119 protein-coding genes, 3 pseudogenes and 2 riboswitches (2 of these 124 only partly in view) are annotated in these 115,343 nt (G+C 35.0%); of the genes and pseudogenes, 34 read left to right on the top strand and 88 right to left on the bottom strand.

What is annotated here, in order from left to right:
* Positions 1-49, bottom strand: the 5' portion of a protein-coding gene (locus ACIQXW_RS02800; protein WP_340825385.1) for a nicotianamine synthase family protein. 746 nt of this gene lie to the left of the window's left edge; only the first 49 of its 795 coding nucleotides appear in the window; its start codon is at positions 47-49; its stop codon lies beyond the left edge, outside the window.
* Positions 50-615: 566 nt separating this feature from the next.
* Positions 616-4,527 (bottom strand): NEAT domain-containing protein, encoded by a 3,912-nt coding sequence (locus ACIQXW_RS02795; protein WP_402759765.1) that lies wholly within the window; start codon positions 4,525-4,527, stop codon positions 616-618.
* A 590-nt stretch (positions 4,528-5,117) separates the two neighbouring features.
* On the opposite strand from ACIQXW_RS02795, the gene ACIQXW_RS02790 reads away from it, so the two are divergent.
* The 3 genes from ACIQXW_RS02790 to ACIQXW_RS02780 all read left to right on the top strand — a co-directional run bounded on the left by ACIQXW_RS02790 (position 5,118) and on the right by ACIQXW_RS02780 (position 7,008).
* Entirely contained in the window at positions 5,118-5,693 is a 576-nt protein-coding gene (locus tag ACIQXW_RS02790) for a LysE family translocator (RefSeq protein ID WP_340825388.1), read from the top strand.
* A 25-nt stretch (positions 5,694-5,718) separates the two neighbouring features.
* Positions 5,719-6,495 carry an AraC family transcriptional regulator gene (locus tag ACIQXW_RS02785; protein WP_340825389.1) on the top strand — a complete coding sequence of 259 codons (777 nt, stop codon included), beginning with the start codon at positions 5,719-5,721 and terminating at the stop codon, positions 6,493-6,495.
* A gap of 105 nt (positions 6,496-6,600) precedes the next feature.
* Entirely contained in the window at positions 6,601-7,008 is a 408-nt protein-coding gene (locus ACIQXW_RS02780; protein ID WP_402759762.1) for a DUF2000 family protein, read from the top strand.
* A gap of 333 nt (positions 7,009-7,341) precedes the next feature.
* On the opposite strand, the gene ACIQXW_RS02775 is transcribed toward ACIQXW_RS02780, so the two are convergent.
* The 4 genes from ACIQXW_RS02775 to ACIQXW_RS02760 all read right to left on the bottom strand — a co-directional run bounded on the left by ACIQXW_RS02775 (position 7,342) and on the right by ACIQXW_RS02760 (position 9,819).
* Complete coding sequence (locus tag ACIQXW_RS02775; protein ID WP_340825392.1) at positions 7,342-7,572, bottom strand: hypothetical protein; 231 nt, start codon at positions 7,570-7,572, stop codon at positions 7,342-7,344.
* 24 nt (positions 7,573-7,596) lie between these two features.
* A complete protein-coding gene (locus ACIQXW_RS02770; RefSeq protein ID WP_402759760.1) occupies positions 7,597-8,061 on the bottom strand; it encodes a hypothetical protein in 465 nt (154 codons plus the stop codon).
* A 690-nt stretch (positions 8,062-8,751) separates the two neighbouring features.
* A complete protein-coding gene (locus ACIQXW_RS02765; protein WP_402759758.1) occupies positions 8,752-9,114 on the bottom strand; it encodes a hypothetical protein in 363 nt (120 codons plus the stop codon).
* A gap of 81 nt (positions 9,115-9,195) precedes the next feature.
* Positions 9,196-9,819, bottom strand: coding sequence for a hypothetical protein (locus ACIQXW_RS02760; RefSeq protein ID WP_402759757.1), 624 nt, complete (start codon positions 9,817-9,819; stop codon positions 9,196-9,198).
* Between the two features lie 230 nt (positions 9,820-10,049).
* Here ACIQXW_RS02760 and ACIQXW_RS02755 point away from each other — a divergent pair, with 230 nt between their 5' ends.
* Complete coding sequence (locus ACIQXW_RS02755) at positions 10,050-11,339, top strand: hypothetical protein (RefSeq protein ID WP_402759755.1); 1,290 nt, start codon at positions 10,050-10,052, stop codon at positions 11,337-11,339.
* A 148-nt stretch (positions 11,340-11,487) separates the two neighbouring features.
* Here the strand turns inward: ACIQXW_RS02755 and ACIQXW_RS02750 are convergent, their stop codons facing one another.
* The 3 genes from ACIQXW_RS02750 to ACIQXW_RS02740 form a co-directional block, all read right to left on the bottom strand.
* Positions 11,488-11,871, bottom strand: a complete 384-nt coding sequence (locus ACIQXW_RS02750) for a type II toxin-antitoxin system HicB family antitoxin (protein WP_402759753.1) — start codon at positions 11,869-11,871, stop codon at positions 11,488-11,490.
* Between the two features lie 102 nt (positions 11,872-11,973).
* A complete protein-coding gene (locus tag ACIQXW_RS02745; RefSeq protein ID WP_402759751.1) occupies positions 11,974-12,096 on the bottom strand; it encodes a type II toxin-antitoxin system HicA family toxin in 123 nt (40 codons plus the stop codon).
* A 248-nt stretch (positions 12,097-12,344) separates the two neighbouring features.
* The gene (locus ACIQXW_RS02740; protein ID WP_402759749.1) at positions 12,345-13,079 is read right to left on the bottom strand and encodes a hypothetical protein; all 735 of its coding nucleotides are present in this window, start codon (positions 13,077-13,079) and stop codon (positions 12,345-12,347) included.
* A gap of 495 nt (positions 13,080-13,574) precedes the next feature.
* On the opposite strand from ACIQXW_RS02740, the gene ACIQXW_RS02735 reads away from it, so the two are divergent.
* Positions 13,575-14,078, top strand: coding sequence for an Ltp family lipoprotein (locus ACIQXW_RS02735; RefSeq protein WP_483869804.1), 504 nt, complete (start codon positions 13,575-13,577; stop codon positions 14,076-14,078).
* Between the two features lie 277 nt (positions 14,079-14,355).
* Here ACIQXW_RS02735 and ACIQXW_RS02730 read toward each other — a convergent pair whose 3' ends face one another.
* Positions 14,356-15,096 (bottom strand): hypothetical protein, encoded by a 741-nt coding sequence (locus ACIQXW_RS02730; protein ID WP_402759745.1) that lies wholly within the window; start codon positions 15,094-15,096, stop codon positions 14,356-14,358.
* A 374-nt stretch (positions 15,097-15,470) separates the two neighbouring features.
* Here ACIQXW_RS02730 and ACIQXW_RS02725 point away from each other — a divergent pair, with 374 nt between their 5' ends.
* Complete coding sequence (locus ACIQXW_RS02725; protein ID WP_402759743.1) at positions 15,471-16,127, top strand: CatB-related O-acetyltransferase; 657 nt, start codon at positions 15,471-15,473, stop codon at positions 16,125-16,127.
* Positions 16,128-16,298: 171 nt separating this feature from the next.
* Here the strand turns inward: ACIQXW_RS02725 and ACIQXW_RS02720 are convergent, their stop codons facing one another.
* Positions 16,299-16,448: a hypothetical protein gene (locus ACIQXW_RS02720; protein WP_173478347.1), complete on the bottom strand. Its 150-nt coding sequence runs from the start codon at positions 16,446-16,448 to the stop codon at positions 16,299-16,301.
* A gap of 238 nt (positions 16,449-16,686) precedes the next feature.
* Between ACIQXW_RS02720 and ACIQXW_RS02715 the strand changes: the two genes are divergently transcribed.
* The 5 genes from ACIQXW_RS02715 (at position 16,687) to ACIQXW_RS02695 (ending at position 21,077) form a co-directional block, all read left to right on the top strand.
* Positions 16,687-17,322, top strand: coding sequence for a hypothetical protein (locus tag ACIQXW_RS02715; protein ID WP_402759741.1), 636 nt, complete (start codon positions 16,687-16,689; stop codon positions 17,320-17,322).
* Positions 17,323-17,660: 338 nt separating this feature from the next.
* The gene (locus tag ACIQXW_RS02710; protein ID WP_402759739.1) at positions 17,661-19,088 is read left to right on the top strand and encodes a recombinase family protein; all 1,428 of its coding nucleotides are present in this window, start codon (positions 17,661-17,663) and stop codon (positions 19,086-19,088) included.
* Entirely contained in the window at positions 19,072-19,245 is a 174-nt protein-coding gene (locus tag ACIQXW_RS02705) for a hypothetical protein (protein ID WP_340826544.1), read from the top strand. Before ACIQXW_RS02710 ends, ACIQXW_RS02705 begins: the two co-directional genes overlap by 17 nt.
* 377 nt (positions 19,246-19,622) lie before the next feature.
* On the top strand, positions 19,623-20,159 hold the full coding sequence (locus ACIQXW_RS02700; protein ID WP_340825417.1) for a helix-turn-helix domain-containing protein: 537 nt from the start codon (positions 19,623-19,625) through the stop codon (positions 20,157-20,159).
* A 57-nt stretch (positions 20,160-20,216) separates the two neighbouring features.
* Positions 20,217-21,077 (top strand): YitT family protein, encoded by an 861-nt coding sequence (locus ACIQXW_RS02695; RefSeq protein WP_402759738.1) that lies wholly within the window; start codon positions 20,217-20,219, stop codon positions 21,075-21,077.
* Between the two features lie 51 nt (positions 21,078-21,128).
* On the opposite strand, the gene ACIQXW_RS02690 is transcribed toward ACIQXW_RS02695, so the two are convergent.
* Positions 21,129-22,307, bottom strand: a complete 1,179-nt coding sequence (locus ACIQXW_RS02690) for a YbfB/YjiJ family MFS transporter (RefSeq protein ID WP_402759736.1) — start codon at positions 22,305-22,307, stop codon at positions 21,129-21,131.
* A gap of 105 nt (positions 22,308-22,412) precedes the next feature.
* Here ACIQXW_RS02690 and ACIQXW_RS02685 point away from each other — a divergent pair, with 105 nt between their 5' ends.
* A complete protein-coding gene (locus ACIQXW_RS02685; protein WP_402759734.1) occupies positions 22,413-23,294 on the top strand; it encodes a LysR family transcriptional regulator in 882 nt (293 codons plus the stop codon).
* Between the two features lie 203 nt (positions 23,295-23,497).
* Entirely contained in the window at positions 23,498-23,809 is a 312-nt protein-coding gene (locus tag ACIQXW_RS02680; RefSeq protein ID WP_402759732.1) for a hypothetical protein, read from the top strand.
* Between the two features lie 30 nt (positions 23,810-23,839).
* Here the strand turns inward: ACIQXW_RS02680 and ACIQXW_RS02675 are convergent, their stop codons facing one another.
* Positions 23,840-24,334, bottom strand: coding sequence for an NUDIX domain-containing protein (locus ACIQXW_RS02675; protein ID WP_402759730.1), 495 nt, complete (start codon positions 24,332-24,334; stop codon positions 23,840-23,842).
* 284 nt (positions 24,335-24,618) lie between these two features.
* Here ACIQXW_RS02675 and ACIQXW_RS02670 point away from each other — a divergent pair, with 284 nt between their 5' ends.
* The 5 genes from ACIQXW_RS02670 (at position 24,619) to ACIQXW_RS02650 (ending at position 29,057) form a co-directional block, all read left to right on the top strand.
* Entirely contained in the window at positions 24,619-25,515 is an 897-nt protein-coding gene (locus ACIQXW_RS02670) for a hypothetical protein (protein WP_340825428.1), read from the top strand.
* A 55-nt stretch (positions 25,516-25,570) separates the two neighbouring features.
* Positions 25,571-26,299 carry an ABC transporter ATP-binding protein gene (locus ACIQXW_RS02665; RefSeq protein ID WP_340825430.1) on the top strand — a complete coding sequence of 243 codons (729 nt, stop codon included), beginning with the start codon at positions 25,571-25,573 and terminating at the stop codon, positions 26,297-26,299.
* Positions 26,296-27,312 carry an ABC transporter permease gene (locus tag ACIQXW_RS02660; protein WP_402759727.1) on the top strand — a complete coding sequence of 339 codons (1,017 nt, stop codon included), beginning with the start codon at positions 26,296-26,298 and terminating at the stop codon, positions 27,310-27,312. The genes ACIQXW_RS02665 and ACIQXW_RS02660 overlap by 4 nt, the downstream gene beginning before the upstream one ends.
* 148 nt (positions 27,313-27,460) lie before the next feature.
* Entirely contained in the window at positions 27,461-28,339 is an 879-nt protein-coding gene (locus ACIQXW_RS02655) for an ABC transporter ATP-binding protein (protein ID WP_402759725.1), read from the top strand.
* A 16-nt stretch (positions 28,340-28,355) separates the two neighbouring features.
* A complete protein-coding gene (locus tag ACIQXW_RS02650; protein WP_402759723.1) occupies positions 28,356-29,057 on the top strand; it encodes an ABC transporter permease in 702 nt (233 codons plus the stop codon).
* A 56-nt stretch (positions 29,058-29,113) separates the two neighbouring features.
* On the opposite strand, the gene ACIQXW_RS02645 is transcribed toward ACIQXW_RS02650, so the two are convergent.
* Together ACIQXW_RS02645 and ACIQXW_RS02640 are read right to left on the bottom strand one after the other, a co-directional pair.
* Complete coding sequence (locus tag ACIQXW_RS02645; RefSeq protein WP_402759721.1) at positions 29,114-30,196, bottom strand: Rpn family recombination-promoting nuclease/putative transposase; 1,083 nt, start codon at positions 30,194-30,196, stop codon at positions 29,114-29,116.
* A 128-nt stretch (positions 30,197-30,324) separates the two neighbouring features.
* Positions 30,325-31,518: a YbfB/YjiJ family MFS transporter gene (locus ACIQXW_RS02640; RefSeq protein ID WP_402759720.1), complete on the bottom strand. Its 1,194-nt coding sequence runs from the start codon at positions 31,516-31,518 to the stop codon at positions 30,325-30,327.
* A gap of 691 nt (positions 31,519-32,209) precedes the next feature.
* On the opposite strand from ACIQXW_RS02640, the gene guaD reads away from it, so the two are divergent.
* Positions 32,210-33,580, top strand: coding sequence for a guanine deaminase (gene guaD / locus ACIQXW_RS02635; RefSeq protein WP_401018894.1), 1,371 nt, complete (start codon positions 32,210-32,212; stop codon positions 33,578-33,580).
* Positions 33,581-33,692: 112 nt separating this feature from the next.
* Positions 33,693-35,045: a uracil-xanthine permease family protein gene (locus tag ACIQXW_RS02630; protein WP_402759718.1), complete on the top strand. Its 1,353-nt coding sequence runs from the start codon at positions 33,693-33,695 to the stop codon at positions 35,043-35,045.
* 453 nt (positions 35,046-35,498) lie between these two features.
* Here ACIQXW_RS02630 and ACIQXW_RS02625 read toward each other — a convergent pair whose 3' ends face one another.
* Positions 35,499-35,843 carry a winged helix-turn-helix transcriptional regulator gene (locus tag ACIQXW_RS02625; RefSeq protein ID WP_340825448.1) on the bottom strand — a complete coding sequence of 115 codons (345 nt, stop codon included), beginning with the start codon at positions 35,841-35,843 and terminating at the stop codon, positions 35,499-35,501.
* A 136-nt stretch (positions 35,844-35,979) separates the two neighbouring features.
* Between ACIQXW_RS02625 and ACIQXW_RS02620 the strand changes: the two genes are divergently transcribed.
* Entirely contained in the window at positions 35,980-36,606 is a 627-nt protein-coding gene (locus ACIQXW_RS02620) for a nitroreductase family protein (protein WP_401019087.1), read from the top strand.
* 256 nt (positions 36,607-36,862) lie between these two features.
* Here the strand turns inward: ACIQXW_RS02620 and ACIQXW_RS02615 are convergent, their stop codons facing one another.
* The 8 genes from ACIQXW_RS02615 to ACIQXW_RS02580 all read right to left on the bottom strand — a co-directional run bounded on the left by ACIQXW_RS02615 (position 36,863) and on the right by ACIQXW_RS02580 (position 43,580).
* Positions 36,863-37,234 (bottom strand): hypothetical protein, encoded by a 372-nt coding sequence (locus ACIQXW_RS02615; RefSeq protein WP_402759717.1) that lies wholly within the window; start codon positions 37,232-37,234, stop codon positions 36,863-36,865.
* Between the two features lie 29 nt (positions 37,235-37,263).
* The gene (locus tag ACIQXW_RS02610) at positions 37,264-37,698 is read right to left on the bottom strand and encodes a hypothetical protein (RefSeq protein ID WP_401018896.1); all 435 of its coding nucleotides are present in this window, start codon (positions 37,696-37,698) and stop codon (positions 37,264-37,266) included.
* 133 nt (positions 37,699-37,831) lie between these two features.
* The gene (locus ACIQXW_RS02605; protein ID WP_402759715.1) at positions 37,832-39,187 is read right to left on the bottom strand and encodes a sensor histidine kinase; all 1,356 of its coding nucleotides are present in this window, start codon (positions 39,185-39,187) and stop codon (positions 37,832-37,834) included.
* Positions 39,184-39,891 carry a LytR/AlgR family response regulator transcription factor gene (locus ACIQXW_RS02600; RefSeq protein WP_402759713.1) on the bottom strand — a complete coding sequence of 236 codons (708 nt, stop codon included), beginning with the start codon at positions 39,889-39,891 and terminating at the stop codon, positions 39,184-39,186. The genes ACIQXW_RS02605 and ACIQXW_RS02600 overlap by 4 nt, the downstream gene beginning before the upstream one ends.
* A gap of 171 nt (positions 39,892-40,062) precedes the next feature.
* Positions 40,063-40,626, bottom strand: a complete 564-nt coding sequence (locus tag ACIQXW_RS02595; protein ID WP_402759712.1) for a 5' nucleotidase, NT5C type — start codon at positions 40,624-40,626, stop codon at positions 40,063-40,065.
* Positions 40,627-40,642: 16 nt separating this feature from the next.
* A complete protein-coding gene (locus ACIQXW_RS02590; RefSeq protein ID WP_402759710.1) occupies positions 40,643-41,728 on the bottom strand; it encodes an FAD-dependent monooxygenase in 1,086 nt (361 codons plus the stop codon).
* Entirely contained in the window at positions 41,725-42,834 is a 1,110-nt protein-coding gene (gene ribD, locus ACIQXW_RS02585; RefSeq protein ID WP_340825457.1) for a bifunctional diaminohydroxyphosphoribosylaminopyrimidine deaminase/5-amino-6-(5-phosphoribosylamino)uracil reductase RibD, read from the bottom strand. The genes ACIQXW_RS02590 and ribD overlap by 4 nt, the downstream gene beginning before the upstream one ends.
* A 20-nt stretch (positions 42,835-42,854) precedes the next feature.
* Complete coding sequence (locus ACIQXW_RS02580; protein ID WP_402759708.1) at positions 42,855-43,580, bottom strand: GTP cyclohydrolase II; 726 nt, start codon at positions 43,578-43,580, stop codon at positions 42,855-42,857.
* Between the two features lie 271 nt (positions 43,581-43,851).
* Between ACIQXW_RS02580 and ACIQXW_RS02575 the strand changes: the two genes are divergently transcribed.
* From ACIQXW_RS02575 to ACIQXW_RS02560, 4 genes are all read left to right on the top strand, one after another.
* Positions 43,852-44,487, top strand: coding sequence for a GntR family transcriptional regulator (locus tag ACIQXW_RS02575; RefSeq protein ID WP_401019088.1), 636 nt, complete (start codon positions 43,852-43,854; stop codon positions 44,485-44,487).
* 276 nt (positions 44,488-44,763) lie between these two features.
* Positions 44,764-45,963, top strand: a complete 1,200-nt coding sequence (locus tag ACIQXW_RS02570; RefSeq protein WP_340825463.1) for a quaternary amine ABC transporter ATP-binding protein — start codon at positions 44,764-44,766, stop codon at positions 45,961-45,963.
* Positions 45,956-46,810, top strand: a complete 855-nt coding sequence (locus ACIQXW_RS02565; protein ID WP_340825464.1) for an ABC transporter permease — start codon at positions 45,956-45,958, stop codon at positions 46,808-46,810. Before ACIQXW_RS02570 ends, ACIQXW_RS02565 begins: the two co-directional genes overlap by 8 nt.
* An 89-nt stretch (positions 46,811-46,899) precedes the next feature.
* Positions 46,900-47,775 (top strand): glycine betaine ABC transporter substrate-binding protein, encoded by an 876-nt coding sequence (locus ACIQXW_RS02560; protein WP_402759707.1) that lies wholly within the window; start codon positions 46,900-46,902, stop codon positions 47,773-47,775.
* Between the two features lie 225 nt (positions 47,776-48,000).
* Here ACIQXW_RS02560 and ACIQXW_RS02555 read toward each other — a convergent pair whose 3' ends face one another.
* The 15 genes from ACIQXW_RS02555 to ACIQXW_RS02485 all read right to left on the bottom strand — a co-directional run bounded on the left by ACIQXW_RS02555 (position 48,001) and on the right by ACIQXW_RS02485 (position 57,486).
* Positions 48,001-48,315 (bottom strand): DMT family transporter, encoded by a 315-nt coding sequence (locus ACIQXW_RS02555; RefSeq protein ID WP_401018905.1) that lies wholly within the window; start codon positions 48,313-48,315, stop codon positions 48,001-48,003.
* On the bottom strand, positions 48,315-48,656 hold the full coding sequence (locus ACIQXW_RS02550; RefSeq protein WP_173478319.1) for a DMT family transporter: 342 nt from the start codon (positions 48,654-48,656) through the stop codon (positions 48,315-48,317). The genes ACIQXW_RS02555 and ACIQXW_RS02550 overlap by 1 nt, the downstream gene beginning before the upstream one ends.
* Positions 48,657-48,763: 107 nt before the next feature.
* A riboswitch (guanidine-I (ykkC/yxkD leader) is annotated at positions 48,764-48,861 on the bottom strand.
* 31 nt (positions 48,862-48,892) lie between these two features.
* Positions 48,893-50,038, bottom strand: a complete 1,146-nt coding sequence (locus ACIQXW_RS02545) for a PstS family phosphate ABC transporter substrate-binding protein (protein WP_402759704.1) — start codon at positions 50,036-50,038, stop codon at positions 48,893-48,895.
* A 194-nt stretch (positions 50,039-50,232) separates the two neighbouring features.
* Positions 50,233-50,673, bottom strand: coding sequence for a cell wall hydrolase (locus ACIQXW_RS02540; protein WP_340825471.1), 441 nt, complete (start codon positions 50,671-50,673; stop codon positions 50,233-50,235).
* Between the two features lie 77 nt (positions 50,674-50,750).
* Entirely contained in the window at positions 50,751-51,539 is a 789-nt protein-coding gene (locus tag ACIQXW_RS02535; RefSeq protein WP_402759702.1) for a GNAT family N-acetyltransferase, read from the bottom strand.
* A 106-nt stretch (positions 51,540-51,645) separates the two neighbouring features.
* The gene (locus ACIQXW_RS02530) at positions 51,646-51,828 is read right to left on the bottom strand and encodes a hypothetical protein (RefSeq protein WP_340825474.1); all 183 of its coding nucleotides are present in this window, start codon (positions 51,826-51,828) and stop codon (positions 51,646-51,648) included.
* 219 nt (positions 51,829-52,047) lie between these two features.
* Entirely contained in the window at positions 52,048-52,311 is a 264-nt protein-coding gene (locus tag ACIQXW_RS02525; RefSeq protein ID WP_340825475.1) for a DUF3953 domain-containing protein, read from the bottom strand.
* Between the two features lie 473 nt (positions 52,312-52,784).
* Positions 52,785-53,102 carry a hypothetical protein gene (locus ACIQXW_RS02520; protein WP_402759700.1) on the bottom strand — a complete coding sequence of 106 codons (318 nt, stop codon included), beginning with the start codon at positions 53,100-53,102 and terminating at the stop codon, positions 52,785-52,787.
* A gap of 99 nt (positions 53,103-53,201) precedes the next feature.
* Positions 53,202-53,855: a hypothetical protein gene (locus tag ACIQXW_RS02515; RefSeq protein ID WP_402759699.1), complete on the bottom strand. Its 654-nt coding sequence runs from the start codon at positions 53,853-53,855 to the stop codon at positions 53,202-53,204.
* A gap of 167 nt (positions 53,856-54,022) precedes the next feature.
* A complete protein-coding gene (locus ACIQXW_RS02510) occupies positions 54,023-54,784 on the bottom strand; it encodes a DUF4085 family protein (protein ID WP_402759697.1) in 762 nt (253 codons plus the stop codon).
* Positions 54,785-54,843: 59 nt separating this feature from the next.
* Positions 54,844-55,473 carry a class I SAM-dependent methyltransferase gene (locus ACIQXW_RS02505; protein ID WP_402759695.1) on the bottom strand — a complete coding sequence of 210 codons (630 nt, stop codon included), beginning with the start codon at positions 55,471-55,473 and terminating at the stop codon, positions 54,844-54,846.
* Between the two features lie 143 nt (positions 55,474-55,616).
* Positions 55,617-55,943, bottom strand: coding sequence for a hypothetical protein (locus ACIQXW_RS02500; protein ID WP_402759694.1), 327 nt, complete (start codon positions 55,941-55,943; stop codon positions 55,617-55,619).
* Positions 55,944-55,959: 16 nt separating this feature from the next.
* Positions 55,960-56,505, bottom strand: a complete 546-nt coding sequence (locus tag ACIQXW_RS02495; protein ID WP_402759692.1) for a hypothetical protein — start codon at positions 56,503-56,505, stop codon at positions 55,960-55,962.
* Positions 56,506-56,523: 18 nt separating this feature from the next.
* Complete coding sequence (locus ACIQXW_RS02490) at positions 56,524-56,994, bottom strand: DinB family protein (RefSeq protein ID WP_402759690.1); 471 nt, start codon at positions 56,992-56,994, stop codon at positions 56,524-56,526.
* Positions 56,995-57,486: a GNAT family N-acetyltransferase gene (locus ACIQXW_RS02485; protein WP_402759689.1), complete on the bottom strand. Its 492-nt coding sequence runs from the start codon at positions 57,484-57,486 to the stop codon at positions 56,995-56,997.
* Between the two features lie 330 nt (positions 57,487-57,816).
* Between ACIQXW_RS02485 and ACIQXW_RS02480 the strand changes: the two genes are divergently transcribed.
* Complete coding sequence (locus ACIQXW_RS02480) at positions 57,817-58,689, top strand: DMT family transporter (protein ID WP_402759687.1); 873 nt, start codon at positions 57,817-57,819, stop codon at positions 58,687-58,689.
* Between the two features lie 52 nt (positions 58,690-58,741).
* On the opposite strand, the gene ACIQXW_RS02475 is transcribed toward ACIQXW_RS02480, so the two are convergent.
* The 11 genes and pseudogenes from ACIQXW_RS02475 to ACIQXW_RS02425 form a co-directional block, all read right to left on the bottom strand.
* On the bottom strand, positions 58,742-59,482 hold the full coding sequence (locus ACIQXW_RS02475; RefSeq protein WP_402759685.1) for an alpha/beta hydrolase: 741 nt from the start codon (positions 59,480-59,482) through the stop codon (positions 58,742-58,744).
* 146 nt (positions 59,483-59,628) lie between these two features.
* The gene (locus tag ACIQXW_RS02470; protein WP_402759683.1) at positions 59,629-60,540 is read right to left on the bottom strand and encodes a glycine betaine ABC transporter substrate-binding protein; all 912 of its coding nucleotides are present in this window, start codon (positions 60,538-60,540) and stop codon (positions 59,629-59,631) included.
* A gap of 875 nt (positions 60,541-61,415) precedes the next feature.
* Positions 61,416-61,871: a GNAT family N-acetyltransferase gene (locus ACIQXW_RS02465; protein WP_402759681.1), complete on the bottom strand. Its 456-nt coding sequence runs from the start codon at positions 61,869-61,871 to the stop codon at positions 61,416-61,418.
* Between the two features lie 308 nt (positions 61,872-62,179).
* Positions 62,180-62,617: a DnaD domain protein gene (locus ACIQXW_RS02460; RefSeq protein ID WP_402759679.1), complete on the bottom strand. Its 438-nt coding sequence runs from the start codon at positions 62,615-62,617 to the stop codon at positions 62,180-62,182.
* 122 nt (positions 62,618-62,739) lie between these two features.
* Positions 62,740-62,913, bottom strand: a complete 174-nt coding sequence (locus ACIQXW_RS02455; RefSeq protein WP_402759677.1) for a hypothetical protein — start codon at positions 62,911-62,913, stop codon at positions 62,740-62,742.
* A 40-nt stretch (positions 62,914-62,953) separates the two neighbouring features.
* Positions 62,954-63,202 (bottom strand): hypothetical protein, encoded by a 249-nt coding sequence (locus ACIQXW_RS02450; protein ID WP_402759675.1) that lies wholly within the window; start codon positions 63,200-63,202, stop codon positions 62,954-62,956.
* Positions 63,203-63,534: 332 nt separating this feature from the next.
* Positions 63,535-64,398 (bottom strand): hypothetical protein, encoded by an 864-nt coding sequence (locus ACIQXW_RS02445; protein ID WP_402759673.1) that lies wholly within the window; start codon positions 64,396-64,398, stop codon positions 63,535-63,537.
* A gap of 10 nt (positions 64,399-64,408) precedes the next feature.
* Positions 64,409-65,362 (bottom strand): DUF2268 domain-containing putative Zn-dependent protease, encoded by a 954-nt coding sequence (locus tag ACIQXW_RS02440; protein ID WP_402759671.1) that lies wholly within the window; start codon positions 65,360-65,362, stop codon positions 64,409-64,411.
* Positions 65,363-65,443: 81 nt separating this feature from the next.
* A pseudogene (locus tag ACIQXW_RS02435) lies at positions 65,444-65,662 on the bottom strand (N-acetyltransferase family protein); the annotation flags it as partial.
* 12 nt (positions 65,663-65,674) lie between these two features.
* A complete protein-coding gene (locus ACIQXW_RS02430) occupies positions 65,675-65,965 on the bottom strand; it encodes a GNAT family N-acetyltransferase (RefSeq protein WP_402759669.1) in 291 nt (96 codons plus the stop codon).
* Positions 65,966-66,489: 524 nt separating this feature from the next.
* Positions 66,490-66,855 (bottom strand): cupin domain-containing protein, encoded by a 366-nt coding sequence (locus tag ACIQXW_RS02425; protein ID WP_340825498.1) that lies wholly within the window; start codon positions 66,853-66,855, stop codon positions 66,490-66,492.
* Positions 66,856-67,008: 153 nt separating this feature from the next.
* Between ACIQXW_RS02425 and ACIQXW_RS02420 the strand changes: the two genes are divergently transcribed.
* A complete protein-coding gene (locus ACIQXW_RS02420; RefSeq protein WP_401018942.1) occupies positions 67,009-67,482 on the top strand; it encodes a YbaK/EbsC family protein in 474 nt (157 codons plus the stop codon).
* Between the two features lie 80 nt (positions 67,483-67,562).
* Here ACIQXW_RS02420 and ACIQXW_RS02415 read toward each other — a convergent pair whose 3' ends face one another.
* From ACIQXW_RS02415 to ACIQXW_RS02380, 8 genes and pseudogenes are all read right to left on the bottom strand, one after another.
* The gene (locus ACIQXW_RS02415) at positions 67,563-68,012 is read right to left on the bottom strand and encodes a glutathionylspermidine synthase family protein (protein WP_402762422.1); all 450 of its coding nucleotides are present in this window, start codon (positions 68,010-68,012) and stop codon (positions 67,563-67,565) included.
* A gap of 594 nt (positions 68,013-68,606) precedes the next feature.
* Positions 68,607-72,590 carry a YobI family P-loop NTPase gene (locus ACIQXW_RS02410; RefSeq protein ID WP_402759667.1) on the bottom strand — a complete coding sequence of 1,328 codons (3,984 nt, stop codon included), beginning with the start codon at positions 72,588-72,590 and terminating at the stop codon, positions 68,607-68,609.
* A 308-nt stretch (positions 72,591-72,898) separates the two neighbouring features.
* Positions 72,899-73,575: pseudogene (locus ACIQXW_RS02405) on the bottom strand (transposase); the annotation flags it as partial.
* Between the two features lie 318 nt (positions 73,576-73,893).
* A complete protein-coding gene (locus tag ACIQXW_RS02400) occupies positions 73,894-75,201 on the bottom strand; it encodes an SEC-C metal-binding domain-containing protein (protein WP_402759665.1) in 1,308 nt (435 codons plus the stop codon).
* 253 nt (positions 75,202-75,454) lie between these two features.
* Positions 75,455-76,813, bottom strand: coding sequence for an HD domain-containing protein (locus ACIQXW_RS02395; RefSeq protein WP_402759663.1), 1,359 nt, complete (start codon positions 76,811-76,813; stop codon positions 75,455-75,457).
* A 95-nt stretch (positions 76,814-76,908) separates the two neighbouring features.
* Positions 76,909-77,496, bottom strand: a complete 588-nt coding sequence (locus ACIQXW_RS02390) for a hypothetical protein (RefSeq protein WP_402759662.1) — start codon at positions 77,494-77,496, stop codon at positions 76,909-76,911.
* Positions 77,497-77,783: 287 nt separating this feature from the next.
* Entirely contained in the window at positions 77,784-78,161 is a 378-nt protein-coding gene (locus ACIQXW_RS02385) for a hypothetical protein (RefSeq protein ID WP_402759660.1), read from the bottom strand.
* A 214-nt stretch (positions 78,162-78,375) separates the two neighbouring features.
* The gene (locus ACIQXW_RS02380) at positions 78,376-79,419 is read right to left on the bottom strand and encodes a DUF418 domain-containing protein (protein WP_402759658.1); all 1,044 of its coding nucleotides are present in this window, start codon (positions 79,417-79,419) and stop codon (positions 78,376-78,378) included.
* Positions 79,420-79,769: 350 nt separating this feature from the next.
* On the opposite strand from ACIQXW_RS02380, the gene ACIQXW_RS02375 reads away from it, so the two are divergent.
* Entirely contained in the window at positions 79,770-80,042 is a 273-nt protein-coding gene (locus tag ACIQXW_RS02375) for a phospholipase A2 family protein (RefSeq protein WP_402759656.1), read from the top strand.
* Positions 80,043-80,178: 136 nt separating this feature from the next.
* Here the strand turns inward: ACIQXW_RS02375 and ACIQXW_RS02370 are convergent, their stop codons facing one another.
* Positions 80,179-81,045 carry an AraC family transcriptional regulator gene (locus tag ACIQXW_RS02370; RefSeq protein ID WP_340826507.1) on the bottom strand — a complete coding sequence of 289 codons (867 nt, stop codon included), beginning with the start codon at positions 81,043-81,045 and terminating at the stop codon, positions 80,179-80,181.
* Positions 81,046-81,462: 417 nt separating this feature from the next.
* Between ACIQXW_RS02370 and ACIQXW_RS02365 the strand changes: the two genes are divergently transcribed.
* The gene (locus ACIQXW_RS02365; RefSeq protein WP_402759654.1) at positions 81,463-82,527 is read left to right on the top strand and encodes a branched-chain amino acid aminotransferase; all 1,065 of its coding nucleotides are present in this window, start codon (positions 81,463-81,465) and stop codon (positions 82,525-82,527) included.
* A gap of 112 nt (positions 82,528-82,639) precedes the next feature.
* On the opposite strand, the gene ACIQXW_RS02360 is transcribed toward ACIQXW_RS02365, so the two are convergent.
* The 3 genes and pseudogenes from ACIQXW_RS02360 to ACIQXW_RS02350 form a co-directional block, all read right to left on the bottom strand.
* Positions 82,640-82,996, bottom strand: coding sequence for a hypothetical protein (locus ACIQXW_RS02360; RefSeq protein ID WP_402759652.1), 357 nt, complete (start codon positions 82,994-82,996; stop codon positions 82,640-82,642).
* A gap of 41 nt (positions 82,997-83,037) precedes the next feature.
* Positions 83,038-83,172, bottom strand: a pseudogene (locus ACIQXW_RS02355) (tautomerase family protein); the annotation flags it as partial.
* 12 nt (positions 83,173-83,184) lie between these two features.
* Complete coding sequence (locus tag ACIQXW_RS02350; protein ID WP_402759650.1) at positions 83,185-83,646, bottom strand: NUDIX hydrolase; 462 nt, start codon at positions 83,644-83,646, stop codon at positions 83,185-83,187.
* 185 nt (positions 83,647-83,831) lie between these two features.
* Here ACIQXW_RS02350 and ACIQXW_RS02345 point away from each other — a divergent pair, with 185 nt between their 5' ends.
* Positions 83,832-83,999 carry a hypothetical protein gene (locus ACIQXW_RS02345; protein WP_401018953.1) on the top strand — a complete coding sequence of 56 codons (168 nt, stop codon included), beginning with the start codon at positions 83,832-83,834 and terminating at the stop codon, positions 83,997-83,999.
* 360 nt (positions 84,000-84,359) lie between these two features.
* On the opposite strand, the gene ACIQXW_RS02340 is transcribed toward ACIQXW_RS02345, so the two are convergent.
* From ACIQXW_RS02340 to glnA, 3 genes are all read right to left on the bottom strand, one after another.
* Positions 84,360-85,241 carry a type 1 glutamine amidotransferase family protein gene (locus tag ACIQXW_RS02340; protein WP_402759649.1) on the bottom strand — a complete coding sequence of 294 codons (882 nt, stop codon included), beginning with the start codon at positions 85,239-85,241 and terminating at the stop codon, positions 84,360-84,362.
* Between the two features lie 53 nt (positions 85,242-85,294).
* The gene (locus ACIQXW_RS02335; RefSeq protein WP_402759647.1) at positions 85,295-85,663 is read right to left on the bottom strand and encodes a hypothetical protein; all 369 of its coding nucleotides are present in this window, start codon (positions 85,661-85,663) and stop codon (positions 85,295-85,297) included.
* A gap of 350 nt (positions 85,664-86,013) precedes the next feature.
* Positions 86,014-87,348, bottom strand: a complete 1,335-nt coding sequence (gene glnA, locus ACIQXW_RS02330) for a type I glutamate--ammonia ligase (protein WP_340825515.1) — start codon at positions 87,346-87,348, stop codon at positions 86,014-86,016.
* Between the two features lie 896 nt (positions 87,349-88,244).
* Here glnA and ACIQXW_RS02325 point away from each other — a divergent pair.
* From ACIQXW_RS02325 to ACIQXW_RS02315, 3 genes are read left to right on the top strand one after another with little or no spacing between them, the layout of a single operon-like run.
* Entirely contained in the window at positions 88,245-88,673 is a 429-nt protein-coding gene (locus ACIQXW_RS02325; protein ID WP_402759645.1) for an ATP-binding protein, read from the top strand.
* Between the two features lie 29 nt (positions 88,674-88,702).
* A complete protein-coding gene (locus ACIQXW_RS02320; RefSeq protein ID WP_401018956.1) occupies positions 88,703-90,397 on the top strand; it encodes a methyl-accepting chemotaxis protein in 1,695 nt (564 codons plus the stop codon).
* 33 nt (positions 90,398-90,430) lie between these two features.
* A complete protein-coding gene (locus ACIQXW_RS02315) occupies positions 90,431-90,817 on the top strand; it encodes an STAS domain-containing protein (RefSeq protein WP_340825519.1) in 387 nt (128 codons plus the stop codon).
* A gap of 160 nt (positions 90,818-90,977) precedes the next feature.
* Here ACIQXW_RS02315 and ACIQXW_RS02310 read toward each other — a convergent pair whose 3' ends face one another.
* From ACIQXW_RS02310 to ACIQXW_RS02245, 14 genes are all read right to left on the bottom strand, one after another.
* A complete protein-coding gene (locus ACIQXW_RS02310) occupies positions 90,978-92,324 on the bottom strand; it encodes a sodium-dependent transporter (protein ID WP_402759643.1) in 1,347 nt (448 codons plus the stop codon).
* Between the two features lie 147 nt (positions 92,325-92,471).
* The gene (locus ACIQXW_RS02305; RefSeq protein WP_340825522.1) at positions 92,472-93,059 is read right to left on the bottom strand and encodes an ECF transporter S component; all 588 of its coding nucleotides are present in this window, start codon (positions 93,057-93,059) and stop codon (positions 92,472-92,474) included.
* A gap of 227 nt (positions 93,060-93,286) precedes the next feature.
* Positions 93,287-93,483: riboswitch (FMN riboswitch) on the bottom strand.
* Between the two features lie 317 nt (positions 93,484-93,800).
* Complete coding sequence (locus ACIQXW_RS02300; protein ID WP_402759641.1) at positions 93,801-95,099, bottom strand: RNA polymerase subunit sigma; 1,299 nt, start codon at positions 95,097-95,099, stop codon at positions 93,801-93,803.
* Complete coding sequence (sigX, locus tag ACIQXW_RS02295; protein WP_402759639.1) at positions 95,089-95,628, bottom strand: RNA polymerase sigma factor SigX; 540 nt, start codon at positions 95,626-95,628, stop codon at positions 95,089-95,091. The genes ACIQXW_RS02300 and sigX overlap by 11 nt, the downstream gene beginning before the upstream one ends.
* 195 nt (positions 95,629-95,823) lie before the next feature.
* A complete protein-coding gene (locus tag ACIQXW_RS02290) occupies positions 95,824-97,599 on the bottom strand; it encodes an ATP-binding protein (RefSeq protein WP_340825526.1) in 1,776 nt (591 codons plus the stop codon).
* A complete protein-coding gene (locus tag ACIQXW_RS02285) occupies positions 97,592-98,308 on the bottom strand; it encodes a response regulator transcription factor (protein ID WP_024361488.1) in 717 nt (238 codons plus the stop codon). Before ACIQXW_RS02285 ends, ACIQXW_RS02290 begins: the two co-directional genes overlap by 8 nt.
* Positions 98,309-98,424: 116 nt before the next feature.
* Complete coding sequence (gene ccsB, locus ACIQXW_RS02280; protein ID WP_340825527.1) at positions 98,425-99,606, bottom strand: c-type cytochrome biogenesis protein CcsB; 1,182 nt, start codon at positions 99,604-99,606, stop codon at positions 98,425-98,427.
* Positions 99,603-101,276 (bottom strand): cytochrome c biogenesis protein ResB, encoded by a 1,674-nt coding sequence (gene resB, locus ACIQXW_RS02275; RefSeq protein ID WP_401018966.1) that lies wholly within the window; start codon positions 101,274-101,276, stop codon positions 99,603-99,605. Before resB ends, ccsB begins: the two co-directional genes overlap by 4 nt.
* Before the next feature lie 13 nt (positions 101,277-101,289).
* Positions 101,290-101,823: a thiol-disulfide oxidoreductase ResA gene (resA, locus tag ACIQXW_RS02270; protein ID WP_340825529.1), complete on the bottom strand. Its 534-nt coding sequence runs from the start codon at positions 101,821-101,823 to the stop codon at positions 101,290-101,292.
* A 275-nt stretch (positions 101,824-102,098) separates the two neighbouring features.
* On the bottom strand, positions 102,099-102,830 hold the full coding sequence (locus tag ACIQXW_RS02265) for a pseudouridine synthase (protein ID WP_340825530.1): 732 nt from the start codon (positions 102,828-102,830) through the stop codon (positions 102,099-102,101).
* A gap of 410 nt (positions 102,831-103,240) precedes the next feature.
* Positions 103,241-103,831: a hypothetical protein gene (locus ACIQXW_RS02260; protein WP_402759636.1), complete on the bottom strand. Its 591-nt coding sequence runs from the start codon at positions 103,829-103,831 to the stop codon at positions 103,241-103,243.
* 128 nt (positions 103,832-103,959) lie between these two features.
* The gene (locus ACIQXW_RS02255) at positions 103,960-105,030 is read right to left on the bottom strand and encodes a D-alanyl-D-alanine carboxypeptidase family protein (protein WP_340825532.1); all 1,071 of its coding nucleotides are present in this window, start codon (positions 105,028-105,030) and stop codon (positions 103,960-103,962) included.
* A gap of 79 nt (positions 105,031-105,109) precedes the next feature.
* Positions 105,110-105,703: an SMC-Scp complex subunit ScpB gene (gene scpB / locus ACIQXW_RS02250; RefSeq protein WP_340826510.1), complete on the bottom strand. Its 594-nt coding sequence runs from the start codon at positions 105,701-105,703 to the stop codon at positions 105,110-105,112.
* The gene (locus tag ACIQXW_RS02245) at positions 105,675-106,454 is read right to left on the bottom strand and encodes a segregation/condensation protein A (protein WP_340825533.1); all 780 of its coding nucleotides are present in this window, start codon (positions 106,452-106,454) and stop codon (positions 105,675-105,677) included. Before ACIQXW_RS02245 ends, scpB begins: the two co-directional genes overlap by 29 nt.
* Before the next feature lie 55 nt (positions 106,455-106,509).
* Here ACIQXW_RS02245 and ACIQXW_RS02240 point away from each other — a divergent pair, with 55 nt between their 5' ends.
* Positions 106,510-107,013 (top strand): DUF309 domain-containing protein, encoded by a 504-nt coding sequence (locus ACIQXW_RS02240; protein WP_340825534.1) that lies wholly within the window; start codon positions 106,510-106,512, stop codon positions 107,011-107,013.
* Here the strand turns inward: ACIQXW_RS02240 and ACIQXW_RS02235 are convergent.
* The 9 genes from ACIQXW_RS02235 to xerD form a co-directional block, all read right to left on the bottom strand.
* Entirely contained in the window at positions 107,010-107,381 is a 372-nt protein-coding gene (locus ACIQXW_RS02235; protein WP_340825536.1) for a GNAT family N-acetyltransferase, read from the bottom strand. The genes ACIQXW_RS02240 and ACIQXW_RS02235 overlap by 4 nt on opposite strands.
* A 199-nt stretch (positions 107,382-107,580) precedes the next feature.
* On the bottom strand, positions 107,581-108,900 hold the full coding sequence (gene lysA / locus ACIQXW_RS02230) for a diaminopimelate decarboxylase (protein WP_340825537.1): 1,320 nt from the start codon (positions 108,898-108,900) through the stop codon (positions 107,581-107,583).
* Positions 108,901-109,123: 223 nt separating this feature from the next.
* Positions 109,124-110,566: a spore germination protein gene (locus ACIQXW_RS02225; protein WP_401018971.1), complete on the bottom strand. Its 1,443-nt coding sequence runs from the start codon at positions 110,564-110,566 to the stop codon at positions 109,124-109,126.
* A 15-nt stretch (positions 110,567-110,581) separates the two neighbouring features.
* A complete protein-coding gene (locus ACIQXW_RS02220) occupies positions 110,582-111,370 on the bottom strand; it encodes a SigF/SigG family RNA polymerase sporulation sigma factor (RefSeq protein WP_337981793.1) in 789 nt (262 codons plus the stop codon).
* 10 nt (positions 111,371-111,380) lie between these two features.
* Positions 111,381-111,821: an anti-sigma F factor gene (gene spoIIAB / locus ACIQXW_RS02215; protein WP_340825539.1), complete on the bottom strand. Its 441-nt coding sequence runs from the start codon at positions 111,819-111,821 to the stop codon at positions 111,381-111,383.
* Entirely contained in the window at positions 111,814-112,167 is a 354-nt protein-coding gene (gene spoIIAA / locus ACIQXW_RS02210; RefSeq protein ID WP_024361503.1) for an anti-sigma F factor antagonist, read from the bottom strand. The genes spoIIAB and spoIIAA overlap by 8 nt, the downstream gene beginning before the upstream one ends.
* Positions 112,168-112,597: 430 nt before the next feature.
* Positions 112,598-113,848, bottom strand: a complete 1,251-nt coding sequence (locus ACIQXW_RS02205; protein WP_340825540.1) for a thymidine phosphorylase — start codon at positions 113,846-113,848, stop codon at positions 112,598-112,600.
* A 13-nt stretch (positions 113,849-113,861) separates the two neighbouring features.
* Entirely contained in the window at positions 113,862-115,043 is a 1,182-nt protein-coding gene (gene deoB, locus ACIQXW_RS02200; RefSeq protein ID WP_402759631.1) for a phosphopentomutase, read from the bottom strand.
* Between the two features lie 133 nt (positions 115,044-115,176).
* Positions 115,177-115,343 carry the 3' portion of a site-specific tyrosine recombinase XerD gene (xerD, locus tag ACIQXW_RS02195; protein WP_340825542.1) on the bottom strand. The gene runs 736 nt beyond the window's last position, so the window shows 167 of its 903 coding nt (coding positions 737-903); its start codon lies off the right edge, out of view — the gene reads right to left on this strand; the stop codon is at positions 115,177-115,179.

The following is a 115,343-nucleotide window of genomic DNA, read 5'->3' as shown; positions in this document are numbered from 1 at the left end:
TTTTATCAAAGTAATGTAATTTCTTTAAAAACAAATCTACATCCTTCACTTGCCCCACTCCTATGTTTGAGGATTAAAGTTCAATATATGCCGTTTCTTTTAATACTATTTCATCGCTTCCTTGGATATGTTTCCTTTCACAATAAAAACGAGCCATAAATATTGCCGCTTCGGTAGTAAAACTAGCGATTTATATAAATTAGTAAAATTAAATTAAGTTTTACTTATAATGAAAGATGTAGTATTTTTTCAATATTAATTCACTTACATTTCAAGTGGAGGTTGCTAAAACACAGTCTATTTTGAAAGCATCCATGAAATTAGGAGCTATATCAAAAATGGCAAAAGCATTTGCATTTACTTTTTCACGCGGAATATAGAGGGTAGTTGAAGTGGCTAGAGATGTGCTACAAAAAGAAGATAACTAGAAAGTTTAAAAAAGATAAAAAATGCAATTCAAGTTCAACTTGAATTGCATTTTCTCACGATTGGATGAGGCAATGTACTAAGACTACAAAATGCTCATAGCTTCACAAGTAAGCCTAATTACCTCACCCAACTTTACGAAAGAGTTTTTGGGATAGTAATAGTACCTAACTTTAAATTATTAAGCGTTTAAATTAAATTTACTAACTCTAGTGAACGTTTTAATATTTTCGCCATTTGTGCACGTGTTAAATTACTTTGTGGGTTTAAATAGCCATTAGACCCTGTCATAATGTCTAATGCTTGTAATTCGGATACTGCTTGCTTCGCGTAGTCAAATACTTTATTAGCATCTTTGTACGTTAAAGCATTTTTATCAACTGTTACTTTATAGCCTTTGTATTCAAGCATACGCAATATAATTGCTGCTGCTTGCTGACGTGTAATATTTGCATTTGGATTAAATGTTGTGGCATTGACACCTTTTACAATACCAATCTCTACAAGTGCTTGTACCTCTTTTTCATACCATTTGCCTTTCACATCCGTAAACGCAGTTGCTTTATTGGATGAAATATTTAAAGCACGAGCTATCATCACTGCAAATTGCGCACGCGTGATGTTTCTATTTGGACTAAATGTTGTTGCTGATGTACCAGTTGTAATGCCAGCTGCATATAAAGCTAAAATTTCATCCTTACTGAATACATTGTCGATATCTGTAAATGGATTTTCAACAATAGCATCATTTACAATATTTGTATCTTCTTCTACGATCGTTGCTTCTCCCTCTAAAGCAGGGACATTAAACGTAAAGAATAATGTGTACGCCCCATAGCCTAAGCTTCCTGAATCGACAAATATTTTCGTTACGCCATTTTGATCTTGCACTAATGGTAAACGAACTACGCGTACTTGATCCAATTTTTCACCTGTAGAACTAATTATCTCGATATCTTGTTGCTTACCATCTGCATCAATATAAGCAAGTGTTTCGAAGCCATACGCCTTACCGATTAGCGTCATTTCGATATAACGTTTATCATCAATCGTCACTAATTCTGCTTTCGTGAAGTAAGGTGCTAGGTAGTTCGTAATAAAATCAGGTATTTTACCATTTGGATCAGCTTCCATTTTATATGTGATTGGCTGGCGAGTAATCTTTTCATTTGTTATTGTATTCGTTGCAGCTACATTTGAGGTAATTGTCTTATTAGCAGTTACCGCTTCAAATACAAGGTTATCAAGTGTCTCCATTTCAAATGAAAGTGTAGCCGTTTTTTCATTTGCTATAGGGACTAATGATGCTGCTTTATTTGACCATTTTGCAACTTTTTTACCATTCTGTTTCACAATAAATTGTTGCAAATTGTTACCTGTATTCAATGTAAGCGTCACTTTAAATTTGTTATCTTCAAATACAGTGTTTGCTTTTTGTAAGAATGCTATTAGTTCTTTTGCATTCTGTTGAATCTCAAATTTCACTGCGCCCTCTTGAATAAAGTTACCTACCGTTTGGTCTAGCTTTGTTTCATCTTTAGGTAAATCTTTTTTCATCTGAGGAATTGGAATAATTGGGCCACTTGTAATTGGGAAGGTTGTACTATCACTTATTTTCGAAAGTGAAGATTCATGAAATTCTAAATAGATATGATAGTCATGATGATAGTTCAAATCCTCAATATCTACTTTTACCCATGCATTATAACGCCCAGATATGCTTGGTAATGCAAATTGAACTATTCGGATATCATTTGTATCAGTAATTGTAGTAGGTGTTACGCCATTCACTGTAAAGTCAGTAATCCAAGAACTATTTTTTAATGTTAATTGAACTTGGTATGAAGAACCATTTCTCACGACATACGCTGGTTTAATAACATACTGGTCCATCATTGAAGTACCCGAACCTGACCCCTTGATGAATGTATAGTCCACTGTATACAGCCCATTAGTTGATTGCATTGCACTGCCACTAGGGAATGCTCCTGCATTCGGAACATTTGCATTATCATTAACTTTTGGAAGTGATACTTCATCAATCTTAGTAGCTATTACGCTTGCTGAGATCGTTTTATTATTCGTTACTGCTTCAAAAACAAGGTTCTCTAATGTTTCTATTTCAAATGAAAGTGTAGAAGATTTTGTATTTGCAAAAAATACTAATGAAGCTACTTTTGGATTGGACCATTTTGCAATTTCTTTACCATTTTGTTTCACAACAAATTCTCGCAAGTTATTTCCAGTATTTAAAGCAAGCGTCACTTTATATTTGTTATCTTGAAATACGGTACTTGCTTTTTCTATAAATGTTGTGATCTGTTTTGCATTTTGTGGAATTTCAAATCGAACTTGTCCTTCTTGAGTAAAATTCCCTGTATCCCCTTTTATAGTTGTCTCGTTACTAATCGGTTGTTCAGAGTTTCCAGTGTTAGAGTTGGAATTGCCATCGGTAGTTGAATTATTATCGTTCTCCCCAGAACCTGATTCGCTGCTGTTGGTATTTCCTTCTGAACCACCCTTCGTTTGCTCTGTTTGTTGAGACTGTTCTTTTACCTCAGTTTGATCTGTTTGCTGAGATTGTTCTTTTTGCTCAGTTTGGCCTGTTTGCTGAGATTGTTCTTTTTGCTCAGTTTGGCCTGTTTGCTGAGATTGTTCTTTTTGCTCAGTTTGTCCTGTTTGCTGAGATTGTTCTTTTTGCTCAGGTTGTTTTGTTTGTTGAGACTGTTCTTTTACCTCAGTTTGATCTGTTTGCTGAGATTGTTCTTTTTCCTCAGTTTGGCCTGTTTGCTGAGATTGTTCTTTTTGCTCAGGTTGTTTTGTTTGCTGAGACTGTTCTTTTTGCTCAGGTTGTTTTGTTTGCTGAGACTGTTCTTTTTGCTCAGGTTGTTTTGTTTCCTGAGATTGTTCTTTTTGCTCAGTTTGGTCTGTTTGCTGAGACTGTTCTTTTTGCTCAGTTTGGTCTGTTTGCTGAGATTGTTCTTTTTGCTCAGGTTGTTTTGTTTGCTGAGACTGTTCTTTTTGCTCAGTTTGGCCATTTTGCTGAGACTGTTCTTTTTGCTCAGGTTGTTTTGTTTCCTGAGATTGGTCTTTTTGCTCAGTTTGTTTTGTTTCCTGAGACTGTTCTTTTACCTCAGGTTGTTTTGTTTGCTGAGACTGTTCTTTTTGCTCAGGTTGTTTTGTTTGTTGAGATTGTTCTTTTTGCTCAGTTTGGCCTGTTTGCTGAGATTGTTCTTTTTGCTCAGTTTGGCCTGTTTGCTGAGACTGTTCTTTTACCTCAGTTTGTTTTGTTTGCTGAGACTGTTCTTTTTGCTCAGTTTGGCCTGTTTGCTGAGACTGTTCTTTTTGCTTAGGTTGTTTTGTTTCCTGAGATTGGTCTTTTTGCTCAGTTTGTTTTGTTTGCTGAGACTGTTCTTTTACCTCAGTTTGTTTTGTTTGCTGAGACTGTTCTTTTACCTCAGTTTGTTTTGTTTGCTGAGACTGTTCTTTTACCTCAGTTTGTTTTGTTTGCTGAGACTGTTCTTTTTGCTCAGTTTGGCCTGTTTGCTGAGACTGTTCTTTTTGCTTAGGTTGTGGTGTTTCTTCACAAACCCGTTTGCTCTCCGTAACATTTGAAAGTACTAGGTAAACAGTGTACCTATTGTCATATGTGAAAGGTATAGGTTTTTCCAATTTAACGTATATGTCAACCCAAGCTCGGATGGGGTTATTATATTGGTCGATTGCGAATGTATATACTTCGTTTTCTTCTTTATCTTTTTGCCTTTTAATAGCTTCTTTTAACTCACCACCCGACTCAACTTTAAAACCTCTGTACCATGTTGTAAACGCTTTTGGCACCGTAATATCTACCGTATAGCGACCATCTTGTTTTTTAATAGTAGCCTCTTTCTTTACATAGCCACTCTTAACCATTACTGAATCTTCTTCCGTTACTGAATTATCTTGCGGATTAGCTTTTAAAACATTAAAATTTGCTGAGTAGTCAATTGTGCAACTAGCTTCGGTATTCTCTTTCGCCTTTACTTCCATGCCAAGGTAAGGTAATACTGCACCAAAAATGAGCAATACCATTGCTACATATTGTATAAATTTCTTCATACCTACTCTGCCCTCCTGAATATTAAAATTATTTTCAATCACTAGGAATCCAGAATTTTTGATTAGTTAAACCTATCTTGAGCGTTTCTACCTCCTTTTAAAGCTTTTACTAGTACTACCCCTAAATGATTACCATTCTCAATTAAGAACAAAAGAAAACATCTATGGTTAATTTCATAAATGTTTAAAAGTATACAACTCCCTCTAATTGATAATGATTCTCATTATAATTTTATTATATATTTCTCATTATTCTTGTCAAGAAAGTTAAAATATTTGGTTAGATATATTTTTGTGTCATTAAACTGTCACTTTAACTAGTTTAAATTTATTTCTATTATGCCCTCAATCATTACCTTAAATCTTCAGTAGAATTATGTAGGTACTAATACTTTCATGCATTCGAATAATCACTGTTACTCCATATATTTACTCCATTTTTTTGTAGGAGAGCCTTCGCAAGCTATTTTGACATATTCCATTAATACTTAAAATTGTAGTGCTGTATTAAAGAATAAAAGCGCAATAACGTACTATATGTATTTTAGTATATATGATTATATGAGGATATCTTGAAAGGAGTGGTCCTCTTGAACATTACATCTTTTGTCTTTTACTGTTTCATTGTTACATTTACACCAGGGCCAACTAATATTGTTATATTATCTACTGTGCATAATTCTGGGACAAAAAAAGCAATGGAATATACTTATGGAGCAACGATTGCATTCGGTTTCTTACTTGCTATTTCTGCAATGTTAAATACGATATTGGCAACGATTATTCCAAAAATTTTAATTGTTATGCAGATCATTGGAAGCTTTTATATGTTGTATCTTGCTTATCAAGTTTATAAAATGGATTCATCAAAAACTAATGTAAACAAAACGGGTACCTTTATGTCAGGGTTCCTTACGCAGTTTTTAAATCCTAAAGTAGTGCTATTTACAATGACTGTCATTCCTACCTACATTATGCCCTATTATGTTTCAATACCTGCTGTTACAGTAGGTGTTCTCACTGTAACTGTTATTGGATTTTTAGCATTTATTACATGGGTACTTTTCGGCACAATCTTTAAGGAGTTTTTACAGAAGCATAAGAAAATAGTGAATTTATTGATGGCATTATTTTTACTTTATGCTGCAATCATGATATGGATATAGCTAAGCTATTTGAGAGGTGAATTACATGGATAAATTTATCTATAAAAAATCGGCAGGTATTACCGCTTTATCAGCAAGTATGACTGACTTTTCATATAAAAAGCACTCTCACAAAGAGTATGCAATCGGTGTTACATTACGTGGTATTCAACACTATAACTTAGAGGGCAGTTTACAATTGTCCTATCAAAACGGCATTATGATTTTTAATCCTGAACAGGTTCATGATGGAATGGCACATGACAAAACAGGTCTTGATTATATAATGCTATATATTGAGCCGGAATTGCTTTTAGAGGTTATTGAGAAAAAAGATTTCGTTCGTTTTTCAAACCCTATTGTTTATGATTATAGACTTCAATATAGAATAGTAAGTCTTGCTAATGCAATATTAAACGATAAAGATGAGGCATTGTGTAGTGAATTACTATTATCTCTCACAGATAACCTTGTTGAGACTGATTTTTCTACAGAATGGAAGAAAGATGACACTTTAATAAATAAAGCAAAGGATATGCTTCATACCGACTCAGAAAAAATACCTAAACTTGATGAAATTTGTAGAGAACTTGAATTATCGAAATTTAAGTTTATTCGATCTTTCAAGGCTCACACTGGCATTTCACCATACCAATATTTTCTTAACTGTAAGATAGAACGTGCAAAGCAGCTAATAGAAAAAAATAGAGATATTTATTCAGTTGTCGCTGAATGTGGTTTTGTTGATTTAACCCATCTAAATAAACATTTTAAAGGTGTTTATGGAACGACAGCGTTTGAGTATTTTTCATATGTAAATTGAACGTATTATCTTTCCTATTAAGTATTTCGGATATCTCCGGTTTTAATTACTCGATGCATTAGGTGGGAGATAATTTTCAGCATAAAAAAGAAAGGTGTTGAGTTCATGGAATTAAATACAAAAATTAAAATTGTTTTAAAAGATGACCTTGAAATGTGGCAAAAATTGAACGTAACAGCATTCCTAATGAGTGGAATTGCGGGAACTCAAAACATTATTGGACAACCCTATTTAGATAAGGATACTGCTCAATATTTACCTATGTCACAGCAACCAGTTATGATCCATTCTTCTAGTGGTGAACGTTTGAATGAGCTTTTACAAAAGGCTCTAACAAAAGATGTCGTTATTACAATTTACACTGAAGAATTGTTTAATACATATAATGACGAGGATAATCGTGCAATGGTCGCAAAATTCAAGACGAATGAACTAAATCTTGTTGGAGTCGGAATACGAGGCAAAAAAAATCATGTAGATAAATTACTAAAAGGCTATGATTTGCATAAATAAAAGAAACTAGATCTCAGTGACTCGGAAGATAAAGTTTTTAATTTCGATATGATTAGAGGCGCATGATGAAATAAAACGATAGCCAATGCATTTTTCCACTGGCAACCGTTTATATTTTAATTAGCTATTTTCTATTTAAATATATAGCAACTATTAAAACAATCGTTGATAAGAAGTTTAAAATCGGAATCTACTCATTCTGTTTCTTCCAAATACTTAAAAATTCAAAATATAAGGTCAATGCAATTATAGGAAAGAAAAAATATAAAAAGATTATGTTTTTTGATTTATTATAACACCTAGAACAATAGAACCTGTAGTCATTTTAGGTATTTACGGTATAGTTACCCATACTTTGTATCTACTTTCCCAGATTTCTGTATGAACTCTAAACTCTTTTATTTCTGCCAATCTAAATGCTAAAGAATATGCTATTTTATAATCTGGTGTATCATATCCATTATAAATTCTCCCATAAATCTCATTTGCTATTGAATCAGCCCACGTATCAGCCTCGTACATCGTATCAAAAATAACTTCTTCAACATTCCACTTAATTGTCATTTTCCCCACCCTTATCTTAAAGATTTAGTCCAGTGTACACGAAATCACAAGTTTATCGGAAGCTTTTGTGTTCATTGAGACAATTCCAAATTCTAATAGAATCCTATCACCTTTTTTAAGAATTCCACCACCTGGTTGACCTATAAACTGATAGTTTTTTAAATGGCCATGAAAATTATAGTCTGGAGCTTGAATAGGTGTTTTATATGGAGGATTTATAGCGTAGAAATTAACCCTTGATCTATTTAAGGTTACTCTTACCTTTGGACCATATTTTATTCTAGCTTCTTCATTTATGACTAATCCCCATGCTATAGAGCGCTCATTAGTATTGGGATATTTAGTTGTTTGAACTGTTGCATATGTATCTCCTTTGTTTCCGTAATAATACTTTGTGCAACTTTCGTCTGCTGAAATTAGTGAAGCGAAGCAGAAAAACAAAAGAAAAGATAACAATAATGTATAGTTAATTACTCTCTTACTAATCATTATATATACCTCCTTTTTTTCACAAAAATTTATGATTTTTTTCTTGCCTTCTGAAGAAAAATACTGTGAATTTTCAAATGCTTCAGTAATTAAAATGCAGGCTGTACAATAAAAGACTAAATAAATTTCTCACTCATTTACCTCATAGTTGATTTCATATATTAATTCACATGAGCACACATCCTTTCAAATAAAAATAAATTATTTTATAAAAGGTAGTATAAAATGATATAACCAAAGAGAAAAGTATGAATTTTTTTAATACTTTGTGAACAAGTGGTGTTCCACCTATTTATTGATTTCTTACTAATGATTTGATTTTCTTTCTAATAGGGCACTTTCCATTGTTGCGGCATTAAAGAAAACAATAATCTTTCTTAACTTTGAAAGAAAATAGCTTTAAAGCGTCCAACTAGTAGCTGTATTGACTACGTAAAAAATATATTAAATTAAAAACGGTCGATAAAAAGGTATTAGCACAACCTTTTTATCGACTTTTCTTATGCTTCATCTAATTCAGATACAACTTTTTCATCGTCCGTGTTGTGCTCTCCCTGTATGGGGTGTTTGAATAGCTGTACATAAAATTGCCTCTCTGCCCTATGTCTAATTCAACGTTTCTACTTTTTTAATTCATTCCTCAGTTAGTCTATTTTAAAGACAATTTTGACTTAACTGTTTCTCTTAGTATTAATTTAACGGAATTGCTAATACATCTTGATTTGCGTTAGGAATTGGTTGAGGATAGAATTCAACGCTTTCTCCAGTAAATTGATTTATATACTTTTCTGCTGCTTTGTATTGTTGTCTTAATCGTTTTTCAAATTCTTGTAGTGTCATATCTTGGACGCTATTTAAAAATTTATCTTTGTTTTTTTCTGGAATATACATTCTTACCCCATATTCATTACTTAAGTTTTCTAATATTTTTTTGTAAGGTATGAGTAATAGGTCAGGATCGTTGTCATATGTTGACTCAGCACGATAATGAGAAGTTGAACAAAAAACAGAAACCATTAGACAAATCAGTGTTATATTTATACCTTTCCTCATTCGTTTCCTCTCCCTTATTTTATCTGTCAAAATTCACAACTTAAAATTAAATAATAGATTTGTTTTAACTAAATGCTTCAATCAATTTGCATAAAAAGTATGTGATGCAGTTAAAGAAAGTGCAAGTGCAACTCCGTAAGCATTTTCAGGATGACCTCTTAGATAGACTGTACAACTTTTTGAATCACTGCTTAATTTATGTGAAGCATAATCAACTTTCCAATGATAGTCTGTATAATCAGATGGCCAAGTTGTACCATATGAATTTATACTTTGGTATATATAGGTGCCTGGATTACCTGTTGCACTAAAAATTTTGGAGTTCAAGTACATTGAAGAATTATAACGTAAGGCTACTTGTTGTGTAATATCTTCACTTATAGATAATGTCGAAATTAGATAGTTGCTATTTGAGTTCACATCCTTATAAGAATCTTCTAAAAACTTTTTATACTGTTCTCTTAATATATTTTCTAATTCCTCTGGACTCATATCTCTTACATTGTTATAAAACTGGTCCATCTTTTCAGGATTAATATAAAATTCTACTCCAAATTCATCAGTCAGTTTATCCATTACCTCCTGATATGGAGTAATAAACTTTTCAATTTTTCCATCTTCACTGGCAGAAACACAGGTGATTAATGATAAGGAAATGCTTATACATAAAAAAGACGTAAACAATAACTTTACAATTTTTATCATAGTATTCCCCCTATTTTTAGTTTCACCTATATTAAAACATTAATAATGTAGTTTTCAACTTTAATATTTTACTTAAATTCTTGAAATATTTACGATTTAAAAATGGTAATTAATTCTTTTTTTATCGATTCTGATGCTATTCTACTTCAATCAAAATTTTTCAAATTCATCACCAACTTTTATTCCCTTCATATCCTAGAGCATCAGGACGAATTTTGAGGGGGAACTATATGGGGATTGAACTTACTGCTCTCCATTGGATTTATGTTGTTTTTATTGTCTTAATCATTGGCTTTATGGTTAAACGTCGGGATACTACCCTCATTTGCATTTTGGGCATATTCCTACTTGCGATTGTCGCTACTGGTGATCTCACTTCTTCTATAAGTGGTGTTTTTAACAGCTTTATTTACGCTATTACCGAGCTGTTATCTACCATTCTAATTATTTCCATTATTGTTGCGATGAGTCGTGTATTAATGACATCAGGTATTAATGAGGTCATGGTTGCACCATTTACAAAAATTATTAAAACACCGACACTTGCCTATTGGACGATTGGTATTTTAATGATGATTATTTCTTGGTTTTTCTGGCCATCTCCTGCTGTTGCACTATTAGGTGCTGTGCTTTTACCTGTAGCCATTCGTGCAGGATTACCAGCGTTAGGTGTAGCAATGGCAATGAATTTATTTGGTCACGGAATTGCACTTTCTAGTGATTTTGTTATTCAAGGGGCTCCGAAGCTAACTGCTGATGCTGCGGGTATTCCAGTTGGAGACGTTATATCAGCCAGCATTCCACTCGTAATTACGATGGGGCTTGTTACAACAATTGTGGCTTTTTACTTATTAAAACGTGATATGAAACGTGGGACACTTCATTTTAAGACAGCACACGAAACAACAGATGGTATAGAGCTAGTGAAAGATGAACATTTATTAACATCCGGACAAAAACGATTTTTTGCCATCCTTATTCCAATCACTTTTTTACTCGATGTTATCGCCATGTCTGTATTGAAATTACAAGGCGGTGATGCCACTGCCCTTATTGGTGGAACAGCTGTCTTTATTTTATTAGTGCTCTGTCTTGTGGCACACAAAAAACAAGGATTTGAGAAATCGACAAGTTATTTAATTCAAGGATTCCAATTTGGATTTAGAGTATTTGGACCCGTTATCCCAATAGCAGCCTTCTTTTATCTTGGTGACTCAGGATTTACCAAAATTATCGGTGACTTTCTCCCTGCCGCTTCACATGGCATTGTGAATGATCTAGGCGTCGGCTTAGCCGCTGTTGTACCATTAACGAAGGAAATTGCAGTCATTACCCTTGCAGTTGTAGGTGCCATTACAGGTTTAGATGGCTCTGGCTTCTCTGGCATTTCGTTAGCTGGTTCTGTAGGTAGTTTATTCGGCAATGCTATTGGCGGAGGTACAGCAACCCTTACCGCACTCGGACAAATCACTGGTATTTGGGTGGGTGGCGGTACACCCTCACCAATGGAAGACATATGATAATGAGGCTTCTTATACAAGGCGTCAATTTAAGGCAAAACGCAAAGAGTTCGAATAAAATAAAAAAACGGCTTGAAATTATCAAGCCGAAAATAAAAAGAGAGAGGTTAAATTATTAGTTAATTTATTATGTTACTTTGTATATTTATTATACTAATTTATCTTTTAAAGCATCCGTTAAAGTTTGGGAAAAGTTTATACCTTGTTTCATACCTAAATCATTTAAATAGCTAGGAATAGTTAAAGTTTTTTTAACTGGTGTTAAATCTAAAGCTTTCTTATGTGCCTCTATATCAACATCTACAAGTGTTACAATATCTTCTTCTTTTGGAGTAAAAGAAACAGTATACGGTTTATTTATTGGTTCATCGGCGAAAGCTATGGCATTACCTATATAATCCCTTGCATATTCAATTGCTCCAGCGATAGTTTCCCCTTGTGTAATCCCTTCAATATCAGGAATTGTCACTAAGTGAAAGCCGTCTGCTGATAGGGGGGAAATAACCACAGGATATACTACAACATTTTTCATTTTCTACCTTCTTTCGTATCTATATTTAATGGGCTTGAAAGCCACCCCTTTTACAGTTTGTGCTTTCTGATTAGCCCTTTTGCTAAATCTTCATTAACTTCTCTATGCCTTGGGATTTGTTCTTTTTTTGCCTGTTGGTGATACCCAAATATCATGTTTACCGCCATGGGTTAAGAATTTCCACCCTTTAGCCGTGAAGCGTTTCTCTAACTCTCTCTTTTTCATTTTTTAACCCCTTTCCGCTATACGTATATTATACGTATCAAAAAGAAAAGAATCAATGAATTTATACGTATTGTTTACGTATAACTAAAATATTATGCAGCACATGATTTATATATGAAATTGACAATTTCCCTTTATGTAACCTTTATTATCACAACCCAACGGATTCAACAATAAAGCCCAGGCTCAAATTCCAAGTCCCTGGGCTTTAAACTATATAAGCATCTATTTTCTACTATTTTAGCACGTTAATAAATCGGTTTTAATATACCGATAGGAAGCCAAGTACATTGGTCGTCATTAGCTTCCAGGTCTTCTTTTACACATAGAAATGCATTAATGGAATCACTTACTGAATAAACTATGCTGCCTTTTGGCATCGCTTTTTCCGTTTTGGAACCTTCTAATGGATAGGTTTTCGCTTCAGATTCTTCCGTTACTTCATAACGAACACCGGCTTTTTTAAATTTTGTATCAAGAACTTTCATATCTGAACCAGGATAATGCTTTTCGCACTTCAAGCCATTTCCAGTGTCCTTACAATATCTCAACATTTGATCACCATTCATATCTGTGATGGATGTATCACGCCATTCCGTAAAGAGCTTGCCGTATTCTCCGCTATTACGATTGATATTGATATACGTTACATTTGCATAGAAAGATGCGCGAATTTTCATCGGTATCTCTTTAAAAACTACTAGATTTGTTGCTTGTACACGATATGGCCCCATTTGATAAAATGTTTTGCCATCATATTTTTCAATTTCATACGTTTTAAAATAATTATTACGCTTCACCACTAACGAATCAAATGTACCATCTTCATTTTTCTTATATATCTTAATATCTTTTGTAAAAGTCATTTTCCCCGTTTGGTCTTTATGCACCTCGGCTCCATCAAACCTAATAGCCTCTGATTTTGTTGGATTCACGATTACAAATACAAATGCTGCTAATAACACAATAAATAATTTTTTCATTATGCTCCTCCTACTCATTTTTGTAGCTCATTTCTTTGCCTACTAATATCGTATTATTTTATCAATAGAATACAATAACGTCAAAAATATAACAAAATTAACTCGTTTTTCCACAACTTTTCGTTACCCATTCTTTAGCAAATATTTTAAAACCAATATCAATAATAGGCTTTAATAATATAAAATCGTTTATTTTTATATATACTTTTTCCAATTTTACCAATAAAATAGTTAATAAGGAGCGTGGATATATTCATGGATAATTTATTATTAATTGTAGCAATGTTAAGTTTTTTAGCTGTTATAGTTTTTGCAATTATGGCTATTGTTCAATTTATTAAAAAGGATGTTTCAAAAGCTAAAAAGCAAATTAAGTTTACTGGAATATCAGTAGCAGTAATGATTGTATCCTTTATTGGTTTTGGCATGACAGCAGATCCAGTAGAAATAACAGAAAAAGAAGATACACAAAAACAAGTAGAAACTGTAGCGAAAGTGGAAGAAACGCCAGAAGAAAAAGCTGCCCGTGAGGCGAAGGAAGTAGAAGAAAAAGCGTTAGCAGAACAAAAAGCTAAAGAGAAAGCAGAAGCACAAGCTAAAGCAGATGCAGAGGCTAAAGCTAAGGCAGATGCAGAAGCTAAAGCTAAAGCAGAGGCCAAAGCTAAAGCAGAAGCTAAGGCAAAAGAGGCAAGTGTCCCACGTGAGCATAAGTCGGCGTTAAAAAAAGCAGAGCAATATGCTAAAACGATGCATATGTCAAAGGCAGGGATTTACGATCAATTAACATCGGAATATGGGGAGAATTTCCCGGCGGATGCTGCTCAATACGCTATAAATAATATTGTATTTGATTGGAAAGAAAATGCATTGAAAAAAGCAAAATCGTACGCAGATATGATGAATATGTCAAATTCGGCTATTTACGATCAATTAATATCTGAATACGGAGAAAAATTCACCAAAGAAGAAGCTCAATATGCTATTGATAATTTAGAATAAGCACAACCGCATGTAACTGTGTAAGACACAATACAAGTCACTCACCCGAGTGGCTTTTTGTAATAAGGAGATGAATCATTGAGATATATTACTGGATTAATTGGACTTATTTTAGTCTTCTTCGGCAATTTATTAATGAGCATAACCGATAGTGACATAACCACGAATATAACTTTAAAGACATTTGGGTTTATTTATTTTTTATAATCGGATTAAAAATTTTATTTTCTAACATAAACTTTTTAAAGCAACTCCTTAAGTTATTTAAAAGAAAGCTTTATTTATCTCCGACTAACTTTAATACATTATCAGGTAGCCAAACATAATAGTCTTTTTCCGTTACAAAGACTAATACATACCCGTTAATAATTAACCCACCTGTGACAAAAATGCTTCCCTTTTCATACATGACCTCTGGTTGCGATTCTTTTAATGGATCGCGTTTTCCTATTGTATTTTCTATTAGCTCATAACGCTTTTCTTCTCCTAGTATCGTGTCAGCAATTTTAAGATCTGTACCAAGATAACGTCTACAAGAATCGTAAGTCCCATCATTAATGTCATCGCAATATTCCACTATTTGTCCATTTGGGGTATCCTTAAAATAAATAGACAAGGAGTCCTCTTTTCTGAAGTACCTTCCATAATTTCCATTCTCACGATTTATATTAATATACGATGGATTTTGATAGAAGGAAGCACGAATTTTTAATGGGACTTCTTTGAACACTACTAAATCTGTTGCTTGTACCCGATATTGCCCCATCTGATAAAAAGTTTTACCATCATATTTTTCAATATCATATGTTCTAAAGAAGTTATTTCGCTTTATTACTAACGAATCAAATGTGCCGTTTGGATTTTTCTTATATACCTTGATATCCTTTGTAAAAGTCATTTTCCCTGTTTGACCTTTGACAACTTCTGCTCCATCATGCATTACTTTTGCTTCTGTTATTGTCGGATGAATTACTGCTACTACTAATGCAGCTAACAACACCATAATTAATTTTTTCATTATTCTCCTCCTTCACAGCTTTATGTTAATCTCTATATATACTAATATTGTAGTATTTTATAATAGCAATGCAGAATATCAAAAAAATAACAAAATTAACGCTTTTTTCACAAAATATTTTCATCCATCTACCCTTCTCGTCAATTTTCTAAACGCTATTTCACGTTGTACTATTTGTAGAAGACTACAGAAGAAATAGTATTAACCTATACCTTTCATTGACACAATAATTATTTTAAGTTACTATTTCCTCATTAAATGTGAGAGGTTGAGGACGATGATCCGTCGTTTAAGAAAACTTAAAAACGTCGCTGTGCGATTAAGCTTCTAGGTAGATAAATTAAAACTAATTACTTAGAAGCGAGGTACGCATAATGAACAATCAAAAATATAATCATTGGTCAGAAATTAAATATATTAAAGATTTAGTGACAAATCCGCTCATTGAAGTTGGAGACTATTCATACTACTCGGGTTATTATGGAAATCAAAATTTTGAGGACGGATGTGTCAGATACCTTTGGGGTGACAATAAATCTCGTGAGTTATTTAATCCTATTAATGATTTTGGTTGGCATTTAGATAAACTGATTATCGGAAACTACGTTTGTATTGCAAGTGGTGTCATCATTTTAATGGGTGGTAATCATAATCACCATTCAGAATGGATAACAGTGTATCCTTTTACGGAACAAATAGAACGTTCTTATGAGCCAAAAGGAGATACGGTTATTAAAAGTGATGCCTGGATTGGAATGAACGCAATGATAATGCCTGGGGTTACTATCGGTGAGGGTGCGATTATTGCTGCAGGATCTGTTGTATTAAAAGATGTTCCGCCTTATACGATTGTCGGAGGAAATCCAGCTAAAGAAATACGAAAACGTTTTTCAGATTTAGAAATAAATAAATTATTAGAAATGCGTTGGTTTGATTGGAAACGAGAGAAAATTGAAAAGGCTATTCCTTTGTTATCAAATGGTTCCATCGATCAATTGTATGATTTCTATTTAAATGAAGTAAAAATATAATAACTACTGAAACTACATCTAATTTGGATGTAGTTTTTTTATTAATATGTATTTTTTCTATTTCGTATTGTAGAACATCATTTTCCAGTGCTTTATATTCCATGTTGTCTCACATGTTAGTTTGATTATTTCACCTGACTTAAAGCTTGTACCAAATCTTATTAGACTGCGCTATTTCGCGCAATCGTCTTTATAAACCGTAATGCCACCCACTGTTAAGTCTTTTAGCGTTACCTGTCTGCCATATTCCCGTGACAGAATACTTTCAATGATTGGCAACAACTTTCGTACCTTTTCTTCTGTCATTTTTACAGCCTTCATTCCCCACACTCCTTTTTATCAGAATATGTCGAATAGGCTTGTCACTTTCGTTAAGACAAATTTCAAATTAGATACTTGGCAAGCGCTCCTTCTTTCTTAATCATTTCAGGGCAGTTTCTCCTCAACATACAATTTCCCCGATGTAGTTACTGCCAGACAATATTGAATACCAACTAAATCCAATGTACTATCTCCATTCGATTCACTTTCTGTTAAAATGATTTTAGAAAGGGAGTGATTGAAAATAACGACAGTGGAAAAGGAGAAATTGTCTGTCGGTTTGACACAATTTATTGATTTCACAGTTAGGCAAACAATGTTAGCAAAGATGAATAAAATTACTGAAATTAAAAATCAAGGGGATTATCATCCAGTAAAAGATCATTGGAAACAATTAAGAGAACGAATTAAATTATGCTATGAGAAAAATCAATCTCTAGAAAATTTAGATTCGTTGCTGACTGAAGTTCATGAGAGAAAAATTAATTCCTATACCCAAGCAATAAAGGCATTTAAAAAATTTACTCGTAAAAAGGAAATTGAATGGTTTGATCCACCTAAATCAATGTGGACATCTACTAATGGTTTAGTTGTTCGTTCGTCTCCCGAATTAGGTTTAATTATTGATGGCATACCTCACTTAATAAAATTGTTTTTTAAAGGGAACACTGAAAAAATTAATGAACGGAACATTCAACCAATTCTCACTTTAATGTTAGAAGCACAATGTAATGACCCTACCCCATCAAATATTGTATATGCTGTGTTAAACGTTAAAACAGCTAAATTACATGTAGCTACTCAAACAGACCCGAAAATTCTTCAAGCACTCCAGCTAGAAGCACAAACATACGAAAATATTTGGAGAAATTAAGCGTCTAATCCATTTCATTTTTTAAAACATATATAATTTGTGCGCATTGCTTACGCTTCCCTCACTACACCCATTACCCAATTTAACAAATGCAATAATCCAACCTTTTTTCATGCTTGCTGAAGCTGGTGCCATTACCATACGACTGTTGTTTAATTGACTAAAGGCTAGAGCCTGAACATATAACAGGCTCTTTCTGTCATCAAAATTTATATCCGCTACTTGAAATGATAAAAATTTTTAATCCAAATCCAAACATCCATATACATATAAAAGTATTATTTCTATAGCTAGCAAAATATATAAAAGAAAGGAAGCTTAGAAGGAGTGAAATACTTATGAAATGCGTCATCTATGTTCGAGTCAGCACGGAAGAACAGGCTAAACATGGGTTTTCAATTGCTGCGCAAATTGAAAAATTGGAAGCTTATTGTGTTTCACAAGGATGGGAAATTGTTGAGGAGCCCTACATCGATGATGGGTATTCTGCTAAAGATTTAAATAGGCCACATTTTCAGGCTATGATTGAGCGCATTCAGCAAGGCGGTATTGATGTCCTTCTTGTATATAAGCTTGATCGCTTAACTCGCTCTGTCCCTGATCTTCATACAATTTTAGCTGAATTAGAGCAATACGAATGTAAATTTAAATCCGCTACAGAAGTTTACGATACGACAAATGCAATGGGACGTTTATTTATTACACTTGTTGCTGCAATTGCGCAGTGGGAGCGAGAAAATACAGCAGAACGTGTGCGTTTTGGAATGGAGAAGAAAGTGAAATTAGGTCATTGGAAAGGTGGCACGCCCCCCCTCGGCTACCAAGTAGTAGATGGTGAATTAGTTATCGATGAAGCAGAGGCTCAAATTGTGAAGGATATATTTAAGTTAGCAAGATCATTAGGGTTTTACTCCCTTGCCCGTCAATTAACGAATAAAGGAATCCCCACTCGAAAAGGCGGACAATGGCATGTCGATAGTGTGCGAGATATTGCCAATAATCCGACGTACGCTGGTTATTTAATGTTTAGCTCTAATCCGAAAGACATAAAAAAGCCTCCTCGTGAACGGGTACTATTTGAAGGCAATCATAAACGCATTATAGATCGCGATGAATTTTGGGAGCTACAAGATTTGTTAGAAAAGCGCAAAATCTTAGGAGGGAAACGAGAATCGAGCAATTACTATTTTTCCTCGCTATTAAAATGTGCACGTTGTGGGCATGCGATGTCGGGGCACAAAGCCGGTAAGAAAAAAACGTATCGATGTTCCGGAAAGAAAGCTGGAAAAGCTTGTACCAGTCATATGATTTTAGAAAGCAATTTAGTGCAAACCCTCTTAGCAAAATGGGATGACTTAGTAGGTGGACATTTTCAAAGTAATGAAGGAGACGCCACATTTCCTATGGCACAACTCACCGCATTACAACAAGAATTATCCATTGTTCAAAAACTTTCTCACAAGAAGAAGACAATGTTTGAGCATGATGTTATCGGGATTGATGAGTTAATTCATGAAAGTGAAAAGCTTCGTAACAAAGAAAAAGAGATTCAAGAAAAGCTAAAAAAATTACAGCAGCAGGATCAGCGTCAACATATAGAAATCCAGACTGTTATCCGCAATATTGATACACTATGGTTGAATGCCGATGATAACGAACGTAAACAATTAATGACCACCATCTTTGAGCAAATTATCGTTGATACAAAGGATGATTATACGAGCAGTAAACAAGCAAGAGAAATTATAATTGTTGCAGCTAAATAATATGTCTTTTATTGGTGGCAGTACACTTATACCATGGGCGCTCATTCCCGCAGCTGCTATTTGTAACGTCAGTCCATTTGAGCTTGCACGGCGTAATTTATTGCCTGTAGCGATAGGACTTCTTGTCACAACCATTGTTGCGTTATTTTTAATTTAATTTCGAGAATAAAATCAAAACTGATTATATGTTTTTCGGCACAAGGCATCGAGAAGTTTAACTTGATGCCTTTTATTCTGTTTATTTGAGTGTAGGCTACGTTACTGTCTAAAGTTGCCTGCACAGTAAATCCCCTCACGGAAATCAACAGCAATTCACCTTACATAATTCTTCGTAGTGAAAAATATTGATTTCATCTAAATCGCCTTTTTACTTAACAAACGAATAATATTATCATATTCATATAATAATTTCATTAGCTTTTTACTGTACATCTGTTTAAAAATATATTATATTTTTTGATAATGTTCTCACATTGATAACATTTGATTTTTTCCATTGATACCATCTCTTTTCTTCAGATAGGGGGCTCGATTATGCTTAATAAAGCGGAGGTTTTAATGCATCCTGTAAGAATGAAAATTTTACAGGCACTGATGCATAATACAGAAGAAGGTTTAAGTACGTTAGAGATGATTTCTTTAATTAAAGATGTACCGCAAGCTACTTTATATCGCCATATTCAAATATTAATGGATGAAAACATTATTCAAATTGTAAAAGAACGCAAAGTACGTTCTGTTACGGAAAAATTTTATGCTTTAAATGAGGGAGCAGCAAAAATAGATGCGGAGGAGTGGTCCAAGCTAACGAAAAAGCAAAAACTCAACTATATTTCCTACTATCAACTAGCATTACTGTCTCAATATCAAAATTATTTAAACTTATTTGAAGAAGATTGCGTCGAGGATACAGCTACTTTTTCATTACTTGACTTATCTTTAACAAAGGAACAGTTTAACAACTTTCAAAATGATTTAAATGATTTATTAACGAGATACTATAATATGTCCGATTCAAGCAATAAGACTGAAACAAAAACAATTGCATTAAATATTATTCCAAAATCTTAAGTAACAATTTATAGGCAAGATAACTGGATTTAAATTGTAAAGAAATGGAGAAGATTTATGAAAAAAGGCAAGTCAGTTGAAAATATAAGAAAATTTATCATGATTATTATAGGCGCAATCATCGCAGCATATGGACTGGAAGCGGTATTAATACCGAACAATGTTATTGATGGCGGCGTAACAGGTATTAGTATTATGGGTGCCCACTTATTCGGCATTCCGTTAGGGTTGCTACTCTTTGTACTTAATATCCCATTTATTTATATTGGCTACAAACAAGTAGGAAAAACATTTGCATTAATGAGTAGTACAGGGATAGCTGCTTTATCGATTTCCACAGTTCTTTTACATGATGTTAAAACAATTTTAGGTCCAGAAGATCCTTTATTAATTGTCTTATCAGGTGGTATGTTACTCGGAATTGGAATAGGTATTGTCTTACGTAACGGTGGTGCATTAGATGGCTCTGAAGTGTTAGCCGTACTATTATCACGAAAAATTCCGTTTTCAGTCGGAGATATTATATTATTTATTAATGCCTTTATCTTCTTAGGTGCAAGCTTTATTTTCGGATTAGAAAGTGCATTATATTCAGCCTTAACGTACTATATTGCGAAAAACGTTATTGATATTATTCAAGTTGGTTTAGAAAAATCAAAAGATGTCCGCGTTGTCAGTGCCAAATCTGAGGAGATTGGTGATGCCATTCAAGCTCGTCTAGGTCGTGGTGTAACTTATACACAAGGGCGCGGCGGCTTTTCAAACGAACCAACCGAAATTTTAAACTGTGTCATTAACCGTATGGAAGAAAATAAGCTTGTGACAATTATTAAAGATATTGATAGCAGTGCTTTTGTCGTTATTTCTGATGTTTCAGAAGTTCGCGGTGGGAATTTCAAAAAACGAGATATTCACTAATACTAGAAGTAAGCAAGTGTTTTACTTGCTTACTTCTTTTTATTAATTGCATTAAAGTGAGTTCGCTATTACTTTTTCATATTTTATACCTTTTGTTAGGCATAACGCACCTACTAATACAACAGCTGATGCACTGATTAACGCATATTGATAACTGTCTGTATAGTTGGCCAATGTTCCTGCGAGTGAAGGTCCAAGCAATTGCCCTAGCGCATAGCCTGCTGTTAAAAAACCTAATATTTTATGACTATTCATAGGGACAATTTGCTTTGCTAAAGTAGTTGCTACTGTTGTAATCCCCATAAATGTAGCACCGAACACAAAAGCACTTGTATAAAGTGTAACAGTATTTGTTGTAAATGCTGGTAGGACAATGCCAAATGTCTGCAACAACATAGCTATGAATAATGTTTTTACATAACCCCAACGTTGTGCGAGTTTTGACCAAATAAAGCAAGATGGAATTGCTGCAATCCCAACGACAAACCACACAAAGACTGCATCGCCCTGAAAGCTTGTTGATTCTTTTGCAATGGATACAATGAAAGTTCCAGTAATAATATAGCCGAGTCCTTCTAGACTATAGGCAAGTACTAGCCATTTTATCCAACTTGTCGGTATGGATGTTCGTATTACAGTAGCTTCACTAGGTTCCTGTTGTGTGTTAGGTATAATTGGCTTTATAAAAGCTACAATGAAGATTAGCAAGATACTACTGAATAAGGCTAAGGCAATCCAAGTACCATACCAGTTAAATAAAGCATGTATTGGTGATACAATTAAAGCACTTAAGGCAATCCCTATTCCAACACCGCTATAAAAAATACCTGATAAGTGTGATTTCTTGCTATTAGCTAATTGATCAAGCACTAGACTTGCAGCAACGACAAAAATAAAGGCACTCATTACACCAGAAATAAACCGAAGCACATACCAAACAAAAATTGCATCAGTGCACCCCATTAAACCAGTTGTTATAATACTCATAACTAATGCTAGTTGTAAGAAGGGAATCCGTTTCTCTTGTATTTGTAGACGGCCAACAATAATTGCACCTACAAAATAGCCTAAATAGTTGCTCGTAGCTAAAAAACCTGCAGTTGCTCGACTAAATGCAAATGCTTCCTGCATGTACGGTAAAATGACCGTATACGAAAAACGACTAATGCCCATTGCAACAATGAATGCAAATACTCCTCCTATTAAATAATGAATTGTTTGCTTCTTCATATTTCCCCTCCCTCTCACATTTACTATAACTAATATTTTGGTATCACAAATAGAGCGGATTATTTATAATAGATATCAAATAAATTGATACCTGGAGGAAATATCTTGAATTTTAATGATTTATTTATTTTTCGGACAGTCGTACAAGCGGGAAGTTTTTCTAAGGCAGCCGCAGAACTCAATTACTCACAATCTAATATTTCAATGAAAATACAAAATCTTGAAGAATTATATAATGTAACATTTTTTTATCGTGGGCATCGTGGGACTCGTTTAACACCTAAAGGAGAACACTTTTATGAAATCGTCTTAAAAATGTTACATCTGTATGATAAATCCTTTGAAATGCTCCATGATACGGGAGAACAAAAAGGATTTCTGCGTATTGGTTCAATGGAAACTACTGCTGCACTACATTTACCAACACTTTTAACTAAATTTCATAAGTCATATGCACAGATAGAGTTAACAATTTTAACGAGTACATCGATGGAGAATATTAAACGATTAGAAAATTATGAGTTAGACGGTGCATTTGTTACAGGGCCTGTTTATAAAGAGCATATTTTAGCAAAGGAATTTATTAATGAGGAGCTTGTAATCATTTCGTCAAACGTGCATAAACGAATTGAAAAATTGCGTGATATAGAAAATTGCACACTTATTACTTTCCGTCACGGCTGCTCTTATCGGGCTATTTTAGAACATTGGTTACATGAAGATGGTGTGCAACCACAGAAAAGAATGGAGTTTGGAACACTTGATGGAATTATAGGCTGTGTAGCTGCCGGACTTGGGGTAACGCTCCTGCCACGTGCGATTGCAGAAAAATATCTGGCTACACAACCACTCGCCATTCATGTACTGGCAACAAAGCAAACACAAATCCCTACTTGGTTCATTTATCGTCAAGATGATTTTCAACCACCTGCGCTAACACATTTCATTGAATCGATTGGAGCGTACCAACAGCTTAGACAGCTGTAAAAATTGCGGATAATGACAGCCTTCAAAGACTGAGAAATTATAGATGAAGATACTATTTTTAACAGGCTGAACTATACCAAACATCATGCGATCGCTAGCTATGCTATCAATGTCCAAGGCTACTTCACGACAATTTAAGCGGAAAAAGCTATACTTAATATAGTTATGAAACATTTTGAATTTACGTTATGAAGGAGAACTAAATGGACTTATTTATCGCTAGTGATCGCCAATTGCCAATCCGTTATTATGTAAATGAAGCTATTTGGATTCGCCGTGGTTGTTTTTCACCACCGCAATTAACATTGCCCTTTTTTGTGGAAGTTGAAATTAAGAACAGCTACAATTTACCAATTATCACTCAATATATTCGAGAATTCCAATGTCAATATAAGTACACTGAAATGCAAATTTTAATTAAGGACCAAACTATATTGGCTGAAATGCATGATATGCTCACTGACCAGTTACTGAGCAATCACATGGTTTCCATACACCCACTTTTACCTAAGTAATTATTGAAAAGGTAACATATCGAGATTCGTTCAACATGAACCTATAGCTACTGCATCGATTAAAATTAATTTAGAAAGTGCATGGTCATTAATTACAAATGGTACTTCAGATGGTTCAACCCAAATTCTAGTACACGATTCATGTTCTCGGAGAAAAGGCAAGCATTCAAGAACATCCATTCTAAAAAATGCCTGATAACCAATTACGGGATATTTACCTTTTGAATTAAACAATGGATTTTCTTTATGACTCACTTCGATTGCACCTATGTATTGGATTGTTCCCTTTACATATCCCTCTTCATAGGACTCACGAAGTATAGCTTCTTCTATATTCTCTCCAGTTTCTACGTGACCACCTGGATAATTAAAACCACGATGTTTAATATGGGATAATAATACCTTCCCATCTTTCATACACACGGCATGAACACTTGTCACAATTAATGAATTAGTTAATTTCATTCGAGGCATCCAAGTTAGTTTTACTTTGCCTCCATCCCAGTCAACAATAATAGTCTGCATGTATTTCCCCCGCTTTGTATAGTTACTTTTTAATAAATATCCTTATATTTCCTTTCTATAACCTTTCACAAATCCCTCTTAATCAACAATCTTTTTTTCGTTAGCTACATTAAATTTGAAATAGTGATTTGGATTTCATTAAATTACAATGATTTTGAGAAACATTAAAAACATAAAATTATCCTTCTCTAAATATGCATACAATTGGGTTAAGAAGAATAGAAACCTAATAGAGAGATAATGCAAAATTTAGCAAATGAAAAATAAAGTGGGGTGTAGAAGAAATGCTTGAAATAAGTGATGCAAAAGAATTAGTACTCGGAATTGTGCAGCATGATCCATTGTTTATCGTTCTACAACATACACCATTAGAAGAAACACTTTATGGTGATGCCTATTTAACACACATCCATGAAAAAAAATATTATAGTATTTCAGAAGTTGCAGGTTGGTTTGAAATAACGGATGCTATGCTTCGTTACTACATTAAACCTTTTGACCAGTATATTTTTGATAGCGCCTCTAATCATCAAATCACGAATATTCGGTTGGACCTCCCTGCCATTTTACGACTTCGGATGATACTACTTTTAAAGGACGAACACCGTGTAAAGGGCTTAAAACTTCTTCTAGGAATTGACGATAGCGGTCAGCAAATTAAACATCAAATTACGGCTACCACTCTTGCTTCATCAGATGATTTAGCCCATAAAGTCGATGTTTTAGGAAGTGTCCTACAGCAAATGATACAAACCGGTTTATTTCATATGGAACCTAATGAAAAGCAAGGAACATTGCACATTACGATTAACGAAGATTTTTTAGCTCAAAATGTTCTTTCTTCCGAATCGAACCGCAAAATCGAAGACATCCAAAATGAAACAAATGAACTGAAACATATAAATGAACATCTCCAAAAACAAATGCTAGAATTACAAGAAGGTAGCGTAAAGGATATCGTAAAAAAAATCCGTGAACGCCATATTGAAAATGAAATCGTTTCAACATTACGCACAGAAGCACTGCAACAATTTTCACTAGAGAATAAGTCAGGATTTTTCGCAAAAATTTTTAGATCCTCACAAATTGAGATGGAAAAAGAGCAGTTTGTTTTTAGCTATATTTCACAACATTTAGAAGAACGCTTGGAAGCAGCACTCAATACGTATTACGGTGCCTGACACACAAACAATTCTGAATCGTTTGTGTGTCAGGCACCTCAAAGGAGTTGGTTTTTTGAAAGAACATGCAATTACATTAAATGCTGTCGAAAAACGTTTTCATCATAAACAAGTCATAGCACCATTATCTTTCGACATTCCAACAGGTCAGTTAATTGGCTTACTTGGTCCTTCTGGCTGTGGGAAAACGACATTGATAAAATTAATAATGGGAATGTTACAGCCTGATAATGGTACTATTCATGTATTTGAGTACACCGTTCCCCATAAGCAGTTGTTAATGGATATAGGGTACATGGCGCAATCTGATGCTCTTTATTCAGATTTAACAGGTGCCGAAAATCTGCATTTTTTTGCAAAACTTTATCGATTATCAAAAAAAGAACGGCTTGAGCGTGTGACGTACGCTGCAAATCTTGTTCGTTTAACTGACGAATTAAATAGTAAAGTAATGCATTATTCAGGGGGGATGAAAAGGAGGTTGTCACTGGCAATTGCCCTTATTCAAAATCCGAAGTTATTAATTTTGGATGAACCTACAGTTGGGATTGATCCTGTATTAAAACATGAAATTTGGCAGGAGCTGACTCGTCTAAAAGAGCAAGAACATAAAACTATTTTAGTAACTACACATGCAATGGACGAGGCTGAACGCTGTGATCAATTAGCTATACTACGTAACGGCCACATTCTAGCACAAGGTACACCGTTAGAATTGAAAACAAAATATAAAGCAAAAGATTTTGATGAAGTGTTTATAAAAGCTGGGGGTACAATACAATGAGAATTGCTGCATTAGTTACAAGAATTATTCAGCAAATGCGACGTGATAAACGTACACTTGCATTGCTATTTCTTGCCCCCCTCCTCGTGCTTTCATTAATGTATTTTATTTTTAATAGTAATGAGCCAGTTGTCACACTTGTTGTCTCACATGTTCCTACAGAGCTTATTGAAAAACTGGATGCTGCTGATTTTGAAGTTACAGAAAATAATGATGTTACTATAGCCAAACTAAAAGAACAAAAATATGATGGTTGGTTAGCACTTCACAACAATCAAATAAAGCTCACCTTATTAAATGATGATCCTACTACTGCTAAAGCCGTTATGATGAAGTTGTCACAAGTATTACAACCTGAGCAAGCTTCTAACATGACGATCACAACCGACTATGTATATGGTAACAAAGATACGGCTATTTTTGATATTTTCAGCCCAATGCTTATCGGCTTCTTTGTTTTCTTTTTTGTTTTTTTAATTACAGGTATAGCCTTATTAAAGGAACGTACTTCAGGAACACTAGAGCGATTACTAGCAACACCAATTAAACGTTCAGAAATTGTCGCAGGTTATCTGATTGGTTACGGATTGTTTGCCTTTATGCAGACAATTATTATTGTCCTATTTGGAATTTATATCCTCGATATTGTCCATGTTGGTTCTATTTGGCTCGTGTTCCTTATTAATATTTTAATTGCACTAGTATCGTTATCATTAGGCGCACTTTTATCTAGCTTTGCTGCCTCAGAGTTTCAAATGATGCAATTTATACCGATTGTTATTGTGCCACAAGTATTTTTTTCTGGTATTTTCCCTCTTGACAATATGGCGGAATGGTTACAAAGCATTGGTCACATCATGCCATTGTATTATGCAGCCGATGCATTAAATGGCGTTATGTATAAAGGATATTCCTTTAATGAAATTGTAGTAAATTTAGTGATTCTAGCTTGCTTTGCTATTGTCTTTATTATGCTAAATATTATTAGCTTAAAAAAATATCGTTCATTATGACATTCTCTGCCTGCGATTATTGGCAGAGTTTTTTTGCTTACGTACACAAACAAAAATAGGAAATAAAACCATTTTAAAGGAGTATTTTTCGGTAAATTAATTTATAATGGATTCAATAGAATTATCACTAACAAAAAGGTGTGACCTTATGAGTGCAATTATGGAAGTACAAAACATTTCTAAACAATATAAAGCCAAGAAAGTTTTAGACAATATTTCTTTCTCCATTTATTCCGAGGAAATTGTAGCGCTTGTAGGGAAAAATGGCTCAGGTAAGAGCACGCTACTAAAAATTATTGGGGGCATAGTGGACTGTGATTTTGGAGAGGTGAACAAACATGTACCATCTTTAAAAATTGGGTACGTACCAGAAGTTACTCCTTCTCAGCTATTCTTTACGCCAGAAGAGTATCTTTTTCATATGGGCAAAATTAGCGCCATACCTAAAAAAACATTACAACAAAAAATAGACGACTTACTCAAAATGTTTAAAATGCAAGAAGCTCGTTCGACAAGAATGATTAATTTTTCAAAAGGGATGAAGCAAAAAATTATGATCATGCAGGCGATGCTTGAAGAAACACATCTTCTCATCTTGGATGAGCCCCTATCTGGACTTGATCCTCGCGCCCAAAATGATTTAGAAAACATCCTTTTATCCTTAAAAGAAAACGGCTACAGTATTGTTTTAACTTGTCATGAAACAAAATTACTAGAAAATCTTGTGGATCGTGTCTTATTAATTCAAGATGGCCAAGTGATGCAAATAGAGGCATTAACGGAAGCCACTATTCCAAGCAATCAATTAGTTTTTGAGTTTCCCAGTCAAAGTTCGCTGGAGGATTTCCTACCTCTTATTCAAATCAAACAAATGCGCACATTAACTAATGGCTATCAAGAGGTAATGGTAACGGTTAGTCAGGCGAATACAGATAAGATTTTATTGGCATTACTCCAGCGTAATGCTGCCATTAGACAGCTTATCCCTATAAATCATAAGAAGAACCAATTTTATAACCATTTTTAGGAGGTTTACTAGGTAAATGATGAGTTTATTGCACTATCAATTGATAAATTATCTAAGGACTTATAAATATATCCCCCCTTTTTTTATTTTCATTTTATGTACGGTAGTCAATTATGCATTTGTGCCAAACCCAATTTTAGATAGTTACTCATTTACTTCAACTCTGCTCTTCTTGTTAATGGGATGGTTTACAGTAACAATATTTCATGCGGAGGATGAAGGGCAAAAAGTCATAACTATACTACATTCTAAAGGGGAAAAAGCGTATTTTGGAGCGCTTTATTTGATTTGTATGGCGATTGGATTTTGTCTCAGCTGGGTGTCAGTAATGTACCCTATTATGATAGATGCATTTGGTGAGAAGCCAAGAACTTTACATATAGTATTGGGCTTCTTAGCTCACTTTAGCCTATCAATTCTTGCTATTGGACTCTCTGCTCTTTTTACAAGGGAACTGGTGAAAAATAAGCAAAATTCTTGGTGGGGTGTTCTTAGTATTCTAATCATTTCAATAGCAATTGTCTCCTTGAAACATGAAGTAAAGGGTTTTATATGGCTATTCCCCCCTGTACATCTTTCTTTAGAAATGATGAGTTCAGATGATAGCCTTCAAGCAATTCCAGCCATCTTTTATTGGCAATTTATTTGGATTTTTATTTATAGCTTGCTACTAATACGTCTATTCTTCTTTATGTTGAATCGTAAAAAGAAAATATAATAAGTGCCAGGCACCCAAACAATTCTGAAAATTGCGAGTGCCTGGCACCTAAAATATTAATCGTATAATCCTTTTAACTGCTCAATTTCAGTAACAGTTAGCTCTGTTAATTCTGCGATTGTTTCAAGATCGGTGTTTCTTTTTAATAATTTCAATGCAATTTCCGTCTGCATCTTTTTTTCTCCGTGTTTGATACCTTGTTCAATGCCCTGCTCTATACCTTGTTCTATTCCTTGCTCTATTCCTTTTTCTATTCCTTTTTCTATTCCTTTTTCTATTCCTTTTTCTATTCCTTGTTTTAATCCTTGTTCTATTCCCCGTTCTAATCCTTTTAATAGCCCTTCTTGCTCCGCTATATGTTTTGTATCTTCTAGCTTCGCCGCTTCATCAAGGATGTATTTCAAACGAGATTGGTAAGCATAATAATCTTCAGGTGACTGACTTAAATCTTGCCAAACATTAAAAGCATTGAATAACTCCTCATCTTTCATGGCGAGCGCCTCCAATTCCAAATTTTCTTCATAGACTTTCTCTTTGCGTACATCGACCATTCCTAGTAGCATTAACCATTTCGCAAGTGCATTTTCCCACGAATTTAATTGCTTTGCATACCATTGCTTTATAAATTTATTCATGTCGATAAAATGTATTTCCAGCACATCATCCATTTTAAACTTCCCCTGATTGTCGTAAAGTTGGAAAATAGAATGATAATCTTCTGTTTGTTCAAATAAACTAAAATTACAAATATTGATAGTAATTGTTGGTCGTAGTTTGTGATACCCCATCCCCTTACGAAGCTGTGAAGTATAAATTCTTGACCAATAATACAGTGTTCTTTTCATCATATCGTATTGATTTGTTAGTTGAATTTCTACATTAATAAATAGATCTTCTTGTGTTTTAACTAAAATATCCAAGCGTGATTGCTTATCATCTACATGCTCGCTACCAAATTCTTGCCTCATAAAAGAAATCTCATTAATAGCGTTACGACCAGTGCGATCTAAAATAGCATTTAGGAAAGCCACAGTAATGTTTTTATTCTGCTCAGTGCAAAAAAATTGTTTAAATGCATAATCTACCTTTAAATCTACAAATCTCTCAAGTGGGATTTTACGTAAAGTCTTTACACTCATTCGCATCACTCCAATTGATTTACCTCAATTATAACATTTTGTCGATTTAGGAAAAAATGATAAGAGTGCCAGGCACACAAACAATTCTGAATATTCCAGGTGCCTGGCACCGTAATTAGGCACCGTAATTAAGGTGTAGATTGTACGTTTAAATTTGCTATTTTTTCTTGTTGTTTCATGACGATCCATTTACCGCATAACATCACTAACAATGCTAAGAATACAATAACTCCAGCAAATATGAGTGCTGCTTTATAGCTGTTGTATATTACTACAAGCTGTCCAGCAATTATTGGCCCGATTATTTGTCCGAATGCATAAAATGTTGTTAATACTGACACGACTGGACCACTCTGGGTTGGAAAAAGCTGTCTAGCATATGCGGTTGTTAATGTTACAATACCAACGAATGTTAAGCCAAATAAAAATGAAGACAATAAAACACTCCACACTGTTTGTGAAAATACCGGCAACAAAATCCCTAGCACTTGTAATATGTATGCCACAAACAATATTTTAGTTGCGGAAAACTTTTCTAATAAAACTGTCCAAACTGGGGCAGATGGAATTGCCGCTACACCAACAATGACCCAGCTATAAGAAGAATACGCTTGGAGCGATGGAATATTATGAATAATATCTACTAAAAATGTCCCTGTAATAATATAGCCAAGCCCCTCAAGTCCATATGCAGCAATAAGCCAAGGCATAAAACCTCGCGACATTTTTGTATCAGACGATTTAGTAACTTTCACGCTATCGTGAACTTGTAAATTTCTCCATAAGATCAATGTAATAATTAATAAAAGTGCTGATAAAATTCCTAAGCCAATCCAAGTACCTTGCCACGCAAAACGTACTTCAATGAAAGGTACTAACAAGCCAGATATGGCAATGCCAAGCCCTATACCGCTAAATAAATAACCTGACCACTTTGTCAGTGACTGTTTAGCTAAATAATCCATAATAATACTAGATGTTAAAACAAATATAAGGCCTCCTGTAATCCCCGCAATTAAGCGCAGGACAAGCCAAACACTATAAATTTCAATTAGCCCCATAAGGACAACAGAAATGACGTTTAACACAACACTCAACAGTAAAAAATTTTTCTTTTGTCGATAGATAAATCCAGCCCACAATGCACCAATAAAATAACCAATATAATTACTGGATGCTAAAAAGCCGGCAACATTAAATGAAAAACCGACATCCTCCCGCATAAATGGCAAAATAGGCGTAAAAGCAAAACGGCTAATGCCCATTGCTACTACGAGCAACAATACTCCTCCAAATAATACCCCTATATGTTGACGATTCATTGCATCCCCTCCCCTTTTTATTGTTAATAAAAGGATACTTAATGAATATTAATAAAGCAAACATATAATTTATAAAATTTTTCCAGTAATCAATTTATAAAACAATATTTTATATATGTTGCACCGATTTTTTTCACAAAAAAGACTCAAGTATTTACACTTGAGTCTTTTGGTAAATCTATTTAATTAATAATTGGCTCTTAAACTAATTATGGTAAATAGAATGATCAAAAAAACGAGAAGACATAATCCCACTATAATAATAACCTTTTTACCATACATACTTAATCACATTCCCTCTAAAAAAATTAATTGAATGTTAATAGTGATTGGTATTTTACAACTTTACTAGTTGATTTAATTACCTTTTTCTAGGAAACTTCTACTTTATTTAATACAGCAACATTAATTTCCAAGCGTCTTCGATAGTCTACACCACCTTTAATTGATAATAATTCTCACTTATATTTTATTTAAAAATCCCTAGGATGCCAACCCCTCATTTCTCTTCCATATCACTATATATTTCCATTCCATAAAATTGTTGTAAAACTCTTTTCATTTTATGTTAATTCCCCTTAAATCTCTATTAAATCAAAAAGCTTTTATTCGTTTTTTTATAGACTTTACACTTTAATTGTCCTATAATATTCCCTGCTGATACTAAAATACGAACATTGAGGTGTAAACCATGAGTGAATATACGCAAATTTTTAAAGGGACTGCTTTTTCAAGTAAGTCTTCAAAAGAAGTACAAATATTAAAAGATTATCTTTTTTGCATTAACGCAGACGGCATGATAGAAAAAACTATTGCACCGGAACATCCTGAATATCAAACCTTACTAAATACATACGAAGGGAAAGACAATTTCCATCAATTAACTGACGGACAGTATTTCTTCCCAGGCTTTGTTGACTTGCATGTACATGCACCCCAATGGGCTCAAGCTGGAACTGCTTTAGACATTCCTCTAAATGACTGGCTAAACACATATACCTTTCCAATCGAATCTAAGTTCTCTGATTTAGCATTTGCCAAAGAGGTCTATGAAGATTTAGTTAGTACCCTACTTGCCAATGGCACAACTACATCGTTATACTTTGCAACTGTCCATAAAGAGGCGAGCTTATTGTTAGCTGAAATATGTGCTACAAAAGGACAACGTGGTCTAGTTGGGAAAGTTGTCATGGATGACCCTGAACAAAACCCAGAATTTTATCGTGATGCAAACACAGATACAGCATTAGCAGACACAGAAGAATTTATTTTAGCTGTTAAAGAATTAGCAAAAACTACAAAACAAGGTGTATATCCCGTTGTAACGCCTCGCTTTATTCCAAGTTGTACAGATAGTGCATTAAAAGGTTTAGGTGAATTGGCTGCTAAATATGATACTCATATCCAATCTCACTGTAGTGAGAGCGATTGGGAGCATGGTTATGTACAGGACCGCTTCAACAAAAATGACGCCTATGCGTTACATGACTTCGGTTTATTAGGTGATAAGTCTGTTATGGCACATTGCAATTTTTTAAACGATGAAGATGCAGAATTATTTGCTGAAACAGGTACAGCGATCGGTCATTGTCCAATCTCAAATGCTTATTTTGCAAACAGTGTCATTCCAATTGCCCGTTTCCATTCAAAAGGGGTGGATATTGGTTTAGGATCAGATATTTCGGGTGGCTTCTCTCCGAGTCTTTTCGATAATGCAAAACAAGCTGTTATGTCATCTAGAATGTTGGAAGATGGTGTTGATACAGCGCTACCTGCAGACAAACGTGGCGTGCCAGATTCACGCATTACAATTAATGAAGCATTTTATTTAGCAACAGCTGGCGGTGGTGAAAGTTTAAGCCTACCAGTTGGTCGCTTACAAGAAAACTTTACGTGGGATGTTCAAGTAATCGATACAAAAATAGCATCTGCCAAACTTCCAATCTACGATAAAAATGAAGAATTGATCGATATCTTCCAAAAAATCATGTATCTTGTTCGTCCTGAAAATATTCGTGAAGTGTGGGTGCAAGGAACGAAAGTTCATGAAAGAAGCAAATAATTTAACACAAACAATACTCTCCCCTTTGCTGTAGCAGCAGGTGGAGGTCACGAACAAAGATAAAAATACTAATCATTATAATAAAAACTTAAACTTTGAGGTGTACATCTTAGTGGAAACGCAAAAAAACAATCTAGCAAACGATAAAAGTAATACCACGCATTTAACCGTTTTACCCGATGAAAAAGTGCCATTTAGCCAATCAGTTCTTCTAGGTTTACAGCATGTTATGGCAATGGACGTCTATGTAGTTCCCTTCCTTATTGCGATGTTAATTGGTTTGCAATCAGGTCAATCAAGTGCATTGATACAATCGACTTTTATTGCAGCAGGGATTGCGACAATTGTTCAAACTCATTTCTGCATGAAGCTTCCGATCGCACAAGGGCCGTCTTATGTACCACTAGGTGCGATTGTAGGTATTTATGCCGCTAGTGGCAGTGGCGAACTTGGTTGGAGCTCTGTGTTAGGAGCAAGCTTAATTGGTGCAATTTTTGTCATTATTTTAGGCTATACAGGTATTTTCAATAAAATTGTTAAAACTTTTATTCCTCCAATTGTAGGAGGTACAATTATTTTCGTTGTTGGATTATCGCTAATGCCAGTTGGTTTAAGTAGTAATATTTTTGAAGGTGCTGGTGCTACGATTAACCAAAATATTTATTTAGCTCTTATTTCAGCTATCGTATTAATTGTTTGTGTAATGCTAGGCTCTGTGTTCCGTCAAAAAGGTCGTGCATTTCGTATCGCATCTGTCATTATAGCGTTACTTATAGGTTGTATCGCTGCTAATATAATGGGTGTATTAGATTTATCAGCAGTTGGAAAAGCAAAGTGGTTTAGCTTACCACAAATTCCTTTCGCAGATTTTGGCTTTACATTTAACTTTTCAGCTATTTTGACAATGATCATTATTTATATTGTATTATTGGCTGAAACAACTGGTACATGGTTTGCGGTTAGTAATGTCATTGAAAAACCATTGACAGATAAACAAATAAATCGTGGGGTAATCGGAGAAGGTATCGGCTGTTTCATCGCCTCATTATTAGGTTCGACACCAGTAACAGGCTATTCAACGAATGCAGGTGTTATTTCCATTACAGGTATTGCAAGTCGTCGTGTCTTTATTGCTGCAGGTGCTTGGTTTATTTTGTTCGGTTTTTCTGGTAAATTAGCGGCATTAATTTCTGCTATTCCATCGGCAGTTATCGGTGGTGTCTTCGTTATCGTTTGTGGCATCATTGCGATTAGTGGGTTACAAGTAATGAAAAATGAACGCATCGGCGAAAAAGAAATGTACGTCATCGCTGTACCAGTCATTTTAACATTAGCGTTAACATTACTACCGAAAGATTTCTTATATTCTTTACCAACAACGGTTCAATATTTATTTGGCTCACCAGTAGCAACCGCTGCTCTAGCTGCCATTCTTTTAAATAAAATATTACCGAACGTTAAATAGATTACTAAAGTATGAGACTGTAGATAAACTTACAATGTGAGTTTGCCTACAGTCTCTTTTGTTTGTTCAACGTAGTCCATTGAAAATAGTAAAATTCAACAAAACGATGCTATGATGGATTTACTGCATTCATCAGGATTGGTGAACAGATGCAATGTATTTCCAAATGATGTTCATAAACAACCAGAATGCCACGCATGTGAAATTGAAGAGGAAAAAATAACGATGCCATCTAACGACGGATATTATATGAAATCAATGCTTTATGGAACAACGGAAAGGAATTATTTGTATTGTATATGAATGTAGAATAATTAGGATCATCTAAATTACAAAGCAACCTACCTTGGACTTCAATTGCTTTAAGTAAGATGTATAGGAAAACTAAATAATTTCTATAAAAGAAGACAAAATACCTTAAGAGTGCCACCCCCTTAAGGTATTTTGTCTTTTTTATGTTGACTCTTTCGTAGTTTGTTCAAAATCACATAAATCAATCCATTTTTGAATAGACAGAATGACTTCCTGAAACGCTAAGCCGTTCGGTGTTAACGCATATTCTACTTTTTTTATCGATGAATCAATATATTTTTTCTCGATTAGTCCTGCTTGAACAAGCTCATTTAGACGTTCTGTTAGCAAACGATCAGAAATGCCAGGGATAGTGGCATGTATTTCATGATACCTTTTTGGACCAGGCAATAACGTATAGATGATCATGCCCATCCAACGTTTTCCTATAAATTCAATTGCCTGATGGTAGCTACTACATATATGTGAACAATTAGATTTAGTCATATAATAACCTCCCATTTTTAAATTCCGTATTTCTATTGTAACACACAAAATTTTTTATTTGACGTATAAACTTACTAATGGTAAGATTCTAATTATCAACTTACCATTAGTAAGTTTTAAGGAGGACATTATGTCAATAACAAATAACAAAGCGAATCTATATACAATTATGGAGGATCGAAAATCAGTGCGTGTTTATGATCCTACTTTTAAAATACCTCAAGCAGAGCTTGAAGAAATCATTCAAGAAGCAACAAGTGCACCGTCATCTAGCAATCTACAAGCATGGAGATTTCTTGTTATTCAAGATGAAGCAGTGAAAACAGAGCTTCGTGCTATTGCCAATAACCAAGAACAAGTTGAAACATCATCAGCAGTTATTGCGGTGTTAGGAAATGCCGAAATGTATCAACAAGTTGAACAAATTTATACACAAAATGTCGCAGAAGGTCATATGGGTGATGCACAGAAGGATTTAATGATTGCGAATACCCTACGCACTTACCCATCTGCCCCATTAGAAGTACGAAAAAATATTGCTACATTTGATGCAGGTCTTATTTCAATGCAACTTATGCTTATCGCCAAAGAAAAAGGCTATGATACTGTGACAATGGGCGGTTTTGATAAAGCGAAATTTGCTGAAAGATTTGAATTACCAGAGCATATTTTCCCTGTAGTCCTTATTGCTATCGGTAAAGGTGCTGCACCTGCTTATGGCTCGTCTCGTTTACCGTTAAAAGATATTGCTCGTTTTATTTAAACAAACGAAGAGGCTGAGATATAACTAGCTTATATTAAGAAAAAGAGAAATCGATGACATCCGATTTCTCTTTTTTTCTTTGGTATCCTATATCCTTGTAAACGTCCAAGTATCTCCAAAAATTTGCTGGTAGTAATGCAAAACCTATTTCGTTTCAACCTTTGATTCTCCACAAACAGGAAAATAGAAACGCAAATTAGCCCTTAAAAAACTAAAAACTGGTTCCTTATTTTATTGAGGCTTATTTCCAGCCTCCCTATAATTGAGAACGAAGAAGTTCGAATTTATGCATTGCAGCGCTTTGTCTGACATCCACTTGCTCGTTTAATTTCGCGAGATTATTAAATTGATGAAATTTGCTTGTAGAATTGGCTTTAAACATACCTTCTGCTGAGTAGTTATATGGATTCGCTGGCTCATTTACACCGTAAAATGGATTATAAGGATTAGCCGTAAGTGAAGAAAGCGAGGCAGCTTTTGTATAAGTTTCTGATTTTTGCGGGTCGTGCTTTTTTACGATTGCCTCCACATCTGACTTTTGTTGTTCAGATAATTGGAGTTTTGGATTGGATAATATGGATTGTGCATATTTAGCAACAGTTGCGCCATGGTTTGATGTAATATACATAGAATACATTCCTTTCGTAAATAATGAATTTAAAATTTGTTACTAATTTCATTTAATTTACTATAAATATTATAGAAGTTAGCATTGTTACTTGACTTATTTTTTGGGTAATAAAAGTTACTTAGATAATTTGATGAATTAAATGTACTTAGATTAAACCCATTTGTTAAATTATCTAAAGGATTAGAGGAAGTTCCTAAAAAACTATTATTGATACCTGACATTAATAAATCACTAAAGCCTGCACTATTCATACTAGCAGCCCCAATTAATTTCCACATTTGACTGTTTTGCATAGTCAGAGCATCTGTTTTAGCCGCTTCTTTAGTAAAATGTTGCGTCGTCTCATTTAAAACTTCTTGGAAAGTCTTTTTTTGTTGCGCAGACAAATTTAATTTTGGATTACTTACGACTTTCGCTAAATAATTTTGGATAGGTAAATAACTATTAGTATAGATGGACATACAATCACCTCGAATTAAAATCTTACTTTTTATTTCGACGCAACTAGTCTGAAATGTTTAAATGTGTCATGAAAAACGTTTTACATGTCATGAATGAAAATACTCCCTATGCTTAGCATAGAGAGTAAAAGGATTATAATTGTGCATGAAAATGTAGCAAAACATGTAATTCAAACACTTGATGGTCTGTATTGATTTGAATGTCCCCATTATATTTTTTGGCGATATCTTGTATAATTTGAAGACCAAGTCCACCCTGATAGTTGTTTTCATTCACAAAAGCGGGTATTGGGTTTTTAATTGTTAAAATATACGTACATTTATGTTGTATCGAATGAATACTAATCGAAGCACTAGGGCGATCTTTTGTAGCAGTCAGTGCGTTGTCTAGTGCGTTATGAAGAATAATACACAAATCATATACATCGCAATGTACATAGCTTGGATACGTGAACGTAGACTCAATCACAACAGATTGTGCCTGCGCTTTTTTTATTTTTTCTTGAATTAATAAGTCAACAATCGCATGACCAGTAACAGATTGCGTCACTTTTGAATCCATCTGCTGTTGCATACTGTTTAAATAAATACTAGCTTCTGTTAATTGTTTCGTTTCAATAAGCCTCTCTACTGTGGCCGAATGGTTTTTTACATCATGTTTTAACAGTTGCATGTCTTTGTATAGGGCATCGATACTTTGAAGATGGGCTTGTAGCTGCTGGGATTGATTTACAAGTACTAGCTGCTTTTGCTGTTGTACACGTTGTAAGTCCAGTTTTTGCACTAAAATAAGCACACCAAACATTGCTGCTATTATGATGCAATTATGGACTCCCCAATATTTTAAAAACTGATCAATAACGTCTGGGTCGATTGGGTCGCCTATGACCTGATGATACTTGTTCATCATAAAATAGCTCGACATTCCAATAAGTGGTGGAAGAATAAGTAGTAAAATTTCCCGATTTTCAAACATACGTGGATGCATATGTATACATTTTTCGTAAAAATGAATGACACACCATAAACCAATGATGTATAAAGCAAGTAGCACAAGCATCATCCAAATTGTATAGCTAAAGTACCCTATTGTTACATCGAACAGGTGGGGAATAATCCATTTTTCTACTAAGTAAAGCGATAGATCACTAATTGGGCGGTACAAAATAATGACAATCGTTGGTGCCATCCACCGTATTGAAAAATAAGTAATGACAATGAAGAACTTTAAATAGACAGAGTTATTTTTTAGTGGTAGTAATAATAAAAAAGCAGTTAATGATGCAAATAAATAGACGCCAAAATTTGAAATATCACCTATAAACCATTCTAGTACTATAACCGTGATAAAATAGCCGATTGAAATAATTAGTAAATACGAATGCTGAATAAAAATTCGACAAAAACGGTAGAAAAAATAGGCGGTACAAAATTGCATAGACCAATTAAATATATTGTTTACCATTTCAAAGTAACTATAACTAATCATGTATGTATATATCCTTTTTGCTGTATGTAATCCATATAAGTTTGAATGAACTGTGTATATTTCTTTTGCGAAAGTGTTAATATAGTTCCATTATCTAGTATAATTTGTTGCTTAGTATAGCTTGTAATATAGTCGAGGTTGACTAAATAAGAGCGATTGATTCGGAAAAAGCTGTTGCCGAGATTTTCTTCATACTGTTTGAGTCGCCCTATAAATGTGTATGAGCTATTTTCTTTATGCACTGTAAGTTTACGACCGAATACTTCAATGTAGTAGATTTCGTGGTAAAAAACTTTTTTTAAGTCAAAGCCAGATTTAATAACAAGATATGGGGAATCTATAGATTGACTAGAACGGTTTTCAAGTGCTGTATGTAATACCTCGTAAAATTTTTTCGTGTCAAATGGTTTCAATAAATAATGAAATGCTTGAACATCAAATGCTTGGAAAACATATTGTTCAAAGGCAGTTACAAAAATAATTGGGTTTAGCTGCTGGCGAGCTCTTAATTTTTCAGCTACGGTTATACCTTTGATATCAGGCATTTCGATATCTAAAAATAATACATCAAAAGAACCGACTTGATTTAATAATTCAAGCCCATTTTGGAATTGTTTAATTTGGGCGTTAGGGTAACGTAGTTTAATTTTAGATGCAATCGCATTCGTTATTGCTTTTTCGTCATCGCATATCCAAATATTCAAAGAAATCACCTCTCTTGTTCGAAAGTCTATCATTAAAATGTGGAAAGTCAAACGGGCCCAGGCTACATCCAAAGAAAACATCCGCTGAGACGAACATTAACGTGAACAGCAAAAAAGTGTTAGATTGATCGTAGTCAATCTAACACTTTTCTTCGTTTGTCCATGCACATTTCAGTCATTGATTATGCTTAAAAACTCATGCCAATGATGCAATCGCGGCAATACTACAAGCTGATTATACGATTGATTTTTTAATATTACTTTCGTCTTAATACCTTGTAACGTTTCTAACACTGCCGGTTTATCATCAACGTAAACATCTAAATCAAGCTCTTTAATAATAGCTACTTTCTCCACATCCTGCATACCACAATAGAAATGACCCTCTTCTACAGGGAAACCTTGCGCTTTCATCCATTGTTGCGTTTGTTGACAATATTGTTTTGGACGTGACGTAATATAATAAATTTCATGTCCTTGCTGATGTAATGCTTGCAATGTTTCAAGGGCCGCTTCGAAAATTGGACAATCTGTAAAATAGATTTCATCCAATGAACTGTTCCACATTGCTGAGCCCTCTGCATCTGTTAATCCAAAGGGCTCATGAATCTCTACTCTTTGCAAAGCTTGAAAGGTTTCGTCTGCTATATTTTTGCCTAGCTTTTTATTATAAAGCAAAAAGGCATGTGCACGTAAATCGATCAACGTATCATCTATATCAAAGCCAAATTTCATCTATATTTTCTTCCTTTCAAGATGCCTGGTCTATAAAGTGAAAGGCAAAAGTTTGTTCTTTTTCAATTTGCTGCGCCAATACTTCTTCAATGGCCTGTTCTCGCAGTTGCTGAAAATCTCTCACATTAAATTGTTGAATAGTGTCCTTATTGAGTAATGAAGCAAGACAATCAGCGTCCTTTAGCGCGCTATTTAAGCCGAATGCGCCAGTAGGTGTCATCGTATGAACGGCATCGCCTAAAAGGACAAGTCCTTGTGTCCCCCAACAGTCACAATGACTACTAAACACATCAAGTAAGACAAAATCTTGCCATGAACGAATATGGTGAGGAACGGTTTCCTCTAATTCAGGAAAAGCTTTTATAAGCTGGCTAATAAACGGCGTAATTGCCTGTTTTCTAAGCTGCGGAAAATCACCCTGTTTAATATTCCAACCAATTTGAATATTGCCCCCTGTCTGTGAGAAAAGCGACAATTGCATATCATCAATGAGCGCCATTTTAATTGCCGGCTCCCAACCTTGTGGTGCAGGAATTTTTGCCCATAGTAAATCAAAACCATGCTTGTGCTTTTGAATAGCAATATGTGCTCGCTTGCGAATTGTAGAATATCGGCCATCTGCTCCTATTATAAGCTGGCTCTTAATTTCAATCGTTTCTTCGTCCTTTGTCGCGATAACGCCGACATATCGTCCTGAAGAATCTGTCTTTAGTGTTGTCACCTTTGTATTTAGGAAACACTTAAAATTTTGGAAGTGAACTGTATGTTGGAGTATGCCTTTAAGCAAATGTGCTTGAGGAACGTGAATACCTAAATGTCCTACAGAAGCATCTGGAAAAATTGTTTTAAACGCTTCGCCCTTCGCATAATATTCTAGTTTTTCCATTCGTAATAAACCGAGCGCTTCTATCGCTTCAAAAAGATGATGATTTTTGAGAACCGTCTCGCCCTCTTCATTTAAATGTTCACCGCGAAAAGCCTGCCCAAGTGCGGAGCTTTGCTCTAGCAGTATCACGGACAGACCCTTTTTCGCTAGCAAATGCGCAAGAAGTGCACCACTTGGTCCAGCCCCTACTATACATACATCTGCATGAAATTTCACTTACCTTCACCTTTTTTCGGATAAGCAATAATGCGTAAATCTTGCCCCACCTTATCGAAAGAAGCAAATTCTACATCCCACGCTTCATCCATTGTGGCTGCATTATAGCCCGCAATTGGCGTTAAAGATAAACTTCCACCTAAAACCTTAGGTGCTACGTAAATAACGTATTTATCGATGGCAGCATTTTGTAAAAATGAAGCATTAATTGCACTTCCACCCTCGACTAAAATATCAGTAATTCCAAGTACATAAAGCTTTTCTAACATATCATCAATATGAAGACCTTCATTACTTTTTCGAACAGGTAGAACAGTGACACCTTTAGCCTCTAAAATGTCGATTTGCTCTTGCATAACATCCTCACTGCATACAATAATCGTTTTCGCTTCTTCTACATTTAGAACATTGGCATGTGCAGGTGTGCGAAGAGAGCTATCCATAATGATGCGTATTGGATTTTTGCCGTGGCGATCGTTTAGTCTCGTTGTTAAAGATGGATTATCAGCAATCACTGTTCCAACGCCGACTAATATTGCATCTACTTCGTGACGAATATGGTGGACATCCTCTCGAGCTTCTGCACCAGTTACCCATTTAGAATGCCCCGTATGTGCTGCGATTTTCCCATCTAATGTCATAGCGTATTTTGAGATAATAAAAGGTCGTTTTGTTATCATATTGTGTATGAAGCGTTCGTTTAAACGTCGTGATTTTTCTTCTAACACACCTACTTCAACCTCAATACCTGCATCACGCAATAATTGAATACCATTACCTGCTACAGCTGGATTAGGATCTTGCATCGCTACTACAACGCGGCTCACTTCTGATTCCTTGACTAAATTAGCACAAGGGGGCGTTTTACCGTAATGTGAACATGGCTCTAGCGTTACATAAAGAGTAGCACCTTTTGCATGCTCTCCTGCCATACGAAAGGCATGCACTTCCGCATGCGGTTCGCCCGCTTTTCGATGTAAGCCCGTGCCTACGATAACACCATCTTTTACAATAACAGCTCCTACAAGAGGATTGGGGTTCGTATTCCCTCTTGCACTCGCTGCCAAATCTAATGCTAACTGCATGTATTTTTCATCTGTCGTCATCTTTGTACCCTCCACTTACTTCACTTCCGAATATGACCAGATTTTTCTACCTTAGTATCTAAATAAAAGCGATTTGTCTCAGTCAAACCTCCCCATAACGGGATATGTCCATCTGCTGCTAAACCGTGCATCTGTAAAGCAGATAGCTTCTTCGGATTGTTTGTAATCAATGTAACAGGCTTCGAACGAAGAGCCGTTAATACCGTAACCGCTTCTTCATACGACCGCGTATCATCTTGGAAGCCAAGTGCAAGGTTTGCTTCTACAGTATCTAAACCTTCTTCCTGTAATAAATAAGCAAGAGATTTAGAAAATAGACCGATGCCACGTCCTTCATGATCGGCTAAATAGAAAATCGCTCCGCATCCATGATCGACAATCATTTTCATAGATTCATGTAATTGAAAACCACAGTCACAGCGTTGGCTACCAAATATATCGCCAGTATGGCAAATACTATGCATGCGGATTAAAGCATTTTCTTCATGGGCGAAATCACCGTAAACTAGTACGGATGATTGCTGAGAAAATGCTAAATTTGCCGTTGCTAGCCCATCCATAATTTCTTCTTTTGACAAATTGCCATCAACCTTTAACCAGTTATACCATTGAAAAGTCGCTGAAAATTCACCTTGCTTAATAGGTAACTTTACTGGACCTACTAGACAAATATTTTCTGTCTCAGAATGCTTTACAATTGTCATTTTGTCTTTCACTATATCCACTACTTTAGTAGTAATTGTCATATTTATCGCCAACTTTCTATTCTAAACATTTAGTTAATTTGCTAATTAAACGCTTCTACTTACATAACTTACTTAACGTAACTTAGTTTATAATAATAACTGAAAACTGTCAATCAACAGCCCTTTTTTATTAAAATATCATATCTTATTAAAAAGCTGTTAAATGATGCTTAAATCATATACTAATAGCTTATGGAGGTGCTATTTTTTCTGTGCAGGCTAGTCTATAATAAGCGGAGGTAGGTTTGTTATGACGAAAGGAAGTTTAAGCATGAACTTAGAAAAAAATGTTCAAGTAAGGCAGCCAAAATACCAGCAAATTGCGGTGGACCTTGCCTCAAAAATTGTAGAAAAAAAATATCAAATTGGTGATAAAATTTATGCAAGATCTTCATTAGCTAGCCAATACAATGTATCGGCTGAAACAGCAAGAAGAGCGATAGCAGTTTTGCAAGATTTAGAAATTGTGGAAGCTTCCAAAGGTAGTGGTGTCATCATTAAATCGTATGAAATGGCGGCACGCTTTGTCCGACAATTCCAAGATGTCCAATCCGTTCATGAGCTACAAAATGAGCTTTTAATAAGTATTCAAAAGCAACAACATGAATTGTTGCATTTACAAGAAAAAACGAAACAACTTATTAGTCGAACGGAACATTTCCGCTCGGTCAATCCCTTTATTCCATATCAAATTGAAATGACTGCTGAAAGTCCTTGTATTCATCAAACTTTGCAAGCATTAAATTTTTGGCAAAATACGTCTAGCACAATAGTCGGTATTCGCCGTGGAAATGAATTATTACTTTCACCTGGACCGTATGCTTCATTTGAAGAAGGAGATATTATTTATTTTATTGGCAATGACGAAAGTTTAGGCCGCGTACAGAGTTTTTTATATCCAAATTAAAATCCGCATAAGCGCTGATATAACAGCGTTTATGCGGTTTTTTTCTTATTTAGCGATTTGACAAAAGTAACAACCTTTTGTTAGTGTTAAGTTGTTACTTGTTTATTTTTGGTTATCATTATCCTCAAATAGTGTAATGAAAACGAAACAATTGTCATATGGATTTTCATTATCCGCTTGATAGTTCGTTTTATAAAAGTAACATCTTCCCTACTATTTGAGATTGATATCTCACAGCTTATACAAGTGGGATTAGCGCACGAAAGGAGTGGTTCTATGGAAAAAATAAAAGTAGAACATGTTTCTAAAGTATTTGGTAAACATATTCCCCAAGCTTTAGAACTCGTCAAACAACAAAAAAGCAAGACAGATATTTTAAAAGAAACAGGTGCAACAGTTGGTGTATATGATGCCAGCTTTACTGTAAATGAAGGGGAAATTTTCGTTATCATGGGCTTATCAGGTAGCGGTAAATCAACGCTGATTAGACTGTTAAATCGACTTATCGAACCTACAAGCGGCAATATTTTTATCGATGGAGAAAATATTTCTAAAATGGGGAAAGAAAGCTTACGAACCGCACGACGAAGCAAAATGAGTATGGTTTTTCAAAACTTCGGTTTATTCCCTCACCGTACACTTCTACAAAATACCGAATACGGCCTTGAAGTTAGAGGCATTTCAAAAGAAGAGCGCAAAGCAAAAGCCGAACAAGCTCTTGCAAATGCAGGCTTACTTGCCTATAAAGATCAATATCCAAACCAACTATCAGGCGGGATGCAGCAACGTGTAGGCTTAGCACGTGCACTCGCAAACGACCCAGAGATTTTATTAATGGATGAAGCATTTTCCGCTCTCGATCCTTTGATTCGTAAAGAAATGCAAGATGAATTACTAGATTTACAACGAACATTGAAAAAAACAATTTTATTTATCACGCATGATTTAAATGAGGCGCTTCGCATAGGTGATCGTATTGCCATAATGAAAGATGGTTCCATTATTCAAATCGGGACTGGTGAAGAAATTTTAACGAATCCAGCAAATGATTACGTAAAAACGTTCGTTGAAGATGTCGATCGCTCTAAAGTATTAACAGCTGAAAACGTGATGGTTCGACCTGTCTACGTCAATGTCGATCTTGATGGACCTACAGTAGCGCTGAAAAGAATGCGCCAAGAAACTGTTAGTTTACTGATAGCAGTTGATAAAAATCGACACTTGAAAGGCTTTATTACCGCAGATGACGCACTAGCGGCTGCTAAAAAACAGGAACAAACGGTACATTCGATTGTTCAATCCGAGATGATAACCGTTCCACCAGATATGCTTTTACAGGATATTTTAGGTTTGATTCATAATTCCCCTACTCCTATTGCAGTTGTTAAAGATGAACGCTTACTTGGTGTTCTTATCCGAGGTGTTGTTATCGAAGCACTTTCAACATTCACTGAGGAGGAAGTAACACATGAATAATTTTTTAGACAAAATTCCAACCTTACCACTTGCCCCATGGGTAGAGTCAGCTATGGACTGGTTGACGAGTAATTTTTCAGCATTCTTTGATGTGATTCAAAAATACGGAAAACTACTCATGAACCAGGTCACTGATTTATTAATTGGCATTCCCGCTATTATTCTCATTTTACTTGTCGTTATTTTAGCGTTTTTCGCTGTAGGCAAAAAATTTGGGCTCGCAAGCTTTACACTAATAGGCCTTTTATTTATTTATAACCAAGGCTTATGGGAACATCTCATGGAAACCACAACTCTTGTTTTATTTTCTAGTATCATTTCTATCATCATTGGTATACCACTTGGTATTTTAATGTCCAAGTCAAGCGTTGCCGAAAATATTATTAAACCGATTCTTGATTTCATGCAAACGATGCCTGGCTTCGTTTACTTAATTCCCGCAGTTGCCTTTTTCGGAATTGGCATTGTGCCAGGTGTATTTGCATCCGTTATTTTTGCCTTACCTCCTACTGTACGTATGACAAATCTAGGGATTCGACAAGTACCAAAAGAATTAGTGGAAGCTGCGGATTCATACGGCAGTACTGCAGGGCAAAAGTTGTTTAAGGTGGAAATTCCGCTTGCTAAATCAACAATTATGGCCGGCATTAACCAAACCGTTATGCTATCACTTTCAATGGTAGTTATCGCTTCTATGATTGGAGCACCAGGACTTGGTCGTGAAGTATTAACAGCATTGCAACGTACACAAGTAGGGAATGGTTTCGTTGCAGGTTTAGGACTCGTGATTTTCGCGATTATTATCGATCGCTTAACTCAAAGCTTTAATAGAAAGAAAGAGCTGTAAAAGAGCATATAGGCAAATACACATAGCGCACTACAGACGTTTTGTGTTTTGCTAGAATGCTAAATATTGAGGAAAGAAAGGAAGATTCGATGAAACTGAAAACATTATCAAAATTAGGGATGGCTTTAGGGCTTGGCTTTATGCTAGCTGCATGTAGTGAGAGCGATTCGACTAAGAATGAGGATTCGAAAGATGTAAATTTAGCCTACGTTGAGTGGGATACAGAAATCGCTTCGACTAACGTTGTCGGTCAAGTTTTAGAAGACTTAGGGTATGACGTTACATTAACACCACTAGATAACGCAATTATGTGGGAAGCTGTTTCAAAAGGTGAAGCTGATGGCATGGTCGCTGCTTGGCTTCCACATACACATGGAACACAATACGAAAAATATAAAAAAGATTTAGACGAGCTAGGTGAAAACCTTGCTGGTGCAAAAATTGGCTTAGTTGTCCCAAGCTATATGGATGTAAATTCAATTGAAGATTTAACAAATGAAGCAGATCATACAATTACAGGAATTGAGCCTGGTGCCGGTATTACGGCGGCAACTGAAAAAGCACAAGAGGAATATGATAACCTTGCAGATTGGAATCTATTAACTTCATCTTCAGGTGCTATGACAACTGCGCTTTCAAAAGCAATTAAAAATAAAGAAGAAATTATCGTTACTGGCTGGTCTCCACACTGGAAATTCGCAAAATATGATTTGAAATATTTAGATGATCCAAAAGGTGTTTATGGTGGCGAAGAAACGATTAATACATTTGTTCGTAAAGGATTAAAAGAAGATCAACCAGACGTATATTCAATTTTAGATAATTTCCACTGGACATCAGAAGATTTAGAAGCTGTTATGCTAGACATTTTAAATGGTGATGATCCTAAAGATGCAGCAAAAGAATGGATTAAAAATAATCCAGATAAAGTTGCTGAATGGACGAAAGATGTAAAAGAACAATAAGCAAAATTGTTTTTGTGCCTGGCACTTAGTATGGGCACCTAGCTAAATATAAGTTTTCTATTTAGTAAAAATCCACTTTGCTTTCTGCGGACACGATGTAAGCTGCAACCTTCGCTAGCGCGCGGTTTGTTGCGACTTACATTTCGTGTATTCCCGCAGGAGGCTTCGTGGATTTTTACTTAGTTATACATAAAATAATTTTCAGAATTGTTTGGGTGACTGGCACTAAGATAATAATTTTAAGAAAATGGCGGCTCCTAAAACTAGGGCAATACAAACGATTCGTCGCCAATCTTTAGATTCGTTGAAAAAGAACATACCTAACAACGCTCCCCCTGCTGCCCCAATACCTGTCCAAATGGCATAAGCTGTCCCCATCGGTAATGTTTCCATTGCAAAGGCAAGCCCTAAAAAACTAACCGTAAAAGCCACAATCATTAATACTAAATTTTTTACCGATTTTACATCATTGTATTTACTAATCATAAAAACACCCATCATTTCACAGATTCCAGCGATAACTAATGCTACCCATGCCATTATGCTTTCACCTCTTTATCCTTTGGTTCACCTGTTACAAGCTTCAAACCTACAACACCAGCGAGCAACACGACAATACATAATATTTTAGCTAGCTTCCATGGTTCTCCAAACAGCAAGCTGTCTGCGCATACCGTACCGGCAGTTCCTAGTCCTACGAATACTGCATAGACCGTCCCTACAGGTAAATGCTCTCCAGCCTTAATTAATAAATAAAAGCTAATAAAAATGGCAATAGCTGTTCCAAGCCATTCTAGTATGCTTGTTGCATGCTTTAAGCCAATTACCCAGCCTACCTCAAAAAAAGCTGCAACAAGGACACTGATCCATTGTTTGTTCATTTGTATTCCTCCATTTCGTTATAGATATGAGACACAAAACAGCTTCAATGCTTCAAAGTATTGAAGGCAAATTAAAAAAGCCTAAAGAAACACTGTTATTCAACAGTATCTCCCAGGCTTTTATCCTTCCGTGTCACAAAATACATTTTGTGGTTTTCTCTCGGACCAGACTAGCTATCGCTACGGAACCCTAGAAAACTATCATATCTAATTGTCATTTTAGTATAGCAAATAATTTAAAAACTTTCCACTGGTACATAGCCAACCTTTTCAACTAATGCCTGCCCTTCTGGTGACACAATCCATTCAATAAACTGCTTAACATTTTGGTTTTTTGCCCCAGTAGTCACGGCATAAAATTCCGACGTTAGTGGATATGTACCATTTCGAATATTTTCCTTCGTCGGCGCTATACCATCAATGGACAGTAATTGAATTTCTTTATTGCCGACCATTTCTGTCGAGTAATACCTAAACGTAAAACCAATTGCATTTTTATAATTGCGATATTGAGATACCTCATGGATAATACCGCCCATTCCAGATGCTACATCTTCTGCTGGAGCCTCCATTATAGTTTTATCACCCATCATTTTTTCTAATGTCGTCTGACTCCCACTATCAGCTGGTCGTTGGAATGCACGAATAGAATCATTGGCACCTCCAACTTCACGCCAGTTTGTTATTTCTCCAGCGTAAATTTGTTTGATTTGTTCAAGGGATATATTTTCAACAATATTTTTATGATGGACAAAAAAGACAAATGCTTCTCGCCCTATCGGTGTCATATCAAATGTCAGCCCATTGATCTCCGCTGATTTAATTTGTGACTCAGATGGCGCCGCAGCAAATATGACATCAACATCACCTGAAATTAAATTTTGATAAGCCTCAGGCGTTCGACTTACCTTAACCTCACTATCATAATACGGGTAGTCCTTTTTTGGATATGTCGCTTCCACAAAAGCTGCATATAATGGATACATTGCCGTTGCGCCATCTAAGCGTGGAAGTGGTTCCGCCAATTGTAATGTTGCTTTTTTATCGTTCTTCACGACCTTATTCTGCTCTACGAATGGTTCATAGTTATACTCATTGATTTCTGCATCGACAGTAGCCATACTCATTTTATAGTGATACTTAATCGGTGCAACGGAAGCGAAAATAACAGCAACACCAATAATCGTCGAAAACAATACTTTCCGCTGCCTCGTCTTAAACCATTCAAAAATTAGACATGTAAAGAGTAAAAAGAAGCTAATCGATAGTACGAAAAGAAGATTCAAATAATGAATAGCACCATTTAATAAAAAAGTAAAAGCAATTATTCCAGTAAAAAATAACACACCCATAAACACGAATATGGTTTGCAAAACTCTCATTGCCTTGTCCTCCTCCTTCCTCAAAAGTGTAAAATTACACTATTTATATTTACCATATAAGATTTCAGAGAAAAAGGCAACAAAATTTTGGTAATTAATGTTGTACTCTTCAACGATGAAATAGCAAAAATGCACGAGCGTAATTTACAACAAAAAAAGGAGCTTGCAAAAGCTCCTCAATCCGAAATTATTATCTATCCAGTGTAAACCCCTTCACATGTATCCGGTGCAGGTTCATAGAAACAATGATTTTTAAATTGACCAGTGAATGGTTGGCCATACCACGTTGGAGGGCACGGAGCATATGGATTAAAGTACCAGAGGGCAAATTTCGCTGGGTGCTGCCTCCAATAATCCAAATTCTGTTTCGCTAATCTTTTCTCAGTTTCCCTAGCTCGTTGATAAAACATATTCCCTTTTTGAACCGCTTCAAAAGAATAGTTTCCGCCCTGTACCTGATAAATAACATCGTCAATTGATCTTAAATCTTTAAAATCTAAACAATTTGATACTAGGCGATTAACAATGACATTTCCAACATACAACATCCCTTGTTTTCCTTCACCTTCAGCTTCTGCTCTCATCATCCTCGCCATTAAAGCGACATCTGCATCACGGTATTTTGCTCTTGGCAATTTAATCACCCCACGATTATTGTATGACAAGAAGGCGAAAATTGTGTCACTGTTAATTAAGAAGAATGCTTTTTAGCTTACCGTTGGACATTTTGGCTATTTTTAAAATAGATGCTATATTTCCTCGCATTTGTAAAACCTAATTTACTACCTAAATTAATGGAAGCACTATTATCAACATCACAATCCCAGCGTGGTTGAATTGTTTCAGCTAGGCAATAATCTATAAACTGTTCAGCTACAATACCCGCTAACCCTTTTCCCCTATAATTCAAGTCGGTCACGATATCTATTTCTGCATATTTTGAAGATTTAAAAATTGAAACGCATTCACTAATTATCTTCCCTCTATCCTTCACACAAAATCCAATTCCATTTTGAATAAAATTATCCGTAGAATCCCAATATTCATCGTAGTATTTTTTATCAAACTCCAAACAATGCTGAATATCCAATGGGTCTATTTTTGCTACATCATACTCGCAATTATCGATTCTTCTTCTACTTTTATATTTCATTGCATCAAAAGAATAAGCATACCTTTGAATTTTCCCTACATGCTTATTAAGGCATTTTTCAATTGCCTGATCCCAAGAAGAATTACCAGAAAATAATGTAAAACGTTTCGCTTGATTTACAGATGCCTCAAAAAATTTAATAAGGTTCTTTATTAATAGCTCATCTATTGTATGCCCTGTAATATAGTACAATCCTAAATCGGTTTGAATAAGCAATGATTCGTAATCGGCACAATCTGCATAAACAGTTCCTTCTATAGTAGAATCCAACACACTAAATACAAACGTTGGTGCGTCTTCAAGTTTGTTCTTTATTAAACTATAATGTTCTTTTGGTACTAGAATCATTTTGCTATAACTCCTTAATGTATATTTCAAAATACGCAAATACATTTTTTTATAAGATATTTTATTGAATTAATAAACACGATTAAATTCGAAGGTAAATTGTCCATTAATATAGCGTTAATACGAATAAAAGAATCGATAATGTAAAGCAAATACTCCATAACGAACCAAGTATTTTTTGATTTTTAATATTTCTATTTTGTTTTAGTTTTTCTAATAACTGAACTAAATTCATAAACCATAAAAAAGAAAATAACAGCGGTAAAAAAATAAAAAATAAAAAATCCATTGCCTTTCCTCCATCAAACTATTAAAAGTTTCTTTAATTAATAGTTTTCTTTTTTATTCTTTTCCATACAAAGAATAAAATAATCACTACAACTAAAACTCCGATAATACCACACATAAACGGATCAATAACGAAAAAATAGCTATCATGTAACTGATATTGCTCACTCGCTAAATGCATTAAACCATTCCTTTGCTCTTTGTTATAGCAAATCCTCAATCAAACGTTATTAATTAAAATGCCTTGAATGGCAACGAATAAGATGAATAATGCCGTACATAGAAAGAAGCCACCCCATAATAAATTCTTCGTTCTTTTATATTCTCGTAACCCTATTATTAGGAACATGACACCCATCAATGCGAACATCAATGGGAATAAGTGATAATTTTCCGTAACCTTGACGTAAATACTAATTACCATAACAAGGATTGCAAAAAATAGTTGCATGAACATCAAAATATCAAACTTTTTTTCTTTCATTTTTTACCTCCCACTTTACTTCCTTCCTCAATATCATTTAATTTTTCACTTTAGTTGGTATTATATTTAGCGAACTTAAAAATTTCGTCCACAAAGGTGAAAAACTCAATTTATCCATTAGCAATATTGCTGACGTCTCAGAGGAATCCGATGCTAGTATAGAAGAGACGACTGCTTCAACAGAAGAAACAGCTAGTCAATTGACGTTGAGATGTGTACTGAAATCCATTTCCAGTACACATCTTTTTTTGTTCATTAAGAGGTATCGGCGATTCCGGCTGTTTTATCGGCGATTTCTCATGACTTACCGGCGATTCACACGGTTTTACCGGCTATTTCTCGTGACTTACCAGCGATTCACACGGTTTTATCGGCGATTTCTCGTGACTTACCGGCGATTCACACGGTTTTATCGGCGATTTCTCGTGACTTACCGGCGATTCACACGGTTTTACCGGCGATTCCCCGTTCCGTTATTGACCCCAAGGCTGTTCGCCATATCTTTTAAGTGCTACAACTTCACCATCATTATTTTTCAATCGATTATAAACATACTTAATTTTGTATTCGTTGTATTTTTCTAATTCGAGTTTATCGTAATACTTCTTCGATAAAGACAACTCGCGATTATCAATTAACAAATAATGTTCGCCATTTCTTTCTATAATGCTTTGCTCATCAAGTTGATAGGTGCTTTCGATTTGTACATCATTCATAGTGTAAAAACCCACTACAATCAGTCCTACAAAGATGACTAAGAAAAAGATTGTGAATATTTTACTTCTACTCATGTGCATCCACCTCCCATTAACTTTTGTAGTTAATACTTTTACGATTCAACACATGATTAAGTTTCATAAAATAACCAACTATTTACAATTAAAATTGACCTATAGAGTTCGTTTTTTCTCTCCGTCAATTAAATTAACATGAACATTAAATGATGTTCCACTGTCAATATGTTTAGGAACGCCTGATAAATCAAGTAATTCCTTTAAATGAATTGATTTTTCTTGATTTGCTTCGATTGTTATACTATATGGGCCAGCTTCATTCATAAGTGACTCCATTCGTACTCCATCTTCCATGAAATAGGAATCTAAAAATTCTAATTCAAATGACACTGCTTTATTGCTTTTATTATGTAATACAAGGTTACATTCCCCTGTTATTATGTCTTCACTCACATTTTCAAAATGACACTTGCCATTCCCATCGTATGAAATTGCCATAATGCCACTCGCTAATGTTTCTTGGTAAGTCATAATAAGAAACTTTGGTAAAATTGTATATATTATTACGACTATTACTATAGTTCGGAAATGATATTTCTTCATGCCTATAACAAGTAAAATAATAGCAATTAGAAACATAGCAGAACCTATAATTCCAAGCACAATATATCCATCTTGATTGCGAGTAGGAAACGACATGAATGTAGAATAAGCATCTAACATTACATTGTTAGGAAACGGAAAATATAAGTACATGCATATACCTAAAATAACAATTGAACAAATAAGTGCGACTTTATTTCTTATCATTTTTTCCCCTCCTTTTAAGACATCTTATCACGAGAAACAATTGCTCTCTTTTACTTTTATTTATTTCTAATTCTCCCCTGCACTATCAGCGATTTCCTTTAGACTGAAACAGTTTAATAAAAGAATATAAGGGCTCTTCTCTAAATCAGAGTAAAGCCCTCATCGAATTATTCATGATTTTTGTTACTTTTAAAGGAAACTTGATCTGCACATATAATAAAGTCAATTAACCCCATTTCGCTATTTTGAAGCAGGACGTGGAACTCGTATTTGTCATTTACTTTATATACTTCGTTATACAACCACCATGAATCTTCCAATAAACCATCTTGTTTTGTGATTTGATAATTTTCAAAGGTGACTTCCTCTATATCTGTAAAACCACCTGTATTATCAAGGTGTAATGTTAATGACCTGTCATGCTGCACAGATTTTATAATCGTACAATCATGAAATCCAAAGTTTTCAACTATATCTTTTTCAAATGAACTTGAAGCTTCTTTGAAATATTTTCTATATTCGGCACTTGTGGCGGTAACTGACCTTTCATTTTCCTCAGAAAATTTAGTTACCGCGTTTATAACTGTACGAGTTGCTTTATATAAAGCAAAAACTCGTATATCAGCTATCTGATTTAAAATTGTTTCTGGTAATTCGTTTTTTAAACGATGTTGATTATAGATGAAACCATCATGAAATTGTTCTATTGCCTGATGTCTATTAAAAGGTTCATATTCGTTATTATCATCGCTAGTTTCCAATATAGAAGAAATTTCTTCTTGTAAATCAAGCCAGCTGTTTAACTCATTATTGTAGAGTTGTTGAAAATATTCTTCCGAAAACGTTTCAGCTTGTTTGTCTTCCTCTATATTCAAATGAAAACTTGTTTTTTGACACAGTTCATACCATTCTTTAGTAAAATATTTCATAGAATCTCGCCTCTCTATCTAATGAAATACGGGCAGCGATTTACAATTTTCTAATGTACTTATAATTCTTTCTCACATTTTATCATTATAAAATTTATAGGAGGTTTATTTTCCGCATGTTTGCTTGGCTCGTCAATTTCTGAAAACTCTACTAGCCCATATTGTTCAAATTCTTGTTTTATGGAGTCTGCATCATAAAAAAACATGTTGACGCCTTCCATTACTTCAAAATAGTCTTTATCTAATTGTTTGCCCTTTCCAAACATAGGGGCATTTTGTGAAACTGTTGTAAAAATCATATACCCATTTGGCTTTAGTTGATTATAGCAATCTTTAATAAACTTCTCTCGCTCATGTTTATTCAATAGATGAATAAGCGCATAGCAAAATATACCGTCATAAAGTTTATTTTCGAAGGGCATATCGGTTACTGAACCGTGGAAAATATTAATATCAAGCCCATTTTGTCTTGCCAAGTCAATCGCTGTTTGTGAAATCTCGATGCCTGTTACATTGATTCCATTGTCAGTAAAAACCTTTGCATTTCTACCGTATCCAATACCTGGTATCAATATATCTTTAACCTTTCTCTCAAGGAAAAAATCCTTTACTACAATTGCTGAGTCTGTCGGTTCAAATCCCCACATTGTTTGTTTTTCTATAAAGCTTGTTTCCCAAAATTCCGTCATATCGTATCTCCTAGCTAGTTTAATTTAGTAAAATTAAGTTTCTCTCAGCAATCACATTAATTCAACTAATTAGCTTTGCTTTACCGTAATCGCTATTGTTCCCCATTCTTTTTCTTGTTCAGGAGAGTAAATTTTATATGTATTCAATAAGATACATTCTTCTTTTTATTTTTGATTAGATAAACAGCCCACCAAACAAATAAATAAAAGAATCCTACAATTACATAAATAGGCCAGATGAAGCCTTGTTGTAACTGCGTAATAAAATGTTCGAACTCATCCACCCCTTTTTCTCTCCCAATGCTATTGATTATACTAATTATCGGAATAGTCATATCAAAAATTATCGTAATAATCGATACAATCACTAATTTCTTTTTTACTATACTCAATATTGCAACACCCAATGTTGCTAGTATAAATGTGTAATAAATAATCCAAACCCAATTAGGAAGAGTCTCCCAATACATTTTCCCACCTCATCAATCAGTTATGTTTAAGTCTGAATTTAAAACGTTTTGTCTTGTAAATATACTTAAGTTGACATACAGTCCAAAGTACAAATAACGCTGCACTTACAGTGAAAAATACAATTGGGAATGCATAAAACCAATCTGGAAAATAGCGATTTACAATATAATATTCCCCTGCTTTAAATCCTTCAGTTACATAAAAGAATGTAGTGAGCAAATTCTCTTTATTATCCGCATTGAACGGAAACACATATTTAGCCTCTTTAAAATCCAAATTTAAATATTGGACATCACGGATGCCGCCTTTTTTGTCAAAAATCGCAATGCTTTCTGATGTATGAAATTGTTCATTAATGGCTTCCAGCGTATGTTCGATGTTTTTAATATCATTGTCGCTAAGGTTTTTTCCATTAAACTCACTAATAAAGCTATTACGAGCATCTCTATAGTTCAATTTAGTAGAATCGGCCAAATTAATACTTATTAATCCCAAAACTAAAAACAACATGAACCACAAAAATAAACGCTTCGTTTTCTTGTTTAAGCCAATAAATTTCATATTCATCCCTCCGCTTCACTATTCAAACAACGAAACATTTAAATCGATTCCATAGCAATGTACAAGCATAGCGTGTAATTGTCCTCGGTGATGGTAAATGTGCGCAACGATCTCTAACAACCATTCATAGCGTGAGTATGTTACATTCCAATAAGAGGTCACTTCCTCCTGAAGTTCATCTTCTGTAAAATGCATATATTTATCTTCTAAAAAAAGATAATTTTTTATTAACCCCTCTTTCATGTCAGCTAAATTGTTATAGGAGACACTAGCATAATATTCATCCATCTTTTCTTTAGAAGACCCGTCTGCAATAAGGGCATCTGCTTCACAAATCATTGCAATATGCTCTACTAACTCGCCAATGGAATGTTTATTCGGTGTAGGCCTTTTATGCAATTCTTGTTCTGCTAACTTTTCTATCATTTGAACAATTGACGTTACAGCGACTTTGATTTGATGTAGTGCGCTCTTACAATAAATATTCATCTAATCTTCCTTAACTCTAAACACCATTGTCATAGATGTTCCGGATACTTCATATTCTTCAAAACCTAATTTTTTATAAATGTGAATTGCATGGCTATTTTCAAGATCTACACTTAAAGAAATAGATTTATATCCTTCATTAATTGTTTGATCAATTATTGCCTTCATCAACAACGTTCCTATTCCTTTTTCCCTAACCTCTTCAGCTACAGCTATTCCTAATTCAGGCGTATGCCTATCTACAAAGCCATATCCTTTATTACTTTCATTAAACAAGCGATACCAAACAGCACCCACAGGCTGGTTATCCGTATTGAATGCAATTAATGCTGTATCTCCATTTCGCCCCCAGCCTTCATGATATTTTTTAATATGACTTGAGTTAATTAAATCCTCTTTTTTAGGTTTGTTCTCAAAAATATGGATCGATTCATAAAGCATATCGGTCAAAAAATCCAATTCATTTTTTTCAAAAGTTCTAATTGTGACCATGAATATTTCACCCCTGATATTTTTTATATTTTATTTACTTCTATTTATAATGGCTGTTTCCCTTTTATAAATAGAAGAAGGGGTTACTAAGATCATTTATAAATATGCATCAGCATATATATTGTAATATGTATTTAAAAAATTTTAATTATATCGGGAGGGATTTTTTTATGTCATTATCGAAAACAAATATTTGCATTTGGAAGCCATTTTCAACATCACCACCACCGTTTACTCCAGCTGCTCAAGCAGCATTGAACAAGCTTATATACAAAATAGAATAAGAATCTGCGAGATATAAGCTGTTTCGCAGATTCGAAGGAGTAAACGATGAAATCTAAATTTCAGTTTATTTTATCAATGATCATTTTCGGTACAATCGGTTTAATTGTTCGAAAAATTGATCTTGCTTCGAGCGAAAGAGCTTTACTAAGCAGTTTTATAGGTTGCTTATTTTTAACGGTACTCTTCTTTATGATGAAGAAAAAAATATCATGGCATTTAGTGAAGGCGAATGCTTCCATATTGCTTTTCTCCAGTATTGCATTAGGTGGAAATTGGATTTTTCTTTACCAATCCTATGACCATACGACAATTGCCAACGCAACACTCGGCTATTACTTTGCACCGGTGTTTGTAATGCTCCTATCCCCAATTATCCTTAAAGAACAATTGTCATTAAAAAAAGTAGTTTGTATTATTGTCGCTATTATGGGATTACTTTTGATTGTAGGTGAAGGTCTGAGTGCATCTAAAACGGATGATCTCCTCGGACTTTTTTATGGATTAATTGCCGCTGCATTTTATGCTACATTATTGTTATTAAATAAATTTATTAAAGTGATGGAAAAACTGGAGCTGACAATTATTCAGCTCGGCACAACTGCTATTTTCCTTATGCCATATGTTTTCTTAACTTCTGGCTTTAGAATGTTTAGTGTAGCGAGTTCTTCCATTCCTTTTATTTTAATTTTAGGGATCTTTAATACGGGGATTGGGTTTTGGTTATTCTTTGCTGGCATGGAGAAACTTAAAGGGCAAAGTATTGCCATGTTAAGCTATGTTGATCCATTTGTAGCTATATTAGTTTCGGCTTTAATACTGCAAGAGCAAATGACAGTGCTTCAAATGCTCGGTGGTACGTTACTGTTAGCCTCAACATTTGTTAGCGAAATAAAATCACTTAAATTTTCAAAACATTAAATATCGTCATACACAGTGGGAAGTATTTATTCCCACTGTTTTTTATTATGAATTACCAAAGTAAATCATTTAAAAATGTAAGAATATCTTTGTTCACTTCATTTTTGTCTATGCCCAATGTCATTAAATGCTTAGAGTTCGGATACCCTTTCATTGTTTTATGCTGTGTCGCTACGTTGTGAGAAATTACATCTGCACTGTCTTTATATAACGGATCATCTAATCCACCATATAAAATACTGATTGGTGACGTTATAAGTGCTAATTTATCCATCGTTTTTTGAATGAGGTGTTGAAACTCCACTAATGAATCGATAGACATATTTTGCAAACGTGTTATTTCTACGTTTATTTGGTCTTCATTTTTTCCTTCAAGTTGTTTATAACCTTTTGCATAATGAAAGACACGCTTTTGGAGAAAAGCTGCTTCCCTACGTATTGGCACTGACATTGTCACAACACCAGTTACCTCCAGCTCTTGCGCAACTTTTAATGCAAGTACACCACCAAGAGAAAGGCCAACAACGGCTATTTTTTCATAGCCTTCATCCTTCAACAACTGGTAACCGTCTAGTACATCTTGCCACCAATTTGTCGGTCTAAATGTGAGTAGCTCTTCTGCTGCTAAACCATGTCCTCTGTATAAGGGTGCATAGCAAGTATAATTGTGCTGTTGCAAATACTTCCCTAACTTTTTCATATCAATTGTATTGCTTGTAAAAGAGTGTAATAGTAAAACAGCCTTATCGCCACCTTTATAGAAAAATGGCTTAGGGGGTACTATTTTCATCATTATTTTGAATACCTCACTAACGTATGCTTAGACTTTCATTAATTAAATTAGAGTATAACATCTATTGTTGATTTAACGACAAGATGAGATAAAAATGAAAAAGGAGAATTCCCTCTTTAGTAGGAAATCCCCCTTTCGTATTGGTGTTATTTCTTCGGCTGTAAATCCTCAATGGAGTCTATATCCATATATTCAGGAACGACAAATCCATTTTTTGTTCCTTTTAAGTTCTCACCTAAATCATCGAAATCATCTTTATATTTTTCATAAAAAGAGCTATGTGTTGTTGGTAACCAAGCGGCTACGGTTGCATCAGCTACGCCTGTAGCTATAGCTTGAAACATAATGGCAGGATCTACTGGTGTAATTGTGACAGTGTATCCGAGTTCTTCAAATACTGCCTGTAGTACACTACTTGAAGCTCTTTCTGAATCCCACGGAGTAGAAGCTAATTCAATTTCTTTTCCACTTACTTTTTTCGCATCTTTTGTCCATTCATTTACCTTTTCTTGGTTTTCTTCTATCCATTTGTCTGCTGCTTCTTCAAATGAACTTGTTTGTGCTTCAAACATTACAGCTTCCATATCTTCTGGTTCCCAGTAAAATCTATCCAGTATTGTATACGCATCAGGTAAGTCTTTTTCCAAGCCTTTACGCGCAAGTGTATTAATATTTTCCGATCCACCTAATGTCCCTTGAGGATCTTCCAAAAATTTTAAATCATAAGATGAAAACATCCAATGTGGTGTCCATCCAGTAATAATAATTGGCTCTTCATTTCGAATAGCCTGCTCTAAAGAACCTAACATCCCAGGTGTTGAACTTTGTTCAAGTTCCCAACCTTTTAAATTATCATATTTCTCTATAGTTTTTTCCGCAAGCTCAGTCAACCCAGCTCCTGGTTCAATTCCAATAATCTTATAATCTACTTGTTCACCTATGCTTGGCGTATTTTCTGATGAATTTCCATTTTCTTGTTTGCTATCTCCATCACCACATCCTGTTAAAAGTAGCATAGTGGCTAGCCCTAAAGTGAGTCCTACCGATTTCAATTTCATCTTTTTCCATCCCCCTAGTTTAAAAACTTAGCGTTTCATCGTCTTCCTAAGAAACCCTTTATTTAATTTTTTTTACTCGGCTACCAAAAGTAACAACTTGATTTTATCAACAGGTTGTTACTTTTGTCAAACGACTCCCTTACTAGACATACCCATTTTTGCACATTCACTAACATAATCATTGACAACAAAAGCCTATTGAATGCCTTTCAGTTCTTTATTCTAAAAAAATAATAATAGTACATTTATAAGAATCGTTTTTCATAGTATATTTCCATAATTTATTTAATAAATGAAATGAATGAATTAAAATAAAGGGAAAAGTTGGCGAAAAGATTATTGGTTAGGAGAAGTGAGATGTGGAAAGATTTGAATAGAAATTTAATAGCAAATATATTTTTATTTGTGGGAAGCATTTTATTATTATTAAAATTAATATTTGTAATGGGGTATTTTCACGAGGTTCGAGTAAACTATGGTACTTATATTGATGTATATATAATTTTCTTTTTCATTGGTGTCATCTTGAAGTCAATAGGAAAGAAGAAAGTGAAATCACGATAGAATTATCCTTTAAATTTTACAGTAATCTCACCCACTAGTAATCGTTTAAACTAGAAAGAATATGATCATTAGTATTAATTATCTTTCCAAATGATATTGTTGATAGATAGAAGTCATCCACTTCGTGAGCAGAAAGAATTTTTTTAAATACTTTAAAGCACTGTTAAGAAGTTGATGTAGTTGATTGAATATTATTGCCAACGTAAGCAACGGAAAAACACTACTCCTTTTGTTCTTTTAACCACTTCTATTGGCACAATAAGAAAGGACCAATAAATGGTCCTTTCTTATTGCAATATTTAATTAACCTGTCACTCGGTAAGATATTTTATTACTGCCATTTCCTTACCGAACCGGTGACCTTCATCAATAAATCCTAGACTCGTATATAAATTATGTGCACCCAAATTTTCAGGATGATAACCTACAATAACTTTTTTTGAATTCGGTAATTTAGCCATCTCTGAAATCATTAACTTAGTTGCAGCTTTCCCTATACCCTTGCCTTGGAATTTCTTATCCACCATTATTCTATACACCCAATAACCATCAAGTTCTTCTTGAACAGCATTATACATTAAAAAGCCGACTACTTTTTCATTTAAATAAATAGCACATGGCTTTAAAGTAGGCTCAAACTTTGACTGAGCTATTGATATGGCATTGGATTCGATGTATTTTTTTTGTTCTGTTGCTATCTCTAATTCACAGCAGTCGTACCAGTTTTCTGCATTTAATTCTACGATTTTCACATTTTCTTTAATCATAATTTTCCCCTTTCAAAATGCGGGGAAACGCCAATGTTAATAAGTCGTTATCCCCTTATAGCCATTAATTTTATAAAATCTCGTATTTGTCATAATGAACGCCTCCTCTAACTACGACTACCTAAAATTATAACTATAAATTTTTAGGCTTTTTTATTTTACCATTTTTTTCATAAAAATCCTTTTTAGAATTGTAGAAAAAAATTACGTTACACATTAAAATAGAGCCAGCTAATTTGCTCAACAGTTTTTAAGTAAGAACCCTGTTAATTCAAAATGGATATGTTGGAGAAAATATTTTGAGGACTTTAGTTTTTCCATTCTTCCCTAACAAATGCCATTGCGCTTTCAATCGTTGAGACATTCTTCTTGAGCCAACTTTTACCCATTTCTCTTACTAACGAGTGAATAAACCCTATTTTACTAACAATTTTTACATAATCCAGTAATACATTTATAACACCATCATTTAACCCCAACTCTTGTAAATCCTTAACCAGTTCTATATCATCCTGAGAAACAAAACCATTGAGATTTTTAAGATAATCAATTGGTGTCGAAGAAAGAATCTTTTTAATATACCATTCTTCGTAACTCATTCCTGTTTTAGCTTTAAATCTTTCTTCGCCTTTTGCATTCCATTCCTCAATTGTTATCCCATGTACTTCTTTAAATCGTTCTTCAGTAGTCGTGCCGTATATTTCTTTGCCAATTATTTTCTTATATCGTTTTTTATCATTACTCATCTATTTCACCCCATTTCGACCGTATTTTCTTCTTAAGCTAGCCCACTCGTTAGTTCAAGCAAGAAAAAAGAGCTGCCGTAGCAACCCAATAAACTATCATTAACGCCCCTTGATTGAAAAGCTTATTTTCCTTTTAATTGTTTGGCATTGATAAAAAAGGTAGATCCAATTAAAAATAGACCTAAACAAACGAACATCGATATCCCCGAATATTTATCATTAAATATTGTAGTGTTTACCAAAATAACTACCATCATTAGTACAAATGTTACATATAAGCCTTTAATGTATTTCACAAGTAAAACCTCCTCATAGTTAAAGAGAGCTCGCATATTGTTAAAGATTTTTTCTAGATTGCGTAAAGATAATAAAACCTACAATTAAAATCGCAAAAATCCCTAAACCTTTATAAACATATTGGATGTAACTTTTACGGTAAGTATACTCGCCTTCTCTAATTGCTTTTAAATATTGACCATTCCCTATGTGGATTGCAATTGCAGTATCTGTATCTATTCCATCAATTGAATAATATTTCGTTCCTTTTGGATATGCATTTGAAAAGTTGCCTTCATATTGTTCCATATCTGAATACTTTGTAACTTCACCAATTTCTTTATTAATCTTTTCTACATATTCATCACTAATTACATAAATATAATCATCCCAAACAACGAAAGGATATGCCCAGCTTGTTGCCTTTGCTTTACACGGAAAAATGAAAAGACCACAATCGCAGTAAATAATATAAGTTTTGTATATCTCAAGCTTTACACTCCCTCAATATATTTACTGATTTGACGATTAAAACTTAATTTAGTTACAAATAATTCCATAAATATAAATAATACTCACGAACCTTCTATTAGTAAAAAAGAGCTGCCGTAGCAACTCATTGGGCGTTAAATACACAATTATTATAAGTATTTTCTCCACTCTTGCCATGCTTCTAAGTAAACATCTAGGTCGTGTGGATGTACTTGAATACATACGCCAATACGTGTGTATAACTGAAAAAGCACCTCGTCCACAAGTCGTTCCTTCGAAAATGAAGAATCGCTATTCCACAACGCAAACGATGACAAAAGTGTATTCATAGTTAAGCTATCAGGAGAAGAGCAAAAAGCATAGGTAAAATCATAAATTTTTGGCCCAATTAGCGGTGACGGATCTATAACACCGTTGATTTTATTATTCAAAAATACAAAATTGTGAACACCCGTATCTCCATGTAAATAATACTTCTCTTCTTGGGTATGATGAGCACTTAATTTTTTTACCAACATCCCTACTCTTATATGGTCATTTATTGGTAGTTTGTCTTCTATGCTCTTTAGAGCAAATGCTAAACTACTCTCATTAAATTCTGACCAACCATTTCTATGTATGCCATTGACCCTTCCCCATGGCATATCTTTGTCCACTCGTTGGTATTTATTAAATAACTCTTTTATTAAAACTTCCATCCATGCCAATTTAGACCCTCGATTAACATGTGTTTCTCCAGAAATATAAGAGTAGACAATAAATTCTTTGTTTACGTCTGTATAAAGAACATCAGGCAATAGCTTTACATCACGATATGCGGATAGAAAATCATTAGTTGCAGTAATAAAGGCTGGGTTATCTATTTTTATTACAAAGGTCGGCTTATTGTTAATGCTGAGCGTAAATAATACCCCATTCGTCGTTCCGCTTTTTAACGTTTGTAATGTTAGACGATCATTACTTATCAAACCTTTATTTATTAGTATTTCAATGACTTCATTTATTTTTTCCATCTTCCATCCCTCATTGATAATGTTCGAGGTAATTTCCCTTTTCAAATATTTCCTTTGCGCTTAGGGCAGTCCATTCCGCAGGTGTTACATCTGGGTGTAATTTAAGATAGGATTTAACCATTTTATAGCCCTCACTGTAACCATATGAAGATGGTAGGTCATCCCCTCCAAAAATAATTTTTTGTGACCGATTAAAGTTAGTACTATCTAAATCTCCTACAACTTTTGACCAATTTTCACTGTCGTATGCAGAGTACAATATATTATCATAATAATCATTAGGATAAACTAATTTACTAAACATAACTGCCTTTCCTTCAAATATTAGGTTATCCAAAATAGTAAAACGTGCATCTTTAGGTAGGTACTTCTCAGTCCAAATACTATGATGATATTCGTGAGATATGCTAATTCTCATATCTTCTTCGGTATAATTTTTATTGTATAGCACTATAATTTTCCCCGCCCCCACCGTTACCATATATGCGTATACATTAGTGGCAGGAAAAACACATACATTCGTTTCTTTTTCGGACGGAATAAGGTCTGAAGATTTGAAAAGAGCTTCTTTTATAAGCTTTTCTGTTTCTTCCCTATTAATTTTTTTACTTAATAATTGATTTTCTGTTAATTGGTCGGGAGCTACGTTTAGTGCATAATGTGCCATATGAAGATATTCGCCATTGTCAAAACAATCACTATAGATTGGTTCAATAACCTCTTCTTTATAAATTTCTTGTTTTGATTGTTTTGGGTTACTTTCAACCTTATCTTGATAGTTGTCATAAAGTTTATAGGCATTGATTATTTTATACTTTTGCTTTGTTTGAGGGTGTTCAAAAGATGTAACGATACTTTCAATTTCTTGTTTTTTATGCGATTTTTCTGTTTGTGTACAGGAAGCAAGCGTTAGAATTGTGCATATTAGTATAAATGCTGTAATTATTTTTGGTAATTTTATCAATAAAACACAACCTTCCTAAAAACTTATATTTTAAATAAAGTTTACTATATTTTTCATACTTAAGAAAATCTTGTGTGGAAATTAAAATATGTTCCGAATATCTGCCCACCCGTAAACAAGTTCATCTAGTTTTTTGCCAGCAATCTGAATTTCAACAGTATCTATTTTGTTCCCACCAAGCGCTTCATAAAATCGATGAAAACTATTATCTTTCAAGACAAGCACAAGCATAGAACGCAATCCCATTGCTTTAATTTCTTCTACGATCGCTGTAACAAGTGCTCTCCCAATTCCTTGCCCTTGGCATTCTTTCTAAAGATAAATGGCATATAGCTCCCCTTCAAACTCAATATATTTACCGCTTCTTTCTTTACCGCCAGAAGAAAAACCAATAATTTGTCCTTCATTATTTTCCGCTACAAATACAGCGTCATTTGAAATATTCTTTATCCATAGCTGTTCTCGATTTTCATACGATAAATTTATTAAGTATTCGTCAGGAACGATGTTAGCATATGTTGTTCTCCAACTGTCGACATGTACTTTTGCTATTGCTTTCGCATCTGGTTCGATTGCTTTTCTAATCTTAAAATTTTTATCCATACGATTACGTTCACTCCGATGGAGGTTGATATGTTCTCATAGTAGTGATTTGCACAGGTTTTGTGGCGAATCGCTCTGATATTGTGGCGATTTCACCACGGTTAATGGCGATTCTCATGGTTTTGCTGGCGATTTGCTCCGAGCTATCGGCGATTCCCCGGGTTTTATCGGCGATTTGCTCCCCGCTATCGGCGTTTCCCTGGGTTTTATCGGCGATTTGCTCCTGGCTATCGGCGATTCTCAGGGTTTTATCGGCGATTTCCTCCCGGCTATCGGCGATTCTCAGGGTTTTATCAGCGATTTCCTCCCGGCTGGGCGATTCCCGGTTTTTATCGGCGATTTCCTCCCGGCTATCGGCGATTCCCTGGGTTTTATCGGCGATTTCCTCCCGGCTGGGCGATTCCCCGGTTTTTATCAGCGATTTCCTCCCGGCTATCGGCGATTCTCAGGGTTTTATCGGCGATTTCCTCCGAGCTATCGGCGATTCCCAGGGTTTTATCGGCGATTTGCTCCGAGCTATCACTTTAAATCCACACATCGTTTTCTGCGGTCATTTCGCTATTTGTTTCACCTGTATTAACAACGCCTCTAGGTTCCACTAGCATTATTTGGCATTCCTGTTCAGCATAAGGCTTATGCTCCACGCCCTTTGGAATTACATACATTTCTCCTTTAGATAGTTTGACCTCTCCATCACGAAATGCGATCACCATTTCCCCATCCAGTACGATAAATACCTCATCTGTCTCACGATGTTGATGCCATACAAAATCGCCTTGAATCTTAACTAATTTAAACTGGTAGTCATTCATTTCACCAATAACTTTAGGGGACCACTGCTCAGTAAACTTTGATAACTTTTCACTTAAATTAATAGGTTGATAGTCCATGTAATTACCTCCTTTTTTTCCTTATATTATATTTTAGCAGATATTCCCGAATTTTAATTTCGAATTTTCAATCTTTTTCACATTAGCAATTCATGTCCTTAAATTCTGAAAATTATGTTAAAATAAATATAAACTGCAAGGAGGTTTTTACATATGGCAATTGAAAAAGTACGCGAGCATTTCGCACAATGGAATTTACAGCATAAAATACAGGAACTGAATGAAAGCTCTGCAACTGTTGAAATGGCAGCACAGGCACTTGGCTGTGAACCAGAACGAATCGCTAAAACACTATCGTTTCTAGTGAATGATGGAGCCATTTTGATTGTAGCTGCGGGTGATGCCAAAATTGACAATGCGAAATATAAAGCTATGTTTGAAACGAAAGCGAAAATGCTTGCAAAGGAAGAAGTCAACGAACGAATTGGGCATGATATCGGAGGGGTTTGCCCGTTCGGTATTAATGAAGGGGTTGCTGTTTATTTAGATGAATCACTCAAACGTTTTGCAACGGTATTCCCAGCTTGCGGCAGCAGCAATTCTGCAATTGAACTTACCATTCAGGAGCTAGAAGCGTATACACCTTATCAGCAATGGATTGATGTTTGTAAAGGCTGGAACGATTAATAAACTAAATACTGAAACTAAAAATCCACAAAGTCTCCTGCATGAAAGGAAACTATGTGGATTTTTTAATTTTAAACTGCTTAAGGGACATTTTTATAGCCTACAGCTAGCCAATGTGAATCCCATTCTGTAATTTGATTGCCCACTCTACAAGACAAGCCACATGCACGATTATCTGCAATGAAAGAACCGATTAGCCATTTCTTAGAATGAAGGCCATTAGCCTGTTGAATGTTGATTGAAGGCATTTCTACGTATTGCTGGTAAATAAACAAATTGTCATCATAATGATTGTACGCAGAACCTGTTGTTTTAGAGCCATCTCCCGCATAAATTTCTACCGTATTGCCTTCTCGAGAATAGACAGGCTTTTTCACATAAGGTACTCCATCTACTAATAATGGCTCTGCTGATAAATACGTTGGTAACATATATTTATTAATTGCAGCTCGCTCCTCAGCATTAAATAGCAATTGATCATTTTTTCGTTCCCAAATTAGCCATAACAAAATTTTCGATTGTAAGGTTATGGGTACGGCGAAATTCTTTTATTATGAATAAAAGTAGTGCTATCAATAGATATTATAATTTCGCTTATATGTAAAAGGCGAAAAAATAACGTGGAAATCCCCAATTTTTTTAACTTAATAATGTTCATAAAATTGCTACCATCTTATCAATAATTTTTAAACCATATCTAAATAAATAATGAATCTATAAATAACACATGTTTATAGAAATTCATTGTACAGAGGCGACAAATACTATCCTATCTGTCGCTCTTGTTTAAAATAAGTGTTTTGGAGAGATGATAGAAATTTTTAGGAGTATTATGTGTTCTTTATTAAAATGAAGTAACCACCTACAAGGTAGTGACCCCTTAAAGTTAGAGTTTTATTATACAGCTAATTTGCTGGCTTGAGTTCGGTATTTTACTGAACTCATGCCAGCCGCTTAACTATTAGCTTGATTTATAGATCACATTAGAATCATTTTATAATTAAGTTTCATGTTCATTTTAAAGTATAGTAATAAGTTCCGTCTTTCTTAGTATGAAAAAGAGCATTGCCTTTACTTTATACAGTAAATAGCATGCTCTTTAAATAATTATTCAAATAAACGTCTTACTTACGTTTATTATTAAATTTAATCATATTGGATTCAGTCATATTCATAGAAGCTATCACTCCTTTTCCTTCTAGATATTTAAGAAGAGCAAAGGTATCTGCATCATTCTCTACTTCTTTATTATCGCCTTTTCTTATTCCAATCTCTGAAAAAGGTTGTTTTAACTCAGAAAGAAGTTTATATACATCAGATTTTGCAAGGTTTTTTGCTTTAATATACCACAGTAAAATCTTAGAAATATTCTTCTGTTGGCTATAGTTGTTTAGGATCTCAATTTTATTATAAAGTTTATCTAGGTGTTTCATATTGTTCTCATTTAACAACCAGGCTAATAAATCTGCCGATGGTTCAAGTCTGTTGAAATTATATAAGTTAATAATTACCTCATCATCAAAACTTTCTGCAACGAAAACATCAAATACTTCTTGTGTTATATTATTATTTTTCAGTTCTATTTCGAATTTTTTTGCATAATTAATTGCATAATTATTATGTTTCTTTCTAAGAACATCAAATATCTTAATATCCCATATATTAATTTTACTAATTTGATTCCTTAAAAAATCTTCATTTACGCCATGTTCAACTAATTTAATAAAATACGTAACATTCATATCTTTAGTTAACCAGCTAAAAATTAAGTCAGGAATTAAAGGAATAAGCGAATTAATTTTTGAATAGAAATATTCTTGAGAAACTTCTTTTGAAAATTGCTTAAAATATGATTCTAAATGGGCTTGTTCTATAGATAGTAATTCTGCAACATCTTCAGCCCATATTAATTTTTGTTCTTCATTTAATTCTATTAAATCTGAGATTAACTCCTCTGGAGAACACTGTATTGAGGTATCTAAATATCGCAATAAAATATCTTGATTTATATCTGAATCATAGAGTAGTTCATAAAGTTCCTTGAACCAATATATTTTCCCAAATTTTATTTGTTCTATTATATTTTTTAAAGAGTTTTCGTTTATATTATCTAGAGCATCAGAAGTTAAAATTAAATAACCATTTGAATACTTTAATATTTCAGTTAACTGACCTGTATTAATATATTCAGATTTTATTATTTCATTACATAGATATTCGTGAATTGTAACGTCAATATTACCAAGACTTAATAAAAATTCCTCTATGTTTTCTTGCTTTTTAAATAACAGATCAAGGTTTAAATCTTCCATATATTCTTCATGATCGATAATTAATAATACGTTATTTAGACTGCATACTACTTTATCTAAAAACATAATATCTTTAACTGAATTTAAATTTTTTACATTTTCAATACGTATAGAACATTTTTCAATTATTTTTATTTTTAAATTTTCTTCAATTTCATCATCATTTAAAATTTGTATAAAAGTTTCTTCATCTTCTTCATAGCTTTCCAAATTCAATATTACATTTTCAAAAAATTTGATTTTATTATAAACAATAAACTGTCCAAATTTATTATTATTTAAAACTTCCGCATAGTTTACTCTTTCTAATAAATATCCCATGTTTTGATTATTTATATCAAAATGGTGTTCTTCTATAAGAATTTTCTTGTATGCTTTTTTTTCAACACTTGTTATATCAGCAAATTGAATATTTAAATCGTTTAAAAGGTAGCTATTTTCTTCTAATTTACTATATTTAAAAAGTTGATTCGGATTTATCGAATCAATTATCTCTTTCATTGCTTCATCTTGTTCCTCGCTAAGAAGTTCATTTATAAATTCCCAACTATTAATTAGAGCATAAAGATAATTTTCTTTAATTTCCGAACCTTCGAAAATATCACTAATAACATCAAAATTAGAATACCTATCTATTGCACCAAATAAATTACGGATTGTATTATATCTAACATTTTGATTTAAATATTCTACGTAATCCAAATAGAATTCAATACTTTGACTATCATATTTCTCTATACTTAAAAATTCTATTCTAAACATAAAGTGAATATACTTTTGGAGCTTTTCGCTATACAAATCCGGTTTAAACAATAGCTGCCCAAATAAATCATAGTTAAAAATTGCAGGAGTTTGTATATCCTCTATACGAATTTTTTCCCACACTTTACGTGTATTTCTTAGTGTTAGACTATAGTCTGATGGTAAATCATTTCTAATAGATTTCAGTATTTTTACATCATTATTTGAAAGGCTTCCTTCATAAAAATAAGATAAATAATCTTCATATGATTCATTTATCCATCCATGTCGAACTAAAAAATATAATAATTCATCATTAACCTTTACTTCTGATAAAAATGAACAATCTAATAAATTCATTTCTAATAAACTGGATATTGATTTAGTTTTTACTTTCTGTAATTGATTAGTTAATAGATTTAACTTTTCTTTTAAACTAGTTTCCATTTCTTTAGATTTTACTAATTTATATCTTTCTAAAAAATTCATTCTACCAGAGTCATCAAAAAATTCTTTACCATATTCTCTAGGAATATCATTATATTGGAATGCTCTTAATTTGAACCCTTCTTCATAATAGTTTAGACATATTTCAAATAGCCCACGGTATTTTATACTTGAATTATAATCACTTGTGTTAGATATTTTTTCTACCACTTCATTTTTTGCATTTAATACCTCAATGGATTTGAAATCTCTATCCCTATCTTTATCTTTTCTTTGATAAAATAGCCACTCAATGTCCTGAGGATAATATTCTTCAGAGATTATTCCTAATCTTAATTTATATTTAAGACCATCTATTTCATTATTTAAAATAATTACTATCTCATCCTTAATGTTTAAAAAATCATATAGTTTTCCTTGATTAGTTAATAGATTAGAATAATCACTTGGATAGATATTTTTGTATACAATAAAAGCTAATAAATTATTTGATGTAATTCCACCTTTTAATAAAGCAGATTTATATATTTTGTATTCATTACAAATGTTAATTAAAGTTCTCATATCGTTTACGAATAAAGATATGTCCTCTATAAATTCTTTATTTATGCCTGTTTTGTTAGTTTCAGATACTAATTCTGTTTCTAATCTTTCTAGAAGCAAGTTCTCCGCATTAGAATTGTGGACTACTTTAATTGTTGGAATAATAAAATCGAAAAATTTAGTTCGATTATATATCTCGTCTTTACCATCACTACTAATAAATAAATCATCTTTTAAAGCGTAAATAAATATAATATTACGTCCTGAAAGTTGCTTAGTGCCATTTAAAATAATATTTAAACCTTTTAGTCTTTCATAAATCCCTATGTTATCAAATCGGTCTAGATCTTCGAAGATAACATACTTATATTCAGATTGTTTAAAGAAATATATAATTTCATCTAAATATCTATTGAAAACAGTATTATTTTCCTTTGTTACAACTTCTATAGAAGTATTTCCTAAACCAAATTTACTTAATCCCATTTTTTGAAAAATCAAAATGCACATATATATAAAGTAACTATAAATGACTATTAAAAATATGCCTAATAATGCTATCAAAACTGTTTTATTTAAATCACCCGAAATAAGACCATTGTAAGCCTTTGTAAGCCAGTCAAATTTAAATATTATATATGTAAGTATACTCATTAACAAAAGGAATAGAATTCTTGAAATTGTTTTGAATCTATCTAAATCATAAAAACGAGTAAATTGCGATAAAGGAATTTTGTTAGGCTCTATTTTATAAAAAAGTTGTTGTAATATTTGTTGTTCTAAGATATTTTCTATAGGTACTTCCGAATCTACAGGTTTAGGAGCATCGTTAATAGTTTCTTGATTAAAAGTTGCAATAGAGATTTTTACTGTTTCATTTTCTAATTTTTCTTCTTTAATAAATGTCTCAATCAAACTACTTTTTCCGGCTCCATACGTTCCCGTAATTGCTATATTTTTATTGTCTGGATTGGATGTTGCCCATTTAAGAGCTTCAATAAATGTTTTTTTATTTTCATCCATTGAATTGGTAGGCACTAAGCTTTCAAACTCTATTTTCCCCATCGAATATTTTCACCTCCATATTTATAATAACATTTAGAAAAAATATTAACATATTTAGTAAATAATATAGGCATAAATCTTGCTACTTACCTCGGCTTCCGTAGCCAGCACCTGCCAAAACGTAACTGCTCAAATTAAATGAGTCGACTCCTTTTGATTGTATGCTTGAGAAGCGAATGCTTTTATAATAGGAAGTCAATATTTTTCTCGAAAATTCTAATTAACCTTATGTTATACTATTTTGAGCATGACAAATAGCCCTCCAAAACCTTTTGGAAGGTTTCCTCTTTATTACTTGTAACCGTTAATTACGCTTTATCCAGGAAAGCTTCTTTTCTATTTAATAAAGCATAAATCCAATGAAGCAGTTTGTTAATGCAGGCCACTATCGCTACTTTGGCTGGTTTTCCTTCTGATTTCTTCTTATCATAGAATTCTCTCAGCTTTTTGTTTCTTGAACTTCTAATACCCCACAATACGGCAAGATACAAAGCATGGCGTAATCTACTTAAGCCTCGCTATGTAAAACGATTGGTTGTGGAAGTAAACTATCCTAATGAGTGAACACTGGGATCTATTTCTGCAAAGGCAACCAGTTTTTTCGGATGACTAAACCGATCAATTTCACCAATCTCAGAGATTTTCGTGGCAGCGATTTTTTCTCCGATTACTGGAATCGATTGGACAATCTTGTAATCTTCCAATTCATTTGCCAAGGTCACTATACGAATCACTAACTCTAAAAGGTGTCCTTGGGACTGAAAAAGCATCTCAATATACATTTGAAGATTGATTAAGTGACTGTGATATACCACTTTTTGAAATGGATTTCGAGATGAGGAATCCTTTAATTTTTTTGCCTTATCCAAGCCCATAGACTAAATCGTCTTGGACAAAACTCCATCACACACTCCGCTAGCTTACTTCTCCGAACCGCTATTACATCTTCTGAAGTAGGATATTTCTTTAACATCAATAAAGTAACCCACGTGGAGGAACCCCTGGTGACGGCTCCGTTATTCCAAGGTTCGATTGACAGTGATTCTCCGCCCCTCACTCTATTCACGCTCGATTTCCACTTTGAAAAAATAGTCAAAATCTGCATCAAACTTGATCGGATTGAGGGAATAAGTTTACCGAAGGGAGCACACTTATACATGGACCAATGTTCATGCCACGACCTCCGGTCGTGGGTCTTGTTTCGCGGAATTTTATGTTTCCTCCAACTGCAAAATTAAGAGGTAAATTTTTAAAAAACGCAGAAAGGTTGTAACCACAACAGATTTCTGCGTTTTGTATTTTTTTATAAAAAAGATTGATTATTTACACTGGCATGACAATTTTTAAATTTTCTATTTGACCCACAAAAGCATAGTTTGTTAAGGTAAAGAGGTTTTCTTTCAATAGATAATAGTTCTTCTAACTTTGAGAGTTCATCTGATGCAGGAATCTTATGTTTTTTTATAAATTCTAAAAGGTTATCTCTAGCTATGGGATACCATTCATATTGGCAAGCATATACACCTAATTCATATGCATCATAAGCTTTATCAAATTCCCCTAGTCCTACGTATGCCAAACCTTTTGTCATGTGCGCAACACTTGAAATATCTTCTTTAATTATTGAGTTAGCTAATTCAATAGCTTCATTGTATTGCTCATTTAGAACGTAACCGTAAGCCAAATTTGTATCGTCATTTCCGAATTTTTTTAGAATTGGTGCCAAACTTTTATAATCACTTATTTTGTATAAGTTCTCCATTTTATTCCAATCTTCGTCAACTTGTTTTATCTTAAGGTTAATCAATTGCATATTTCCTATAGGTTCGCAAAAATCAATTTCTATTGCAGACTTAAATAACAAATCTATATTTTTGTTTATATTTAGTGATTTGAGAAGTGATATAAAAAATTCATTAATCTTGCAATTTTCAGCGAATAAATTGAAGAAGTCTAAAGGAGAGTATTGTCTTACATTAGTTGTAAGTTTAATTGCTCCTTGTATTTTTACTATTTGGTCCCATTCATATGTTTTGCTTGCATCCCTTATATCAAAACCAAATTTTGAATATTTTATCCAACCAGATTGATGAAGAACTAAATTTTTTACATTACCATTCTCAGTCGCTACTTCTACGGTTATAAATGTTGTTTTAGGATTTAATTTTATATTCTCATATTCCTTAATATAGCTATTAATCTTTTTGTCACTAAGATTTGTTTCACTGTTTAATTTTTCCCTCAAAGCGATAACTGAGTTAAATGTTTTTTCATCATAGTCTAAAGGAACAGTAAGCTGTGTTGATAACTTTGATTCCAGTTCAGCAATAACTTCAATTAATTCTTTTTTATCACTGTTAACATTGCTTTTTATATCTGGACAAGCAGCCGCAATTAATTTTGTAGAATCGTTACTTTCAATGTATACCCTTCTATAATACAACTCTCGAATTTTATGAAGTACATGCTGAAGTTTAAGATGATCTTTAGCACTTGCAAATGGTGAACATTCTATATTAAAGTTAGTTAAATTTTGCGAGAATATCGACAATCTCATGATGTAAGGAAAGTCATTTTTTTCAGTTTTTTTAACTTTTATTTTAAAATGCAAAGCTCTATTTGGGAGATCTTCTTGTATTTATCTCCCTCAATAGAAGGAAGAGAAGGGAGATTTGGACGAAATTCTAAGCTAACAAAATCTCCTGTCTTTTTTCTTTTCCATCAATCAAAAAATCCTTAATACTAATATTTTTGTGTACTTTAAACGGCTCACCAGAAGAAGCAGAAGCTAGATATAATGAGAGAAAATTAGTGTGAGGAAGATCTTCTTTATTTACTGTACTGGTAAGTGTAAATTTGTTTTCTTATACTTCATGGTTTTCTAGTTTTTTTTCAATTTGTTCAAATAACGCTTCTTGTATAATTTGTTGTTGCTCAGGGTTAAGATGTTGTACAAACCTTAAAAAACTACCTAAATTTTTATGAATGTTGTTTTGAACGTTTTGCATTGCAAGAACTATTTCATCTTCTTTTGACAGAGCAGGGTTCTTCGCCACATCCTGCATATAGCCATTTAATATCAATAAGTCAAGAATAACGGACCTATCCATCTGGCCAAATGTATTGTTCATTTCTTTTTTATTTAATAAATTATTTAAAACTGTTGGTGAGTTTTTAATTAATTGTAGCCTATCGTCTTTATCCCCACCAGTAACACTATGAGAATAAATTTCTAAAGCGATCTTATCAAAAATTGCAGCAATATTGTCTTTAACATAACTGGATTGCATAAATTCTATTAATTTATCAGTATCTTTTAGTTGGTTAAAAACAAATTTAAAAGTAACGGAATCGGTTTTAATTTGATATTGGTCTGGTGACACAGATGAGGGTTCTATAACACTAGTATCCACCAAAGAACCAATTACACGCGTTACAGTGAAACCTTCTCTGTAATCAAGCAAATCCATAAAATCGTATGTTGATAAATTAGATTTTAAAAGTGCTAGCAATACTTCTTTGGTTACTAGCATTTCATCCCTATATTGCTTAGAAATGCCTGTAATAACAATTTTATTTGTACTTAAAATTTGTTCCACTTGTTCATGTTTTTTTGTGATCTCTTGAATTAGCTCATCCATTAACTTTTCAGCTTCCCAATCGTGAACAATTGCAGAAACCATTATTTTTTGCTTATCATTCGGATTTCTACTTACACCAATTATGGATAAGTGTCTTTCATGATGTTGTAAGCTATTTGCATCTGTTTGTACGATGTTTACGACTAATTCGGAAGAGCGATCCTTTGTGATGTGAAGTTCGTCAGTAAAACGTAATAATGCACCCAGTAATCTAAGTCTTACATGTCCTCCAATCCCTGAAGCAACAGATTCTTCTAATGATTCTAAAGGAGTCTTCCTGTGCGCTGCAGCAATATCAGCAATAAGAGAAGCTTCTGTACGATCAAACCCAAGTAATGAAGCTTCCCTTAAAATAACATCCTTTGAAAAGCTATGATGACCATTTCTCCTGTAAGCTTCATAGCCTATTTTAGATAGGTCTTCTTTATTCCCAACCATTCCTATATCATGGAGCAAGGTAGCTGCAATAAGGAGATATTTTTCTTCGTCTGTTAAAATTGTATAATCGTTATCTAGTAAAACATCGTATACACTTTCAACACCAAGAGAGTGCCTTAACGTATGTTCCGTGTAATTAGTCAATACATTAGTAGTCCTAGCTAAAATAGGTTCTACCTTTGTGTTTAGTTCATTGATAAACGATTAATCTTTTTCAGAGTTACAATTGTATCGGTTAATTACAATTGTTCAATAAAGGAACGCTTTATTTGTTCTATTTTTCTTAAGGAAGTTCTCTTTAAATAGGGAAATTCAGTGGTAAAAAATTCAATAGCATCTTCGATTGCTTTCCCGTTCCAAATTGGATTACCCTTGATTAAGCCGACGTTAGTGTTGCCACAGACATACCCTGCAGATATAGCGTGTATATAACTATTAGTCAGATTTGGATAATAGTTCAAAAAGTAATCCTCAAGAATTGAATCATTACATCCTAATACTTGATATGCTATTGTATTTGCTCTTATTTCTCTCAATAAATACAACAATACTATGGATGGAAAGACTATTGGCGTTCCTAGAAAAGGGTTTTTCACTTCGTTAAATTTTGCGTGTATAAGTTCATGAATTAGTACAAATTTAGTTCGTTGTGGGTAATTTATCCATTGCGTCATAACCCCATCTTTTATTTGTACTCCGCGTTTAGAATATTCCCCTACATCTCCTTCTCCATCTAATAAAAGGGGAACTTCTCTTTGTATTCCTAACTCTTGTTTATAAATATTAAACTGTTCTGTAATTTCATCTTTAATTTGACTTGTAACCATTGATTCATCTCTCTTTCTATTATTATTTTTTATAATTATACTATCTAAAATTGGCTATTATAATACTTTAGAGGTGCTATAAAGTTTTAGTAGTTCTTACTTCTATGGACGTTGGCGAAAGGAGGTTAGAAGATACTGCGAAAGTGAACTATTGGAGAAAAAAATGTATTGGATGCTGGGTAATTGATGGACGTTCTTTAATCGAGAATATGGATGAGGAATAAGATTAAAAAGAGGCAGGTGAACCGTACCTCTTTTTGAAGTGTAATAAGAGAAAGCAAAGGTTATTATGATTGTGTACTAGATGAAATCTGTTGAGTACTATTTTTCGTTTTAGATACAGTTGATTGGCTTTTACCAACAAATGAGGCAAGCATTTTCTGAGTAGTTTTAGGGTAATTAGTCTCTAAAACTTCATCAATTGAAGAACCATCTTTGGAAATTCTAATAAATAGGTCCGTTTTAGTTTCTTTAAGCATAATATTTTTATCCACAATAACTCGGTAATCCTCGGTAACTTTTAAGTAAGCTCCATTTTTAAATATTGCCTCACTAATATCTTCACTCTGTAACTTATCCATTACTTTGATCCCTCTAAAAACTGTTGTATCTAAACCGCCTTTAATGTCCAATTTCGACTTAGAAATTTCATTATTTCTCTTCATGTCAACATCCTCCAAACGAATTCTTACTGATTGCTTGGTACTATTATTTGCACAAAGGTAATAATTATTAATAAAAAATTATTGTGATGCAACAATTTGTTTCTCATATAATTTGTAAATAGGATAATCTTTAATTTTCTCTTGATAAAATAATAGCACAATAATATCCCTATTAAAAAAACGCCAGAGCAATAATACTCTGACGTTGAAATCATTATTTTGTCGTTACTTTTCTTCCATATGTCATCCATCTCCACACTTTTTCCAATGGCCCAATTTTGAAAAATTTAAAATACATGATACTAAAGATGATTTGAATTACAAAAATCATAATGGCAATGATGACAATATAGGAAGTCGAAAGTACTTCGAGTCCCATGAGAGATATAATTGCTAATCCTATAAAACTCTGAGCTAAGTAATTTGTAAATGCCATCTGATCGACCCGTCCAATTGGCTGTAGCATTTTTACAACATTTTTGTGTTCTAGAATCAGGAATAAACTCGCTAAATAAAAATATGTAGTCGGGATTACACCTAAACCTAGTACTAATTGAAGCTTTTGATCATCATTTTGAGATGCAAACCAAATCCAACTAGATATAGCTACAAATATTGGAGCTGTTACATATAAGACCAACTTTATTTGTTTGGTAAGTTGTCTCACATTTCTTATCCAGTCAGCTTTTGCTACTAGAAAACCTGTTAAAAACATAATAAAAATAGTTATTGTATCATTCCCTAGTACATTGAAAACTGTTGAAAGGATAGCTAAGTTTGGCAAAAACATTTGCCCAAGTATGCTTACAATGTGAACAGTAATTATGCCAAAAAGCCAGTTACGAATTGTATCAATCTGCGCTCGATAAAATGGTAGTAAGAACAAACCTATTACTGCATATGCAGAAAGGATGGAACCCCAGAAAAAAAATATGTGCACAATCCCAATAACAAATAATGCTAGTAAACGTCTTGCAAAACGCCATCGAGGCTTATCACCTCTTGCTTCAGCGCGTGAAGCAAAAATATAAAAACCGACACCGAAAAGAAATGAAAAAATGGAAAAGAATTTTTTCTCAATGAATATATCAATTAGTGTATCAATCACACTATTGAATTTACTATAGGCTGGCACCGGTCCTCCTTCAACTACTATTTGATAAGCACCTACATTAATAAATAAAATACCAAATAACGCTAATCCCCGAATAATATCTAAGGACACAATTCTTTCTTTTTGTGTAACGGATGGATTCATGCTTTCAACTCCTTATCTTCAATACTGCAATTCATGCTCCTTGGCTATTATATCTAGGCAACCTTACAGCAGTTTGTTGATTAGCTTACAAAAACCTTAACTGAAGGATTTCATTTATCTTAACGATTTATTTAAGATTGCAGTTTCTTAGTCAAACAATAAAAAAAGGTCTGGATTAATTTCCAAGACCCTTCTTTTATTCATATTATTATCAAGCGTAGTCTAATGCATTAGTGGCTAATGAAATGTGAAATTTCGTCTCAATATTTTTCATGTTTTCCTTAGTTTTTCATCCCTTTTCAAAAGTTAAGACAACATATTTTATAGTATGTAGACTATTTTGAAAAGAGGTGACCAAGGTGAATAGGAATAGAAGATTAAGATTTTGTTATCCTGGCTATAAATATTGCGGACCTGGATGTTCAGGACCTGGTTCACCAACAAATGCTGTTGACTCTTGTTGTAAGAAGCATGATGCTTGTTATTCAAAATATGGTAGAACAAAAAATTGCGATGAATTATTTCAGCAATGTTTATTAGCACAAATGAATACCAATAGCAAAATGGGCAGAGATGCTAGACTGTTCTTCAAAGTTTTTGATTTGCGTAATAATTTCTTTTAAACGTCAAAAGCCAAGAATGAACAACAAGTTTCATTCTTGGCTTCAAAGAAATATAAATGTCTATTGCCGTTGATTTGTGCTACGGGCGGCACTTTTCACAAAATTGTTTGAGTGCCTGGCACTTTTATGGGCACTTTTACTTAATTGGAATCCAAATTTCCGAATAGAGATTTTCGCTTGTAGGATCTTCCTCTGTATAAACCTCTAATTCAGGTGTTCCAGCAGGCTCATATGGATTCGACGGGAACCATTCGGAGAAAATTTGCTTCCATGCATTTTGCATCGCATCCGGCATTGGGCCATGTACTTCAAACACAACCCATTTTGATGCTGGCACTTCCATCGCTAATAAATTTTCCGGCACATCCGCCCCTACGTGATCTGTTCCAATCCAATAATCGATTAAATTATTTTCTTTATAGTTTTCGTCTGGTACACAAACACCCAGTACCCCTTTAATTTGTCCATCATTTAATGCAAATAGTTGCTCGTCCATTCCTTGACGATTTACTTCATCCCAAAATACAGGAATACCTTGCAAATTCTCGCCTTTTTGGCAATTATACGTTCTTTTTACTCCTACAACTTGGAACTTTTCTTTTTCTACAATGTTATACTTCATTGGTTCTGCTCCCTTCAGACTCACCTGGATTACAAGGCGGTTATATGATTGTAATGGTCCTTGCTGTTTTCGTGCTTCACTCGGCGTTACGTTATGTTGCTTTCGGAATGCTTTTGTAAAAGCTTCGGGAGAGTCGTAGCCATATTTGAAGGCGAGATCGATTACTTTTATATCTGTATTGATTAATTCCTGTGCTGCTAAAGTCAATCTTCTTCGTCTTATATAATCCGCAATTGACATATCCGTTAAAATAGAAAATGTTCGTTGAAAATGAAATACAGATGCATTCACTTCGTTTGCGATTTGCTCCATTGTAATCGTTTCTTGCAAATGCTCTTCTATATAATTTATTGCTTTTTGAATCGACTCAATCCAACTCAAACTCAAATGCCCTCACTCCTTGCTTAAAGATTAACGTATTCTAGTTTTTTCTTCCTGTCTTTTTATGCTATCTTTGGACTGGTCCACTCAGTTGTATGCATAGTCTACTACATATCGACAATTTTCCAATCCTTTACTTAAAAGTACTACTACTTCAATAATAATCATTTATACAAAGCAATAACATAAAAATTTCAAGATGTATCATGAACATTTAAGTGAGCGAAAAGCATCAAGCGGTAGCGTTACGCTACGAATAAAATCTTTGCAATAAGTGTTATTTGTTGCTGAAAGTAAATAAATCAGCAATTTTATTAATTATTAGTAGATTCTTAGTATTTAATTAATTTAAAATAAACAGTATTATTAAGTATTATAGATATTTCATCTAATGACACAATACGCGGAGGATATGACATGTTAGAGATAACAAAAGAGATAACAACAAACCCAAAAGAAAAACCTGCAGCAGACCAATTAGGTTTTGGTCAATTTTTTACAGATCATATGTTTATAGTCGATTACACAGAAGGCATGGGTTGGCATGATCCACGTATTATGCCGTATCAGCCGCTTTCACTAGATCCTTCGGCAGCAGTTTTCCATTATGGACAAGCTGTATTTGAAGGATTAAAAGCTTATGCAACAGTGGATAATAGGGTCCTTTTATTCCGTCCTGACCGTAATTTTAACCGCTTAAATCATTCGAATGAGCGTATTGTTATTCCAGCAATTGATGAAGAATTGGCGTTAGAGGCGTTAAAGCAGTTAGTAACATTGGATCGCGAATGGGTTCCAAAGGCACCTGGAACATCTCTTTATATCCGTCCATTTATTATTGCTACTGAGCCACACTTAGGTGTACACCCTTCTAAAAACTATAAATTTATCATCATTATGTCTCCATCTGGCTCGTACTACAAAGAGGGCATTAATCCAGTAAAAATCATGGTGGAACAACATTTTGTAAGAGCTGTAGTTGGTGGCACCGGCGAAGCAAAAACTGCTGGTAACTATGCGAGCGCCTTAAAAGGACAAGAAATTGCGAATAAGGAAGGCTACTCTCAAACTTTATGGCTAGACGGTAAAGAACACCGTTACATCGAAGAAGTAGGTAGCATGAATATATTCTTCAAAATAAACGGAACAGTCATCACACCAGCATTAAATGGTAGCATCTTACCTGGAATTACACGTAATTCAATGCTTCAAGTATTAAAGGAGAAAAACATTCCAGTCGAAGAACGTCGTATTTCAATTGATGAAGTGGTAGAGGCTTATCATAATGGCACTTTGGAAGAAGCATTTGGTACAGGAACAGCTGCGGTTATTTCACCTGTCGGAGAATTAAAATGGCAAGATGAAAAAATAGTGATTAATAACGGTGAGATTGGTGAAGTTTCACAAATGCTTTACGAAACATTAACAGGCATTCAAAATGGCACGCTTGAAGATACATTTGGTTGGACGATTAAATTATAAAAATATACAAAAAAGTGTTAGATTGATCGAAATCAATCTAACACTTTTTTACTGTGATCGTTTTTGTAGCACAACATAAGCCACTAATATAATCGTCTCCGTTTTTTGTCGTTTAATGATATTGGAATAACACCAAAATAGTTGGACCTTTTTCGCTTTCCCAAAGCTCAACAAAAAAACAATATCCATTTGGGAAATCATTTAAATATGCCTCATCATCAAGGCAAATGTTATTTTTATACTTAGTATCCCATTCTGACTTAACATCATGTATTAATAAACACTCTAATGTACTTTTTCGTTCCGTTTGATAGTTACAGATAAATACTTCTTCTACTTCGCCATTAAAAATCATTTGTCCAAGTTCCTGCAACGTAAAATTATTAGAGTAGATTTTACTTGCCACTACTACTTCATTGTTATAAATCTGATTTTTTTCCTTGTCTATGAAGTAGCCTTTTTTTATCACAGTAGTTCACCTCCTCTAGTTTATTAATCGTCTAAAAAAGCTCAAACATTTACTTTATAATTCAATGCTAACTCATCCCCAGGTAGTCCTCGTATCCCCCAGTTATGCTTAGGTGTTTCAAAAATAGTAATTTCTATATCCTGAGGAGCTATACTCAATTGACTGTTAATTTTTTCAATTTCGCAATATTATTTAATTACCGGCAGGCTCACCTTGTTTACCCAATCATAAATAAATCTTTCTTGATGCACATTTAGCTGCGGGAGGTTGTTACGGGGAAAGAATCGATGTTCGTGACTTTCTTCCGAACGTTGAATTAATTGTCCCGTAAAACAGCTTGAGTAAAAAATAATTTGGACACTGAAAACTTTATCGCCATTCGCATATGTTGCAAATCCCTCTTCACCAGAATAAATACCGAACAACGCTAATTGTTCAACTTTTAAACCTGTTTCCTCAAAAGTTTCTCTTATGGCCGCTTCAAGAAACGACTCTCCAGGCTCCATAATGCCACCTGGAATGCCCCATACATCTCGATCCGTTCGATGTTGTAGTAAAATTTGATTGTCATGTTCAATAATAATGCCACACCCTACAGTCATTAGTATTTCATTGCCAATGAGCTGCCGCATTGTTTGTATGTAATTCATTTTTCCTCCTCGAATGTATGACCTTTTTTATCCGCATCATTATCTTAACATATATATCCATTTTGGTTAAAAATACCACTGAGAAGAAGTATTTTTAAATTGGGCAAACTTTAATAAATGAACGATGTATGAAGTCCAAAATAAGGGCAAGAATAAAAGTATAAAATTCCATTATGAGGTGAAGTATGAAAAAATTAATTATCGGTACTTTTACAGCAATCCTAACAACAGGATTATTATTTGGGTGTGGTAATGCGAAAGAAAAAACGGAGCCTAACGATACTGAATCACCTTCAACACACAAAGAACATATGGATGATCAAAACAAAACTGATGACAAATCTAAGGAGTAAGTCTTCCTTAAATTCATCAGACATAAAAAAACCAGCTCTAATCTAATAGAGCTGGTTTTATCATTAAATTTATTATCGGAATGTGTGAATTTTATCTTTAAAATTAATTGATATTATCCTTAAGCCTCTAATAACCCGCAACAATCTGAGTTATTTTCTGAAACTGTAGTTGTTCAAGCGTTGACCATTTAACAAATTTTTTAAATTCGCTTCCAATAAAAACACATACCGAGCGACTTCTAATCGCCATCCATTACCTTAAAATCATACAATGTAGTTTTGGTTCAAAAAAAGTTGTTGAATTATTTGGAAGTGGAGTCTTATCTCTTCTATCAAAGGTGTTATAATTTTAATAGGAGACTAATGAATACTAGTAACATTCTCTTTTTTTACTAAACGAACTAATAATTTCTTTTGTATTACGCATTCTTTAAAACGTCTATTAATAATATTTTGCATAGATGTATTATCTACATCAGTAAAAAATGTCACGAACATATTCTCTTCTATTGCCCTTTTGACAACGGGGGCATACACTAACATCCCCCCTCCTCCCAATCTGGTAGCGGGCAAACGCTTCACATAAGAATGGGGTAAAAGTATCATGTTCTGCGCAACTCTCTCAGCAATGCACCACCCCACTAAATCTCCTTCAAGAAATAAAGCAAAGCTAAATTCTTCATCGACAACGCCTAAATTCTGAACAAAAGGATAGACATGATCATCAAACTTATTCTTATTAGAAATTGCTTCTCTAAATATCTCACTCACATGCTGACTCCAAGGTACTACTGTTACACTAGTAGGTATTTTTAAATTCCATAACCATTCATTTTGTTGTATTCGATTAAAATCCAGCACATATTTTTCTATGCCCTGTACATTCCCACTCCAACCTTGATTGGTTAATATATTTATGAAGTCATCAGATTTACTGTTCATAGTAAGCGTTATTTCTGTTATTAAAAAGCCGATCTTTTCAAAATAATTTTCCGCTTCATTATATAGTTGCATAACAAAATGATGGGCATTCTCCTCATCATTTACAACTAAATGTGTAATCGCTGCTGACTTATTATCAAAATTGATGTCTGCAATAAGGATACCTATTGGACGTGTATGATCAACTAAACCTATTCCCCATAAACTTGCGTCCATTAATTGCAACCTTTTAAAATGATTAGGATTCAAAAAAGTTAAAAACATACTATAATTACTTGAAGTAAGATTTAAAATTTCCATTAATTTCACCTCTTAAAAATAAGTAGCCTAAGTTATTAGGCTACTTGGAAATACTACACTTCGTCAAATGACTCTGTTACCGGATTAAATACAAGGTTGGCAAAGTGGGTATTTTTGTAATTTTTAGTTAAAGCATACTTATTCTCAGTAGTTCTTAATTCATAACCTGCAGTTACAGCCGTTTCTACACCATTAGTTGCTTCAATGAAATAATAATATGTCGTAAATGGTGTTGCTGTATCATCATTCCAGCGTTGTGTACCACTCGCAATGCTTGATTGTAAAACAATTGCCCCTACTAAACTATTGCTTGTGTTGCGTTTTATCGTATAAGTAACCGTTCCTACAGATGATTGATTATCTGTCCAAGTAATTGTATTTCTAACGCCACCCGGTGATAAATCTATTGAACTTCCACTCACATTTGTTACAGGTAAAAATACGCTATTCTCGTTTTATCCATCTCTATATCTCGGTTTTATAACGAGCCTTCACCGTGCAGGCAACTTTCATCGCACACGGCGATCCGTCAGCGATAGATCTTTAAGTTTTATTTCCCCGTAGTTAATTATAGTAATGACAATACTGACGAATGTTAATATTAATGTTAATTCTTGAAAATTTATTCACTTCTAAAACTTATAATATTATGCCGTTTGCTGAAGATTAACTCTGTAATTTTTGTCTTAACAGTATTAGTCTCTAGAAAAAAACTTAAATTAATACTGTTTCTTTCTTCTTACTCTTACTTGCAACACCCAACACTTCTTTTCTAATACATTGTCAAATATTCATCACGTTCCCAGTCATGGACGCGTGTGCGGTATTTGTTCCATTCAATTTCCTTCGCTTCTGTGAACTTCTCAAAAATATGATTGCCAAGTGCGTCACGTACAATATGATCCATCTCTAGCTCGATTAGTGCGTATTCTAAAGAAGATGGTAAACTATCAATGCCATTTAATTCACGATCCGCGCGGTTCATTTTATAAATATTTCGATCTACAGCATCTGGTGGTGTTAAACCTTTACGTATCCCATCAAGGCCAGATGCTAAAATAACAGCCATCGCTAAGTATGGGTTAGCCGCCGGATCAACAGAACGTAACTCAATACGAGTTGAAAGACCTCTTGCTGCCGGGATGCGAATAAGTGGTGAGCGGTTTTGGGCTGACCAAGCTACATAGCACGGTGCTTCATAGCCTGGAACTAAGCGTTTATAAGAATTTACTAAAGGGTTTGTCACTGCTGTAAAGCCGTGAACATGCTTCATAACCCCTGCCATAAAGCTGCGAGCAGTTTCGCTCAATTGTATTTCTGCATGTTCATCATAGAAGGCATTTTTATCACCTTCAAACAATGAAAGATTGAAATGCATCCCTGAGCCATTAACGCCAAATAACGGTTTTGGCATAAAGGTTGCATGTAAACCGTGCTGTGCTGCGACTGTCTTAACGACGAGTTTGAACGTTTGTATATTATCACACGCTTCAATAGCACTTGCATATTTAAAATCAATTTCATGCTGACCAGGTGCAACTTCGTGATGCGACGCTTCAATTTCAAAACCCATGCCCTCTAGCTCAAGCACAATATCACGTCGACAGTTCTCGCCTAAATCAGTGGGCGCTAAATCGAAATACCCACCACTATCATTTAATTCAAGTGTTGGATGCCCTTTATCATCTAGTTTAAATAAGAAAAATTCTGGCTCTGGACCAAGGTTAAACGAGCTAAAACCTAAATCTTCCATTTCCTTTAATACCCGCTTAAGGTTGGAACGTGGATCACCTTCAAATGCTGTACCATCTGGTCGTGCAATATCACAGATAAAACGTGCTACCTTACCTCTTTCCGCTGTCCATGGAAAGATAACGAATGTATCTAAGTCGGGACGTAAATACATATCAGACTCCTCAATACGAACAAACCCCTCAATCGATGAACCATCAAACATGACCTTATTGTCTAATGCCTTCGCTAATTGACTAACTGGTATTTCCACATTTTTTATTGAGCCCAATATATCAGTAAATTGTAGGCGAATAAATTTCACATTTTCTTCTTTCACCATGCGGATAATATCATCTCTTGTATGATGTTTCATTCTTCACCACTCCAATTTGTCATTTTTCTTAACGTGTTTTTTTGTAACTGCTTTTAAATTACACTAAAACAACAAACAAGCGCAATGGGCATGTCATGTTTTCTTACATATGTTTTTTCGAATAAATTTATCTTTATTTTAGATGTATACTTATATTAGGTTGGACCTATATATTGACATCACCTAAAATAAAACTTAATGATTACTCAAAACTTCCTTTCGTAGAACATTAGTCTTGCATTCTTTATATTTTACTGGTACATTATAAACTAAATATAAATTCAATAGTACTTAATAGGATATTTTTACTATTCTATATACCAATCACTATTAAAGTAATTGAATAATTCGAAAGTAGCTTTTATAATAATGACGTCGGTGGATAAAGGCCTTTTGATTCCATCCAGTACCAAACAAAACTCCCTTTCAAATGGTCTAAACTACCAAATTGAAGAAAACTTCGCAAACTCCAGGCAAATGATTTAGCATCGCCTTAAAATTCTTATTTAACACTTTGTCACCAATATTAAGTATCCATATTCAAAAGATACATAGACTTACAAACTTTTTACTGCTATAGGGGTGACAAAAACCATAGGGTGAAAACAGTATTAGTCAACAATATTCATTCCTTTATCACACATAACTATATTTATAGAAATGACATTCATTCTCTGCGTTTAAATGTTAGTAATCTTAAAATACATGAATTTCTTAAACACCGCTAAAGTATAGAAAACACAATACCTATTATACTGGATGGGTTTAGACATGCGTTTTCATTCCTATTCTTCCTCAATATAATGGCGATGACCTATTTAACTTTACTTACATTTTACTGGATATCACTAGCGAAAATGTAAATGTAATTTCACGTACAAGATAGGTGATTGGTAATGAAATTTACACTGCGAGTTCAAGCAAATCGACAAGCAGTTCATTTTATAGATAATGTGATGGAAAACTATACAAATATTTATAGTATACCCTTCAGTAAAGAATTGAGATTTGTTTTACACGAATTAGTAATTAATGCTATTGAAGCAATGGAAAAAATCGATACACCCTCTTCCTACGGCAAAATTCAAATACAAGTTTTGCAAAACGATGAGGAGATTACGTTAACAGTCATCGATGAAGCACAAGGCATTACTGAAAATGATTTAAAGAAGGCATTACAATTCGATCCTAACGAACACTATTATAATTATACAGATCGAGGTCGAGGATTATTTTTTGTCAAAAATATGGTTGATTCTATTTGGTTTAAACATATTTCAAGAACCAAATTTTTAGTCGGTGTTTCCAAGAAAATTCATGGATAAAGTACATCTGTAATTAGGAGGGACTTTTTGTGAAATGGACAATCCGTAAAAAAATGAACTTACTTATTCTTACCTGTATTTTGTTAATGGTTTCTCTTATAGCGATAATTGATTTTTTTGAAGCTAAAAAGAATTTTTTAGAAAGTGCAAATGCCAAACTTTTATCGGATTTACAATTAAGTTATCAATATTTTGATGTTAAAATTCCTGGAGATTGGGACATTAAAAATAATGAATTGTATAAAGGCGATGTAAAAATAGCTGGCAATTTCGATATTGTAGATGAGATTGGCAATCTAGCAGACGGTAATTTTGTGACAATCTTTCAGCACGATACACGCATTAACACAACTATTGTGGAAAACGGTATACGACAAGTGAACACGAAGGCTCCTAAAGAGCTTACTACTGCTGTGTTAGAGCAAAAAGAACGTTTTATCGGTACAGCAAATGTATTAGGTAGTATGTATCAAGTTGCGACAGAGCCAATTTTCAATAGCAAAGGCGACATCATCGGTATGTGGTCGACAGGCACACCATCAGCGCCCTATATTAATATTGCTACAAAATATGTCCTTGAGAATGTTGCCATTTCATTAGGAATAGCGATTTTGATGTTTGTTAGCATTAGTTGGTTTTTACAGCGCCAAATTATTGGACCAATTAATCAATTAAGTTTGAATGCTAAAGAACTTGCTAATTTAAATTTAAACGTAAAAATATTAAATCCTAAAGGAAAAGATGAAATCGCCAATTTAGCACAAGCATTTAATAGTATGAAGCAGCGTTTAACAGAAACAATGACCATTGTCTCGAATAGCGCAAATCAAATAGCTAGATCCTCGCAGACATTAGCCGAATCATCACACCAAACAAGTGAAGCCTCAAACCAAATTGCCTTAACAATGAACGACATTTCAAATGGTACCACCATTCAATCAGACCAGGCTGAACGTATTGTTATGATGATGAAAACAACGATTGAGGAAGTAACCAATAGTTTAGAAAAAGCAGAAGCAACTTTAAATAGAGCAATTCAATCTACCTATATCGCCCGCAAAGGAGAAGATGCTATTAGTGAAGCAATTAAACATTTAAACACAGTCACTCATACGGTTTCTTATGCAACCGATTCGATTCAAAAACTAGGCAAACGTTCCGAAGAAATAGGTGGAATTATAACTGTCATAACGGGTATTGCGGAGCAAACAAATCTATTAGCTTTAAACGCGGCCATCGAAGCTGCTCGAGCCGGAGATCAAGGAAAGGGCTTTGCTGTAGTCGCATCAGAAGTTCGTCAGCTTGCTGAGCAGTCAAGTTTGGCTTCTGGTCAAATTACAGATTTAATTAAAAACATACAAGCCGAAACTGCTGTGACCGTCCGAACTATGGAAAGTAATTTACTAGCAGTAGAAGAACAGGTGAACATCATTAGTAAAGGCGGACATGCCTTACAAGAAATCGTTGAACATGTTGTTGAAACAGAACAAGGTGTGAAACAAATGAAATCTGCATTCACGCATGTCAATGACAATTCATTAGGTGTTCAACAGGCAATACATGATATCTCACGCATTTTAGAAGATTCTGCGGCAGCTTCCGAAGAAATGGCAGCTACGTCTGAAGAACAACATGCAACTGTAGCTGAGATTTCACATAAATCAGAGGAGTTAGCGGAAATTTCTACTAAACTACAAAACGAAGTAAATAAATTTAAATTTTAATCTTTTAACTAAATGACACGGAGGAGCACTGAAATGAGTAAGAATAACATGATAAATATTGATTCAAAGACTGATTATATTTCAATCGCCTTTACAGGGAATTTAGAATATGGATTAATCGATGAGTTAAAAGAGGAGCTACATGCTATTAGTTTAGATACAAAGCATGGCTATGTAATTGATATGCAAAGGGTAACGAATATTGATAGTACTGGTTTTGGTATGATTATTAATTTCGCAAAGAAAGTAACGATTGCCGAAAAGAAAATCGCCATCATTGTGACAGATGATTTTATTCGTAAACTGTTCGCAATCTCACAATGTGACAAAGTATTCCCAATTGCAAAAAGTGAACTGCAAGCGCAGCAAATGATTAAAGAAAAAAACTGGTTAGGTGAGCTTGCCCTAAGTGAATATTAAGTGCCAGGCACTCAAACAATTCTGAATTCTCCCAGAAGTAAAAAACTACCTAGCCTGCTGTGAGAACGTATAAACGAAGCCGCAACAATCGCGCGATAGCGAGTGTTGCGGCTTATATTGTGTCTGCAAGTGCCAGGCACTCAAACAATTTCATTCAATATTATTTTTGTAAAAGCATATTTAATAAAACAACGATAATAACAATCGGAACGACTACTAACATTAGCACGCGATAAGTCTTATAAAATCCCTGCCCCATTTGACTTCCCATGAGCAATTCCTTTTTCACAAAGCTTTTATCTACTACATAGGCAATAAAGATTGCAATCAATAAGTTGCCCAATGGTAGCATTAAATTGGACACTAAATAATCAGTAGCATCAAAAATCGACTTTCCGAAAATGGATACATTCGCTAACAAGCTAGATGATAATGCCGATGGAATGGCAGCAATAAAAACAACAACTCCTAGCAACATCGTTAAGGCTGAACGTGACATATGCCACTTCTCCATAAATGCTGCAACAATGATTTCATATAAACTAAATGATGACGTTAACGTCGCAAATAAAAATAGTAATAAAAACAGCGCTAAAAATAGTTCACCAAAAGGCATTTGACTAAATGCTGTCGGTAGCACCATAAATAATAAGCCAGGCCCAGCTTGTGGCTCTAAATCAAAGGCAAACACTACAGGGAAAATAGCTAGTCCTGCTAAAAATGACACGAGCACAGTCAGTAAAACTACTGAGCCAGCAGAATTTGGTAAACTAACATCCTTTTTCAAATACGAACTATATGTAACCAAACAAGAGAACCCTACTGCCAAACCGAAGAATGACTGCCCTAACGCCTCTAATAACGCTTTACCCGTTATATTTGAAAAGTCTGGCCATAAGAAGAATTTCACACCTTCCATTGCCCCATCTAATGTTAACGCACGAACAACAAGAACGATAAACATAACAAATAATAATGGCATCATCCACTTATTTGCTTTTTCAATGCCGTTTTGTACACCTAGTGAAATGACAAGTACATTTGCCAGTGTAAATAACGCTAAACCTAGTAACGTAATCCACGGAGTACTAATAATTTTTCCAAATAACTCACTTGGATTAACCGTTGAATCAATAACAGCCCCAGATACACCTAGGCCACTATAAATAAATATCCAGCCTCCTACAACACTGTAAAAGGTTAATAATAGAAAACAGCCAAGTACACCCATGCGTCCAACCCAAGCCCAAGCAGGTTTCGTTGGAACAACCTTTTTATAGGCTGTGATCGCCTCTGATTGCGTACCACGCCCTAAAATATACTCGGATAATAACATCGGTAGGCCAATTAACAAAGTGAACACCACAAATATAAGGAAAAATGCGCCGCCACCACTTTGCCCTGTGACATATGGTAGCTTCCATATTGCCCCTAGTCCAATCGCAGCACCCGCCGATGCTAAAATAAACCCTAACTTACCGGACCATTGTCCATTGTTTTCACTCATCTCTTCAATCTCCTCAAATCTAACTAATCTCACATTAATTGTACATTAAAATAGTAATTTAGACTAGTCAATTCCTGAAGATTCCAGTATGCTATTAGATCTATACACAAAAAACCCCGAGTAAGAATAAACTCGAGGCTTAATTTATTATTTTGATAAATACATTGTACGCTGTTGTTCAATCCATCTACGCATCGTTGTGAACAGTAACACCATGATAGCTGTTAATAGAACACCTTTTACGATATTAAACGGCAAAATACCTGCAATAATCATTTTATATAATGAATCGCCAACTACTGGCTCCATACCTAAGAAATAAGTGTACATCGGTAAAAATACTGCGTAATTTAAAAAGCTCATCCCTACTGCCATAACGATCGTTCCTGTCGCCAAACCTCCAACAAGACCCGCAATTGTTTTAAAACGGTTAAAAACAAATGATACTGGTAAAATAAATAATATACCTGTCACAAAGTTTGCAATATGTCCAACCGGAACCCCTGTAGGCGTACCCGAGAAAATCCAATCCAGTATATTTTTAAATAGTTCTACTAAAATACCCGCAACTGGACCCATTGTGATAGCTGCAAGTAAAGCTGGCATATCACTGAAATCCACCTCTAAAAATGCTGGGAACGGCGGAATCGGGAAATTAAAAAGCATTAATAAAAACGAAATACTACTTAGCATACCAATCGTAATAAACGATTGCAGTTTGATATTTTTCTTCATTGAAAACTCTCTCCTCTTTGCTGATTCAATCTTGCAAGAAGAAAGGTTACGACGTAATCGATTGTTTTTTCACGAAAAAACCCTTATGCACATCAGCATAAGGGAGAAAAGGCATGATTAAATAACGCCATTACTAGCTATTTTTTGTGCATACAGTGTAATTAGTAGACACACTGAAAAAAACGCTCGCACATAGCTTAATTCGTAACAACGAATGACGATCGTACCTTCATCTTCTCCCATCCAGACTATACTGTCGGCCTTGGAATCGCACCAAGTCAGCCATGCAAAAAAATCTTTGCACAGGTCGCGGGCTGAAGAGCCATTTAGTAAATCATGCGAGCTAATGTAGTTTAGTACAACACTAGCGATTTACAACTCTATTACCGCCGGTCGGGATTTTCACCCTGCCCCGAAGATGAATCAATATTATTTTATAAATTAACTATAATGTTTTATCACATAAAAGTAAATACTTCTGCTTAAAAAATTCCGATTAAATTTGTATGTTTTAATGAATGCTTCTATAAAAGGGCCATTTGATTTTCGAGTTCAGGTAATTCGAATTCAGCCATGAACGACGAATTCCGCGTTTTAGCACTGGGATTCCGCGTTTCAGAGCCTGAATTCCGCGCTTCAACAGCCGGATTCCGCGCTTCAGCACCCGATTTCCGCGTTTTCCCCATCAGACAACTCATACAAAAAAACAGCTATCTCATAAAAGATAGCTGTTTTTCTTTGTTACTGCATTGTTTGTTTATTTGCACCTACAGGTATCGGTAAAAAATTTGTTAAATCAAAGCCTTCCCAACTATCCTGTACGACGTTATCTAAGCGTAGCTTTTTATCAAAGCTTGAAGCTGTCAGCATCATGGCCTCGATTAATTGCGTTGCCCGCACAGCATCCATTGTCATCAAATCTAACGGTGCGTCAAAGGTGATGACAACACCACCCTCTTCTTCTTTCACTGTGTACGTTACATTTTCAGGGATGACAGGTACATAAATATCATCTTTTTTATCACGCATGGCGATAAGTGCCTCTGTAACAGTAGGATATGTTTGGTGGAAGTCTGGCGATAAATATTCAGTACCATTTTCTTCTGTATATAAATAATAGTTGTAATGATTATCTTTCGTTAACTGTATAGGCTCACTTGGCTCACCAACCTGCGAAAATTCATAAGGAGTACCATCTGCATTTTTTAACGCAATCGCTTTATATTCAGAGTCGGAAAAAGTATCTTTTAACGAGCTTAAATATTTTGTTACGGAAGCTGAAGCTACATCGTAATCATTTTTTTTAGGTAAGACGTGAACTAGCGTCTCACCCTCTTCCTTCAACTCACCTTTGTATGGATGATAATTAGCAAAACCAAGTGCTTCCTCATCAATTTGTGGTGCGTATTTTTCATACATTTGTAGAGTTGTCGGCTTTTTCTTTCCAAAATCAGCCGTTAATTTTTCGTTCGGGATTACATAGGTCATTGGTATGCTATCAGCATTGCCACCTGGTAAGCCGATTCTAAATACTACTGCATTTGCTAAATCGTCTTCGTAAACTGATGTCCGAAGCGATAGCATTCGTGCATGTTCGGCACCGATATTCGCTTTCATCACACCATCTGCATTTTCATTTTCTTGTATAGCTCGATCCTCTTGCATCGTAGAAAAATTTTCAGGAGGGGCATTTGCCTCATCCTTAACTGGATTATTATTTGTTAAAAACACGTACCCTGCTATTGATAGTACAAAAACAGCTGCAATACTACTAAAAATAGGTAACTTACTCTTTTTACGCTTTTGCATCGGCTTGATGCTTTCATTCTCATAAGCAGCAATAGACTGCTCTTGCTCTTCAAGCACTTTTGAATCTGTTGGTTGTTGCATTGCTTCTTGAAGATGTATATTATCTTGCAGACGTGAATCTGCTAGCAATCGTTTCAACACTTCTTCTTTCGAACGGTTATCAGTCAGCTTCGGGGCATTCTTCAACATTTGTTCTAGTTGTTCATCGTCGTCAAATTGTTTATGAGTCATTGCCTTTTCGCCTCCTGTTCCCTAACCTGTTGTAGCTGTTGCCTAAAAATTTAATGGCTCGATGTTGCGTCGTCTTAACCTTTGCTTCTGTCCAATCAAGTATTTGCGCTGTTTCAGCAATCGATAAATCTTGGAAAAAGCGCATAATAATCACCATTTTTTGATCCCCTGTACAATTTTCAAGTGCAGACTCTATTTGCATTAATTCATCACTGGCCTGTAGCATATCTTCCGGTGATGGTGTGGTTGAATGTAGTTGTTCCGTTTCCCAGTCAAAAAAATCGAGCGAATGTTTTTTCCGCACTGCCTGCTTTCTAAAATGATCTATTGCGACATTTTTAGCAATAGCAAAAAGCCATGTTTTTTCACTGCTATTTCCTGCGAATTGTTCATACGATCGCAGAACACGAACGTACACCTCATGTGATAGATCCTCAGCAAGTGTACGATTTTTCACTAGATAAATAAGAAACTGGAACACGTCTTGATGGTATGAATCGTATAATCGATGGAACACGGAGTCATTCAAAGCACTCCACCCCCGTTCTCATAGTATTTGTCGTCTAACGCTCGCACAAGTTACATCTTAATTAATGATTTTTTGCTCAAAATTTCGCTATGTGCCATTTCCTGCACTAAAACTACATACAATCAGCTAACAGACATTGGCATTGGCATTAAGTTTTCGAATCAATGGCAATGGGCTTCTAACGGACAAAGTTAGTTAGTCAAAGGGTAAATAGAAAGTAAAGGTTGTTCCTTCTTTTAATACACTATCGACCATAATATTTCCAGAATGTGCCTTTACAATGTTTCGAGCAATAGCAAGCCCTAAACCTGTACCACCTTTAGAACGTGTACGCGCTTTATCAGCCTTGTAAAAACGCTCAAAAACATATGGTAAATCTTCCTGTGGAATACCATGTCCTGTATCCTGAACAGAGATTTTAGCAAATGTCGGTTCCTTCTCTACTTTCACAAAGACAGAACCTTCATCTGTATGACGCAGTGCATTATCAACTAAGTTCGTTAACACTTGTTCAATACGATCCTCATCCATGCTTATGACCGCATCTTCCTCAAACTCACTATTAAATAGGAGCTGTACATGCTTCTCTTTTGCTACTTGTGCAAATTTTTGCGTAATGCGCTCAAATGTCGCATTAATCGGTACTTCATCTTTGTATAATGTCATATGTCCAGATTCCATCCGTGCTAAATCCAATAAATCTGTAACTAAACGTCCCATACGCTTTGATTCATCATAAATAATTTTAGTAATCTCATTGCGCTCTTCTTGATCTTGTATAAAATCATCATCCATTAGCGCTTCTGAGTAGCCCTGAAGCATTGAAATAGGTGTCCGTAGCTCATGTGATACATTGGCAATAAAGTCTGAGCGAAGCTTTTCTAGACGATGCTGTTCTGTCATATCACGGATAACAGCAACAGCTCCTCGTATCAATTCCCCACTATAGAGCGGGCTAATCGTAAATGTATAATAATTTCCATCCATCTCAATTTCTTCTTCCAGCTTATCTTCAAACATTAATACATGATCAAGCATATGATATAGTTCAGGTGGAATAGGCTTTGCACTTTGCGAGCCTTTATTGACAAACCATTTTTGCATTAAGCGTTCCGCAGGTGGATTGCTGAGTAAAATAGTACGATCACGATTAAACGTTATAACAGCATCAGTCATAGAAGTTAAAATATTGGATAATTGCTCATTTTCTTGATTGATTACCTCTAGATTGTGCTTTAACTGGCGCCCCATTTGGTTGAATGCAACCGCAAGCTGTCCAATTTCATCGTTTTGCGTTGTCGGCATTTTTGCCTCGAAATTACCTTTTGCAATTTCAAATGCTAGCTCGCGCATTTTTCGTAGCGGTGAAGTAATACGTGATGAAAGGAAAAATGCAAAGAATGTCGTTAACACAAAGGCAATGAATGCCGCTAAAAAGACAATTTTCGTAGTCTCTTTGGACGTTTTATGTAACGCATCTGGACTTTGGTAAATAAATACAGCACCATGCACTTCATTTTCTACGTTTAGTGGGAAACCTAACACGACATACGATTCCATTTTTTCTTTATCAGTCGACGATGGCATCATCATTTCCTTAATGATCGGATCATCTGATTTGAAAACTTCATGGAATGCTTTATTCGCTAAAATTGCGCCTTGAATTTCTTTTTTGTTAACGCCTTCCTGCATCGCAAATGTTACTTCTAGATGATTAATGGCGATAAGCGCATTTGTACCATCAGGTAAAATATCTGTTAATAGTTGCGAAGTCGATTCGGCTGTTTCATTGTCATCCACTATACTCGCTATTGTTGCAGCCGTTTGACGCAACGAAATCTCGGCTTGCTGCATATGATAGTTTTGAAGGAATTCGAGCATTAAAACCGTGAAAACAAATAATACAAATGAAACGAGAAGCAATATGGTTACCCATAGCTTCCCGACAACACTGTTCCATATTCTATTCATTGACAACCTCAAATTTGTAACCAACGCCCCAAACAGTGACAATCATTTTTGCAGCGTTTTCTGATACACGATTGAGCTTCTCACGTAATCGCTTAACATGTGTATCTACTGTACGTAGATCCCCAAAGAAATCGTAATGCCAAACCTCTTTTAGTAATTGTTCACGGTCAAATACTTTGTCTGGAGATTTTGCAAGGAAATACAATAATTCATACTCTTTCGGTGTTAAATTTACTTCGATTCCCTCTGCAGTTACACGGTGTGCATCATGATCAATCATCAAGTGTTGGAATACCACTAAATCTTTTGATGAAGATGCATTTGTTGTAGGAGAAAATGCTTGTGAGCGACGCAAAATAGCTTTTACACGTAGCACTACTTCACGCGGACTAAATGGTTTTACAATATAATCATCTGCCCCAAGCTCGAAGCCTTGTACACGGTTCGCTTCCTCACCTTTTGCAGTTAATAAAATAATTGGAGTTGCAGCACGTTCTCTAATTTCTGCACAAACTTCTAGCCCATCTTTTTCAGGCATCATAATATCTAGTAAAATACAGTGATACTCTTTTTCTAAAGATTTCTCGATCGCTTCTTCACCATTCTCTGCTTCGTCGACTTGGTACCCTTCGCGCTCCAAATACATTTTTAATAAGCGGCGAATGCGATCCTCATCGTCTACTACTAATACTGAAATATTCTCTGACACTTTCACGATCCCTCTCTTCCAAACTTTCTCTATCCTCTATTGTACATGGTACACAACGTCTTGAAAAGAAAAGAAAGCCCTTTCGCCGCAGCGAAAAGGCTTTTCGTTTCCCATTGTTACGCGTAGGAGTGTAAACCTGCAAGAATTAAGTTAACAGCTATTAGGTTAAATAAAATAATACCAAAACCAATTAGTGCTAACCAAGCAGATTTTTCACCTTCCCAGCCCTTAGATAGACGTAGATGTAGGAATGCTGCATAGAATAACCATGTAATAAGGGCCCATACTTCTTTCGGGTCCCATCCCCAGAAACGACTCCACGCAAGTTGTGCCCAAATCATCGCAAAGATGAGTGCACCTAACGTGAAAACAGGGAAACCAATAATAACAGATCGATAACCAATTTCATCTAATAATTGCAGATTTACACGTTTAACAAGCGGCTGGAACAATGCGCTAATTCGACGACGTGCAATAAGACGAATTAATAAGTATAGTAATGACCCTACTAGTAAAGACCAAACAACTGTTGTTAATTTTTTCGCATTAATGAGTGCAGGCATTTCTACTAATGGAGACATGCCATGCTCCTCAACTGCCTCATAATCGTGCATGCCAAAAATTGGTGGCAAATTATAAGTAATTTGACGAGATACACCTTCTTTATCAAGATACGTGTATTTTGATTCGTAATCCATAACACTAAATGTAGATGAAACAGCAACAAAGCCAATTACAACAACTAAACAGTACATAACGGCTTCAAGCCAAAAACGTTGCTTTGAAGGCTTCTTTAAATCCACAACTTTTAATAAGTAAATTAAACCTGCAACTGCACTAATTGCTAAAATGGATTGACCCATGGCAGCTGTAATAACGTGAATTGTTAACCAATAACTTTGTAATGAAGGTACTAATGGACTTACTTCGCTCGGGAACATCGACGCATATGCAATAATTAAAAGCGCTACAGGTAACGCTACAAATCCTAATGCTGTCAGACGATAAATAAAGTAGATTAAAATGAATGCTGCAACGATAAACATCCCGAAAGCAGTTGTAAATTCAAACATATTACTTACAGGAGCGTGCCCTGTATGAATCCAACGTGTAATAAAATAACCAAGTTGTGCAAGGAAACCAACAATCGTCACTGTAATTGCAAGTTTACCCCATTTATCAGTATTTTTACCGGAAGCATTGGATTGTTTAATTGCACCGCCAAATAATAAGGTTGCTACTAGATAGGCTACAAATGCTACAAATAATAGATTCCCACTTAAGTCAATCAAACTCATAAGGTGTTGTCACCTTCCTTTTTATTATTGCCATGGCTTGTGGACTTTTCATCCTCTTCTGCTATATCTAACTGGTCATTATATTGTGGTAGACCAGCAAATGCAGTCACGGCATCTAAATCTTTTTTCATGCTAAACATATTTTTGTTTACGTGGGCAGCCATCAGTAATTTACCATCTGGCTCTACTTGTAACCAAAGACGACGGTGATTCCAATATGAACCAATCGCAACGCCAATCATGAAAATAATACCACCAACAAATAAAATAGGGATTGTGCGGTCTTTACGTATCGTAAAGCCTGACATATCTCGTGTTTCCACACTTGCAAATTTCATTTTGTATTGATTTTCGCCTAGTGGCTCTAGTGTTTGTTTAATAGCAACAAAGCTTGTTTCACCCTCTGGTGTTTCTGGTGTTGTCATTTTAAATAGAAATGCTGGATTATTAGGAACGGACGTCGCAGTTTGCGGTACACCATTTTCAAACCCAGAGAAGTCTGGCGTGTAGACAAGTAGTTTAACAGATGTACCATTTCCTAAATCATAGTCCTTTTTAGGGTTTGTTAAATCGATTTCTACTTTACCAAGTGATTGCTCAGTTGTTTTATTTACTAGTTCAAAATTCATTTGCTTTAATTCATTTAAACGATAATCCATTTGATATAATGCGTAGCCATCTTCTTTTAACGGATGGTTAACTCGAATTGAATAATCTCTAACCTTTTCTAGATTATCCGTATCACCAGCAATTGCATCTTCAGGCTGTTTGTATAACGTAACATTAGTTTGGAAGTTTTTTGCAACGACGTTCACGCCTTGTTTCAGCTGTTCGCCTTGTGGTGTATTATCATGTGTTTCTAAAATAAATTCATGATTTTCAATAAAATAACCTTCCATACCTGTTATTGCACGTGTTTCACCTTCACGTACCCATATCGATTCATCGACATAAAAACCAGGAACTAAACGCAACATAACCCCTGCTAAAAAGATAATGAGGCCTACATGATTTATGTACGGACCGTATCGAGCGAAACGCCCTTTTTCTGCTAACAAAGCACTTCCATCTCGACGAACATTATATTTCATCTCAGTCATTTTCTTTTCAACTTTATTAAGCGTCTCTTCAGGACTTCCAGTTACTTGTCCTTCCGCAACAATACGTTGGCGCTTCATAAAGCTTTCATGGCGCTTTACTCGTTGATTTTTCAATGATTTATAAAGTGGTATACCACGGTCAAGACTTGCAACAATAATCGATACCGCAAGCATCCCAACTAAAATTTGGAACCACCAAGAGCTATATAAATCTGAAAGACCTAATGTATAATAGATTTTCCCCACGAAACCATAAACATCCTCGTAATATGCTCCCTTTTCAATGTCAGAAGCTTTTACGTAAAACTCTTGCGGTAATAAGGTTCCAATTGAAGCTGCTATTAATGTGATAATAATTAAAGCGATTCCAACTTTAACACTAGAGAAAAAATTCCAAATTTTATCGACAATTGTTTTGTTGTACGTTTTTGAGCGAATAGCCGTACCATCATAGCGCATATCGACAACTTTATTCTGTTTTTCTTCTTCGGTTAAAGGACGACCACATTTCTCACAGAGCTTCGTGCCAAACGGATTACTATGTCCACAAGCACAAATGATATTCTCCATCGTCAATTACCCCTCATTTTGGCTTTATTAATTCCATGTAAGAAGCGATATTCGCCTCTGTCATTTCTCCAGTCGTAATTTTAACTACCTTACCATCTGGATCAATTAAAACAGTTGCAGGTAAATTCCCAACATTATAGGCAGTCATAACACTTTTTGTTTTGTCAATTACTACAGGAAATGTAAGATCGTACTTATCGACAAAATTTTGTACTTCAAAATCTGTTTGTGCAATGTTGACAGCCAATGTTTGAACACCTAGGTCTTTAAAGACTTGATACTGGTTGTTCATAGCTGGCATTTCCTTCTCACATGGCTTACACCAAGTTCCCCAGAAATTCAAAAATACCCCCTGCCCTCTATAATCAGACAGTTTGTGTTTCTCTCCATTTAAATCTACTAACGTGAAGTTCGGTGCTTCAGAGCCAACTGCTACTAACTCTACCTTATCCTTTGTCGCTGTCCCGTAAACAGTGTACCCTATGGCAAGCGCCAAAATAACTAAAATAATGGTACGGGTTACAAGACGTTTTTTCTTTTTCTCCAAGTTAATAAACCCCCTACTCAAATACGCCTCGAGGTAATTATGTCGATATTTCGCATTTGAACAAGAAACATCTGTTAGATCTCCCCGAGACTTACTTTGTTCAGCGTCTGCTGGATAAATTTAAAACTGGTGTACTATTCTCACCTATTATAGCAAAATGATACAAATTAACTTAGTTATTAATTATGAATGATTTATGAACGTTTTCACACGAGGAAAGTGAAAAACTCACTATACGTATAACGGTATGTTCACCTTCCATCGCTAATGTCCGTTTAGCCGAGTTGTCCCGTTTCAGCTAACACGCGTAATTGCTTGACTTCATGCTTCGACAATTCACGGTATTCTCCTGGTGTTAAACCATATAAATCTAAAAACGCAAAACGTTCACGTTTCAGTTTAACTACTGGTGTACCGATTGCCTCAAACATACGACGCACTTGACGATTTCGCCCTTCGTGAATAGTAATTTCACAAATCGCCTTGCCCGCTTGCTCATCAAAAGAAGTCATACTCACTTTTGCTGGTGCTGTTTTGCCATCTTCTAGTTTAATACCACGTTGTAGCTTTTTTAGACCCTCAATTGTAGGTATACCTTTTACTCGCGCAATGTACGTTTTATCAATTTTAAATTTCGGATGCGTCAACATAAAAGAAAACTCTCCATCATTTGTCAGTAATAATAATCCAGATGTATCATAATCTAGACGACCAACAGGGAAAATACGTTGCGGAATATGCTTAAATAAATCTGTGACAGTTTTGCGTCCTTTATCGTCCGTTACAGCAGAAATTGTTCCACGTGGTTTATATAGTAAGTAGTAGACTTTATCTTCTTTCTCAAGTTTGACACCCTCTACTTCAATTGTATCCGAGTTGGAAACTTTTGTTCCTAGCTCACGTACAACAACACCGTTTACCTTTACTTTACCTTCTACAATCAATTGCTCTGCTTTACGCCTTGAAGCGACACCCGCATAAGCAATAACTTTTTGTAATCTTTCCATTCTTTCACCTCTAGTTAAAAATGTAACCTTTTTAAGGTTATTTTTCCCGTCAATCTGTGAAAATTATGTCATACTTTTGTGTAATATAAAAGAGAAACTAATTTTGTACTAGTAATACGATAATTCTAAATAGTGTATTATTTGCTAGTTTATCGATTATTTGTCTTAGCGTAACATAAAGATTCACCGATGTTTGCTATTTATTTCTAATATGGACGAATCAACAAAATGCAAATCGCATTTAGAAAAGATATTTTATAAAGTGTCAGGCACTCAAACAATTCTGAATATTCACAACCCTATTCAAGTAAAAATCCACTTACACTTCTGTGGGAACGCACACAAAGGTCCGTCTTAGTGCCAGGCACTCAAACAATAAAAAAAGCTGCCCTCTTTAGGCAGCTTTTTTATTATTCATTTTCACTATATACATTTTCGATTGTAATGCCACTTTTACTTAATTCATAATTGATAAATGCCTTCGCTTTTGCTAACTTCGCCGTTAAAGATTGTTCGATTGTCGAACCATCGTTTAATGTGAATATAAGCTTATCTGGTTTAGTTACGCCATCTTTCTGCACATTTGTTTGTTCGACTTTAACAATCTCTTCCCAGCTTGTCGAGTCTTCTTGCAAGCTAAAAAAATTATTCGTATGTAACCCTTTTTCATCAATAATTTGATAATGATTGATACATAAAAATAAAATCGCTAGAACGAGCAGCCATGATGTACCAACGATTGTTCGTTGGACATTTCTCCCCTTTTTTGTAGTGGGAGTAATCAATAAATTTATTAATAAAATTATTGCCATCGCAATTAAGACAAACATCAAAATAATATATGCTTTAAAAATGGTCTCAAAAAGATAATATTCGTGCGGTCGGTAAAGAAGCTCTTGAATGGGAAATAGCAAAATAAATGGTGCTGTAAAGCTTGAAAGAAATAAAATAATGATAATAGCGATTTGAGTTTGCTTACGGGTATTTTCACTAGTAGCCATAATAGTATACCTCCTAATGCTTCCATATTATAACTCTCATTATTTTACACCATTTACAATAAATATAAAATAGTTTCTAGTAAACAATATACCATATTATTCATTATAAAAAAATCAGCGCATCGCTTTTAACGATCCGCTGATTCTACTTTAACAGGCGTTGCATAAATACGCTCTTCCCCAATAAATATCGAAAGTACTGCTTCCTTTCTTTTTCTGGACACTTGAAGTACTTGCCTAACTGTCTTTTTTTCCTCTTTGTTTAATTGCAATTGAATTGGTTGCTCTAAACGGATAGCCAGTTTATCGTTGACATTGTATTTCCCCTTTTTCACAACCGTCTCCATATTATAATTTTTCCAAACCTCATTTGCTAAACCTCGATGCATATTCCAGTCATCAGATTCATTTAAAGTGACAACAATACATGTTTGCCCATCTTTATGAAAAGCAGTTGCCAATGTTCTTCCAGCGACCTTTGTAAAACCAGTCTTTCCAGCAAAAGCAGTACCTGTTGCTGATTTCAATGAACTTACAGGTTGCTCCGTCTCATCATCTACATCAGCTGCGACTCCTGAGCCTTCTCGTAATAAGCGGTGTTTATTTTCCCACAGCATGCCGTTTTCTGTATTGGCACGATAAAGGACAGTAGATGCAATTTTTTCAAAGGTTTTATTTTGGAGCGCTAACCTCAACATCTCCGCTGTATCTCTTGCAGAAGATAAATGCTCGTCATGATGCAAGCCAGACGGGTTCATAAAAACTGTATTTGTGAGGCCAGCAATCACCGCTCGTTCATTCATTAATTTGACAAAACCTTCAACTGAACCACCTGCATGCTCAGCTAATGCAGTTGCAGCATCATTGCCAGATCGGAGCATTAAGCCATAAAGCAAGGTTTCAACTGTTACCGTCTCACCAGCTTGCAAATAAATAGACGAACCTTCAGCCATTGCAGCCCTTGGAGAAATGACTACTTCATCTTGTAGATCACTGTTTTCAATGGCGACGAGAGCTGTCCAAATTTTTGTTAAACTTGCGATTGGGAGCCTTGCATCACTATTAGTACCTGATAATACGCGACCTGTGTCGCCGTCTAACACAACATATCCGCTTCCGCCTCTTGCCAAACCATTTTGTGGAAAAACTAAAATTCCAACTACTACCATGAACAACATTACTCGTAGTAACCGTAGCAACAAGCCACTCCTTATTATAAGTGATAGATAAGTAAAAACTATTAAACTAAAAAGGAAAGCGACGAGCACATTTCCTCTATTACTTAACGCCGTTAAAAGTTTCTTGGAATTTGGTCATAAATAAATCCGTTTCTTGCTCTGTATCTCCATTTTCCTCCTCAGGTAATGGAGGCATTTCTTCAATACTATTTAAACCAAAGTAATTTAAGAACTCTTTTGTTGTGCCATATAAAATAGCACGTCCAGTTCCCTCTGAACGGCCAACCTCTTTCACTAGCCCTCTGGAAGCCAGTGTTTGTAGTGGCCGTTCACATTTTACGCCTCGTAAATCTTCAATCGCTACCCTTGTAATAGGTTGTTTATACGCCACTATAGCCAATACTTCTAAGGATGCCTGAGATAATGATTGTGCTGTCGGATTCTCTACTAATTTTTGTATCGTATCTGCAAGCTCATGCTTTGTAATTAATTGGTAAACACCAGCCATTTCTTTAATTGTAATTCCTCTATTTTCATCTTCGTCAAATGCTGTACGTAATGCATCCATAGCTTGTGCAACAACTTCTTCTGCATCACCAAGCAAGTGTGCCAATTGCTTAATCGTTAAGCCATCATCTCCCACAACAAATAATAAAGCTTCAATTCTACTTTGTAGGATCATTGTTTTCGTCATCATCCCATTCCTCCTTCTGTAATGTGACCGTTAGTTCTTCAAAATTACCGTCTTGCTCTACAATGACAATCTGACGTTTCATCAGTTCCAGCAGTGATAGAAACGTTAAAATCAGTGTTGGTTTATCTTCATAGGGAAAAAGCTCGAAAAATGATGCACGTCCACCTGTGGAACGTAAAGAATTCACAACCGAACGCATTTGATCTTTAACCGAGCGTTCCTGTCTCGTGACAGTTGTTTTTAATGGCTTTTTTAATTTTTTTCTGCGCATCAGCTTTTGGAAGGCACCAAGCATATCATATATATTGACATTCATATCGAACAACGCCATTTGCTCATCTGATGCCAATCCCGATAAATCTGTTGGTGGTCTCGTAAACACCTGCGCTCTATCTGATTCAAGCTCCTGTAGGTTGCCTGCCGCTTCTTTATATTTTTTATACTCTATTAAACGTTGAACCAGTTCCTCACGAGGGTCAGGTCCATCGACTTCAATTTCCGCATCCTCTAGCTCTCCTTCATGTATCGGTAAGAGCATACGACTTTTTATGGCTAAGAGTGTAGCAGCCATCACTAAATACTCACTCGCCTCATTTAATTCCAGTACCTGCATCGCATGGATATGATCTATATATTGTTGCGTAATTTCAGCCATTGGAATATCATAGATATCAATTTCCAATCTGTGAATTAAGTGCAATAATAAATCAAGAGGTCCTGAAAAGGCTTCTAATTTTACTTCATAAGACATTATTTTACCACCCTGATCTTCAATGTTCTTTTAGTATAGTGGAAAGGAGTCCAAAATGCATCCACAGCACCATACTTTATTTATTGATTACTGTGCCTATTTCAATGGCAATGGGGATTTTTTTGAATGCCATGAAGTACTCGAGGAATATTGGAAGGACATCGCGCCTGGCAATAAAAATCATCCTCTTGTAGGTTATGTTCAATTAGCGACAGGATTATATCATTGGCGTCGCGGCAACGCAACTGGTGCTTTCAAAATCCTACATAAAGCACTCAATAATTTTCAACTCAATAAAGGAAATGTGTTTTTTCATGAAATAGACTACACAATTCTTATCACAAAATTAACCGAAACGCTCAACAACATTCGAATGGGCAAGTCCTTTCAAGCGTTTCAATTACCGCTAATGCCCGCTTTACATGATTTAGTGATGGCGCGCATACTACTTTTACCGGAAAGTAGCGCTGATTATCTTCTTCATAAACATATGCTCCGTGATCGCTCACATATTCTTGCTGAACGACAAGAAAGCAAACAAAGAAAAAGCAGACGTTAATTTTCGTCTGCTTTTTCTTCATTACATTGTATACATTTTTGAACAAATTCACGCGTTTCATCCGTTGCACGCACATGTTCGTATTGGCCAAGTTCTGCTACTTCTTGTAGCATTTCTTTTGCCACACCTTCACCTCTATAAGATGGAACTACAGAAACGTGCTGAATAGTTGCTGTGTTATTGTCTACTACAAGCCCGACGATACCAACATACTCATCGTTCTTTTTCCATAAATATAATACCCAATTCTCATCATTTTCATAAGATTGGATTGTCTCTGTGAGCTTTTTAATGTCTTTTTCGTTAGGCATAAACGAGAGTAGCCCCATCGCTATTTTCTCGAAAGCTTTTTTATATCGAATTAACATATTTGTCTATTCCCTCTTTTTCTAGCTGTACATAATCTTTGACTATCCTACACGATTTGTACTATTACCGCAAGCCAATTTCTGTCTTACGAACCAGGGCCGAGAATACCTTTTGATGCTAACACCCAATAGACAACGCCCCACAATAAAATAAAAGTCGTCATGGACGCTAATAATACCCATTTATTTTTTCTCAAATTCATTCACCCTTTTTTAACGTTAACGGGAGATCATTTTGTACAATATCTTCATAACTTTCACGTTTAATGGCTAATTGGTGCTGTCCATTTTCTACAAATACCACCGCTGGACGTGGTACACGATTGTAGTTGCTCGCCATCGAATAGCCATATGCCCCTGTACAGAAGATTGCTAGTACATCACCTGAAGCTGCTTCTTGTAATTTTGCATCGATAATCAATTTATCGCCCGATTCACAAAGTTTTCCAGCTACAGTGTACGTTTCTTCTTTAGGTGCATTGGCTTTACTCGCAATGACCGCCTCGTATTTCGCATCGTAAAGTGCAGGACGAATATTATCACTCATTCCACCATCAACTGCAATGTAGTTCCGTACATCTGGTACTGTTTTTTGAGAACCTATTGTATAAAGTGATGTTCCTGCATCGCCAACCAGTGAACGACCTGGTTCAATCCAGATTTCTGGCATCGTTAGCCCAAGTACCGTTGCTTTATTTTTCACAACTGTAATCATATCCTCAACATATACTTGCGGCTCAAGCGGTGCGTCTTCTTCTGTATAGCGAATACCAAAGCCCCCACCTAAGTTTAACACAGTGCACGTAAAACCGTGAGTCTTGTTCCAGTTAGAAATCTTGTCGATTAATTTTTCTCCCGCTAAACCAAAGCCAGCTGTATCAAAAATTTGAGAGCCTATATGGCAATGTAAGCCCAAAAGCTGTAAGTATTCATGTTTAAATGTTTGCTCGAATGCTTCATCTGCTTGGCCGTTGTTTAAGTCAAAGCCAAATTTAGAATCAGCTTGCCCTGTCGTAATGAAATCATGTGTATGTGCCTCAACACCTGGTGTGACACGTAACAAAATACGCATGTTTTGCTGACGGCGCTCTGAAATTTCTTTTAAAAGCTTAATTTCATAGAAGTTATCTACTACAATACAACCAATTTTTGAGTCAAAGGCTAGCTCTAATTCGGCAATACTTTTATTATTGCCATGGAAGTGAATGCGCTCTGCAGGGAATCCAGCTTTTAATGCTGTAAATAGCTCCCCTCCAGAGACAACATCCAATGATAGATTTTCCTCTGCTGCTAATTGATACACCGCTACACATGCAAATGCTTTTGAAGCATAAGCTACTTCTGCTTTTACACCTAGTTTTTTAAATGTATCGATAAAGCTGCGTGCACGCTTCCGAATAAGCGCCGTATCGTACACAAAAAGTGGTGTACCGTATACTTTTGCAAGCTCTAATGTGTCTACTTGTCCTATTGTTAAATGTCCATCTTCAGAAATCGCTTGTGTTCCATATAAATGCATTTGCATCTCTCCCTTTTCACGTCTCCATTTTGTAACAATTGCACCTCATGGTGTACCCAAAAACTTAGTTTTGAAAACATCCAATCGAGGCATTATCTTTTACGAGCATGTAAATGGCTCATTGCTCATACCATTTGGGCATGCTAACAAAAATAATTTTTGCAAAAATCACAAAATACTATAGGTGAACTTTATCACATGAAAAAAGTGAGTGCAACGGCTCCTATGATCTTTTTCGCTGTTTGGAATCGACAACAAAAGGTCTTAATGCATCCGATGTCATTGGGAAACGGATAATTACCCGAAGCATTGCTGTTGGGAAAAATGGTACGAGCGGCCACAAATACGGCGCTTGTAACGGACGTAATGAACATAAATACGTAAATAATATAAATACCCCAATGAATAATCCATCCGCCCCCCAAATGCCTGTCATAAGGAGCAAGAAAATTCTAAAGAGCTTAATGGAAATACTTAGCTCATAAGATGGAATAATAAATGTAAATATCGCTCCTACTGCTGTATATAACACAACTTCTGATGAGAAAACGCCAACATCAATCGCGATTTGTCCAATAATTACCCCTGCTACTAATCCCATTGCAGTGGACAATGGCGTAGGGGTATGAATGGCGGCCATCCTTAAAAATTCAATCCCTATATCAGCTATTAGAATTTGCAGTAATATTGGAATATGTGATTTTTCCTGACTACCTAAAAAGGACAAGGTGTCAGGTAATAACGATTCGTTCGTTACAAATAAGTACCATAATGGTAGTAATAGTAACCCCATAATCGTTCCGAAATAACGCATAAAACGAACAAATGTCCCAACAATTGGCGCTTGTCTGTATTCTTCAGCGTGCTGCAATAAATGGAAAATTGTAATAGGTACTAAAATAACTGAAGGTGAAGTATCCACCATAATGGCCACATGGCCCTCTAATAAATGAGCAGCGACAATATCGGGTCGTTCTGTATAACGTACAAATGGTATTGGGTGAAACTTTTGCTTAAATAGCCACTCCTCTAGAGATTTATCGGCCATTGTCAAACCATCATGGTTAATTTGACCAAGACGCTGTCGCAATTTATCGAGCATTTCCTCATTTGCAATATCCTTCATAAACGCAATTGCGACATCGGTTTGACCGATTTTGGATATTTTATGTAGCTCGAAACGTAAATTACTGTTGCGAATGCGTCGACGCACTAAAGCTGTATTTTGTGAAATTCCTTCCGTAAAGCCATCCCTTGAACCACGTATTACCTTTTCATTATCAGGCTCTTCTGGTGATCGCCCTGGATAATTTCGCAGCTCAGCAACATAACAGTAACCACCTTTAGTGATAAATGTTACTTGTCCACTTAAAATGGCGAGCAAATAGGCTTTACGCTCTGTTTCTTCAGAACGACCATGAAAATTGAAAATTGTTTCAAAATATTCTTTCTCATCGTCAATATCGATGTCTTCTTCAGGTAACATACTAGATAGTAGCTGCGTTAGGGCTTCCCCATCTACAAGCCCACTAATATATGCACAAAGAACCGGCAAATCTTTGACAAATAAATGCTTAATTCCAACGTCAAATGATTCGCCGTCCCCAAATTGCTCTTTAAGAAAATCTTCGGCTTCTTCTAAGCTGTTAAATAGTTTATTTGTCATGGTGTCACCATTTTCTTAGATGTCTTTTTCTACTCCATGTTCGACTGTGGCACTCGTGGCCATCCAGCTTTTTAACTGCGCTAAAATCTTTTTCTCTAAACGAGATACTTGTACTTGTGAAATACCAAGCCTGTTGGCAATTTCAGTTTGTGTACAGTCTGAAAAATATCGTAAATAAATAATGGATTGCTCTCTGGGGTCTAATCTTGTTAGCACTTCTTTAAGCGGAATATACTCAAATGGTTGCTCAGATTTTTCATCCTTCATTTGGTCCATTAACGTAATAGAATCCCCTTCACTTTCATACAATTGCTCATGTAAAGAAGCAGGATCCCTTAAAGCATCCGATGCCGTTACGATTTCCTCTGTCGTAACACCAAGTACTTGTGCTAAATCTTGAATGGTCGGTGGATGCTCATTGTTCTTAATAAATTCGTCAGTTGCATGGCGTATTTTAAAGTTAAGCTCACGAATCGAGCGGCTCACCTTCACCATGCCATCATCCCTTAAGAAGCGCTGTATTTCGCCGATAATCATCGGCACCGCATATGTGGAAAACTTCACATCGTATGCTAGATCAAACTTATCTACAGATTTCATAAGCCCTATACAGCCAATTTGAAATAAATCTTCGAGCTCCACGCCCCTTGTAGTAAAGCGTTGGACGATGGACCATACAAGTCTCGTATTCCCCTCAATCATTCGTTTACGAGCTTCATGGTCGCCCTGTTGTGAACGCGCAATTAAATCACGCATTTCCTCCTGTGACAAAAGCTTATCGGACGACTGTTCTATCGGCTTCACGATAGCAACCTCACATTACCGCCGTGCGAACCGAGTAAAATTTTTTCGTAAACGTTACTGTTGTACCTTGTTGCCATTTAGACATTACTGTCAGTTGATCTGAAAAGCTATCCATAATTGTAAAGCCCATTCCGGAACGTTCCATTGCACTTTTCGTTGTAAACAAAGGTTCCATTGCTTGACTCACATCTGCAATACCAACCCCGTTATCCATTACAGATACGGTTACAATATCATCTTCGCGCTTTGCATGAACTGTAACAACACCTTTGCCATCCTCTTCGTAACCGTGGATAATGGCATTGGAAACAGCTTCCGAGACAACTGTTTTAAATTCTGATAGTTCATCAATTGTTGGGTCTAATTGTGCGATAAAGCCCGTAATAGCCACACGTGCCAAAGCTTCATTTTCGCTAATTGCTAAAAAAGTTAATGTCATTTCGTTATCCATTTACAATCCCCCTAACTCGATCAATCGCTTCTTCCTCTGTTGCATCCATCATCCACGGACCTAAACCTGAAAATTGAAATACTTTTCGCATTGTCGGCGATGGATTCAATAAAATTGTTCTTCCAGCCACTGCCTCTAATTCACGCATTCGACCAAGCACAAGGCCTACACCCGAACTATCCATAAACGATAGTCGCTCGAAATTCCAAATGATGGTCGTTACAGCGCCTTGAAAAATTGCTGTAGAAATTTTAGCCCGAATTTGCTCAACTGCATGATGATCGAGCTCACCAAATAAACGTATAACCACTGTCTCTCTCGTTACCATTTCTAATTGAAAATGCATGAACATCGCCTCCTCCTCGTGCAATTCCACATTCCATATGACAAATCCTTGCTGTTGACATAACTAGTGCCAAGTCCCTCGAAATAGTGTAAAATCGACATTCTTATTGCTTTTAGGTTAAGTGCAGTATGGGATAATTAAGTAAGTTTTAAACGTGGTCTACATTTTTTGTAAGTGTAACTACGTAGGAGGCTTTTATATGTAGGTAATTGGTAAAATAGTTGCCGAACAACAAAAGAAAAAAGTGTTAGATTGACTGCAGTCAATCTAACACTTTTTTGCAATGTCGTTGATGTTTACTAAGGAGGACGCTTTCCACGGGCACACTGTAAGCCACAACCGTCGCTATCGCGTCACAAGTTGCATCTTGCATGCCTCCCGCAGAAGTATACGCCTCCGCTACCATCAACTAGCGTATTCTATTTTTTATTTATGCAATTGTATAAGCTTGCTGTACTTTATCGACTGTTTCCTCATTGATTTCACTGTTTGAATACAGATAAGCAATCGTTTCACCAGCCGTTACACGGTCACCTTTTTTTGCGACTAGTTGAATACCCGCATCATAATCTAGTGCGGATTCCTTCGTTAAGCGACCTGCACCAAGACTAACGCTTGCCTCACCAATCATTAATGCATTGATAGACTCTACAACGCCTTCTGACGCTGCTGTTACCGCAATCTTATGAGCCGTATCATTTTGCACAATATCCGCTAAATCTCCGCCTTGTGCCACTATAAATTCCTCAAACTTAGCCGCTGCAGATCCGTCCTCTAACACTTTCTTAACTGCCGCTACTGCTGTTGCTTCATCCACTCCAGCTGCAATCTGATACATAAGTGAAGAAATAATGATGCACTCCTCAAATAAATCAGCGTGTGTCTCCTCTAAACGACCACTTAGTAAGGCATATGCCTCCACTACTTCAAGCTTATTACCAATCATTTTTCCGAGTGGATTATCCATATCACTAATATGTGCGACTACTTTACGTCCTAGTTTTTCACCAATCGCTGTCATCGCCTCAGCTAATTTTTTAGCTTCTTCTTCAGTTTTCATAAATGCGCCAGAACCACATTTGACATCTAACACAATGCCATCTGCGCCACTTGCAATTTTTTTACTCATAATAGACGCAGCAATTAACGGGATAGAATCGACAGTACCCGTTACATCACGCAATGCATAAAGTTTTTTGTCTGCTGGCACGAGATTACCCGTTTGACCAGCAACAGCAATTTTATGTTTATTGACATTATCAATAAATTCTTGTGAAGACAGCTCTGTTTTTAAGCCTCGAATCGATTCTAGTTTGTCAATTGTACCACCTGTAATACCAAGGCCTTTACCACTAAACTTCGCCACTGGAATGCCTAGTGAAGCAATAATCGGTGTTACGATTAACGTTACTTTGTCACCGACACCACCTGTTGAATGTTTATCAATTTTAAAGCCTTCGATCGAAGTTAAATCAATGACATCTCCTGATTCAATCATTGCCTTCGTTAAATAAAAAGTTTCTTCATCTGTCATGCCAATTAAGCGAATGGCCATTAGCAAAGAGCTTGCCTGATAATCTGGAATAGAACCTGTTGTATAGCCTTCAACAAAGTATTGAATTTCTGCCTGTGAAAGCTCCTTACCTTGTTTTTTCTTTTCAAATAGTTGCACCATATTCATGGAAAATTCCTCCTTATTTTAAATCATTTAAGAAACTTTTACCGAATGGTGGTGCTTCTACATTGAAGTTTTCAGCGACAGTTGCGGCAATATCTGCAAAAGTCTCACGTAGAGCTAGCTCGCTACCACCTTTAAAACGTGGTGAATAGATAATTAGTGGTACGTATTCACGTGTATGATCTGTGCCAGGGAATGTCGGATCATTTCCGTGGTCAGCTGTAATCATAAGTAAGTCATCTTCTGTCATTGCCTCTAAAATTTCAGGAAGGCGTGCATCAAATTCTTGTAGGGCATTGCCATAGCCAAGTGGATCACGACGATGTCCAAAATTCGCATCAAAATCTACTAAATTTAAGAAGCTTATCCCGTGGAAATCACGTCGTGCAACCTCTGCAAATTGGTCCATGCCGTCCATATTATTTTTTGTACGAACTGCATCAGTAACCCCTTCACCATTGAAAATATCTGAAATTTTACCGATAGCGATTACATCTAATCCTGCATCCATTAATGCATTCATCGTTGTGCGACCAAATGGCTTTAACGCATAATCATGACGATTTGGCGTACGCGTAAAGTTACCTGGTGTACCGATAAATGGTCGTGCTATAACGCGTCCTACTAAGTACTCTGGCTGCAATGTTAATTCACGTGCAATTTCGCAAATTTTATAAAGTTCTTCAAGTGGAATGATTTCTTCATGTGCAGCAATTTGTAATACAGGATCAGCAGATGTGTAGACAATGATTGCCCCTGTGTCCATATGTTCTTGCCCAAAATCATCAATCACTTGTGTGCCACTTGCTGGCTTATTACATAGCACTTTTCGGCCTGTACGTTGTTCAAGCTCCGCAATAAGTTCAGCAGGGAATCCTTCTGGGTACACTTTAAATGGTTTATCAATATTAAGTCCCATAATCTCCCAGTGACCTGTCATTGTGTCTTTCCCAACAGATGCTTCCTGCATTTTACCGTAGTATGCTTTTGGCGCATCCACTGCTTGCATTCCTTGAAGCGGCTCAATATTTGCTAAGCCAAACGATTCCATAACGGGCATTGTAAGCCCATTCATTTTTTCAGCGATATGGCCTAATGTATGTGCGCCTACATCTCCGAATTTAGCTGCGTCTGGTGCCTCACCAATCCCAACTGAATCCATTACAACGACATGGATTTTTTTAAATGGTTTATTCATAATTGTTGCCTCCTAATCTCACGACTCCATTTTACCAAAAACAAGCTAAAGGATAAAGGTCAGACATCCGACTAAGGTAAATATTTATTCTTTTATACGAAAAGAGACTCGATCCATCGCTTATTTTTCTATGTTAAGCACGTGGATGGTACTGCTTATATACCTCAGAAAGTCTCGTTTTACTAATATGCGTATAAATTTGGGTTGTAGAAATATCTGCATGACCTAGCATCTCCTGCACTGCACGTAAATCAGCTCCATTCTCTACTAAATGGGTAGCAAACGAATGGCGTAAAGTAT

Source organism: Lysinibacillus sp. NPDC097162, from assembly GCF_044762185.1.
In the GTDB taxonomy this organism is placed as follows: Bacteria; Bacillota; Bacilli; order Bacillales_A; family Planococcaceae; genus Lysinibacillus.
This window is presented reverse-complemented; position numbering and strand designations above follow the sequence as displayed.

Coding starts and splice junctions, on each gene's coding strand:
- ACIQXW_RS02795 (WP_402759765.1), bottom strand. CDS start 4,527: ATGAAGAAATTTATACAATATGTAGCAATGGTATTGCTCATTTTTGGT.
- ACIQXW_RS02785 (WP_340825389.1), top strand. CDS start 5,719: ATGGATAAATTTATCTATAAAAAATCGGCAGGTATTACCGCTTTATCA.
- ACIQXW_RS02780 (WP_402759762.1), top strand. CDS start 6,601: ATGGAATTAAATACAAAAATTAAAATTGTTTTAAAAGATGACCTTGAA.
- ACIQXW_RS02775 (WP_340825392.1), bottom strand. CDS start 7,572: ATGACAATTAAGTGGAATGTTGAAGAAGTTATTTTTGATACGATGTAC.
- ACIQXW_RS02770 (WP_402759760.1), bottom strand. CDS start 8,061: ATGATTAGTAAGAGAGTAATTAACTATACATTATTGTTATCTTTTCTT.
- ACIQXW_RS02765 (WP_402759758.1), bottom strand. CDS start 9,114: ATGAGGAAAGGTATAAATATAACACTGATTTGTCTAATGGTTTCTGTT.
- ACIQXW_RS02760 (WP_402759757.1), bottom strand. CDS start 9,819: ATGATAAAAATTGTAAAGTTATTGTTTACGTCTTTTTTATGTATAAGC.
- ACIQXW_RS02755 (WP_402759755.1), top strand. CDS start 10,050: ATGGGGATTGAACTTACTGCTCTCCATTGGATTTATGTTGTTTTTATT.
- ACIQXW_RS02750 (WP_402759753.1), bottom strand. CDS start 11,871: ATGAAAAATGTTGTAGTATATCCTGTGGTTATTTCCCCCCTATCAGCA.
- ACIQXW_RS02745 (WP_402759751.1), bottom strand. CDS start 12,096: ATGAAAAAGAGAGAGTTAGAGAAACGCTTCACGGCTAAAGGGTGGAAA.
- ACIQXW_RS02740 (WP_402759749.1), bottom strand. CDS start 13,079: ATGAAAAAATTATTTATTGTGTTATTAGCAGCATTTGTATTTGTAATC.
- ACIQXW_RS02730 (WP_402759745.1), bottom strand. CDS start 15,096: ATGAAAAAATTAATTATGGTGTTGTTAGCTGCATTAGTAGTAGCAGTA.
- ACIQXW_RS02725 (WP_402759743.1), top strand. CDS start 15,471: ATGAACAATCAAAAATATAATCATTGGTCAGAAATTAAATATATTAAA.
- ACIQXW_RS02720 (WP_173478347.1), bottom strand. CDS start 16,448: ATGAAGGCTGTAAAAATGACAGAAGAAAAGGTACGAAAGTTGTTGCCA.
- ACIQXW_RS02710 (WP_402759739.1), top strand. CDS start 17,661: ATGAAATGCGTCATCTATGTTCGAGTCAGCACGGAAGAACAGGCTAAA.
- ACIQXW_RS02700 (WP_340825417.1), top strand. CDS start 19,623: ATGCTTAATAAAGCGGAGGTTTTAATGCATCCTGTAAGAATGAAAATT.
- ACIQXW_RS02695 (WP_402759738.1), top strand. CDS start 20,217: ATGAAAAAAGGCAAGTCAGTTGAAAATATAAGAAAATTTATCATGATT.
- ACIQXW_RS02690 (WP_402759736.1), bottom strand. CDS start 22,307: ATGAAGAAGCAAACAATTCATTATTTAATAGGAGGAGTATTTGCATTC.
- ACIQXW_RS02680 (WP_402759732.1), top strand. CDS start 23,498: ATGGACTTATTTATCGCTAGTGATCGCCAATTGCCAATCCGTTATTAT.
- ACIQXW_RS02675 (WP_402759730.1), bottom strand. CDS start 24,334: ATGCAGACTATTATTGTTGACTGGGATGGAGGCAAAGTAAAACTAACT.
- ACIQXW_RS02670 (WP_340825428.1), top strand. CDS start 24,619: ATGCTTGAAATAAGTGATGCAAAAGAATTAGTACTCGGAATTGTGCAG.
- ACIQXW_RS02660 (WP_402759727.1), top strand. CDS start 26,296: ATGAGAATTGCTGCATTAGTTACAAGAATTATTCAGCAAATGCGACGT.
- ACIQXW_RS02655 (WP_402759725.1), top strand. CDS start 27,461: ATGAGTGCAATTATGGAAGTACAAAACATTTCTAAACAATATAAAGCC.
- ACIQXW_RS02650 (WP_402759723.1), top strand. CDS start 28,356: ATGATGAGTTTATTGCACTATCAATTGATAAATTATCTAAGGACTTAT.
- ACIQXW_RS02645 (WP_402759721.1), bottom strand. CDS start 30,196: ATGAGTGTAAAGACTTTACGTAAAATCCCACTTGAGAGATTTGTAGAT.
- ACIQXW_RS02640 (WP_402759720.1), bottom strand. CDS start 31,518: ATGAATCGTCAACATATAGGGGTATTATTTGGAGGAGTATTGTTGCTC.
- guaD (WP_401018894.1), top strand. CDS start 32,210: ATGAGTGAATATACGCAAATTTTTAAAGGGACTGCTTTTTCAAGTAAG.
- ACIQXW_RS02625 (WP_340825448.1), bottom strand. CDS start 35,843: ATGACTAAATCTAATTGTTCACATATATGTAGTAGCTACCATCAGGCA.
- ACIQXW_RS02615 (WP_402759717.1), bottom strand. CDS start 37,234: ATGTATATTACATCAAACCATGGCGCAACTGTTGCTAAATATGCACAA.
- ACIQXW_RS02610 (WP_401018896.1), bottom strand. CDS start 37,698: ATGTCCATCTATACTAATAGTTATTTACCTATCCAAAATTATTTAGCG.
- ACIQXW_RS02605 (WP_402759715.1), bottom strand. CDS start 39,187: ATGATTAGTTATAGTTACTTTGAAATGGTAAACAATATATTTAATTGG.
- ACIQXW_RS02595 (WP_402759712.1), bottom strand. CDS start 40,626: ATGAAATTTGGCTTTGATATAGATGATACGTTGATCGATTTACGTGCA.
- ribD (WP_340825457.1), bottom strand. CDS start 42,834: ATGACGACAGATGAAAAATACATGCAGTTAGCATTAGATTTGGCAGCG.
- ACIQXW_RS02580 (WP_402759708.1), bottom strand. CDS start 43,580: ATGACAATTACTACTAAAGTAGTGGATATAGTGAAAGACAAAATGACA.
- ACIQXW_RS02575 (WP_401019088.1), top strand. CDS start 43,852: ATGAACTTAGAAAAAAATGTTCAAGTAAGGCAGCCAAAATACCAGCAA.
- ACIQXW_RS02570 (WP_340825463.1), top strand. CDS start 44,764: ATGGAAAAAATAAAAGTAGAACATGTTTCTAAAGTATTTGGTAAACAT.
- ACIQXW_RS02565 (WP_340825464.1), top strand. CDS start 45,956: ATGAATAATTTTTTAGACAAAATTCCAACCTTACCACTTGCCCCATGG.
- ACIQXW_RS02560 (WP_402759707.1), top strand. CDS start 46,900: ATGAAACTGAAAACATTATCAAAATTAGGGATGGCTTTAGGGCTTGGC.
- ACIQXW_RS02555 (WP_401018905.1), bottom strand. CDS start 48,315: ATGGCATGGGTAGCATTAGTTATCGCTGGAATCTGTGAAATGATGGGT.
- ACIQXW_RS02550 (WP_173478319.1), bottom strand. CDS start 48,656: ATGAACAAACAATGGATCAGTGTCCTTGTTGCAGCTTTTTTTGAGGTA.
- ACIQXW_RS02545 (WP_402759704.1), bottom strand. CDS start 50,038: ATGAGAGTTTTGCAAACCATATTCGTGTTTATGGGTGTGTTATTTTTT.
- ACIQXW_RS02535 (WP_402759702.1), bottom strand. CDS start 51,539: ATGATTCTAGTACCAAAAGAACATTATAGTTTAATAAAGAACAAACTT.
- ACIQXW_RS02530 (WP_340825474.1), bottom strand. CDS start 51,828: ATGGATTTTTTATTTTTTATTTTTTTACCGCTGTTATTTTCTTTTTTA.
- ACIQXW_RS02525 (WP_340825475.1), bottom strand. CDS start 52,311: ATGAAAGAAAAAAAGTTTGATATTTTGATGTTCATGCAACTATTTTTT.
- ACIQXW_RS02520 (WP_402759700.1), bottom strand. CDS start 53,102: ATGAGTAGAAGTAAAATATTCACAATCTTTTTCTTAGTCATCTTTGTA.
- ACIQXW_RS02515 (WP_402759699.1), bottom strand. CDS start 53,855: ATGATAAGAAATAAAGTCGCACTTATTTGTTCAATTGTTATTTTAGGT.
- ACIQXW_RS02510 (WP_402759697.1), bottom strand. CDS start 54,784: ATGAAATATTTTACTAAAGAATGGTATGAACTGTGTCAAAAAACAAGT.
- ACIQXW_RS02505 (WP_402759695.1), bottom strand. CDS start 55,473: ATGACGGAATTTTGGGAAACAAGCTTTATAGAAAAACAAACAATGTGG.
- ACIQXW_RS02500 (WP_402759694.1), bottom strand. CDS start 55,943: ATGTATTGGGAGACTCTTCCTAATTGGGTTTGGATTATTTATTACACA.
- ACIQXW_RS02495 (WP_402759692.1), bottom strand. CDS start 56,505: ATGAAATTTATTGGCTTAAACAAGAAAACGAAGCGTTTATTTTTGTGG.
- ACIQXW_RS02490 (WP_402759690.1), bottom strand. CDS start 56,994: ATGAATATTTATTGTAAGAGCGCACTACATCAAATCAAAGTCGCTGTA.
- ACIQXW_RS02485 (WP_402759689.1), bottom strand. CDS start 57,486: ATGGTCACAATTAGAACTTTTGAAAAAAATGAATTGGATTTTTTGACC.
- ACIQXW_RS02480 (WP_402759687.1), top strand. CDS start 57,817: ATGAAATCTAAATTTCAGTTTATTTTATCAATGATCATTTTCGGTACA.
- ACIQXW_RS02475 (WP_402759685.1), bottom strand. CDS start 59,482: ATGATGAAAATAGTACCCCCTAAGCCATTTTTCTATAAAGGTGGCGAT.
- ACIQXW_RS02470 (WP_402759683.1), bottom strand. CDS start 60,540: ATGAAATTGAAATCGGTAGGACTCACTTTAGGGCTAGCCACTATGCTA.
- ACIQXW_RS02465 (WP_402759681.1), bottom strand. CDS start 61,871: ATGATTAAAGAAAATGTGAAAATCGTAGAATTAAATGCAGAAAACTGG.
- ACIQXW_RS02460 (WP_402759679.1), bottom strand. CDS start 62,617: ATGAGTAATGATAAAAAACGATATAAGAAAATAATTGGCAAAGAAATA.
- ACIQXW_RS02450 (WP_402759675.1), bottom strand. CDS start 63,202: ATGGAACAATATGAAGGCAACTTTTCAAATGCATATCCAAAAGGAACG.
- ACIQXW_RS02445 (WP_402759673.1), bottom strand. CDS start 64,398: ATGGAAAAAATAAATGAAGTCATTGAAATACTAATAAATAAAGGTTTG.
- ACIQXW_RS02430 (WP_402759669.1), bottom strand. CDS start 65,965: ATGGATAAAAATTTTAAGATTAGAAAAGCAATCGAACCAGATGCGAAA.
- ACIQXW_RS02425 (WP_340825498.1), bottom strand. CDS start 66,855: ATGGACTATCAACCTATTAATTTAAGTGAAAAGTTATCAAAGTTTACT.
- ACIQXW_RS02420 (WP_401018942.1), top strand. CDS start 67,009: ATGGCAATTGAAAAAGTACGCGAGCATTTCGCACAATGGAATTTACAG.
- ACIQXW_RS02410 (WP_402759667.1), bottom strand. CDS start 72,590: ATGGGGAAAATAGAGTTTGAAAGCTTAGTGCCTACCAATTCAATGGAT.
- ACIQXW_RS02390 (WP_402759662.1), bottom strand. CDS start 77,496: ATGGTTACAAGTCAAATTAAAGATGAAATTACAGAACAGTTTAATATT.
- ACIQXW_RS02385 (WP_402759660.1), bottom strand. CDS start 78,161: ATGAAGAGAAATAATGAAATTTCTAAGTCGAAATTGGACATTAAAGGC.
- ACIQXW_RS02380 (WP_402759658.1), bottom strand. CDS start 79,419: ATGAATCCATCCGTTACACAAAAAGAAAGAATTGTGTCCTTAGATATT.
- ACIQXW_RS02365 (WP_402759654.1), top strand. CDS start 81,463: ATGTTAGAGATAACAAAAGAGATAACAACAAACCCAAAAGAAAAACCT.
- ACIQXW_RS02350 (WP_402759650.1), bottom strand. CDS start 83,646: ATGAATTACATACAAACAATGCGGCAGCTCATTGGCAATGAAATACTA.
- ACIQXW_RS02345 (WP_401018953.1), top strand. CDS start 83,832: ATGAAAAAATTAATTATCGGTACTTTTACAGCAATCCTAACAACAGGA.
- ACIQXW_RS02340 (WP_402759649.1), bottom strand. CDS start 85,241: ATGGAAATTTTAAATCTTACTTCAAGTAATTATAGTATGTTTTTAACT.
- glnA (WP_340825515.1), bottom strand. CDS start 87,348: ATGAAACATCATACAAGAGATGATATTATCCGCATGGTGAAAGAAGAA.
- ACIQXW_RS02325 (WP_402759645.1), top strand. CDS start 88,245: ATGAAATTTACACTGCGAGTTCAAGCAAATCGACAAGCAGTTCATTTT.
- ACIQXW_RS02315 (WP_340825519.1), top strand. CDS start 90,431: ATGAGTAAGAATAACATGATAAATATTGATTCAAAGACTGATTATATT.
- ACIQXW_RS02310 (WP_402759643.1), bottom strand. CDS start 92,324: ATGAGTGAAAACAATGGACAATGGTCCGGTAAGTTAGGGTTTATTTTA.
- ACIQXW_RS02305 (WP_340825522.1), bottom strand. CDS start 93,059: ATGAAGAAAAATATCAAACTGCAATCGTTTATTACGATTGGTATGCTA.
- ACIQXW_RS02300 (WP_402759641.1), bottom strand. CDS start 95,099: ATGACTCATAAACAATTTGACGACGATGAACAACTAGAACAAATGTTG.
- ACIQXW_RS02290 (WP_340825526.1), bottom strand. CDS start 97,599: ATGAATAGAATATGGAACAGTGTTGTCGGGAAGCTATGGGTAACCATA.
- ccsB (WP_340825527.1), bottom strand. CDS start 99,606: ATGAGTTTGATTGACTTAAGTGGGAATCTATTATTTGTAGCATTTGTA.
- resB (WP_401018966.1), bottom strand. CDS start 101,276: ATGGAGAATATCATTTGTGCTTGTGGACATAGTAATCCGTTTGGCACG.
- ACIQXW_RS02265 (WP_340825530.1), bottom strand. CDS start 102,830: ATGGAAAGATTACAAAAAGTTATTGCTTATGCGGGTGTCGCTTCAAGG.
- ACIQXW_RS02260 (WP_402759636.1), bottom strand. CDS start 103,831: ATGGCTACTAGTGAAAATACCCGTAAGCAAACTCAAATCGCTATTATC.
- scpB (WP_340826510.1), bottom strand. CDS start 105,703: ATGACGAAAACAATGATCCTACAAAGTAGAATTGAAGCTTTATTATTT.
- ACIQXW_RS02245 (WP_340825533.1), bottom strand. CDS start 106,454: ATGTCTTATGAAGTAAAATTAGAAGCCTTTTCAGGACCTCTTGATTTA.
- ACIQXW_RS02240 (WP_340825534.1), top strand. CDS start 106,510: ATGCATCCACAGCACCATACTTTATTTATTGATTACTGTGCCTATTTC.
- ACIQXW_RS02235 (WP_340825536.1), bottom strand. CDS start 107,381: ATGTTAATTCGATATAAAAAAGCTTTCGAGAAAATAGCGATGGGGCTA.
- lysA (WP_340825537.1), bottom strand. CDS start 108,900: ATGCATTTATATGGAACACAAGCGATTTCTGAAGATGGACATTTAACA.
- ACIQXW_RS02225 (WP_401018971.1), bottom strand. CDS start 110,566: ATGACAAATAAACTATTTAACAGCTTAGAAGAAGCCGAAGATTTTCTT.
- spoIIAB (WP_340825539.1), bottom strand. CDS start 111,821: ATGGATAACGAAATGACATTAACTTTTTTAGCAATTAGCGAAAATGAA.
- spoIIAA (WP_024361503.1), bottom strand. CDS start 112,167: ATGCATTTTCAATTAGAAATGGTAACGAGAGAGACAGTGGTTATACGT.
- ACIQXW_RS02205 (WP_340825540.1), bottom strand. CDS start 113,848: ATGAATATGGTGCAACTATTTGAAAAGAAAAAACAAGGTAAGGAGCTT.
- deoB (WP_402759631.1), bottom strand. CDS start 115,043: ATGAATAAACCATTTAAAAAAATCCATGTCGTTGTAATGGATTCAGTT.